Raw genomic sequence first — 82,091 nt, forward strand, 5'->3', positions numbered from 1 at the left:
ATGACTTATTTAACCTCTTTGGATATTTTCGCTGGGGCGTAAGCGGTATTTTGATATTGTTCGAAGCTGTTCATTTCACTACTTAATGCTAATAGTTTGGTTAGTGAAATCAGATAGCGGAAGCGTGCAGCCGAACGTTGGGTTTCGATACTGGCGACATAAAGCTGAGCGTCAACCACATCGAGAGAAGAAGAAAGACCTTGAGTGAATGCCTTCTCTCGCAGAAGCAGGTTTTCATTGGCTAGTGCGATGCTGGATTCTAAGCCTTGCACTTCATCAATCGCTTGCTGCGCTTCTAGATACGTTTTCTGCACAAGTAAAGACAAGTCTTGTTTGGCTTGAGATTTAAGAGCATCAACTTGAGATACAACGCTTTGTGCTGCTTTAACTTTTTCGCTTCGACCTGTGGATTCAATCAATGGAATGTTAACGCCAACCCCTACGAGCCAATCCGGTTTCATTTGGCTGGCCAACGAATCGTCTTCATACAGGCTGTAATCGCCATATAAGTAAACTTCTGGGTAGTATTTGCCTTTCTCTGCCTTAATTAAGCTCGATGCCTGTTTGTGCTTGGCATCCAAAATGTCGAGCCCAGGGTAGGTGAGCAAGGTCTGATCGATAAATGCACTCAGTGGTGGCAGGTTATCGTTAATGAACAAGGTTTCTGCTGGTTCAACAGAATCCTCTTGCGCGAGAAGTTTTCCAAGAGCAGCTTGTGCAATACTCAAGTCACTGGCTGCTTTGCGTGTTTCGACTTTGGCTTTGTCTAATGAGGCTTCAGCTTGTAGGCGTTCAACGCGAGCGATCTGTCCTTGCTCTTCCAGCTTGATGGCAAAATCTCGGTGCTTTTTCAAACCTTGTTCTACGGCTTGGCGCGTAGCGAGCACTTCTTTGGCAAGTACAACTGAGAAGTAGTATTTAGAAAGGTCTTCAAAGCGAGCCTGTTGCTCCATGGCTAACTGACTTTTCGCTTCATCGGTTTTACCCGCCGCGGCTGATTGCGCAGCTGAGATTCGGCCACCAGTAAAAATAGGCCAAATCGCACGGATAGAAGAAGAGAAAATATCGCGCTCAGTAATGGTTGAGGTGGTGTTCGCTAAGGCACCAAAAATGGGTTGAAAAGCAGGTGGCACATTAATGTGTGTTCCAGTGCTATCTAGGATCTGTTTTCCTGAAAGAGTAACGTCGGTGTCCAAGCGTGTGTAGTTAGCACCAATGCTTACTTGAGGCAGATTAAGGTTGCTGGTTGCGCTTTCTTGATATTGATAGTTCTCAACATTTGCACGTTGAGCTTTAAGAGAATAGTTGTTTTCTAGTAACAACTGCCACGCAGTGTCAAACGTGATTGGTGCTGAATGGCAGGCAAGAGAAATGGAGCTACTAATAAGGCCCAATACCCAAAACTTTCCAGTTTGTTTCATAATGGCTACTTTGTTGTAGAGTATTGGCTCTAATATAAAGTAATCAACTCACGCTGTTAAGTGGTTGAAAGGAAGAATTAAGGGTAAATCAGCGCTCAGCATCGCCAATCACTGAGCGCGAGGTTGTTAAGAGTTTATTTCATACGAGGGCAGTGGAATTCCGCTCGCCATTCTAGTTGGCGAGAACCACGCATCGTGTTCAACAAATCTTTACCGCTCATTTGAGGAAACGAGAGTAACACCTTGAGATCCGAAGCATTACCTCCGTTTTTTTCATAAGCCCTGACGTGTGTAAAAGTTGAATACATATTCTCTGACAGCATAGCCTTATTCAGGCAAATTCCAAATGTATCGCGTTCCATGTTTGGTGTTCCTTCTAAACTATAAATTCACCTCTGTTTATAGTTTTCCAGTTTGCAGATGGTGTCTAAGTGTTTGTCATATAGTCAGTATTTGTATTTTTATTAAGTTATTTCCAAATTGCCTGACTTCAATGTTGAGCTAATAATAGACTTCCAGCTTCACTGCTTTCTTATAAGATGCTCTTTGTGGCTTCTTGACTAAAAATTATACGATGGAAAGCCTAAATGTGCCTCAAAAACCGCTAAATTTGGTGTGATCGTAATCATGCTTTAAAGGGCAATTTATGTATGCCATTGAATATCAGCAAGGAATATTGTGCCTGATGAATGGATGTAATTTTATGTTTCACGCCGCCTATTAATTCACCATAAAAGTCACGCTTTGTTTGCCGTGTTCACAGATTTATCATCTGATCTAAGCCTTGCTGTTAACTCGATGTTAACTTAGAACAACACCACAGTGACGTGGAAGTGGGTTAACGGTAAGGATGTACCATGAGTTGGAGAACCATCAGCTTTAGAAAGCGCATGCTGGTCATTATGACGCTCTCGGGCTTGATCGAGTTACTTCTGCTCGTCGCCGCAGGTTTTACCTACCTCAAAGTCAATCAAGAACACGAAATGGGTGAAAAGGCACTCGGTGTTGCCCGTTTCCTCGCAGAGTCTGAAATCGTCATTAAGATGGTGGAAGCTCAGCAGCCAGAACCTTATCAAGAGTCCTTCCGCGCACTCACTAAAGCGATTGGTGCGGCCTTTATTGTGATTGGGGATAACCAAGGCGTGCGCTTAATTCATCCGGTAGATGAGCGAATTGGTAAGCCTATGAAAGGGGGAGACAACCAACGAGCTCTGGTCGAAGGTCAGTCCTATGTGTCTACAGCTCGCGGTTCTTTGGGCTATTCCGTCCGCGGTAAAGCGGCGATATTCGACGCACAAGGTAACATCATTGGTGTGGTGTCGGTGGGGTATTTGCTCGACAGGCTCCAAGATCGCATTGAGCCATTCCTCGCTTTTTTAATTTTGATGGTTGTCGTCGTAGTGGTTGCAAATGCCGTGGTGTCCAATTACGCGTCTCGAAAATTCCAGCGCGCGATTTTAGGCTTCGAACCAGAAGAGATCGGCCGTCTGTATGGTGAACTGGAAGTCACCATGAGCACTATCAAAGAAGGTGTACTCAGCATTGACGCACAAGGTGTGCTTCGTTCCATCAACCGCAGTGCTTGCCAGATTCTCGGCATTGACAGAGATAAGGCGCTCAACAAACCGCTTACGGATACATTACGCGACAGCGACTTATATACCGTTCTTGAAACGGGTCAAGAAGATCACGACATTGAAATTTTCCTTAATCATAAGCGGTTAATTGCGAACCGCTCACCCATCTTTGTGGAAGGAAAGATTGTCGGGGCAGTATCAAGTTTTCGCTTGCGCGACGAGATCAATGAGCTTACGGAGCAGCTCTCGCAAACCAAAGAATATGCGGACTTGTTGCGTTCTCAAACTCACGAGCATAGAAACAAGCTCAATACGATCAGTGGGTTAGTACAAATGGGTGAGCTTGAGGCTGTGCAAAAGCTCATCGGACAAGAAACCGCCCATTATCAAGCCATGATCGAGTTTTTGCGAGATACCATAAAAGATCCGCTTATTGCGGGTATGTTGTTGGGAAAAACAGAGCGAGCACGAGAACTGGGTTTGCAGCTGGTGGTCGAGGAGGGCAGTCGCTTGGAGCCGCTTTCTGAATGGTTAAATTCGGAAGATCTGGTCACCATTTTAGGTAACTTGATCGACAATGCGTTTGATGCGACTTTGAGCGTTATTCGCAATGAATCCAACGTTGCATCAGAGCGTCGAAACATCGAAGTCTCGGTTAGCGATTACGGCAACGAAGTGATTTTAGAAGTCAGCGATCACGGATGTGGGTTGCCAGAGAACATTGAACCTCAAACCCTTTTCAAAAAAGGCATTTCGACAAAATCTCGACAAAATAGAGGGGTAGGTTTGCACCTAGTGAACCAATTAGCGACCCGCTATCACGGGCATGTTGAAATGCTACCAAACACAGAATATGGAACTCGAATAACCGTGTATTTGCCAAAGGAAGAACAAGTATGAACATGGCAACGCGAGTGATGATCATTGAAGATGACATTGCCATTGCTGAATTACACCACAAATACCTGAGCCAATTGGCAGGGTTGGATGTGGTTGGCATTGCAACGACGCGATTAGAAGCGGAAATGCAGCTCGAAGTGCTCAAGCCAGATCTGCTTTTGATGGATGTTTATCTGCCGGATGGTACAGGGTTGGAGATACTAAATACGCTGCGCTCGAACAATCAAACTTGTGATGTGATTTTGATTACCGCGGCTCGGGATGTCGACACACTACAGCAAGCGATGCGCGGAGGTGTGGTGGATTATCTGTTAAAACCCGTCATGTTCCCACGCTTGGAAACGGCACTTAAAAAATACATCACTCAGCGCCAACAGCTGGATGTCGCGAAAAGCCTCGATCAAGGTTTGGTTGACCGCATGTTGCAATCAAATACAGGAACGGACAGTTGCCCTAAACGCTTGCCTAAAGGGATAGATAGCGTAACGCTCGATAAAATTCGTGACTTGTTTGTTGGGGAAGCCGCGCTAACGGCTGATGAAGCAGGAGAAAAGATTGGCGCTAGCCGAACCACGGCAAGACGTTATTTAGAATATTTGATCAGCTCGGGTGAACTAGAAGCGGATCTAAACTACGGCACGGTTGGGCGTCCGGAACGTTGTTATAAAAAAGTGATACGGTAACAAAAAGCGAACCCAGATCGTATTTTGAGTGTAAAACAGTTAAAGCGGTGATTTTTAGTCACCGCTTTTTTGTATCAGCTAAAAATAATCTTTAAAAGAAAAGGTTGATGAAGTTGTTTTTGACAGATGAGGGCGTAGTAGTGATTCGTCCCATGAAAACAAATCGGATTAACACATTTGCACGGAGGAAATAGATTTGGCTTATTTCACACTTATTATGTAATGGATTGCAAGGGTGGGTGATTTTTGTCCGAATTAGAGTTTTTGCTTAAATTTTAACTAACTTAAGTGTTACTTTTTTTATCCATAAAATACAAACATTTATGATGTTTTAAGCAAGTTATTTAAACGTTTGCACAGCCAAGTGTTGATGTAAATCAAATAGTCGTAGACAATACTGCCCCGTGTCGGACTTTCCTCCACTGAGCGCAAGGTTGTGCTCTTGAGACATAAGTGACCTAAATGGCCTCAAAACGTCGTGTTTCTGATGATTAGGAGCGCAACTTCTTGAGGTTCTTTGGGCCTATAGACTTTACCTATCAACGTAATAGGTAAGACCAATTTTCTATTTTTGAGTGTCATTGATAGGGTTGGCTCATCCTTTAGCCGTATCCGGGCACACAATAAGTACCTCGTTTTTAAGGGAAAGATGATGGTAATACCAGAAAACAGCAGCATCGTTATTTTTGGTGCTTCAGGTGACCTTACATACCGTAAGCTCATTCCTGCTTTATACCACCTTTATGCGAACAAGCAGCTTCCAGAGAGTTTTGCCATTCTTGGCGTAAGTCGTACTGAATACAGTGACGAGTCCTACCGCGAGAAGCTGAAAAAATCGCTTCAAGAAATGGAAAAAACCGAGCCAGAAACGCTTGATGCATTTATCAACCATCTGCATTACCAAGCAATTAACACTTCTGACACGCAAGATTACAGCAAGCTGGCAACACGTTTAGACCAACTTGCCGACGAATATCAATTCGAACAACGTAATACGCTTTTCTACCTAGCTACACCTCCAAGCCTATACAGTGTGATCCCTGCAAGCCTTGCAGCACATGGTTTGAACAATGAGGAAGATGGCTGGAAACGTCTGATCATCGAGAAACCGTTCGGTTACGACCTCGAGTCAGCACGCACGTTGGATAAAGAGATTCACGAGCACTTCCAAGAACATCAAATCTACCGTATCGACCATTATCTAGGTAAAGAGACGGTTCAAAACCTGCTTGTTTTCCGTTTCTCTAACGCGATGTTTGAACCGCTTTGGAATCGTAACTTCATTGATTACGTGGAAATCACAGGCGCTGAATTCCTAGGCGTAGAAGAGCGTGGTGGTTACTACGACAACTCTGGCGCTGTACGCGACATGTTCCAAAACCACTTGCTACAAGTATTGGCAATGGTCGGTATGGAACCACCAGCACAAATCAACGCAGATTCAATGCGTGATGAAGTGGTGAAAGTGCTTCAATGCCTAAAACCACTGGATGAAACAGCACTACGTAACGATCTTGTACTTGGTCAGTACACTGCATCAGACGTGCGCGGCCAACACCTTCCGGGTTACCGTGAAGAAAACGGCGTAGCGGACGATTCTCGTACTGAGACGTACATTGGTCTAAAAGCTTACATCAACAACTGGCGTTGGAATGGTGTACCTTTTTATGTGCGCACTGGCAAGCGTCTTCCGACTCGCGTTACTGAAGTGGTTATTCACTTTAAACAAACACCGCACCCAGTGTTTGGCCAAAATGCGCCGGAAAACAAACTGATCATTCGTATTCAGCCAGACGAAGGCATTCAGATGAGCTTCGGTTTGAAAGAACCAGGTGCAGGCTTTAAAGCGAAGGAAGTGAAAATGAACTTCCACTACGCAGATCTGCAAGAGACTCAAATGCTAACTGCGTACGAGCGTCTTCTACTTGATGCTCTAAATGGCGATGCGACGCTATTTGCACGTAGCGATGCAGTTGAAGCATGTTGGCAGTACGTTCAGCCAATTTTAGACTTCAAACAAGATCCTCAATCACTCTTCGGATACGCATGTGGTACATGGGGTCCTAAAGAGTCTGATGACTTGCTTCAGCGTGACAACCGCGCTTGGCGTTTCCCATGTAAAAACCTAACAGATACGGACTACTGTGAACTATGATCAACCATAAGATCTATCAAACTGCGGAGCAGGTAGTAGAAAGCCTAGCTAACGACATGAAAGCGTTCAGCGAAATGGGCCGACCTGTTCACATCTCTCTTTCTGGCGGCAGCACTCCTAAAATGCTGTTTAAGCTATTGGCTTCTGAGACTTACGCAACTTCGATTCAGTGGCAAAACCTTCACTTCTGGTGGGGTGATGAACGCTGCGTGGCTCCTGATGATGCAGAAAGCAACTACGGTGAAGCAAACACATTGCTGTTTAGCCAAGTAAATATTCCTGCGGAAAACATTCACCGTATCCGCGGCGAAGATGAGCCTAATGCAGAAGCAGAGCGCTTTGCAAAAGAGATGGCAGAGGTGATCCCGACTGAAAACGGTACACCTGTGTTTGACTGGATCTTATTAGGCGTTGGTGCAGATGGTCACACAGCTTCTCTGTTCCCTGGCCAAACGAATTATGATGATGCGAACCTATCTCTTGTAGCTGCGCATCCTGAGTCGGGCCAACTTCGTGTGTCGAAAACCGCACGCGTATTAGAAGCTGCGAAACGCATTAGTTATTTAGTACTTGGCGCGGGTAAAGCGGACATTGTTGAAGAAATCAACAGTTCACCAGCTAACGTACTTCCATATCCGGCGGCGAAGATCCATGCAAAAGCGGGTCTGACGGAATGGTATTTAGATTTGGACGCAGCAGCAAAAATCGCTTAATGCGCTTGCTCGTCAATGAAAGACAATTGGAGAGAAACAATGAAAGGTGATATCGGTGTAATTGGCCTAGCAGTAATGGGTCAAAACCTTATCCTAAACATGAATGACCACGGTTTTAAAGTGGTAGCTCACAACCGTACTGCTGCCAAAGTAGACGAGTTTCTGGAAGGACCAGCGAAAGGCACGAACATCATCGGTGCATACTCTCTAGAAGAACTAGTAGAGAAGCTAGAAACGCCACGTAAAGTGATGCTAATGGTTCGCGCAGGTGACGTTGTCGATAAATTCATCGACGCTCTAGTCCCTCTACTAGACAAAGGCGACATCATCATCGACGGTGGTAACACGAACTACCCAGATACAAACCGTCGCGTTGCAGCACTACGCGAAAAAGGCATCCACTTCATCGGTACCGGCGTATCTGGTGGTGAAGAAGGTGCACGTTTTGGCCCATCTATCATGCCTGGCGGCGCTCCAGAAGCTTGGGAAGCAGTTAAGCCTATCTTCCAAGGTATTTCTGCGAAAACTGACGCTGGCGAGCCTTGTTGTGATTGGGTTGGTAACGATGGTGCAGGTCACTTCGTTAAGATGGTTCACAACGGCATCGAATACGGCGACATGCAGCTGATCACTGAAGCTTACCAGTTCATGAAAGACGGCCTTGGTATGTCTGCAGATGAAATGCAAGCGGTATTCGCTGAGTGGAACAACACTGAGCTAAATAGCTACCTAGTTGAAATCACGGCTGACATCCTTGGCTACAAAGACGAAGATGGTGAACCTCTAGTTGAAAAAATCCTAGACACTGCTGGCCAAAAAGGTACAGGTAAATGGACGGGTATCAACGCACTAGACCTAGGTATTCCACTAACGCTTATCTCTGAGTCAGTATTCTCTCGTTGCCTATCTGCACTAAAAGATCAACGTGTTGAAGCTGAGAAACTGTTCGGTAAGACAATCACGCCAGTAGAAGGTGACAAGCAAGAGTGGGTTGACGCACTACGTCAAGCGCTACTAGCGTCTAAGATCATCTCTTACGCTCAAGGCTTTATGCTAATGCGCGAAGCATCAAACGAGAACGGTTGGGACCTAAACTACGGTAACGTTGCTCTTATGTGGCGTGGTGGTTGTATCATCCGTTCTGCGTTCCTAGGCAACATCCGTGATGCATACGAAGCAAACCCAGAACTAGCATTCCTAGGCTCTGATGATTACTTCAAAGGTATCCTACAAAATAGCCTAGTAGCATGGCGTAAAGTTGCAGCTAAGTCTCTAGAAGCAGGCATCCCAATGCCATGTACGACTTCTGCACTAACGTTCCTAGACGGTTACACAACAGCTCGTCTACCTGCGAACCTACTGCAAGCTCAACGTGACTACTTCGGTGCTCACACTTACGAGCGTATCGACCGTGAGCGTGGTGAATTCTTCCACACTAACTGGACAGGTACAGGCGGTAACACAGCGTCTACAACTTACGACGTATAATCGTTTTAAGTAAACCGACTGAATATAAAAGGATGCCTAAGTGGCATCCTTTTTTGTGTCTGTAAGATATTGAGATATTGGTAGATTTAAAAGTTACATCAAACGTTGATTCGTCACGCACTTCTCAGAAATTGGAAAGCAGCTTTTTTCCTCGAGATTAAAATATTCCAAATTAAAAAATCTAAGGAAGAATGGCCATGACCGCAGATAAATTTCAATGTTTGAGCAAGAGAAATAAAGTTAAAAGGGATAGTTGTTTAAAAAAAGTGGCAGAAAATGAAGTCGATGTATATGTACTAGAGAGTAAAGGTCTAGTTGATCTTTGGGTCTTTGAAAAAAAATTCAAAGGATTAAATGAAGAACAAATTAAAGATCTTGCGATATCAATGAAAGTCGCTGAGTTTGTTAGCTCAAGAGGAAGTCTATTACATGATGTTACTGCATTCTATATACTTGCAGAAGACCTGCATAAGGGAGGGGCAATAATTGGAAAATATGAGATAACTAGGAATGGTTCTAAAAGTTACATCACTTTTAAAGGTAATCATAGACTCAGAAGCATAGTAAAAGGTACACGGTATCTTTTGAACAATGCTAACATCTTGGCGTTAGGAATAGGTCAAGCTGGATTGAAAGCAAGCGCTAAAGGTGGAGTGTTTTTGACGATTATTTATTCAGTTCCCTATCGAACTTTGGAGCTAGCATTTAAAAAAGATTATTTGTTCAGTAATTGGATTGTAAATATTGGTTCAGATGTCTTAAAGGCTTCAATTTCTGCTACTGTTGGCTACTTAGCGGGGGCTTATGTTATTGGTGTAACAGGAGTAGTGTTATTACCTATTGGAGTTGGTATTGTTACCGCTTTAGTCGTAGGAGAGGTGCTAAGTTCTTTGGAAGGAAAGTTAGAATTGAAAGAAAAGGCTATTGCAGCTATAGACGAGTACTTTGAAAAGATGGACAAACAAGCAATTGATGATATCAACGGAGATATCGTTAGGCGTAAATCTATAAGTCAACTCCAGCACCCAACCACCAAGGCTATTTTCTTATGAGAGAACAGAAGCACCCGGTACATTCAGCTTTGGTTTTAATAATTAGTATTCTATTGGGTGCGTACTCAAGTTACCGCTTGTATGAGTATTTCACGCTGGAGTCTCTACAACATCAAATAAGCAACAACTTCCCAGTCATATATTTAACAACATCTCATGTAATTAGTATTAGTGGTTTGATTTTAACACCAGCCTTAACTATTTTTGTTGCTTCTAGTGTTATTTCTAAAGCTTCTAGTATATCGATAAAATGGGTGGGTTATGCGACCGTCGTTGCTTTGCTAGTTGCAATTCCCGGAAGAGTTTGGGAATTTGGACGGCTACAAAATATCGCAGAGATTCACGGTTATTTGGAATGTCCGCCTTTCACGATTGCATCAAGTGGCATGTTTGTAGAGGCTATGGTAAAAGAAGAAAAATACTGCTTAGAACCAGAGATTAACCGTATTGGTATGTATGGCTATTTTCACGAGTTAGAACGGATTGATTACTATATCAAGTCAAAGGACAATAATATTCAATAGAAAAGAGCGCCTAGGCGCTCTTTTCTGTGGTCGTTTTCTTGTTTTGATAGAACCTGTCTTTGAGGTAGAGAATTGCGCTGACCACAAGAGCCACTACAGAAACAGTGAATAGGGCATACATGCTGAGAATCCATGCGAATGTGGCCGTCAAAAACGCAATGAAGGAAAACATTCTGCTGAAAGACATCACATGGCCAAGTTTGTTACTTTTCATAAACGCCTCCCAAAGCGGAGTGGGGATAGACAAGTGTGGTCATATTCCACATTTAGATTGTCTTCCTTTCTTTGCATTTTCACCCAAAAAAGTGGCTAAAGATTTCTCAAAAAAGGTGAAATATTGAACTGGTAGACAAATTTGTGGATGAAGTTGCAGCGATATGAGCTTATTTGATTATCACGTCAAAAGAATTTTACTACACAGGCCAGTGATTGTTTTGCATGAATTTGTAATTTGAAACGTCGCCTGCCTTAATTTTATAAGGTGCATGGGAAGTGCTTCTCATCCTGTTGATTTATAGAATCGAAAATCACTTTTCTTTGTTTAACAATACTTTATTGAATATGTGTGATTGCATCAGTTTTGAGAATGAAACTAAGGTTGCAAGAAAGGCGAAAAAGAGTGCTAGGTAAGCCTTTGAACTACGCCTATAATTAGCACCCACATGGAGGATGTTTAATAAATGAACATCCTTTATTTTTTGAAACCAGCAACAAGGATCCAGTAAAACGTGTTTTTCTGGTGTTGTTTATGTTGACCAAGAAGGTGATTAACACAACAAATTGAGGTTCTAAGATGACTCTTAACAAGTACTTTGTTTTCATTCCGGCAGAATTGGATCAGGAAATACACAAGGACAACCAAGTGATCTCTGAGAAGGAAACTCAACGTCAGGCATTAGTAAAACAGGCGCAACAACAAGGCGGCCTGTAAGCTAGGTTTCAAATAGAAAGAGCACCGCAAAGGTGCTCTTTTTGTATCTGAGGTTATGGATTAACCCAATATGCCGAGGCTTTTCAGCTTTCTATAAATCGTATTTCGACTCACGCCAAGCATACGAGAGGTTTTACTGATGTTGCCCTGATTTGCTTGATATGTTTTAAGCAGTTTGTCTTCGACGGTTGCACGCAGTTTTAATGTTGGCTCTGCAGCGGTTGTTACGTCTTGAGCTTGGCTGAGCTTCTTACTCAGGTGAGTCGGTACGTGAGCGAGCTCCAACGTTTCTTCACCTTGCGCCATTAACGCGGATACTTTGATTAAACTATCGAGTTCTCGCAGGTTTCCTGGCCAAGAGTAAGAAAGCAGCAGAGAAAGTAGGTGAGGACAGAGTTGTTGTTCAGATTTAGCATGACGCCGATGGATATTCTCGATCAGTTGTTGCTTATCATCTCGTTCTTCAAAGCGAGGCAATTCGATGATCAAACCATTGAGACGATAGTATAAATCTTGACGGAACAATCCTTCGCTAACCAAGCTATCGAGATCCTTATGCGTGGCCGCGATGATTTGCGTATCGACTTGAACACTTTGGTTTGAACCAACGGGAAGTACAGTCTTATCTTGAAGCACATGAAGCAAGCGGCTTTGAGCTTCTAACGGTAAGTCGGCGATTTCATCCAGAAATAAAATCCCTTTATGAGCCTGACGAATTTTACCCTGATAGCCTTTGCTGTTTGCGCCAGTAAATGCACCAGCGACGTAGCCAAACAATTCGGACTCAACCAAATCTTTCGGTAGTGCGCCACAGTTGACGGAAACCAAAGGGCCCGTTTTTCTCTGGCTGTTTTTATGTAGCGCTTTTACAAACTCATTTTTACCGACCCCAGTTTCTCCGAGAATCAGTAAACTGATGTCTTTATCGATAACGCGATTGGCTTGTTGCCAGCAATGCTCGACAGTGGAATCACCATAATGCAGATCATTGGAAGCGGTAACGGAACGAGACTTCACTTTTTTGTCGGTCAGCGGCTTTGTTTTGAACACGAAAGGATGGTCGGCACTCTGGATAGAAAGAATGTGTTCGAGCGATTGCCCGATGACGTTTTGTTGCGAGAGGAGCTGAGAAGCAACTTGGTTGTGCGCAAGAATCTGTCCATCTTCATTGGCGATGATAATCCCTTGCCACCCACTGTTCAGTAAGCCTTTCTCACACGCCAAATCCACACGAATATGCCCTTGTGGAATCAAGTTAAGCAATTGATTTTCAACCTGCTGCACCATGTTTTGTACCAGCACCTGCGTTGAGAAGTCATGTTTCTTTTGCTCGCTGGTGATATCTAATACGCCAATCAAATGACCAAGATGATCGAAAATAGGATTGGCCGAGCAGCTAATAAAACGATGGTGTTGGATAAAGTGTTGATCGCCGATGACAGAGACCGGTTTTGCTTCAATTATCGCAGTCCCAATCGCGTTGGTGCCTTTGACCTTTTCTTGCCAACACGCCCCCGAACTCAGCGCTATTTCGGTCAACTTTTCGCGGAACTTAGGTTGCCCCCAACTGCCGATGATAACGCCGTCGGCATCCGTCAGAATTAAGCGGCTGTCACTGTGAGCAAAAAGCTGATTAAACAGCGGGAGAGCAAACTGGGTGACGGTTTCCAATAAGAAGTTGAGTTGGTGACGCCTATCTTGAAGTGTCGCTGGTGTCACTCGAATATCTTCAGGGCGTCGACGCTGTTTTAAACCCGCCTGTTCACTTCGGATCCATGACGTAGAAAGCCAGTTGTTATCGCTAATGTGTTGAAGTTCCATGACTGTACCATTTTGTCACAGTGAGGGTGTGCCATTTTGGAACACTTGAACATTGGTGTTCACACCATACATCCGCTCAAACATCGCTCACTTGGTTTGTTATCGCTTGGTAATCATAGTTTTACATTTAATTAACAACAAGTGTGGCGTAGTTGGCGTGTGACTTGCGTAATGCTCTTTGTGAACAGTGCGATACGACACTGTCGTTAATGAACGAGAAACAAAAGGAAGAGTTATGATCTATGCACAGCCAGGTAGTGAAAATGCCATCGTTAATTTCAAATCGCATTACGATAATTTTATCGGTGGGGAATGGGTAAAACCAACGGGTGGTGAGTACTTTGACAATATCTCACCAATCAACGGGCAAGCGTATTGTAAAGTTGCCCGTTCTGGCGAGGCAGATATCAACTTAGCATTGGATGCAGCACACAACATCAAAGCAAAGTGGGCGAAAACCAGTGTGACCGAACGTTCGAACATCTTGCTGAAAATCGCAGACCGTATTGAACAGCATTTAGAAGAACTTGCGGTTGCAGAAACATGGGAAAACGGCAAACCAGTTCGTGAAACCTTGGCGGCGGACTTGCCTTTAGTGGTGGATCATTTCCGTTACTTTGCGGGTTGTATTCGCGCACAAGAAGGCAGTGCGGCGGAGTTGGATGAGCACACGGCAAGCTATCACTTCCCAGAGCCGATTGGCGTAGTTGGTCAAATCATCCCTTGGAACTTCCCAATGCTCATGGCGGCTTGGAAACTGGCACCGGCACTTGCGGCGGGTTGTTGTGTGGTATTGAAGCCAGCAGAGCAAACGCCAACGTCGATTTTGGTTTTGATGGAAAAAATCGGTGATCTACTTCCTCCGGGCGTCATCAACGTTGTAAACGGCTTTGGTTCAGAAGCAGGCCAAGCGTTAGCAACCAGCAACCGCATTGCAAAACTCGCGTTTACGGGCTCAACACAAGTTGGCAATCACATTCTAAAATGTGCGGCAGACAACTTGATCCCATCGACAGTTGAGTTGGGTGGTAAATCTCCAAACATCTACTTCTCAGATATTTTCGACTACGAAGATGAGTATCTCGATAAGTGTATTGAAGGTACGTTACTTGGTTTCTTCAACCAAGGCGAAGTTTGTACCTGTCCATCTCGCGTGCTGGTTCATGAAGCGATTTACGATAAGTTCGTAGAGAAATTGACGGAACGTGCGCAGTTAATCAAGCAAGGTAACCCGCTAGATACCGATACTCAAGTTGGTGCTCAGGCTTCTCAAGAACAGTTTGATAAGATTTTAAGTTACCTAGAAATCGGCCGTGAAGAAGGCGCAAAAGTGGTCTTTGGTGGTGGCGTGTCTGAACAGCCAGAGTCAATCAGTGAAGGGTACTACATTCAGCCAACAATGCTGGAAGGCCACAACAAGATGCGAATCTTCCAAGAAGAAATCTTTGGCCCAGTGATTGCTATCACTAAGTTCAAAGATGAAGCGGAAGCACTGGAAATTGCGAACGACACGGAATATGGCTTAGGTGCAGGTGTTTGGACGCGTGATGCAAACGTGGCATATCGCATGGGCCGTAATATCGAAGCTGGTCGAATTTGGATCAACTGTTACCACGCTTACCCTGCACACGCAGCGTTTGGTGGCTACAAGAAATCGGGGATCGGGCGTGAAACGCACAAGATGATGCTGGATCACTACCAGAATACTAAGAACTTACTGATTAGCTACAGCATTGACCCCTTAGGCTTTTTCTAAGCTTGACATCTTAAGCTAAATACGAACTCAAAACCCCGGTTATTCGGGGTTTTTTTATTGGCATTCATTAAACCACAGAAGGGAGCTGTGCGTGCGTGATAACTTGTGTTTACTTTTCGCTTCGAGCAATCACATCTATCTTTCGCTCAAAAAGCTTTTCGATAGCAGCGCTTTGCTTCTCAAATCCAGTTGGCTTTTCAAAATCCAAGACTTGATTGCAAGATTCAAGACTCGCGAACTGGTTTAAAAATTCACTCAGTTCTCGCTTTGAGCTCATGCGTGCCTGTTTGTTTTCTGATGAAGAGAGAAGGGTCACTTTGCGACCTTGAAACGTTCCTTGTGGCACAAGTTCACGTCGCTCTACTTGCTCCAATCCGTGAATGGGTTGGCTGTTGCGTGCAGATTGGATGTCATTAGACATAAGACACCTAAACTCTCAGATCTAAACTTTGAGGCATAGCAGGCGTCTCTTCGGCCACTACGTGAGCAGATAGCAACGATTCCCATGACTCGCTTTGCGTCAACAATTCCGCCAACGCATTTTCAAAATATTCATAATCCAATTGCTCGATGCCAATCAGTTTATTCAAACACAGTACGTGCCTATGATTATCTAAACTGAAAAATAATTGGTGTTCTGGCCAATGGTAATTGAACGCCAAAAAAGAACGATAAAGATCAGAATTGACAATTTGTAATCCAACAATTTCCGCTTCCAGTTGCAGCGTATTCGTTTCTGGATGAAAGATGAAATGAACCTTCAAGTGATCATCAAAAGCTAAGCTTAGTTCATTGTCCGTCAAATGCAGTTCAGGCAAGCCTATTTGATGAGCAAACTTCTGTAAAACCTCATCGATAGTTTGGCGTGCTGACATAGAAACAGTCCTTTTGAGAATTTTATCGGGAAACATATTCGATATCGTGGGACGTGTTTATCAATTTTGGTTGTTAGTTATTATATTTTGGCCGGAAACCCAGAATTGACACCTTGCTTCTAATCTTACAAGTGAGTGCTGGTGCATATAAAGATTAACGGTTATTAAATTCTATTATGGTGAAATTTTGGTTTATATCGACAAGCGATGAAGAATTAGAATTGTGTTATCTTAAAAATTAAATACTATGTTAATTACGTGTTGTACGTGGAGCGTTATTGCTGTCCATCTGTAGAATAAATATAAGCCGAAAATTTAAACGTACACATAAGAAGTTGTGTAAAAATAAATCATAATAAGACGATAAAAATAATTTATGGGAGCCTAAATGAAAAGCAGTAAGTGGGCCGGTCTTATCGGTTTAATGTTATTGACTGGATGCGCTCAATCCGTGGGGACTGCACAGCCATTTTCCGTTCAGAGCCAAGCGAATGTTTATGGGTGGATTTCTGTCGAAGGATACCATCCTCCAGTTTCGACCTATATAGAGGTGGAGATGTGTCAGGCTTTTGAAAATCAATGCTTTACTGTTGCTTCTCAGCAATATCAAGGTGTTCAGTTACCAGTTCAATATTCTTTTCTTATTGCGCCAATTCAAGCTGGGAAAGGAGAAATGAAAGTGATAGGGAAACTCTATTCTCAAGGTCAAATTATCGCCCAAAATGAGCAGAAATATATATTCAGAGAGGGAAGTCAGAAAGTGGATTTAAGACTTTTTCCTATAGAAATAGAAACAAAAAAGTAATCGGTTACATTTTATTAGCGCTATCTAATTTATTAAATGTGAATAGAAATAGCCAATTCAATGTGAAAGAATTGTTGAGCGTTTTTATAAATAAAATTGCGAAAAATGAGTCATCGGGACAGTTGGAAATTATATTAATAACTATTGCCACAAGCGTGTGATTTATGATTATATCCTACGCCTTGAACACGTTGGCTTGGCGTTTTGGATTAAAAAACAAACAATTTGAAGGTTTTGGAAATGTGGTTTTCCTAATTTTCATTATCATATTAGTAATTTAATTTATTCTAATATAAAAACAAAGTCAGAGTTTAAATAGCATAACGTTATTTAATAAAAAATAGACTTATAAGAAAGTAAAAGCGCTATCTGAAAATAAAAAAACTACTCATTCAGAAGCCTCTATTTGAGCTTAGGCCGCTTAATTCCTCGAAGGAATGGCGGTTTCTAAGCTATTCGCTATTTATTTCGGGGGGTATGGTAAGTGATATGAACTTCTATGCTCTTTTCTTTGCTTCTTTAATTGAAATTGTACTGCTTAGGAAATAACAACAAACAAAGTAGTGCTTTGACAGTTTCTCTTTTACACACGAGAGAAATTAAAAATTATGAAGGGTAGAAAATGGATGTGTCAGGCCAACTAAACACAGAAACGGTCGGCTCTAGCTTGCGAAAAATTCGCAGTTTTTCTCACTACGAAAAACATGACGAAGTATTTCACTCAGACCAATCTCATATTGTTGTCGTTCACAATGGTCAATTACGAGTTCAAACTGGCGATTGCACCATAGATGTCGTTGCCGGGAGTGGGGTATTTCTCTCTCAAGGTGACTACTTGTTAGAGTACTCACCGCAGGGTGGGAATTATCACTCATCAATCATTGAATTCGACAATGAGCTAGTAAGCCAATTACTGCAAAAACACAGCGATCTTCTCATGACGTTGCCAAAAGTGGACAAACTCAACTCGGGTTTGTTTTCTTTTGGTTTGAACATTCTCATTGAGCAAGTGCTTTCCGGCATGAAAACGCTGGAGGAGCAGTCGTACCCAGACGCCATCATGCGTTTGAAGTACGAAGAAATGCTGATTCTATTGCTGCACAGTCAAGGGGGTGAAGTCCTCTATGCTTTGCTATCGCAGCAAACTAACCGAACCTCAGACCGCTTACGCCGCTTTATGGAGCAGCACTATTTGAAAGAGTGGAAATTGACGGATTATGCTCAAGAATTTGGTGCCAGTCTCACAACCTTTAAAGAGCTTTTTAATGAGCACTATGGCATCTCTCCAAGAGCTTGGATCAGTGAGCGTCGCTTATTGCACGCACACAAGCTTTTGCTGACGAGCAAAATGAGCATTGTCGACGTGGCAATGGAAGCGGGATTTTCCAGCCAATCTTACTTTACTCAAAGTTATCGACGTCGCTTTGGCACTACGCCAAGTAAGGTCCGTTCCGGTGATGAGCAAGTCGCCATCGCTAATTGAAATGACTTATGACTAAAATTTTCTGACTAATTTTGAAAGTCACCGACGGACATAAAATTCTATTATGTTCAGCGTAAGAACGAATAATTCAAATTTATTACATCCCTTTCATTCTGGAGTGTTCGAAAGGGATGCGGAGAAGAACACAAATGAAAAAGCAGCATTGGCGACGCCGTTCGCTTTTTCCTGACAGCATTGTGACGCAAAGGAAAGTCACTGTTTTGCAAAGAGGAGCACGATACGAGAGTGCGTCTCAGCCATCACAGGATCTCAATGTTGTCCACGTGAATCACCGACAGCTGTTGAGTGAAGGTGTGCTGAATGACGACCAGTTATCGTTGTTGCAACGCTTGTTGGACAGAAGTGTGGTGGACAGTTTGTGCGCCAGCCAATTGGTGAAAACGTATTTGAGATTGGGCACATCGATTGACCGTTTTGCCATGCGTCTGTTTTTAGAAATTGGCGCTCAGTTAAGTGACAGTCAACGAGTGGCGACCTTTGAGCAGAGGCTCGAATACATAAACTCTCGATTGGGCTTTCGCTTTAACTTGGCCACGCCAAAAACGCTGATCCTTTGTTGTTACTTGGCGTTGACCGAATGGATTCATCGACAAACCGACCAAAGTGCGTTGCACGCCTCGGTCAAAGTGGAGCAACTGATGAATCAGCTGGATATTCAAAAAGAGTACTGGTCGAAGTTATCGGGTGAAGACACCAGCGCGATTTTTGTTGAACAACAACTTGCGTTGATTGAGAGCCAGCAAACGCAGTTAAAAGCGCAGCTAAATACACTGAACGAGCAGCAGTCACAAGTAATTGAATCTCATAAAGCGTTGGTCGATAAGTGGCAACCGTCGTTAAGCAACTTGAAAGAACTGGCGGACTACACTTCAACGACGGATATGTTCATCTCTGATTGGAAAACGTGGTGCTCTGAGGCTCGTTTACAAGCACCGGATCTCAATGAAGTCTGGGATGCATGTGACGTGGTTTATAACGACCTCAATGCCGTTGCTAAAGTGTGGCAATGGTTTAAAGACATGCAGATCGTTGGCGATGTTGATCACTACTATTTTGATATTCAAAGTGGCCAATGCGGTCAGGCTTGTAACCATCTCAGCCAGATTTAAATAGGGCAGTATATGTTAGATAAAATGATGAAATCTCTAGCGGAAACGCTAGGGATAGGGCCTTTTATTGCCGGAGAAAATGGCGCTTACACCATCGAAGTAGACCAGTTAACACTGACAATCAAACAGCACTCATCATGGATCTTATGGGAAACTGCCTTACCACTTCGATTCAATGAACATCTCAATTACCAACAAGAACAAGCATTAAAACGTTGTATGCAGCTATCACTAAAAACGCTTCGAGATACGCCAAGCGTACTCACCACAAACGCTGATCAACAATTGATTTTGCAAGGCAAAGCGATGATAGAAAACACTTCAAATGAGCAGTTTGCAGAACTTCTTGCGCAACATGCCAACGGGTGTGAACGCTACATGGAATTGCTTGAACACGAGCGTGTTAATCACACCATCAGTCATCATGTGTGGTTACCGTAATGCGAACTCTCATGCCAAAAATAGGGCGCATTGCCGCCAAAATGACATTGTGCGCGCTGTGTGTCGTTCCGATGTTTTCTGTACAAGCGACAGAGCTCAATTGGCCAGAACAACCGTTTCGTTACTATGCCGATAATGATTCGTTGAAAGATCTGCTTAACAACTTTGGTGCCAACTACCGAGTATCGGTGTCGGTGAGCGACAAAGTGAATGACCGAGTGAGTGGTCGATTCACGCCAGAAGATCCAGCGGAGTTTCTCGACTACCTAGCGCAAGTTTATAACTTGATGTGGTACTTCGATGGCGCAGTTCTGCACGTTTACAAAGCGACAGAAACGCGCTCCCGGTTGCTGCAATTGGAACTGCTTACCGCACGCGAGCTTCGCAGTACCTTGATTTCTACCGGTGTTTGGGATGCTCGTTATGGTTGGCGCGCTGCCGAAAATAAAGGGCTGGTCTATCTAGCTGGGCCGCCACGTTACGTTGAGTTGGTGGTGCAAACCGCAGAAGCGTTAGAGAGCCGATTGCTGCAAAAGTCCAACTCGACGGATGAGCTATTTGTGGAACTCATTCCGCTTAAATATGCCTCAGCAACGGACAGAAGTATCTCGTATCGCGACCAAAGCATTACCGTTCCGGGGATTGCTTCGGTATTGAGCCGTGTGGTTGGCGGTGTTCAAACTCAAATTACGGATTCTGCGTCTGTACAAACATCGTCTGTAAATGGATTACCCGCAGAAGCAGCGAAACCTCGCGGCAAAACTGCGTCTGTGCACGGCGGTGCAACCGTAGAAGCGGAGCCGGGGCTGAATGCGATCATCGTTCGCGATACCCAAGCAAGACTGCCGTTATATCGCAAGCTGGTCGCTCAACTCGATCAGCCACAATCTCGTATCGAGGTTGCGTTATCTATTGTGGACATCAGCGCAAACGATTTACGTCAGCTCGGTGTGGATTGGCGCGCGGGTGTATCGGTTGGAAACAACCGCATTGTCGACATCAAAACAACCGGCGACGTTGATAACGGTGATGTCACATTGGGCAGTGGTCAGAGTTTCAAGTCCTTGTTGGATTCGACCAACTTGAACTACTTGTTGGCACAAATTCGTTTATTGGAATCGAAAGGCAGTGCTCAAGTCGTTTCCAGACCAACGCTGCTCACGCAAGAAAACGTCGAAGCGGTGCTAAACAACAGCAGCACGTTTTACGTCAAATTGGTTGGCAAAGAGACGGCGGCTTTGGAAGAAGTGACGTATGGCACCTTGTTGCGCATTGTGCCTCGTATCGTCGGCGACAGATTCGCGACGCGACCAGAGATCAACTTGAGCCTTCATTTAGAAGATGGCGCAAAGATCCCAGATGGTGGTGTGGATGATCTCCCATCGGTACGTAAAACCGAAATCAGTACGTTAGCGACGGTAAAACAAGGGCAAAGCTTACTCATTGGTGGCGTATACCGAGACGAAGTTAGCCATCAGCTACGTAAAGTCCCGCTGTTGGGCGACATTCCGTACCTAGGTGCTTTGTTCCGCAGTAATACCAACACAACGCGCCGCACAGTTCGCATGTTCATTATCGAGCCGAGAATCGTGGTTGATGGCATTGGCGACAGCGTGTTGATAGGTAACGAGCATGATTTGCGCCCGAGTATTGGCCAGCTCAACAACATTTCGAACAACAGCGCAGAATTTAAATCGGTTGTTGAAGTATTCAGCTGTACGTCAAAAACGCAGGCAGAACGTTACCAACAAGACTTACTGTCACAGCAAAAGTCCTCGCTGCTAACTCAATGTCAATTGCCGTCAGGGCAAGTAGGCTGGCGAGTCAAAGTGGCGGAATGTAACCTTTCACAGGCCGAATGTGTTCGCCCTTCAGAGGAGCCATAACCGAAATGCAGCAATGGAAAATTCGTATTTTATCCGGCGTGCATTCTGGGGTTGAAGTCACACTGCCAGAAGGCGCATTGGTTTTAGGTAGCGACGACTTTATCGCAGACCTTGTGTTATCGGATGCTGGCGTAGAAGCCAATCACTTCACTTTAGTGTGTGACAGTGAATCGGTGATGTTGCGTGGATGTCAGGACGTAACCATCAACGGTGAAAACCGAGCGGTTGGTGAATCGGGCATCGAGCTAGAGCGCCACGCGGTGATCTCTGTTGGCGTGGTGAAATTTGCACTGGGTTACGTTGAAGACGAGCTGATCGTCACCAACGTTACGGATGCTCAAACCAAACAAGATGCACCAGTCGTTACTGCGCAAAGCACAAGCTGGAAAAGAACCGCACTGATAGCCGTGCTGTGCAGCGCGATACCAAGCGCGATATTCGCTGGCATGTGGTACAGCCAAGCCAATGGCAATGACAGTGAAGTTGTGGCAGAAGCCGAACCGATTGTGTTGGTACGCAATATTTTAAATGAGCTTGGGCTCAATGATGTGCGTGTGGAGTGGAACGCTACTGCTCATCAAGCAGTTTTAGAAGGTTATGTCGAAGACAGAACGCAGAAACTGCAACTGCTGGGAAGAATCGATGTTCTGGGTATTAACTACAAAAGTGACCTAAGAACGATGGAAGAAATCCGCCGAGGCGTGCGCTTCATTCTTCGTAACCTTGGCTATCACCAAGTGAAAGTCGAGAACGGGGATGAAACTGGCACGTTGCTGCTGACGGGCTACATCGATGACGCCAGCAAATGGAACCAAGTCGAACAAATTTTAGAACGCGATGTACCCGGTTTGGTCGCTTGGAAAGTCGAACTGCAGCGTGCAGGCGCGTACATGGACACACTAAAAGAGCTGCTCACCAACGCGGAGCTGCTTAAAAAAGTTCAATTAGTGACAAGTGGTGACCGCATTGAAGTACGTGGTGAATTAGACGACATCGAAACCACACGCTTTTACGGCGTGACTCGGGATTTTCGTGAGCAGTATGGTGAAAAGCCGTATCTGGTTTTGAAATCAATTCCCAAAGTCAGCAAAGGCACGGACATCGACTTCCCGTTTCGTAGCGTTAATTTTGGCCAAGTGCCATACGTCATTCTTACCGATAACGTTCGCTACATGGTAGGGGCTCGCACTCCGCAGGGTTATCGCATATCCAGCGTAACACCAGCAGGGATTGAGCTGGTGAAAGGCGGGCGCGTTATCACTATTGAACTTGGATACGAAGGCGAGAAAAACCATGACAAATCTTGAACAGATTCTAAATAACGACCTAAGTGGCATTGAAGTGCAAAACATTAAGAGCAAGCTCTTACAAGCACAGGCAGCGGTAAAGCGTCAGTTGGACTTGGGATGTCCTCCGCAGCAGTATCAATTGCTACTAAAACAGTATGAAGCATACACAGCGGCACAGGTTGTGATTGAAACATACGAAGCTAACCAAAAATAAAGGGAAATCCTATGTCATTTTACGATGCGACCAACAGTGTAAACCTCGATGACGTTAAAACGAAACTTGAGCAACAAGCGAAAGACGCGAACAAATCCGTCACCGATGCAATTAAAAATTTAGAAAGCAACGCGGACGATCCATCTAAGCTGGCTGAACTTCAGCACGCTATCAACAAATGGTCGGTGGTATACAACATCAACGCAACCACCACTCGTGCGATCAAAGATGTGATGCAGTCGATCCTGCAGAAGGTGTAATGCATGGAACGAGAATTACGCCAGCTGTTGGCTGAAATTGCTTTGATGGCGACGGGGATGCATCGTCATCAAGAGGCCAATACGATTGCTGATTGCCTTGAGGAGACCTCGAACTCTGAAGAAGTCGTAGTAATGATTCGCGCGATGAGCCTGATGAATAAAGGCGCGTACGAAGAGGCACATCGATTACTTGAGCCACTTTGCACCGCGTATCCTGACCTAATCAGTTTGGCGGCACTAGCGGCAGCAAAAGCAGGGTTACTAAGCCAAGCTGAACGTTGGATGGAACTGGCAGCTCAAGGCAGCGAAGAAAGCCAAGCTTTTGCGGCGAGCTTCACCCAAGACATTAGGAATCTTGGATGAGAGTCGACCCTAGCTTTGTCGGACAAACGCCCGCTCATTCAACCGAGGTTCGTCACTATGAACGCGACGATGCGAAGCGAATGAGCGAGCTTATGACGCGAGAAACCACGGCCGAAGTTTCTCGCTCAGCTCCCAAAGACACGCTGACAAAAGTAGAAGAGAAACTCAACGCAATTAAAGATTGGTATGCGTCGATCAAGGAAGCAGAGACTGTCTCTAAACAAAGCGTGCTTTCTTCGTTAAAGGACGTTTTTTCTGATCCTCAAACACAAAAAGAAGCGCTGTGGTACGCCTTTCATCAGGCGAAAAGTGCCAAAGGAACGGATGATGCCGTTCCGGAATTATTGAGCGTTCTGAAACAAGAGTTGCTCGGAGATTTTGCTGGCCAGTTAATGGCTGAGCCGCCAACAGACAGAGCAGCATTAAAAGCGATGCTTGCGCAAAGCTTCCCACTTGGCGCTCAGAAAGAACAAGCGCTTTGGCATTGTTGGGCAGAGCTAAAGTCTTTGCCAGAGATGACATCAACAGTCGATTTAGTACGTGAAGAGCTGAGTTTTGTTATCCAAAAAAACGCGATGGTGAAGAACATCATGACTCACAGCCATAAGTTAGATTTGTCGTAGGAGTACACATGATCAATACACAGTACACCGAGGTGATGCAAACCAACCTTGAGAAGTTGCAAGATGCTCAAGTCGAAGACGGGCTGAGTGAGCGTTTTGAACAAGCCATGTCTATTCCGGAGGGGAACAACGGTTTAGAAGGCGGTTTGCTAGAAAACATCAGCGAGCTAAAGAATACCATCGACAACGCGAAAAGCAGTCTGCAAGACAGCATGAAAATGGTCGGTGACGATCCTGCGCAACTGTTGCAAATGCAGTGGGCGTTAACGCGAATCACGTTTCAAGAAGAGTTGATCGCGAAAACCGTGGGTAAAACCACACAGAATGTCGAAACGCTTTTGAAGGCGCAGTAATGATGAAGAATAAAATGCGCGCGCTTTGCCTTGTATTGGCGCTGTTTTTGGTGGGTTGCCAAACCGAGCTTTACACCAATGTGAGCCAAAAAGAGGGCAACGAAATGCTGTCGATCTTGTTATCGGAAGGCGTGGTGGCGACCAAAGAACCGGACAAAGACAACAAAGTAAAATTGATGGTCGATAGCTCGCAAATCGCGTTCGCCGTTGATGCATTAAAACGCAAAGGCTACCCACGAGAGCAGTTCTCGACGTTAAAAGAAGTGTTTCCAAAAGACGATTTAATCTCCTCGCCATTGGCGGAAAGAGCGCGTTTGGTTTACGCAAAATCGCAAGAGTTGTCATCAACGCTATCGCAAATTGATGGTGTGCTGGTGGCGCGAGTCCACGTGGTACTCGAAGATCAAGATCTTCGCCCAGGCGAGCGTCCGACTCCTGCTTCGGCATCGGTGTTTATTAAACATGCTGCCGATGTGGCATTGGACTCTTACGTGCCTCAAATCAAATTGTTGGTGAACAACAGTATTGAAGGGCTGAATTACGACCGCATTAGTGTCGTGATGGTGCCATCTTCGGAGGTGCGAGTGACGACTCAAAGCAACCAATTTAAAAGTATTTTGTCGGTGCAAGTTACCAAAGAAACGGCGAACCATCTCATCGGGATTTTAGTGTTTATGGTACTGCTATTGATAGGCTCGAATGTCGCGACGTTCACGTGGTGCCGCAGGAGCGCAAAGCGTGGTTAAACCTGAAACACCGATGGCTCAGGTACTGCATCAGTTCAACTACTGCCCATGCCAGTACCTAGAGCAAAACTGGATCGTGCCAAAGCAGCCTTGGCTTCTTAATCTGGATGGCTGGCGAGATAACCCAAACTTCAACCTTTGGTGTTTAGAAGAGTGGGCGCTTGCGCCTGTTCCAGAAACGGCTTTTAACAAGCCACACCATAGCTTGGCTCTGCTTCCTCCTGATGCGCTCAGTACGTTAATGCTCACCATTGGCGGGGCGTTGCACAGTTTTGCGATGCGCCAAGTGGTACTTAAAAAGCCCAAGCAGTGTTTGAACAACGTGTTTGGTTTGGATATCGCCCGTTTTCTTATTCAGCAAGGGCCGATGTTGTTGTCACAATGGCCGAAAGGTTGGCAAAAAGCGCTACCAGACATGATGAAAGAAGACGAAGTTGAACGTCACATGCTCAAACAGGGCTACGCATGGATGAAGTTCATCTTAGCGAGCTCTTCTCACGATATTTTGCTCCGTTGGCAGTTCAAGCTCGATCAATCACTTAGCCAAGTGAAAGAAAACACCTCTTGGCTCGTTGAAGAGCAGCGTGATCTCGCGTACCGACTCACCAAAAAAATCGCAAAACAGGTTATTCCCCAATGGTTTCATTTGTTGAAATAAAAACCGACAACTTGCAGTTAGCGCCAGGTTTAAAGGTGCTCAAAGCCAAGGATTACGTTAGTTATCTCGATTCGCAACATTTGGTTGAAGCGGCGAATTCGAAAGCCGACAGCATCATTGCTAAAGCGCAGCAAGCGTATGAAACCGAAAAGCAGCGCGGCTATCAAGATGGTTTGGAGCAGGCGAAAATAGAAAATGCGCAAGCGATGGCCGCTACTTTGGCTCGCTGCAATGAATATTACCTGCAAGTTGAGCACAAAATGACGAACGTCGTCTTAGACGCGGTGCGTAAAATCATCGACACATTTGATGACGTTGACACCACGATCAGCGTGGTCAGAGAAGCGCTGCAATTGGTGAGTAATCAAAAGCAAGTGATCTTACACGTTCATCCTGAGCAAGTGGTTGACGTAAGAGAGAAAGTTGCTGGCGTTTTGAGTGATTTTCCTGAAGTGGGTTATGTCGATGTGGTTGCCGATGCGCGCCTCAAAAACGGTGGCTGCATACTGGAAACCGAAGTCGGCATTATTGACGCCAGTATCGATGGACAGATTCAGGCGTTAAAGCAAGCGATGGTGAAACAACTCAGTGAGCGGAAAATGACGTCACCAGAGTAGAGCGTCACCGCCAAATCAATCGAACACAAAGCTCAGCACATTGCTGAGCTTTGTTGTTTTCAAACGTCTTAAAACGAAAAAAATCCGACCATCTTTAGCATATTAATCGCGCCGAATGATGAAAAATAACAGCATCAAAACGGCCTGAGTCACTCTGTTTTCACGACTCGTCCGCCGAATTCGTAACAAGCACTATAGGATTATTCATTCAAATGGCTAATGGATTTATTACCGCTTTGATGACGGATTTTGCTCACCGTTGCCAAATAGAACAACTGGTTTTTGATGGCGACGATTGCTGTCATCTTTTGATTGACCAATACACGGCAATCACTGTGCGTGCTGAGGATGATCGCCTGACGCTCATTGGCTTGATTTCTGGCGACAAACCAGAACATGACGTGATGCTGCAATACATGAAAGCGTCGCTCACTCAAGGCTCTCCAGCTGTTTACTGGGACGAGGACGTCGGTTTTGTTGGCTTTGTTCATATAAGTCAGCAATGGCTGGATGCAGCGATGTTAGATGAGTCTCTCGGCAATTTCATTGAATGGTTAAAAAGCGCGACAAACTCAACAATCAGTGACGAGCCAAGCGTGCCAGTGATGGATGCTAACCAATTCTCTACATTAAGGGTGTAAATCATGATCAGTTTTGGAAATGTGAGTGCATTGCAAGCGGCGATGCCACAAGCTCGTAATGAGATTCTAAATGAAGGCAAACTCAGCATTGGTGGTAAGGAGTATAAGATCAATGCTGCTACTCAAGAGTTTACACGCGCAAACCCTACAAGTGGTGCAGTCGCGCGCTTCTTTGAAGCTACTGGGAAATTATTTCGTGAAGGCAGCACGCAGTCTGTGGCAAAAGCGATCACAAAAGCAGTGTTTGACAACGAACAGGGACAAGCTCAGCGTTTGCAAACATCGTCTTCTGTCGAGCATGGTCAGATGTTGTTTAAAGACGCGAACCTCAAAACGCCTTCAGATGTTCTGAATGCGTTTGCGAAGTTGGACAGCAAAATGGTGAAGTCTCACGCTGCTGAGCTGAGCCAACTTGCCGAACGAGCCATGACAGAAGTGATGCTAGAGACGGATTCTGGCAAGAAACTCAAAGCGCTGATTGGTGATGATGCCGTTAAGTCGCTCGCGGTGCGTGTGGTGAAAGATTACGGTGGTGGCGTGGCGGCTGCTCAGAAAAATCCAGAAGTACGCATCAACCAAATGCAAGCTGTCTTTGACATGGAGGTGATGCACCTAAAAGCAGCGCAGCGACATATTGAAGGGCTCGCAAGTACGGATTTAGACCAAGGCGTGTATGCAGAAGGTCTTCCTGAAGACGCTTTCAATAAAGCTGGCGTGACGAACAATGTTGAACGCGCAGCGGCTTGGATCATCAACGCTTCAAACTCAAAAGGGAACGATGCGGAAAACATCACGTCATTATTGAAAGAGTACGCGACCAACGGTAAAGACTTGCTGAATATGGACAACCTAAAAGAGTTGCATGCTCGTTTGGTACCAAATGTAGAACGCGATTACCGTGGGCCAAATATCTCTGGTGGCACATTACCATCTAGTATTGGTGGGGAAGGCATGTTGAAGCAACACATCGAAGGCTTTTTGAAAGAGAATCCAGTTGCGGACAAAGACCTCGGTAAACATTTATTTGCTGGTGTGATTGGTTATCACGGCTTTACCGATGGCAACGGACGCATGGGGCGCATGCTTTATGCCATCGCTGAACTGCGTAATGACTCGTTCAATCCTCTGGCGATGAATGCTGAAAATAGCCTTCACGGTATCAAATAACTTAGCGCACGAAATAACTCAGTGATTTTCGGTGTTGGTATTTGTATGTTAGTAAGAGCGGCGAGCGCCGCTCTTTTTGTTGCCGCTGTTCATGCGATTCAATCTCATCGACTTTTAAAACGGCCAATAGCAATAAAATTCGGACGTTTAAATAAAGTCCAACTTCAAAGCTCACCCTAAAATGTCCCTCATTGTTATGCGCTTACTTCAATAAGCCGTCATCAAATTTAACAGGACACAACATGGATACCGGAAAGATCAATATTCTTCTCGCAGAGCTAGGGGATTCACTCAACCTTGAGCGTGTTACAGAGTTTGAGCATCAAATGTGGTCGCTCTGTTTCAGCGAAGATAACGCTATCGATGTGCAATTTGTGCAAGAGAAGAACGAGGTGCTTGTTTCAAAAAGCCTAGTGGTAGAGAAAGATATTCTCACCGCCGACAAGCTCCAAGTGCTGCTGGAATACAACTTTTTGTATCGCGAAACGGGCGGAGTGCAGTTTTGCATCAACCCAACCACCAAAGACATTCTGCTTCAAATCGCCATCACGGCAGACACCGAGATCAGCCAATTAGCCAACGTGATCAGTCAGTTGAATGAGTTGAGTGACACTTGGGTGCAACTGTTCCAAAACAACACGGTTGTCGATTTTAGCCAACAAACTGGCTCACACCCGTTTATTCAAGTTTAAGGTTTTTACATGGTTAATATCAATACGTCACACATGCAGTCGTTGAGCCAGCTGACGTCACATTTGGCGACACAGAATCAAGCGGACGATAAAGAGATTCGAGCACACAACGGCAAAGACATTTTCGTAAAAGAAGGGGCGCCAAAAAACAAAAGCGTGAGCGCTCGTATTAGCCATCAGAACAAAGCGAAAGACATCGTGGTGAATCTGCTCACCAAGCAGGGCATTCCAAAAGATGTGGCGAAGCAAATGCTACAAAACGTGCTCAATGGCGAAAATAAACTGACGCTCGGCAATTTGAAAAATCTTGAAAGATTGTCGTCTGGCCCAAGTTCGCATTGGCCTGCCGCACAAACCGACACCTCGTCTTCCAAAACCAGCAAAGCCTCATCCAGCGTGGCGCTGATCAACGAGCACAAAGACAACCTTCAAAAGCTGGGGGATTTTGCATGCACAGACTTAAATACGTTTGGTCAAAAAGGGTCGCCGTTTTATGAAACAAAAGGCGCGCCAAGGCTAAAAGCTCTTTACGCGAACCAAGCACGAATCGCGCAAGACCAAAGAGCGACCATGTCTGCCAGCGCAGTTCAAGCTGCCGCTCAAAGAGGCAATGCTCCGCAGCTAAGTACATTACAGAACATTGCTAAGTATGTACAAAATGCCAAGGCAGGTTGCTGTACCACATTTGCTTTCGCTGCCGCTGCTGAAATGATTCAAGGCATGTCGGGCACACCAGAAAACCAGCCAAAAGTAGAAGTTGTGGCGTTTAAAAAAGGCCATTCTGGCACGCACCTTTATGTATTGGTAGGGAGACAAGAAGGCTGCGACATTAAAGACCCATCGACGTGGAATAAAGACGTAAAAATCGTCGATCCTTGGGCGGCGTCAGCATTTGGTGCGACCATGTTCGGTGATGCCCAACGCCCGCCAGTATCGAACATGTTCCCCCCAACAGAAGTGATTTTCGATAGCCACAAACTTGGTTAATCGAGGCTTGTACGTTGATTTGACATCGAACATGAAAATCGAACCCGTAAGAAAAGAGCAGCAGAGTGTTGCTCTTTTTTATTTATAAACCAAATAGTTAAATTGAGGTTGTATCTGAGGCCATCATCACAAAGAAACGGTGAAAGTGACAAAAATAAAACCATTAGCGACATCGTCAAAATGGGAATCGGTGTTCAATAGAGTGACGGAAACAAGAGGAAAGATTATGAACACGATTCAACCACTACTCGATGAGTTTTGTCGTTTAAATGAATTACCACCGCTCATTTTAGAAGATGGAAATCGTTGTCAGCTTCTCGTTGATGATCGATTCGTGCTGTACTTCACCGCCACAGAAGACGACGCCTTAATGCTCTCTGTTGCGTTTGGAGGCTTAGAAAAATCGGGAGAGTTGCGCGTAAGAGGCTTAGAGCTATTAGCCCGCGCAAATTACCAAAGAGTAGGCAGTGGCAACTTGGCGTTATCGCTCGCCCCAAATGGTCGACAACTTGTCTTAGCGGGTCGCCAACCTACCGAGCATCTTAACTCAGCCAATCTGACAGTTTGGTTCCACGAAATCATCGAACAGACCGAACTTTGGCAAGCGCGTTTTGCCATGTTGGATCAAGATCTTTCAGCCACTTCAAATCATGAACAAAGTCATGTTCAACCACTGCGTGTGTAGGAGGGAGTTATGGTGAATACAACGCAAAAAATCAGTCAAAGCCCAGTACCCGATTTGGAACAGTTTCGTGCCATTGCCGCGCAAAAAGATGACCGAGTAATCAGCAAAAGAGGCGAAGTCAAAGAGCCATCTACGTTCCATAAAGGCCACAAGTTTGCTTCTGTTAGCGAAGGCGTATTAAGAAAAAAATACACCAAGTTCTTCCAAGAAAATATCAAAACGCACCTCGACTTGAAGCAGGCACTGCTTAAGGAAGAAAAACCAGAAACCGCACTTTTGGCTTATTCATTAGTCAGTCCGTCAGGCTACCGAGGAGAACCATTAACCGAGCGAAAAATCTTGGAAGTGGTGAGCCTGCTTGATGAAGTAAAAGTCGACGGTGACACCTATCAGCAGCTCAAAAATACGTTTGATTCGATCAGCAAAGATCCGCGTATGCAAGTCAGTTTGGAAAACCAGTATCCTGGGAAAATGGACGGTTTCGGCGCGCAGTTGTTGGAAATGGGAAAAGAGAAGCTGAAAGGCTCGGGTGTTAACGCTGCCATCAATTTGGCGTTACCCGGCGTAGGCTTACTCGTCGCCACAGGGCGTGAACTCCATAAAGCGTCCGTCAATGGCGATGCCGAAGCGTATCATCATCAACTCGAGCAAATCTCGCAATTGCCGGGAAGAGATCAGCGCTTATCGATGCCAATGCAACAAACGTTAGCCATTGGTCACGCGATGCTGTCCGCTGAGGGCGCAGTTGGTGCCACACTTGGCATGGCGACAGGCGGTTTGGGTACGTTTGGTGTAAGCTCTGTGGCGACGGCAGGGGTTACGCCAATAGCAAAAGAAGCCATTGGAACTGCTTTAGCCACTGGCATTATCAGCGGCGGGGGCTTTGTTGTTGGCCAAGCTGGGGCGTATGGCTTAAATAACGAAGTGCAAGACCAACTCAAACAAGGGCCAATGTCTGGTGTGCTGCCACGTTTGGAAATTTCAAACGTGAAGGGCGATTTCACTTTTAGCATGCAGGAGCCGGCGGCAGTTCGCGCACTGATGGCGTATCTTGGTCCTAAAGAAGATACATCAATGAGCTCACCTCAAGCGCCAAAAGAAGCGCAAGAGATGGAAGCCGCACGCTTAACACTCAAGCAAATGCTTGGCTCAAGCCCGAATGAACACCTCGTTCCAGATGTCGATTCACTGCTTAAACTGAGCGATGAAGACATGCCAAGTCAGACGGAATCTACGGCGAACGGTGCATTTAAAAAGCTGTTAAGTGAAGATTGGGATTGGCTGATGCCTGCTGTCCGAGCAATGGATAAAGGTGAAGCGAACAAAATCAACGAGAAGTTGACGTACAAGCTGCCTTTGGACGCCGCAAACGGACGTGTGTATCTCGATAAGAGCCCGAACCTAAGTGACGCCCAGCTTGATGCATTAGATAAACTCGGCTCACCAAGCCAGTTACGACTAATGTACTTAGCCGAAGGCTGGATTTAAAAGAAAAGGGAGCATTCGCTCCCTTTTTGCCTATTATATTGCCGCTTAAACAGTGCCATGTTTAACGTGAACTTATTGATTGGGGTTGAGATGGTCAAACGCGGCTAACATTTCGTCTGTAGATAACTGGTCTCCCATTCTTCCTCGTTTTACATATTGATGCTCGAAGCTTGTTGCGCCTTTGGCTCCAACTAATGCAGCAAATTCGTCAATAAAGTGTTGTTCAAATTTACTATTGAACGAGTTAAACAATATGACCCGTTTGTTGGTTAAATCGTTGTCTTTCACAAATTGCCAAATAGGTGGGGCTGGACTGTATAACCAAATAGGAGAGCCGAGATAAACCGTATCGTAAGAGGAGAGGTCGATATGCTGTGGGACGATCTCTGCAACATTACTTCTGGCATCTTTCAACGCACTTATCCATCCTGGAATGCCGAGCGCGTAGCTTTTGGCAAAAATTTCATAAACATGCCCATTTGTTTTATTGGCAATATGTTCGGACAGAGTGGCGGTATTCCCTGAGCGAGAGAAAACGACGATTGCGGTTTTAGACTCACCGGTTAACGAGTGCTGCAGATGTTCCTGCTTTTGTTTGTACTTGCGGTATTGCGAGTTTTCGATTTGAGTAACGACGAGAGCAACCACCATCAAAAATACGAACAATATAAATAGAACGATGAGCGTCCATCGAAACATAGTCACTGACCTATGGCTATTAACTGAGAAATAGGAATAACAGAGAAGAAAGAGTGCGACCGGTTTGGTGGCACTCTTGATTTCAGATTACTTCAAATGCTTATCCAAGAAGGGCGCGACTTTCTCCATTGCCATGCCAACTGCTTGAGGATGGTCATACAACTCATAGTGAGACCAGTTTTCTAGATCAACTAGTTGGCGATTCTTTGATGCGACAGCTCGACCATAAACCTCCTGACCATCACGATAAGCGCCAAACGCTCCCACTTTTTGACCAATCACGGTCATCACTGGTTGAGTTAATAAGGTTTCAGTGAAGGCGAAAGCATCCCAACTTAGGGTTTTCTGAGCATGAGAAAACAACATGCGCGTGGCTCCGCCTTCAGTCTGTCCGCGAGGCGTTTTATAGTAGTCAGTCGCCTCAAACACATCGCGCTCAGTTAAGCCATTTTCTTTGGCAAACTCTAGGCTTGGTGGAAGAAGTTCGTTGACTTGTAATTCTCCGCCGCGAGCTTCAGCGGTACGCTGTGCCGCCATTGCTTCCAGCGTGCCGTTTGGGTTGTACAAGCTGAATCCTTCACGGAATAAGCGTCCCACATTGACTGGCGTAATGCCAACGACCGCTTTCAAACGTTTTTCTGTTAAAGCGGCACTGATGACATAAGCCCCGCCACCGCAAATTCCCAAGCCACCAATTCGAGTTTCATCGACATACGGCAGGGTTACTGCGTAGTCGATAACGCGACTGATGTCTTCAACGCGTTGGCTTGGGTCTTCAACATAACGAGGTAACCCTCCAGATTCACCTTGAAAGCTCGCATCAAAGGCGATCACAACGTAACCAAGCTCAGCTAATGCTTTTCCGTATACCGCGCTTGACGTTTGCTCTTTGCAACTGCCAAATGGGTGAACGCTTATCATGGTTGGGTAACGTTTGGATTCATCAAAACCTTCAGGTAGTAGAATAAGTGCCGCGATATCCCAAGCCATATCTGCGTTTCTGAATGTTACTTTTTGAGTGTTCATATCTTTGTTCCTAGTTTCAAATTTGGCTCGAAATCGCAGAGCCAAACTATCTGGTATCTCAAATCAATCTGTTAAAGCGTACGTTGGAAAAACGGCGCTAGAGCGCCAATCGCTTCTGCGATAGGGTTTTCACCATCATAAAGATCCATGTGATTTGCGCCGTCAACGACATACATGTGTTTATCCGTACTCGCCGCTCGTTCCATTAGGTCATCGCTCATCCATTTACTGCCAGCCTCGCTACCGACAACGGTCAGCAATGGTTGAGTCAAGAACGCTTCTGCTTTGAAAAACGCATCGTAAGTGATGATTTGATTCAAACTACGTGCGGTTGCAAAGCCCGGCGCTGTGCAATATGCCGCGCGATCGGTGTGGTAATACTCCCACGCTTGGCGTAACTCTTCGTTTGGCGCGTCTTCTTCTTTTAACGGCGCCATTGGGATTGTGACAAACTCAGCGCCGCTCGCGTCTGAAGTTCTGGCGAGTGACCCCGCCTCGATGTAAAGGATGGCGTCGCTGTCTTTCACACTGTTATCCCAACCATTACGGAACATTTGACCGATATTAACCATGCTGACGGTACCGACAGCCTTAATGCGGCGGTCATTAATCGCTGCGTTCGCGGTGTAACCGGCACCTGCACAAATCCCCATTGCACCAATGCGTTCGTTATCTACGTAGTCAAGAGTGGTGAGATAATCGATAACGGCACTTACATCTTCGGTACGAATGTAAGGGTTTTCTAGTTGGCGAGGCTCACCTGTACTTTCGCCCTGAAACGATGCGTCGAATGCGATAGTCACGAAGCCATGTTCTGATAGTTTTTTCGCGTAGGTTCCCGCTGTCTGCTCTTTAACGCCGCCACCAGGATGAGAAACTACAATGGCAGGATACGGTTTAGATTCATCAAAGTTTTTAGGAACGTTAATCACCGCTGCAATAGAGATACCCAGACCATTTAGATTTTTGAAAGTAACTTTAGACATAACGAAATTCTCCTGTAGCGTTTCACTGTTTTGTCTCGTGGGGCGTAAGCCTTGGGTTAATACTAGTGAACGAACTGTATTAGATAAATATCGTTTTACACACATGACTGTTAAGTTATACTTAACAAATGGCTATTGAACCTTCCCTAATATCTTCACTAACGTGGTTTGCGCATGTAGCGCGCCATCGCAGTTTTACGAAAGCCGCCTCCGAAATGGGAGTGACGCGGGCTGCATTGTCGCAGCATGTCAAAGGGCTAGAAAAACAACTTCAAGTTAGGCTGCTAAATCGCACGACACGAAACATGTCTCTGACCGAAGAAGGGCAGCGTTTGCTCGACACCCTTCATCCATCATTGAGCAATATTGAGCAAGCCCTAAATTCGCTGAATGATTTACATATCGAGCCTGCGGGGCTCATTCGTATTAGCGTGTCTAGAACAGCCGCTCGGCTTCTTATCGAACCGCACTTGGGGGAGTTTTTATCTCGTTATCCGAAAATACGTTTAGAGCTGATCATGGATGACGGTCTGACAAATATTGTTGCGGAAGGGATGGATGCAGGAATACGTTTAGGTGTTAGCTTGGATGAGCACATGGTCGCGATTCCAATCACTCCAAATTTGACAAACGCGATAGTCGGTTCTCCAGATTACTTCAAGCGATATGGCAAACCTGAAACGCCGAATGACTTAGAGCATCACAACTGCCTCGCGTACCGTTTTACCTCAAGTGGCACACTCGACCATTGGTCACTCACGTCTCCTGATGTTGATAAACATACGGTGATATTTGAACCGAAAGGCAATGCGGTGTTCAACGACGATTACAGCATGTTGCAAGCTGCTATTCAGGGGGTGGGACTTATCAAGCACATTGATTTATGGGTATTGAAGTATCTTGAAGAAGGGAAACTGGAGCGCGTTTTTGTTGATTGGTGTAAACCGTTTCCGGGCTTTTATCTCTATATCCCTTCACGTGAAAACATGCCCAAGAAAATCCGCGTCCTTATGGATTTTCTGATTGAAAAGCGCGCTGAGCTTTAGGTTTACAAGTAAATCATACGCGCTTTCTGCAGACGTATCCGTGCTAGAAATGTTAAATCAACCTGAGTTTTATTGAGGACAAAGCAACGTACTTTGCCCTTTGAATAAAGCTATCTTTGAGTACCATCAGATTCCAATGACGCTAGCCAACGGAGCACTTCTGCCGTGGCTTCAATTAACTCGCTTGGGATGTATTGGTCAACGTTGCCGTCGGCATAAAGCGCACGCGCCAATGGCACTTTTTGCATTACGGGAACGCCTTCTTCTCGCGCAATTGCAATCATGCGTTTAGCCATCGCATCGGTTTCCATCAAAGTGATGACAGGCAACGGTGTTTCGCCTTTTTTGTAGTACAGACCAACCGCGATGTGAGTCGGGTTAGTTACTAATACGTTGGAGCGCTTAACGTTTTCGCGTTGATTAGAAGCTTGAAGTTCTTGATGAAGCTGACGGCGTTTACTTTTGATTTCCGGGCTGCCTTCCATCTCTTTGTATTCACGTTTCACTTCGTCCTTGCTCATTTTGAGCTTCTTCGTGTGGTCAAACTTTTGGTAGGCAAAATCTGCCGCAGCGATCACGACAAAACCAACCGATGAAATGATCATCAATTGTTTAATCATAACTCCCGTCACCGCAGGGACACATTCCAATCCACAAGTTGGAATTTGCATTAAGGTGTTGATGTTGCCCCGCAGCGTAACCCAAATGATGCAGGAAAGCAGAGACACCTTGAGTATCGACTTGATGAACTCAATGACGCTTTTTAGCGAGAAGATGCGCTTTGCGCCCTCGACAGGGTTGATTTTCTTAATGTCGGGTTTGATGGATTCGCCACTAAAAAGAAAACCAAACTGTCCCATGTTAGAAAAAATCGCGATAAGCGCTGCGACCAAAATGATTGGCGCGAGGAGGTAGGCCATCTCTTTGGCGATAGCGATGGCAACATCGATCAATGCGTCTTGAAAGCCTTGATATGCGAGTTCGCTTGGCAGCAAAAGTAGGGCAGAGATGTGCGACATGTAGTAATCGGCAAAGGCGAACAGCACGGCGATGAGTGCCAGAATTAACGCCGAAGAGACGATCTCTTGGCTCTTTGCGACTTGTCCTTTTTTGCGGGCGTCGCGGAGCTTTTTGGCGGTGGGTTGTTCGGTTTTTTCACCACTCATAGAACATCCTAACCTTTATTTCCAAATCGTGTTGAGCTGATCGCCAAAGCGAGTGATGCCATAAAATAGTGCTTCAAAGTGATCCATCATTAATCCGAGATAGACGATCAATAACACACTCGCGATGGCACTTTTGATGGGCATCGCCAAGAAGAAAACGTTGAGTTGTGGCGCAAAGCGGCTGATCAGCGCAAGGCCAAATTCGGCTAAGAACATCGCGAGCACAAGTGGCGCCGATATTAAGACACCAAGCCACATTAACTGTTGAAACTGATCATAGAAAAAGCTTACCCACGCGTCCGTGACCATCGGAAAAAAGCCGAGTATTGGCCAAGTGGTGTAGCTTTTAAACAGAGCGTAGATAAATGCAACAAAGCCACCGCCAGAGAAGAACAAGGTGATCAACGTTTGGGTGAGTAACACCGCCGTTGGGGTGGATTGAGACCCCAGTGTTGGGTTGAACATGCTCGCCATCGCCGCACCGCGTTGGTTATCCACCAAAAAGCCAGTGGCTTCAATCGCCCAAAAAGGAATGGCAGCGACAAAGCCAATCAGCATACCCAGCAAGACTTCTTTACCTAGAATCACAATCAACCAAAGGCCGTCAGTTTCGGCGGGAAATGCTTGCTCGTTTACGACGGGAAAAATAAACAACGCAAGTGAGCAAAGTACGCCGTTACGGATCATTGCACCGCCAAGCATCTGTTTGCTCAAAATAGGCAGAAAGATAAAGCACGCCATGAGCCTTGGCAGCGTCAAGCTATAAAGAAACAAAGCTTGGTGTAAATCGTCGTAACTCATCGTATTTGTGGAATTTTATCCAGAGCGAGTGAGGCAAAAGCGTGCAGTTCTGCACCTAGCCACTGCGTTGTGATGAACAGGGTGATGATCACGGCAATGAGCTTCACGACAAACCCTAACGTTTGCTCTTGTACCTGAGTCAGTGCTTGGATCAGCGACACTAAGGTGCCGACTAATGCTGCGACCAAAATTGGTGGTAGCGACAAGAACAGAACCAAAGTGAGTGCTTGCGTTGTGAAATGGATGATTTCTGCAGGATTCATTCTCTTTCCTTCATCAACCGTAACTCAGCACTAAGCCGTGCGTGAGTTTTGTCCAGCCATCAAGCAAAACGAAAAGCAGTAACTTGAAGGGCAGAGAAATGGTCATTGGTGACACCATCATCATCCCCATGGCGAGCAGAATATTGGAAACAATCAAATCGATAGCGATAAACGGCAAGTAGAGTAGGAAGCCGATTTCAAAAGCCCGCGTTAACTCGCTGACCGTAAATGCAGGCAGCAACAGCAATAAGCTGTCGGATTCCAAACGGTCCACGTATTTTTGCGGCCACAGCGTGCGTGCTGCGTCGGTAAAAAATATCGCTTCGGTTTCACGGATGTGCTGTTTCAAAAACTCGCGATACGGCTGTAAACCACTTTCAATCAGGCCCTCAACGCTGGCAGAGTCTTCCAAAGAAATGTCGTGCTGTTTTACGTAGTCGTACGTTTCAAAGCCAACCGGTGCCATGATGAAAATCGACAAAATGATCGCCAAGCCATACAGCGCCATATTCGGCGGAATCTGTTGTACGCCAAGCGCATTTCGCAGCAGCGAAAACACGACCGCGAGTTTCACAAATGAGGTCGCCATCATGGCGATAAACGGGATCAATGCCAGCAGCGCAAGGCTGACAATGAGGTTTAGCTCATCAGGTAACTGAATCATGCCGGCTCCTGAGTGCCGCCGAATAATTCAAGCACACGTACACCTAAATGATCGTTGACGTTTACCAGTTCACATTCACCAATGATTTTACCATTCGCGCGCAGTGTCACGGGCTTAGACACCGGTTGGTTGAGCTCGAAAACGTACCCAGGTTGCAGTTGGTTGAGTTGCTCCAGCGTGACGGTTTGGTGGCCGATGTCGAACGTGAGTTCCACAGGCAGTTGCTGGTGGTCTGTGAGTGTTTCGGATGTGTTTACGTCATTCATATCGGTTTCTTTCTCAATGATGTAGAGGGTGTTGTCTTCAAGTTGACAACGCCACAGATTCTTATTGGATACCTGAACAATCGCTTGTTGCTGGGCGATGTAGCATTGGTCAAAAAAGATCACGTCTCCAAGCTCTAACGAATGGAATTGATTTAAGTCCAGGTGCGTTTTGCCAAGGCTTAGCCAGACAGGAAGGGCAATATGCTGAGTCAGTTGCGACGAGCATGGCGGCAGCGCATCAACTAAAACGCTTTGACCTTCACTTACCCACAAACAAAGTGATGCGCTCGGTTTGTTTAGCGTCAGCATTAAGGTATTGCGCTGCGTTTCGCTTTGTTCCAGCGGTTGTAATTTGCTGAGGATAGGTAACTGACCAAATAGGCGTTTGAACGCGTCAGCATGAGGCTCAATCTGCGTACTGAGCAGAGCTAACTGCAACGAGTTTGGGAGAGATTCAAACGCTGTCGCATTCAAAGTTGAGTGAAGCCATTGCTGCAGTTGCGCGGAACAAAAATCGACTTGAATGGTTTGTCCACCAACCAGAGTGGTCAAGCGGTAGCCAGAAAATTCCGGTTTTTGCGATGCGGTTATTGAGATGCTGTGCTCGTCACGTCCTTGAAAGTGGCATTGTTTAGCGCAGAGCTGATTGGTCAGCGCAATGCTCTCGGCATCGACTGTTGGGATGGTTAATTTCATTGATCCGCCTCGGGTTGCCATTCTTCATAAACGCTACGTTGTTGGCGTGATTGTTGTTGATCTTGCTGTGTGTGACCGTGTTGCGACGTCTGCTCGCTGATCGATACGCGCAAAGGCTGTTCAAAGCCCATGCGGTTTAAACGTTCTGCCAGATCTTGCCTTGCTTGTTGATTGATGATGGAAAGCGCATGCTCTTGTCGAATCGTCACGCTATAACCTTGCGAATCCAACTTGATGTGGATTTCGCCACCTTTGAGTTGGCCCTCGCTCAGAAACAATCGTACTTCTTTCTCATTCGATGCTGTTGGTAGCGCCACGTACACTTTATCCACCAATTGCTGAATCAGTTGGCTGACTTCACGAGTTGGTTGAGTAGGTTGTGGGGGCGAGATGCCTTTCAAAATCACATCGCCTTGAGTAATCGGTGTTGTGACTGGTTGATGCATCGGCTTGTCACTGCTTTTTTCTGAATCCAACATGGCTCTATCTAGCAACGTGCGCTCACCCTTGCTCGCTTTGGGATGTTCATCATTCGGGAGTGGTGTTTTCAAATTGCGCGAATTAAAGCCAAGTGATGAGTCACCCTCATGCTTGTTTACTTCAGTTTTAGTTGCAGTTTTGTGCACAGTTGAAGTGACAGGATGAGAGGCGAGTGACGCAGAAGTCGCAGACGCAACGGTTGTTGATGCTAATGTTGACGCTAAAGCGTCGGATACCGTTTCCACTGTGTTCGGCTTCGTTCCTGCAGTAGGAATGTTCTTAGTATCTTTCGGCGACTGTGTCGATTCGTGTGGCTCTGCTGTTTTAGCAGTCGCAAGTTCGGTTTTAGAATCATCATGATCTTCGACCAAGCGTTCAAATGCGTCTTGCTCGTCAGCGTTTTTCTCACGCTTATTCGAAGGCTCCATTGGTAGTTTCTTATCACCGGTAGTAGGAATTCGAATGTCAGATTTCATGTGTGCGTCCATATCGCTTGGCGTTTTGTATTGGGTGTTCAGAGCGATAGGTGACGACGTATCTGATTCGTTGTTTATATTTTCTGTGACGACGTCATTATTTTGAGCAAAAGCAGATTTCTCAGCCGTCTTACGCTGGTTGCTACCTGTCGAATGCAGTGACGCAAGAGAGCGCTCTGAGTAATTTTCAGTAAACGGTTTTTTAGCTTCTAACGCAGCTTGATTGTTGGCTTCATTTGGCAGTGGTTTGTCTGGGTTTTCATTTAGTGCACGCTTAAAGCGCGATTGAAGCGTAACGTGATCGTCAGTTAAAGTTTTTGACTGTGAAGTAGAATGCAGTGATGCAAGAGAGCGCTCTGAGTAATTTTCAGTAAACGGTTTTTTAGCTTCTAAAGCCGCTTGATTGTTGGTTTCATTTGGCTGTGGTTTGGTTTGGTCTGGGTTTTCCTTGAGCGCACGCTCAAAACGCGATTGAAGCATAGCATGATCGTCAATCGGCATTGGAGATTGTGATGAATGAGGCTGCGTACTTGGGGTATCCGTACTTGGTTTAATGCGCATGATGAACCTTTAGATAATATCGACAGTGCGAAACTCTTCTTGCTCGAGTTCTTCTTGGTACTGTTGTTGGCGCGATTGTTCCGCGATTTCTTGTTGTTGCAACTGAACGAATTTTTCTTTGGTTTTATGGGCTTGAAGGGCCTCTTGTTGTTTTTGTTTTAGCAGAGTGCGCTCTTGTTCTAACGTTACTTTTACTTCTGCTACGCGCTGCTTGAGCTCGGCTTCCCGTTCTCTAAGTAGGGCGATTTCTTGTCTTAGCGTTTCCAGCTCTTTAAGAAGCACGGTTTGCTGTTTGGCTTTCGCGAAGCGGCGTTCTTCTTCTTCCTGACGCCAAACGTGATAGTCCGCTACCGAGCGTTCTGCTTTTTGCAGCTCTGCCGCCACGTTGGCAACTCGGTATTCTTGGCGTTGAACGGCTTTATCGGCGCGGTCTGCACGAATTTTCTTAATTTCTAATAATCGTTCGATCATTGACCTGCGATGCCTTTCAGTTGAGCGATAGCACCTTCAAGGTCGCTTGGCTCATGGGTACCTTGACGTAAAAAGGTGCGAATATCGTCACTTTGCGCGATTGCCAGATCGGCACGCGGGTCAGCGCCATGTTGGTACTCGCCGATTTTAATAAGCAGCTCGACTTCTTCATATTTCGCCAACATTTCACGCAGATGTGCGGCAGATGCTTGATGATTCGGCTCGACAATTTGGTTCATTACTCGGCTTGCAGAGCGGAGCACATCGATGGCCGGGTAGTGGTTCATCGCTGCCAATTTCCGCGAAAGGATAATGTGTCCATCCAGAATGGATCGCGTTTCATCTGCGACAGGCTCGGTCATGTCGTCACCTTCGACCAATACGGTGTAAAGGGCAGTGATAGAGCCTTTGTCCGATTGGCCTGCGCGCTCCATTAGTTTTGGCAGCGCGGCAAAAACAGAAGGCGGATAACCGCGTCGAGTTGGTGGTTCACCAGCGGCAAGACCAATTTCACGTTGGGCACGAGCAAAACGCGTGACGGAGTCCATCAGCAGCAAAACGCGCTTGCCTTGGTCTCGGAAATATTCGGCGATAGAAGTCGCAACGAACGCTGCTTTTGCGCGCTCCATGGCTGGTCTGTCGGATGTCGCAACGACCAGCACTGAACGCGCCATACCTTCTTCGCCCAAGTCGTGTTCGATGAACTCTCGCACTTCTCGTCCACGTTCGCCAATCAGAGCAAGAACGGTTACGTCCACGTCCGCAGAGCGAATCAGCTTCGCAAGCAAGGTACTTTTACCGCCGCCAGCCGCAGCGAAAATGCCCATACGTTGGCCTTCACCACAAGTGAGCAAGCCATCTATGGAGCGAACGCCAAGAGAAATTGGTTTTTCGATCAATTTACGCTGCATCGGTTGCGGGGCATCACGATAAACGGGATACCAAGCACTTGGCTCTTGGCTTTGTGCACCATCGAAAGGGCGCCCCAGTCCGTCGAGGATTTTACCCAGCAAGTGATCGCCGACACCGACTTCGTGCATTTTTCCCATCGGGCTCACCTCGGTATTGGATGAAATGCCAAACATGTTGCCAAGTGGGGTAAGCAGCGCGTGATGTTGTTGAAAGCCGACGACTTCAGCCAACAACGATAAGGTTTGGTCGGGATTGCGCAGCTCACACAACTCTCCAACGCGTACGCCCGGCACCACAGCCTTGATGATGGTGCCGGTTACTTGAGTAACGCGTCCGCGAATTTGGATCAAACGCGTTTGTTTGATCGCAGATTGCTGAATATCGGTGATGTATGAGAAATCGTTCAATGTAAAAAATATGCGCAATGATTGATGCTGGGAGAATAGAAAGGATGGGTTGGTATTTATAGTGAATATTGGTCGGGAGTTTTTAGAAAACTGAAAACGCCCTAAAAAAACACGTCTGATTTTGACAGCCTGATAAAAACGCACTTCATATAATTCGCTTGTATTGTACGAAAGGAGTGCAAGTGAATGAGCATTATCAATAGTCAGATAGCAACCAACACCAAGTTTGATGCGTCGGTCCGAAATGGATTGGAATCGTCTCGTGCGGACAGTGCCGTAAAAGGCAGTTATCGAGGTGAGACAGTGCGCGTGCACAACGCCACTCAATCGCTTTTTGACGCGATGGAAGAGCTCACATCACTTGGCTCCGAAAAAGCAGAAAAAGATCTCACCAAACGCAAAATAAAAGACGGTGGCGTTCGCGTTAACGAAGCGCATGAGCTGGTTTCTGATTACCTCAGAAAGGTACCTGATCTAGAGAAAAACCAAAAAATCAAAGATCTTGCGGCCAAAATGGCGGGTGGCAACATTTCGACCATCGCTCAGCTTCAAGCGTATTTGAACGGGTTTTCGGAAGAGAAAAGCCACCAATACTTAGCTCTAAAAGCGGTGAAGAAATACTTATCGGCCAATCCGGAAAGCAAGCACTTATTGGCGCTGATTGACCAAGCGATCTTGAAAATCGAGCAGAACCCGGATTCTTGGTCGCAGATCGACACTGAAATCCGTGTTTCTCATTTCGCTGATGAGTTTAGCAAAGAGCAAGAGTTCAGCTCTCTTCATCAATTGCGCGGCTTTTACCGCGATACGGTGCACAGCTATCAAGGGCTTGGCTCTGCATATCAGGATGTTGTCGATCGTTTTGGTGAGCAAGAAGTCTCTACTGCGGTGGACTTCATGCTGCAAGGCATGAGCGCCGACCTTAGCGTGCAAGGCAGCAACATTGACTCCGTCAAATTGCAGCTGCTGATGTCCGATATGCAAAAACTCAAAACGTTAAACACCTTGCAAGACCAGGTAGCGCGGCTATTTCAAATGTTCAAACCAGAAAGGATGAGTCATGGCTTATCAGGCTTCTGATTTGATGGCTGACGTAATTGCTCTGGTCGAGCAACGTTGGGTCAGCAGTGAAGAGATTTGGAAGATCGCAACATCAATGGAGTTGGTGGCAATAGAACAGAAAATCGATTTTTTTCGAGAGCTGCACAAGTTGATACGACACATCCCCGTTGATGTATTTGCTGACGACGAACAGAGACAAAACCTAATACAAGCCGCACAAAAGGCGCTAGACGAAGCCATTGATTTAGAAGAAGAGGAAGCGTGGGACGATGAGTTGGATTGATGCATCAGTCGATGAGTTTTGCCGAGGAATGGGTTTAGATGCGGTGGATTTTTCTGCCGCAGGACGTGTGCAGTTGAGCTTTGAGCAAAGCGGCACATTGCACATAGAAAAACATCATGATCGACTTTTCCTTATGTTGGCGCGTGCGTTGTCGTGGCATCAGTCGGGCGAGCGTATTCAGCATGCGCTGCGTTTGTGCCATGCCGAACAGGGTTGGCCATTTGAAATGAAAACCGGTTTGCTCGACGACGAAACCTTGGTGTTTTCCGCCAAAATTGAAGGCGATGAAGTGACGTTGCCGACACTCGAACAAGCGTTCGCGCTTTTAGTGCGTCTTCACGATGAAGTGGCAAGTTGATGACCCGAGTTAGTACGTTAAATGTCGGCATTGAAGCCTTTACTCACGTTTCCCATGGTGAAGTCGACACGGATTTCCCCAAACGATTTCAGTTACTGCCGGATGGGCAAGCCGTCGCTACTCATTTGGAAAAACTGTATGACCTAAGACCGTCCGATCAATATTTGTTGGCGTTAGCGAAGCCAAAACTGAACCATTGTGAATTGCTTCGTCCAGAAAAGTACCGCCAGCAATTCGACAACACTTTAGCTCGCGTTCAGCAACTCGCACAGGAATCTGGCTCAGCGAACCTTGCTAAAGCCGCCGAAACCCTACAAAGCACACAACTGGACCAGCGTTACCTCACCATGGCGCTCAATCTTCTTATTCAGGTTTAACCCACATGCTAAGCACCAAAGATATTGAGCTGCTGCTGGTTCACGCTGCGCTTCAAGTTCAATACCAACAACCCGATCAAGCCATCGCGATACTGGATGCCGTTTTAGAACTCGAACCAGAACGCGAAGATGCATTACACACGCTCGCGGTCGCGTGTTTGCAAACTGGCCGTTACACCCGCGCTGTTGCGATATGTGAAGGCTTACTGAAGTCGCAATCGCAGTCTGTGCAAGCAGCGGGAATTTGGTTTTGCTTGAGCCAAGCGCGCTGGAAACAAAATGACGTCGAGGGCGCACGCCAAGCGCATCGACGCTATCTGCAATCTTTACATAGTGAATCTCATGAATAAGTTGATCGATATTCTAAACAAGGTAGGGCAACGCAAAGACATCATGCTCGCAGTGATGTTGCTGGCGATCGTCTTTATGATGATTTTGCCTTTGCCAACCGCACTAGTGGATGTGCTGATCGGCGCAAACATGAGTATTGCTGTCGTGCTGCTGATGTTGGCGATTTACATCACCACGCCACTGGAGTTTTCGGCGTTTCCGGCAGTATTGCTGATCACGACGCTATTTCGTTTGTCGCTGTCAATCACCACGACACGTTTGATCCTGCTTCAAGGCGATGCGGGTCAAATCGTTTACACCTTTGGTAACTTCGTCGTTGGCGGCAACCTTGTCGTTGGTATCGTGGTCTTCCTGATCATCACTATTGTACAGTTTATGGTGATCACCAAAGGTTCGGAGCGTGTTGCTGAAGTTAGTGCTCGATTCTCTCTTGATGCCATGCCGGGCAAACAGATGAGTATCGACGGTGACATGCGCGCTGGAGTTATCGATGTTCACGAGGCACGTCATCGCCGTTCACTGATCGAGAAAGAGAGTCAAATGTACGGCTCGATGGACGGTGCAATGAAGTTCGTAAAAGGCGACTCCATTGCGGGCTTGGTGATCATCATCGTGAACATCTTGGGTGGCGTCACCATTGGCGTCACGCAAAAAGGCATGAGCGCGTCAGAGGCGCTTGAGCTGTTTGCGATTTTGACCGTAGGCGATGGCTTGGTATCGCAGATTCCTGCGCTATTTATCGCGATCACCGCTGGTATTATCGTTACGCGTGTTTCCCACGAAGACTCGGCCGACTTGGGCTCCGACATTGGTGGGCAAGTCACGGCTCAGCCTCGAGCACTGTTGATTGGTGGTGTGCTGCTGGTCTTGTTCGCTCTGATCCCTGGCTTTCCGAAAATTACATTCCTAGTGCTGGCTTTGGTGGTCGGTGGCGGCGGTTTTTACCTCTTCTATCAACAGAAAAAACAAACCGAATCTGAAAGCAGCGATCTGCCGAGCTTTGTCGCGCAGGGAGCGGGCTCTCCTGCCGCGAAACCCAATAAACCAACACCGTCTCGTGGTAGCAAAGGCAAATTGGGTGAGCAAGAAGAGTTCGCGATGACAGTACCACTGCTTATCGATCTGGATTCAAGCTTACAAGAAAGCCTAGAAGCCGTCGCACTGAACGACGAACTCGCCAGAGTAAGACGCGCGTTGTATCTCGATCTTGGTGTACCGTTTCCGGGAATTCACCTGCGTTTTAACGACGGGATGAAAAACGGCGAATACTTGATTCAGTTGCAAGAAGTGCCCGTTGCACGTGGTCGTATTGAGAAAGACAAATTGCTGGTCACAGAAGGAAGCGACCAGATTGAGTTGCTTGGTGTGCCGTTTGAGCAAGATGACGACTTCCTCCCGGGAGTCTCGAGTCTTTGGGTCGCACAAAGCTATCAAGAGAAGTTGACTGCGAGCCATGTCGGCTTCCTTACACCAGATCGTATTTTGACGTTCCATCTATCACACGTATTGAAAGAGTACGCGCAAGACTTCATTGGGATTCAAGAAACTCGCTACCTACTTGAGCAAATGGAAGGCAGTTATTCTGAATTGGTGAAAGAGGCGCAGCGCATCGTCCCGCTACAAAAAATGACGGAGATTTTGCAGCGTTTGGTGTCTGAGGACATTTCGATTCGTAACCTTCGCGTCATTTTGGAGGCCATGGTCGAGTGGGGACAAAAGGAAAAAGATGTCGTCCAGTTGACGGAATACATTCGTTCAAGCTTAAAGCGTTACATCTGTTACAAGTACGCGAGCGGTCAGAACATGCTGCCGGCGTATCTTCTCGATCAGAGCCTCGAAGACACGATTCGCAGCGGTATTCGACAAACCTCGGCGGGCAGCTACTTAGCGCTTGATCCTTCGGTTACTCAGCAATTTGTTAGCGACGTAAAACAGACCGTAGGCGATTTAAGCCGCATGCCGAACAAGCCTGTTCTGGTGGTTTCTATGGATGTGCGTCGTTATGTTCGAAAGCTGATTGAATCCGAATATTACGATTTGCCCGTTCTGTCTTTTCAAGAACTCACTCAGCAGATCAACATTCAGCCACTTGGACGGGTAGGGATGTAATGAACGCCGCACTTGTACAATCGTTGGAACAAACGGGGATCCACGTGACGCCATACTTTTGGCAAAAAAGTGCGATTCAACTTGGTTATCGCATTGAAGTTGATGGCATGGAGCTGGTATTTCGTGTCGAACAAGGGGAGATCATTATTGTACTCCTCAAACGTGTGAGTCCGAATTTGGGGTTGAGTAACCCCTTTTCTTGCCTATTTCTTTTGGCTGAGCACGCCATCCCTCTTTTTCCTTCTGATTGGGTTATCCGCGGTAACGTTGATGTGTTGCGTGGTAGCAACATGAGTAGCCAACGCTTGGCTCAATTCTACTTACGCGCCTGTGGCGCTAGCCACGATCAACAAGCCGACTGGTATTTTTTGCGGCTTGCAGACTATCGCCCACTGAAAAAGAGAAAAATGTAAAAACTCTCGACTGTTACTGACAGCGCCAATGAGAAGACACGCTTTAAGATAGGAATCAATATGAAGCAACCCTTTACCCAAGCTATTGAAAATGCAGAGTTAGCCATTCGAAATGCGGATGAAAGAAATGACATTTTTAGTGAGCTATTAGAAGGACTCGGTGTTGGCCCCGTAGCAGGAGAAGTTCTGCTTGGCGGTTTAAACGCCTCGCCGAAGTTAATGCAACACGCAGAGCAAGAACTCATCGAAGAAGTTCAGCGCCGCAGGCAGCAACAGCATCAGTTGCAAGGCGTGCAGGGTAAAAGACGAAAGCGACCAACCATGATGCGCGGTATGGTGATCTAGAGGTTTGGATATGACGAATATGACAACAACGGGCTCAGCAACTGGTGCGGCAACCGCCGCCGCAAGCAGTACGCCACTGCCAACGTTTGGACAAAGCCTAACAGAGCAATTGACCCCAATTTTAGGTGATGCGGAAACTCAGCAGCTTGCTTCACTGATCGCGCATTTGCCAACAATTAAAGGTCAAACTGACGAACAGAGCATCGCACTTTACGTCGATACGCTGACTCAATTGAAAGAGAAAAACAGCGCATTTTCGGGTGCTGCGCTCAGCGAAAGCGCATCTATTTGGATGAGGTCGCTACAGGGCGCGAGTTCAAACGGTGAAGTGGACGCCGCCGAACTTGCGACGCAGATGAACAATGCATTGGCAAGTCAGTTCCAAACTTGGTTTGCCGACCAGCTTACGGACAAAGTGGATTCGTCATTGCCGACTCAGTTTGTGAGTCAATTTCAGCTTGGAACCGAAAGCACGCAAGCGCAGCAGATTGCAAAGTTAAGCGCTGAAGAGCTGAAATCAGCGACTGGGGATATTGCCTCATTTGTTGATGATTTGGCGCGTCAAATGAGTTCTAGCGTGGTTCGTGAGAGCGCATCTTCGTTCCTTCGTAATGCGTTTGCTCATTTGCCATCGATGAATCTGGCACAGCTCCAAGCATCTGATTTTCTGCTAACCGAAGCGAATTTTGTTACGAACGTCTCGACGCAATTGCAGAACGCTTTTAACCAGATAGGTATCACTTTAACTAAAGATGACGCGGACCAATTAGCGAAAAGAATTACGTGGACGCCAGGCATTTCTAAACAGCAGCTTAGCGAAGTGTTAAGCGAAATGGCGACGCAAGTGAAAGGTCAGTTTACTGCGGCTTACGGTGAAACCGCTGGGACTGAAAATTTACGAAAAGCGTTAGATGCCATCATCAAAAGCTCGGATTCTTTGACGCTTTCAAGCTTGTTTGCGAATTTTGCAGTAAGTCTTATTCACACCGAAATCGATGCTTTTTACAACGATAAAGCGATTGCCGATATCCAAAAAACGCAAATCTCTGCGTATCAGGTTGAGCTGATAAAAAACAATACGGAACGAGACATCCGTTTCCAGTTTGAAAAAATGCTGAAGGGTGAGTCGACAGGCGCCTCGTTTATCGAACGTTACGAAACATTACGCAAGAACTTAGGTGCGTTGAAAGATCGTCTACTCAACATCACCGAGCAAGAGAAAAAGGATCTTGAGGTTCGAGCTGAACACTCTTTGACGGCTCGCGATTTGTTGGCTGTCGTTGAATCTAGTATTGGTGACCGTTTTGATGAACAAGTGCTGTTTGCATTAAACGAGCGTCGCGTAAATCGCTTAGAAAAACGTAACGAGCAAAAGGAAGCACTGCAAGATTTAACCGTGCAACTAAAAATCTTTGGTGTTGTTCAGTCGAAAATTCACTCTACGCAGAGTGTCGATGGTACTTACAAACCGGATGACAATGCTTTTAGTGCGAGCGACTTCAACTACAACTCTGTTACCGATTTTCAGAACTCGCCTGAGTATAAATACCTCACCGACAATGGCATTACTACACACACGGATTTTCTGAAAAAGCAGGGTGTAACGGTAGCTGACGGCGCGAGTTTTAAAGACGAAGAAAAAACCAAGAAACTGTCCAACTTTTCCAGTTCGGTCAGCGACAAATCCAAACTACTCAACGACGAAGTTCAAATCAAAACGACAGAGCTAAACGATATCAGCTCGCAATACAATTCGACCGTTGAAGCGATGAACAAGTTTGTTCAGAAGTACCACAGTATTTTACAAGAAATCCTACGAGCCATTTAAGGATAACCAACCATGACTAAAACAAACGCGACCGATCCATCTCAAATGCAAGCAGAAGAGCTGCTGTCTTTTCTGGAAGAGGGAGGCACGCTGAAAATGTTGCACGATGTATCGGCAGATACCATCGAACACATTTACGCGGTCGGCTACAACTTCTTCCAATCAGGAAAGATTGGACAAGCCGCCAAAGTTTTCCAACTGCTTAGCATGCTGGATCATTATCAGGCGCGATTTTTCATTGGCCTTGGTGCTGCTCGTCAGGAACTGGGTGAGTATCTGCAGGCGATTGATGCCTACAGCTACGCAGCGCTCGTGGACATTAACGATCCACGCCCACCTTTTCACTCTGCAGAATGTCACCTGAAATTGGAACAACTGACGGAAGCAGAGAGTGGGTTTTACAGCGCGAAGGAGATGTCTGCCGGTAAATCACAATATGCAGACTTGCATCAACGTGCAGGCATCATGTTAGAAGCGGTGAGAAACAAAAGGAGTAATTAGACTATGAGTTCTATTGCACTTGACCGCACTCAGACGCAGGTTTACATCCCTGAGTCTGGCCAAACTACGTTAGAGAACGTACAGAAAACGGCGTCTACTGCGACGCCTTCTGTAACGGTTGAAAACGTAAAGAGTAGAGATGCTGACACTCTGAACACAGGAAGAGTGAAAGTTCAGCTAGATGCCCCAAATGCAGCCGTGAGCGATAAAGTGACAGACTTGACGCTAAAAGCCATGGCTCAGCTGCAAAAGATCGTCGATACCATCGCAAAAGCGCTACATGCTGTTGCTGATCAGACGGGTTCGATCGCAGTTAAAATCATCGCAGGTTCTGCGGACGATTTTGAAGTGGAGCTTGCGGCGATTACAGACAAACTGAAAAGTGCTCAGAACGAGCTGAAAATTCAGGAAGTGAAAGTCGCAAAAGCCAAACATGAACAAGAAATGGCAGAGAACCAAGAGAAAATCAAGGAATCAGAAGCCGCTGCGAAAGAGGCTCAGAAATCGGGCTTAGCGGCGAAGATCTTTGGTTGGATCAGCGCGGTTGTCTCCATTGTGGTAGGTGCCATCATGGTTGCCACTGGCGTTGGCGCGGCAGCTGGCGCGCTTATGATCGCTGGTGGCGTCATGGGTGCAGTAAGCATGGCACTGCAAGAACCAGCCGTTCAAGACGCGCTAAAAGAAGCGGGTGTGAATGTCGATGTGTTGAACAAAGTGGTGATGGCATTAGAAATTGCTGTCGCTGTCATCGGTGCAATCGTGACCTTTGGTGGCGCGGCGGCTGGTGGTATCGCGAAACTTGCCGCGAAAAGTGCCAGCAAAATTGCGCAGAAAGTGACAGATATTGCCACTAAAGCTGCAGCCAATATGGCAAAAGTTGCGGACATGGGTTCTAAAGCTGCGACAACCACAGCCAAAGCGATTCGCTACGGCGCTGAAACGGTCGACCTTACGGTTAACATAGGTAAGGGCGCAACGGACAGCGTTCACGCTGCCAACAATGCGAACGTCACGGAAATACAAGCCGATATCACGGATCTCCGCGCCAAAATGACGTTGAGCCAGGCAGTCATCGACAAGCTAAAAGAAGAAATTGGCAAGTTGATGGAAGATTTCCAAGAGCTGATGAGCATCATCATGCAAATGATTCAAGCGAAAAGTGAAACCATGCAAACGGTGTTAAGCCGTCCTGCAACGGTTTAAGGAGCGGAAGTATGTTGGATAAAATTGGTGGAACGGGTCGCGGTGAACTGTATGGTTTGGGCGACACTATCAAAACAACCAAAGCAGAAAAAACACCAGAGACCAAATTGGAAGCGGGTGCAGTAAAAAGCAACGGTGAGTCAAACGTTTCTGGTGCAGGTCGCTATCAATTAGATGGGCCGAAAGCTCCTGCGATCAGCAATCAAGCACAAGTGGTTGCGAACCTGATGGGTGAGCTTGCACCAACGATTGATCTACTGATGAGCACTACCGCGAAAGTGCTGAACGGTGAAGAAGTGATCAAATCACCTTCGGACGCGGTTTCTCAATCGCTGTCTTTGTTGACGCTGCTTTACCAAGTGTCGAAGCTAAGCCGTGAACAGCAAGTGCTTCAACGTGAAATTGCGGTTGAAGCCAACGTTGCGAGTTTGCAAAGCCAAGCGGCAGAGCTGAACAACTCTGCTAGCGCGATGATCGCGATGGCGGTTGTCTCTGGTGTGTTAGCGGGTGCTACAGCAATTATCGGTGCGCTTGGTTCTTTCAAAGCGGGTAAAGAAATTAAGACCGAGATGGTAAGCAACAACGTGCTGAAAACGCAGAAGGCGGGCTTCGATCAAGTAGAAGAGTTGATGAACAACGGTAACTTGTCAAAAACTCAACAAGATCAAGTAAAACGCGCACATTCGCTAGCGAAAGACAGCATTGCAGATACCACGGCTCAATTGACTAGCGGCGGTCGCAAGTTCGATAAACTGATGAGCTCAAACCAAGCGAAGAACGCGATTCTTCAAGCTCTTGGACAGATGGCAAACTCAGCATCGAACGTTGAACAAACTAAAGCGCAAGCTCGCAGCAAGGACGATGAAGTGCAAGCGACGCGTGCTCAAGCAGCGAAGCAAAAAGCAGATGAGAACATCGGCTTCCAAGAAGGGTTGCTTAAAGAGTTGCGTGAGCTGTTCCGTTCTATCTCTGATAGTCAGAACCAAGCGTGGCGCGCATCTATCCCGACAGTGTAATTGCGGTTTCATTTTAGTACTGACAAAGCGTTGTTTATACAACGCTTTTTTTTGTATTTAAAAGGATAGAATAAAAAACACTCTTTATATATCAGATTATTATGTGGTTTTGTAAATCATTCTCGAATCGGGTGTGAGAAGCAAAGTTCAAGGATGAGAACTCAATCGTTATCAAATTGTTAACGATTGCTATACTTACACCGTCATAAACAAAGGAAAAGGACGTTCAATGTTTAAGTTTAAGCACATCGCGCTAGCTGCGTCACTTGCAGCGTTGACTGCCGGCTATTCAGTTGCCGCCGAAGAGACTTTCGTCACCATAGGTACTGGTGGTGTCACAGGTGTTTACTATCCCACGGGTGGGGCTATCTGTCGCTTGGTAAATAAATCTCGAGCAGAGCACGGCATTCGTTGTTCGGTCGAAAGTACGGGCGGTTCGATATACAACATCAACACCATTCGCGCAGGCGAGTTAGATTTAGGTATTGCGCAATCAGATTGGCAATATCACGCGTATAACGGCACCAGCCAGTTTGCTGAAAATGGTCCGTTTAAAGAGCTGCGCGCGGTATTTTCTGTTCACCCAGAACCGTTTACGGTGGTTGCTCGTCAAGATTCAAATATCAAAACGTTTGATGACTTAAAAGGTAAAAGAGTCAACATTGGTAATCCTGGCTCTGGTCAGCGAGGCACTATGGAAGTGTTGATGAAGGAATATGGTTGGAGCAACGATGACTTCAAACTGGTTTCGGAATTGAAAGCGGCAGAACAATCGAAAGCACTTTGTGATAATAAAATTGACGCAATGGTTTACACCGTTGGTCACCCAAGTGGTGCGATTAAAGAAGCAACCACTTCGTGCGACAGTAACATCGTGACAGTCGCTGGCCCCAAAGTGGATAAGCTTATCGCCGACAACAGTTTTTACCGCGTTGCTACCGTGCCTGGCGGCATGTATCGCGGCTCGGATAATGATGTGATGACATTCGGTGTTGGTGCGACGTTTGTTTCATCTACTGCCGTGCCTGAAGATGTGGTGTATAACGTCGTGAAGGCCGTGTTTGAAAACTTCGATGATTTCCGTCGTCTTCATCCCGCGTTTGCGAATTTGAAGAAAGAAGAAATGGTGAAAGATGGTTTGTCTGCGCCACTTCATCCCGGTGCGCTTAAATACTACAAAGAAGTTGGGTTGATTAAGTAAGTGGTACTCCGTCTTAAAACGGTTTTCTAAACTCACTTTTTCACGTTATTTAATAAACTTCTTTTTAGAAACCTTTATTGAGAGCCGCAAAAGCGCCATTAAGTTGATGGCGCTTTTTCTGTTTGGGTTAGGCGTAAACGTCAATAAAAAAGTAAATGGTGATGATAATCGAAGAGAGAGCGACAAAACCTTTAACGTGGCTCGGATTAAGCTGGCGAGACACACGCGCGGCGAGGTAGCCGCCAACTAATGTCCCGACCATTACCACGCTGCCTTTACTCCAATCGATAGAGCCGTTCGCAACAAAAATGACGATAGCGATGAGAGAGACACACGTTGAAACCAGAAGTTTAAGCCCATTCATCAAGTTGATGTCTTGATGGCCCGCCACAACGAGGTAACTCAGAACAATCACACCTAATCCGGCATTAAAAAATCCGCCGTATGCTGAAACGCCCACCAACAACAAACTCAATGCGATTAAGCCTAACACGCCCGCGTGTTTATGTTCTTTGGTGATGGATTTGATGATCATTGTTAACCGAGAACCTGTAAGAAACAGCACCGTAGCAAACAAAAGTAGCCAAGGAATGGCTTCCAAAAACAGTGATTCTGGCGTGTTGAGAAGAAGATACGCGCCAACTGCGCCACCGACTAAGCTGAACGAGATGGTGAATAGCAGTTCTTGCTTGTTCTTCAAAATTTCTTCACGAAAACCCACGGCACCGCTTATGTATCCCGCGCATGCGGCGTAAGTGTTGGTGGCGTTAGCCATGATGGGCGGCACGCCAACCGCCATCAGGGCGGGGAAGGTGATAAAACTTCCGCCTCCTGCTATCGAATTCATGATTCCACCTACCACGCCTGCAGCAAACAACAGAGCCAATTCCAGCAGCATAAACAATCCTTGTTATGTTCTTATTGGTTATTAGAGTCTTAGATTTTGAGAACGCATGTTCTAACGTTTTTATGAGATTTACTTTACATGCTCCAAAACGAAATTGTTCAGTTCCGTTGTGGTTTTGATAACGTGAACCTCTTTCTAGCGAAATTTTTTTCTTCGCCGTGATATTAATTCATCATAGCTATATCAAAGAAAGATCGAAGAAAGAAAAAGCCACCGCGAGGGTGGCTTTTAGGGGCTATCAAGAAGGAGGAGTCGACGATTATTGCTCAACTTTTACAGGTTGCGCTTTAAGCTTTTGAAACAGCTTCACAAACAGCGGGCTACCCAGCACTAATACTGCCAGCACAGTAAACGTCAACGTAATCGGACGCTCCCACAAGAAGCTCAACTCACCGTCAGAAATCATCAACGCTCGGCGCAAGTTTTCTTCCATCAAGCCGCCGAGGATGAAGCCAAGCAGCAATGGTGCGAGCGGGAAGTTTGCCAGTCTAAGTGCAATGGCAGCCATCGCCACAAGTAGCATCACGAACACATCCATCGTATTGAACGAAACTAAGTACACACCTGTAATTGAGAAGAACAAAATCATCGGCAGAAGCACTGTTCTTGGAACGGCCAGTAGTTTCGAGATGTAAGGAATCAACGGCAAGTTAAGGATCACAAGCACGATGTTACCAAAGTACATTGAGATGATGACTGACCAGAAGACATCCGGGTGTTCAACGAACAGGCGAGGGCCAGGTTGAATGCCGTAGGCGATTAACGCGCCAAGCATAATAGCGGTGGTGCCTGAGCCTGGAATACCCAGCGTTAACAATGGAACGAATGAGCCACTTGATGCGGCATTGTTCGCTGATTCTGGCGCAACTAGACCACGAATGCTGCCTTTTCCGAACTCTTCTTTTTTCTCTTTTGGAGCCAAGTTGCGCTCTAAGCCGTAACTTAGGAATGCCGCGATTGTTGCGCCTGCGCCCGGAAGTACGCCAGTAAAGAAACCTAGGATAGAAGAGCGGATCGATACCGGAGCGACTTCTTTAATTTCCTCTTTGGTGACTTTCATCGAGCCTATGTTGCTCAATTTGTCTTGCTCTTCATCACGAGTATCGTTTGAAGGTTTGAGAATCCCCATTAAGGTTTCGCCCAAAGCAAACGTCGCCATTGCAAGAAGAAGGAAGCTAAAACCGTCCATCAAATCGGTTAAACCAAAGGTGAAACGCTCGACGCCAACGCCTTTATCGATACCGACTGTCGACAGCATCAAGCCAAGAATGGTCATCATCCACGCTTTAATGACCTGACCTTTACCAGCAAAAGCCGCAACGGCAGACAAGCCGAGCAACATCAATGCAAAGTAATCAGAAGATTGAAAACTTAACGACACGTTAGCCAAGGCTGGCGCAGCCACGAGCAGCATGATGGCCGAAAGTGTGCCGCCAGTAAAAGAGGAGTAAGCGGCTAATGCTAGCGCTTTACCCGCTTGACCTTTTTGCGCCATTGGGTAGCCGTCAAATGCGGTTACGACCGTTGAAGAACAACCCGGTGCGTTGATCAAAATTGAAGAGGTTGAACCACCAAATACTGCGCCGTAGTAAACACCCGCCATCAAGATGAGGCCTGATGAAGGCTCTAAACCATAAGTAATCGGGATCATCAACGCGATGGCCGAAATAGGGCCAAGACCCGGCAGCATGCCGATAAATGTGCCGACGAAGCAGCCAACAATCACCATCATGATATTCATTGGCATCACCGCGGTGGATAAACCTTGTAGAATTCCATCTAACATAATTCAGTCCTTTCTTTGGCTACCAGATGGTGAAAATCAAACCCGGTTCGAGATAGATATCCAAACCTTGAGTGAGCAATAAATAAAAGGCGATAACGAATGGGAAAGAGGCGCCAAACAAAACGGGTTTGCGTCTTTCTCCAAGCAGATAGAAACCCGCAAGCAAAAAGAAACCTGTCGCGAGTACAAAGCCCAAGTAGGTTAGGCCCAAGCCGTAAAGGGCCATCAGCACTAAGAACGAGATCAGTAGCTTCCAGTTGAAGGTTAAAACGGCGCCGCTCTTTTTGTCTGGTTGGCCAGTCACAAGAAGCAAGAGAGAAAGCCCGATGCCGATATAAGTCAGAATGGTTGGCAAGGTGCGCGCAGTAAACGGTTCATACTCATCGCCCGGAAACAGTGCGATTTGAGACGTTTGATAACCGTAGCAAAGGCAGAAGAGTAGGAAAATCATGGCGCCAACACGGTCGCGACAGAGTAGATATTCTTTGGTAAAAACGTTGGTTGAACGAGACATATTCAACTCCTAACAAGAATAAAAAAGACCGTATATGAACGTTAATGTGCAAAGTAATCCATTAACAAGTAAGCATTTCGCTGCTAGTCGATATGCTTAACAATCAATAAACAAAGGAGTGTGTATGCCGAGTGTCGACAATGTCCATATACGGTGAAACTTAGAGTGCAAATGCCGTTGGGGCGAATAGCAACTCAGGTTTTACGCTAAGTTGCTATCGGAGGGAGCCCCGGAATAACGGTTATTTCAGGAAGCCTAGCTCACGCATCAGGTCACCCATTTGCTTCTCTTGATCTTCAAGGAACGCGAAGAACGCTTTGTCCGCTTTGTAGTTGTCTATCCAACCATTGCGGTCACGAACGACTTGCCACTCGTCAGTGTTGTACATCTTAGTGAATGCGGCATTCCATTCGTCGATTTTCTTTTGGCTAACGCCCGGTGCAGCAAAGAATCCACGCCAGTTCGCAAATACCGTTTCGTTGCCGTATTCAGTTAAAGTCGGAATGTTCGGCGCGGCTTCTAAGCGTTTTGGCGCAGTGATAGCAAGTACTTTCACTTGGCCAGATTTGGACATTTCCAGTACTTCACCTAAACCTGTTGAAAGCAATTGAGTTTCGCCAGAAAGCAGGGCTGCCATTGCTTTGCCGCCCGCATCATAGCCAATGTAACGGACTTTACGCGCATCAAAGCCTTCGCCTTTAAATGCCGCCGCTATGACAAGGTGATCCATAGAGCCACGCGCTGAGCCACCAGCAATCTTCACTTTGCGAGGATCGGCTGCAAACGCTTTTACAGCATCTTCCCATGTGTTGTATGGCGAGTCCGCAGAGGCAACAATCGCGCCGTAATCTGCAACTGTTGCAGCAACAGGCGTTAGGTCACGGAAGGATTGAGGAAAAATACCGCTAAGAGAACGCACAACGATTGGTGTTGAGTTCACCATGAGCGTGTCTTCTTGGCGATCTGCCGTTTCAATTAAGTGAGCGATCGCTTTACCGCCGCCGCCACCTGATAGGTTTTGAAACGACACGTTTTCTACGATGTCTGATTTTACTAACACATCACCCGTACCACGGGCGGTCATATCCCAACCGCCGCCAGCGCCACCTGGGATCAAAAAGTGCATTTTTTCAATATCCGCAGCAAAAGCGTTGAATGAGAATGAAGCTGCGATGATTGAAGCGGCGAGCGTTGGTTTGATTACCTTTAACATGTTCACGTTCCTTATGTTGGCGACTCTATTTTTTGATGAGCCTTATTATTTTGCTCCGTCTTAATGCCGTGTATGCGTTAAGGCTGAACTTTGTGTAAAGGTTAATTAACTGTTAAATGTCTGTCTTTAAAACGGAGATAAAGAGAATATTGAGCATTGCGGCTATTTTGTTCATAAAGTTCACGACGAGAAACTGGGGATAGGTCACGCGGATTTGCTTATCGGTAGGCCATAATAGGGCGACAACAAATGAATAAGGAAAGAGGAATGAAAGGAACATGTTTGTGCGGTGCAATCGAAGTTATCGCAGAACCCAAGAATGAAGTGAGCTTGTGTCACTGCTCAATGTGTCGAAAATGGTCGAGTGGGGCACTTCATGCCGTGCATTGTGGCCCAGAAGTCACATTTAAAGGTGCAGAGCCAAAACGTTATCAGTCTTCAGACTGGGCAGTACGAGGTTTTTGCGGCGAGTGTGGGACGAACTTGTTTTACCATCTCTTGCCAACCAACGAATACATCCTTTCTGCTGGCTTATTCGATAATCCTGATTTTAAGTTGACGCTAGAAATCTTTACTGATGAAAAGCCGGGTTACTACGAGCTCAATCCTCACTCTAAAAAGATGACAGCACAGGAAGTCTACGACCAATTTGTGCCAAAAGAGTAGCGGTTCTCGATTTTTTGCTCAGCAATTATACGTCTTTCTTTAATTATCAATAGATTAGAGTGTTTGTAGTTGTCGACAATTGTGTCTTTCCATTACAAAAAACCTCTGTAAATCATTAAATCTTCCCAAATTAGTCCATTTCAAACTACGACCTTAGTCTAAATTGTCGACAATTTACTTGATTGTCGACACTTTGATCGTCTATTTTAAATTCAGGTTAAAAAATTGTAGACACTTTGATGTCGATTAAGTGAGTGCCTGAATATGAACTCTGAGTTGAAAGCTCGTTACAAAGTACTGGGTTCTGAGAAAGAACACACCAAGTCCGAAACGCTGACAGAAACATTGATCGAAGTGATCGTAAATGGTGATGTGGAACCGGGTAGCAAAATCTCGGAGCCTGAGCTAGCAAGGAAATACCAAGTCAGCCGTGGTCCGCTACGCGAAGCATTAATGCGTTTGGAAGGGCTTGGATTGATTGAGCGTATTCCTCATGTTGGTGCAAGAGTCACGACCTTCTCTCCAGCCAAGCTGATTGAACTGTATTCGGTGCGCGAAGCTCTGGAAGGCATGGCAGCACGACTTGCAGCACGACACATTACGCAAGAAGAGTTATTAAGCTTGGAAATGCTGTTGTCGACACATTCAAAGCACATTGATCAAGTGGAAGGCGCCTCTTACTTCCATCAGCATGGTGATTTTGATTTTCACTATCGCATCATCCAAGCAAGCCGAAACAGCAAGCTGATTTCTCTGTTGTGCGACGAGCTTTACCACTTGCTGCGCATGTACCGCTATCAGTCACCGCGCGCGCAATCTCGTCCAAATGAAGCGCTGACTGAACATAAATTCATTCTGGAAGCCATTCGCAATCGCGATGAAGAGCTTGCAGAAATGTTGATGAGACGACACATCTCAGGAAGTCGAAAGCTCATCCAATCGCAAATTATACATACAGAAAGTTTAGACAAAGACTAGAAGGAATTCGTCATGAGCTTAACACCGGGGGCGAAGTTCAGACTCGCCGTAGAACAAAATAATCCGCTGCAAATTGTCGGCACCATTAACCCGTACTGCGCCATGATGGCGAAGAACTTGGGGCATCAAGCGATTTACTTATCTGGCGGCGGTATTGCAAACGCCTCTTACGGATTGCCAGATTTGGGTATTACTACACTGAATGATGTGCTAGTCGATGTTGACCGCATTACCAATGCTTGTGATTTGCCTCTTTTGGTGGATATCGATACCGGTTTTGGCGGCGCATTCAACATCGCTCGCACCATTAAGCAAATGGAAAAGGCGGGTGCGGCAGCGGTGCACATGGAAGACCAAGTTGCACAAAAACGTTGTGGTCATCGCCCGAACAAAGCAATTGTGAGCCAGCAAGAGATGGTTGACCGCGTGAAAGCGGCGGTGGATGCGCGTAATGACGAAAGTTTCGTGATTATGGCACGCACAGATGCTCTTGCTGTGGAGGGCATGGACAGCGCGATTGAACGTGCCATTGCGTGTGTGGAAGCTGGCGCAGACATGATCTTCCCAGAAGCGATGAACAAGTTGGATCAATACCTCCAGTTCTCAAATGCGCTAGAGCAAGCGACCGGAAAGCACGTTCCTATTCTGGCCAACATTACTGAATTCGGCGCAACACCACTGTATGGCTGTGACGAATTAGCAAAAGCGAAAGTGGACATGGTGCTTTACCCATTAAGTGCGTTCCGTGCCATGAACAAAGCTGCAGAAACGGTTTACAAACACTTACTAGAAGTGGGCAATCAGGAAGCGCTGGTTGATTCGATGCAAACACGCAAAGAGTTGTATCAACACCTGAACTACCACGACTACGAAGACAAACTTGACCAGCTATTCTCTGAAGGGAAATAGCGGGGAAAAGAAAAGATAGACGGAAGCCCAAGAAAAGATAATCGGAATTTATCTAATCCAATAACGTGAAATTCGTCTGGCTAAAAACGCTCCGAAAGAGGGCAAAGCCAGACAGAAAAGGAGTTCAAACAATGCCTCAAACTGTAGCAAAGAAAGCAGAGTTAGGTGGCGCTGGCCTGCGTGGTCAAAGCGCTGGAAGCACAGCTTTATGTACTGTCGGTAAAACGGGGACCGGTCTGACTTATCGCGGTTACGATATTACTGACCTTGCCAATAATGCTCAATTTGAAGAAGTTGCACATCTTCTGTTACGCGGTCACTTGCCGAACCAACAAGAACTTGATGCGTACAAGACACACCTACTGAGCCTTCGCGGTTTGCCGACCGAGTTAAAGCAAGCTTTAGAACTGATCCCAGCAAGCGCGCACCCAATGGACGTCATGCGTACAGGTTGTTCTGTATTGGGTAACTTAGAGCAGGAAATGAGCTTTGATGAGCAACTGCAAGCAACAGAGCGCATGTTAGCCTTGTTCCCAGCCATCATCTGTTACTGGTACCGTTTTAGTCACGATGGCGTTCGTATCGACACAGAAGATCAAACCGAAGACTGCATCGGCGGTTATTTCTTGCGATTGCTTACAGATAAAGAGCCATCAGCGCTACACAAGCAAGTGATGCACTGTTCATTAATCCTTTACGCAGAGCATGAGTTTAACGCATCAACCTTCGCAGCACGCGTTTGTGCATCAACATTGTCAGACATTCATTCTTGTATCACGGCTGCAATCGGTACGCTTCGTGGCCCTCTTCACGGCGGTGCAAACGAAGCAGCGATGGAGATGATTGAAGACTGGCAGACGCCGGATGAAGCCGAAGCTAACATCATGCAAATGCTGGCGAATAAAGACAAGATCATGGGCTTTGGTCATGCGATTTATCGAGAAAGCGACCCTCGCAACGCACTGATCAAACGTTGGTCTGAGGAATTGTCGAAGCATGTGGGTGACACGCATTTATACGCAGTATCTGAGCGTGTTGAATCGGTGATGAAGCGTGAGAAAGGCTTGTTCTGTAATGCGGACTTCTTCCATGCATCGGCGTACCACTTTATGGACATTCCGACCAAACTGTTCACACCGATTTTCGTGATGAGCCGTTTAACTGGTTGGGCTGCACACGTGTACGAGCAACGCGCGAACAACCGCATTATTCGCCCAAGCGCAGATTACACAGGTCCAGATCATCAAGAGTGGGTGCCTATTGAGAATCGCTAGCGCGAAAGCCAGTCAAAGTCATTACATGCTTTGATTGGTTTATCTCCTCCTTCTTCTGTTTTCACTCTCTCTTGGCAGAAGAAGGAGGACTTCTCGTCACAAACATTACTAGAGCGACTACATCTCAAAAAGTTCTCCAATCAAGTTCTCCAAACTGCTTTGCTAGAGTAGCGTTTCTAGAGTGATGGGGAGAAGGCCAAGATGTACAGATTGAATGGAAGCAAACCATGAGCACAACTATTAATACCCAATTCCGTAAGTCGCTTCCGGGGACTCAACTTGATTACTTTGATGCCCGCGAAGCCGTAAACTCTATCTCTCCTGGAGCCTATGAAACGCTCCCTTACACCTCTCGCGTTCTTGCCGAACAGCTCGTACGCCGCTGCGATCCAAGCGTATTAACAGACAGCCTGAAGCAGCTCATCGAACGCAAACGTGATCTTGATTTTCCATGGTATCCAGCACGTGTTGTTTGTCATGACATTCTAGGTCAGACAGCGCTTGTTGACTTAGCCGGTTTACGTGATGCGATTGCCGATCAGGGCGGTGACCCGTCTAAAGTGAATCCAGTGGTTGAAACCCAGCTTATCGTTGACCACTCGCTTGCGGTAGAACACGCAGGTTTTGATCCAGAAGCATTCGAGAAAAACCGCGCGATTGAAGAGCGCCGTAACGAAGACCGATTCCACTTTATTGAGTGGTGTAAAACGGCTTTTGAAAACGTCAGCGTAATTCCCGCAGGTAACGGCATCATGCACCAAATCAACCTGGAGAAAATGTCTCCGGTTGTACAGGCGAAGCAGGGCATTGCTTACCCAGATACCTGTGTTGGTACCGACAGTCATACACCTCATGTTGATGCACTTGGCGTTATCGCAATTGGCGTTGGTGGTCTGGAAGCTGAAACAGTAATGCTTGGCCGCCCGTCAATGATGCGTCTGCCAGACATCGTGGGTGTGAAACTGACTGGTAAACGTCAGCCGGGTATTACCGCAACGGATATTGTTTTGGCGATTACCGAGTTCTTACGTAATGAGCGTGTTGTCTCTTCTTATCTTGAATTCTTTGGTGAAGGTGCTCGCGACCTAACAATTGGTGACCGTGCAACCATCTCCAATATGACACCAGAGTACGGTGCAACCGCGGGTATGTTCTACATCGATGAGCAGACTATCAACTACTTGAAACTGACTGGCCGTGATGAACAGCAAGTTGAGTTAGTTGAGAAATACGCGAAACAAACTGGCCTTTGGGCAGATGATCTTGATACTGCGGTTTACGAGCGCGTACTTGAGTTCGATTTGTCATCCGTAAGCCGTAACATGGCTGGTCCTTCAAACCCGCACCGCCGTTTGCCTACTTCTGAGCTGGCACAACGTGGCATTTCTGGTACATGGGAAGAGAAAGAGGGCGAGTTGCCAGATGGCGCGGTGATCATCGCTGCTATCACATCCTGTACGAACACCAGTAACCCAAGGAACGTGGTTGCTGCTGGCCTCGTCGCGAAGAAAGCCAATGAGCTCGGCCTTGTGCGTAAGCCTTGGGTGAAGTCATCATTTGCTCCGGGTTCTAAAGTTGCGCGTCTTTACCTGGAAGAAGCAGGCCTACTACCAGAGCTAGAGAAGCTTGGCTTTGGTATTGTCGGTTACGCATGTACGACTTGTAACGGTATGAGCGGTGCGTTGGATCCAAAAATTCAACAAGAGATCATCGATCGCGATTTATACGCGACAGCGGTACTGTCTGGTAACCGTAACTTTGATGGTCGAATTCATCCTTACGCAAAGCAAGCTTTCTTGGCTTCACCACCATTGGTTGTCGCTTATGCGCTAGCGGGTACGATTCGTTTTGATATCGAGCGTGATGCACTTGGCACTGACCAAAACGGTAAACCAATTTACTTAAATGATTTGTGGCCTAGCGATGAAGAGATCGATGCTGTTGTCGGCAAACATGTTAAGCCAGAGCAGTTTAACCAAGTTTATATCCAGATGTTTAAGCTCGATGATGCAGAGAAAAGCGCCAACCCGCTTTATGACTGGCGTCCGATGAGTACCTACATTCGCCGTCCTCCATACTGGGAAGGTGCGCTTGCGGGTGAAAGAACACTGTCTGGCATGCGTCCATTAGCGGTTCTTGGTGACAACATCACAACAGACCACTTATCACCATCCAACGCGATCATGGCGAGCAGCGCGGCGGGTGAATACCTTGCCCAAATGGGCGTTCCTGAAGAGGACTTCAACTCTTATGCGACTCACCGTGGCGATCACTTAACGGCGCAACGTGCGACCTTTGCTAACCCGAAACTATTTAACGAAATGGTGAAAGAGAACGGTGAAGTGGTTCAGGGTTCTCTGGCGCGAATCGAACCAGAAGGTCAGGTTGTACGCATGTGGGAAGCGATTGAAACCTACATGAATCGTAAACAACCACTGATTGTTGTCGCGGGTGCAGATTATGGTCAGGGTTCATCTCGTGACTGGGCAGCAAAAGGCGTTCGACTGGCTGGTGTAGAAGCCATTGTTGCAGAAGGCTTTGAGCGTATTCACCGTACTAACTTGGTTGGCATGGGCGTGTTACCACTGCAATTTAAGCCGGGTGTTAACCGCAATACATTAGAACTGGATGGTACTGAACTGTATGACGTGGTTGGTGAAATCAAGCCGGGTGCAGATTTAGCCTTGGTTATTACACGTAGCAACGGTGAGAAAGTCGACGTTCCTGTTACTTGTCGCTTAGATACCGCTGACGAAGTGCACGTGTATAACGCAGGTGGTGTACTGCAGCGTTTCGCGCAAGATTTCCTAGCGCAATAAGGAGTGGTTATGGAAAACAATACTCCGAATCAAATGAGCCAAATCAAAGTGCCTGCGACGTACATGCGTGGCGGCACGAGTAAAGGGGTCTTTTTCAACCTCGAAGATTTGCCTCAAGAAGCGCAAGTGGCTGGAGCCGCGCGTGACAAGTTATTGTTGCGTGTTATCGGCAGCCCGGATCCTTATGCAAAGCAGATCGACGGAATGGGCGGTGCGACATCAAGTACCAGTAAAACGGTAATTGTTTCGCGCAGTAGCCGTGACGATCACGATGTTGACTACTTGTTTGGACAAGTATCGATTGATAAGCCATTTGTGGATTGGAGTGGGAACTGCGGTAACTTATCTGCTGCTGTCGGTCCTTTCGCGATTCATGCTGGTCTGATTCCACAAGAGCGTATTCCTGAAAATGGCATTGTGACTGTACGTGTCTGGCAGGTGAACATCAGCAAAACTATCTTGGTTCATGTGCCGATTGTGAACGGATTTGTGCAAGAGACCGGAGAATTTGAACTTGATGGTGTGACTTTCCCGGCCGCTGAGATTCAAGTGGACTTTGTTGACCCGGCAGATGGGGAAGGCAGCATGTTCCCAACTGGCAACTTAGTCGATGATTTGGTGGTGCCTGATGTGGGGACGTTTAACGCTACCTTCATTAACGCGGGTATTCCAACCATCTTCATTGATGCTGAGTCGATTGGCTATCAGGGCACGGAACTACAAGATCAAATTAACAACGATGATGCAGCGCTGGCGATGTTTGAATCTATCCGTGCGCATGGCGCATTAAAAATGGGGCTAATTTCTGAACTTGAAGAAGCTCAGACACGCCAGCACACACCAAAAATCGCGTTTGTATCCAAACCGAAAAGTTACCAGTCCTCAAGTGGTAAAGCGGTAAATGAGTCGGAAATTGATGTGCTGGTACGGGCGTTGTCGATGGGCAAACTTCACCATGCAATGATGGGAACCGCAGCCGTTGCGATTGCTTCGGCGGCGTGTGTACCGGGAACATTAGTCAATCTGGCTGCTGGTGGAGGCGAAAAAGAGTCAGTGACTTTTGGTCATCCGTCAGGGACGCTAAAAGTTGGAGCACAAGCGAAGCAAACTGAACAGGGCTGGGTGGTACAAAAAGCCATCATGAGCCGAAGTGCGAGAATACTAATGGAGGGATTTGTGCGTGTACCCTCTGATGTCTTTGAGTGAAAAGAACGGTCTTTGAATAGAACGAGAGCAATGTCAGGACATACTGGAGGAAGCAATATGTCTTCATACGAAAAAGAATATTTATGGGCGAAAAACGAACCGGAGAGTTTTTGGCGCGCTCAAGCGGAGAATATCGACTGGTTTGAATCTCCTAAAACCATCTTGAAATCTGATGAGAACGGCATCGAACGTTGGTTCTCAGATGGGGTGATGAATACGTCTTGGTTGGCACTGGATTACCATTGCGAACAAGGACGTGGTGATAATACTGCGCTAATTTATGACTCACCAGTAACGGGAAATAAAAAGACTTACACTTACCGAGAGCTACGCGATCAAGTTGCGAAAATTGCCGGTATGCTGTCTGCCCAAGGCGTTGAAAAAGGCGACCGAGTTGTTGTTTACATGCCGATGATCCCAGAAGCGGCAATGGCAATGCTTGCTTGTGCACGTTTGGGTGCGATTCACTCAGTTGTGTTTGGTGGTTTTGCGCCTAATGAGCTGGCGGTACGTATTGAAGATGCAGAGCCAAAAGTCATTATGACGGCATCGTGTGGCATCGAAATCAGTAAAATCATTCCGTATAAACCATTAGTAGACAAAGCCATCATGGACAGCCGTTGGAAACCTGAGAAAGTGTTTGTTTTCCAGCGTCCAGAATGCGAAGCCGAGCTAAACCAAGAGAGAGATCTGGATTGGCAGCAAGAGTACAGCCAAGCACTTCCACATGCCTGTGTACCAGTACTGGCGACAGATCCGCTATATATCCTTTATACCTCAGGCACGACGGGCAAACCGAAAGGGGTGGTACGTGATAACGGTGGCCATGCGGTAGCACTGAAGTACTCAATGAGCGCAATCTACAACATCCCGCAAGGTGGTGTGTTCTGGGCGGCATCCGACGTGGGCTGGGTAGTTGGTCACTCGTATATTGTTTATGCGCCATTGATTCATGGTTGCACCACAATTCTGTTTGAAGGTAAGCCAGTCAGAACTCCGAATCCGGGGGCATTCTGGCGTGTGTGTGATGAGTATAAAGTGGATGCTTTGTTCTCGGCGCCAACGGCTTTCCGTGCGATTAAGAAAGAAGATCCGGAAGGCGAGTTCTTAAAGCAGTATGATCTGTCAAACCTGAAAACCATCTTTATGGCTGGTGAACGTTTAGACCCTCCTACGCTGGAGTGGGTACAAAGTAAAACCGACAAACCAGTTATCGATCACTGGTGGCAAACAGAGACAGGTTGGGCGATTGCCGGTAACCCGACGGGCATTGAAATGATGCCAGTAAAAGCAGGTTCTTCAACTAAGCCTATTCCGGGTTATCAAGTAGAAATCCTCGATGAACTGGGTGAACCAGTAAAACCTAATCAACAAGGTTTCGTTGCGCTAAAACGTCCGTTACCACCAAGCTGCTTACCAACCGTGTGGCGAAACCATGATCGTTTTGAAACGGGCTACCTAAGCCAATTCCCGGGTTACTATGTTTCTGGCGATGGCGGCTACCTTGATGAAGATGGTTACTTGTTCATCATGGGACGCATTGACGATGTGATTAACGTCGCTGGCCACCGTTTGTCTACTGGTGAAATGGAAGAAATTGTTGGTGGTCACCCTGCCATTGCAGAATGTGCGGTTGTGGGCATTCACGATGAGCTAAAAGGACAGCTACCACTTGGTTTCGTTGTGCTGAAAGATGGCGTGAAGGTTAATGAGTTAGCGCTAGAAGGCGAACTTGTGGGCAAGGTGAGAAATGAGATTGGCGCGGTTGCATGCTTCAAACACGCACTGGTTGTCGATCGCTTACCGAAAACACGCTCGGGTAAAATTCTGCGTCGAACCATCCGCCAAATTGCTGATGGAGAGCAATACACCGTGCCATCGACGATTGATGATCCAACGAGCCTGAATGAAATAGAGCGAGTGTTACGACGCTAACAATTTATCGTCGTACTCAAATGAAACCCTGATCCTCGAACTCCGTAGTTTGGTTCTGCCTCTGTATGCCGATTTGTACAGGGGCTTTTTTGCGTTGGTGCTCCAGAAAACAATCGTGAGTAGGTGCTTTTGTGGCTTGCCAAGCCTGTGTTTTCGCAACACACTATACGGACTCAAATTTTGGTAACCCTTAGTATGTCTGCATTTGTAATCAAAGCTGCGAGTTTTGATGATTTAGAAGTGCTCAACGATCTTATGTTCGATTTGCACGATGAGCACCATGTTCAATCCCCTGAATTGTTTAAAACTGCCGAAGAAATCGAGCAAGAGAAAAGCATTGCTCGTTACATCGATAATCCCGAGTGTTTGGTATATGTAGCGAAAGTCGGAGATGAAGTTATCGGTTTTGTCTCTGGTCACTTTTGTGAGTTAACTTCCGTTGTCAGCCAACCTGTGATGATGGGTAGTGTGGATGAGTTGTATGTGATGCCGGAATATCGAAAGCAAGGAACGGCTCAAGCTTTGCTCGATAAGATAGAAGCTACCTTTATCGATTACGGCGCGACCCAAATGTTTGTTGAGGTTTGGAGTTTTAACCGCCAAGCTCTCGGATTATATGAAAAACAAGGGTTTGGGCATCATATTCACTGTTTGCGAAAGCCCTTAAATCCATCGTAATTAATACGTCTTGTTGACGGTAATTCAGTGACAGAAACCATGTGGAATTGAAATTATTCAGTTCATCAATAGACTTTTGCGTTTAAGTGGCTCGCAAGCTATGAATTTGCTACTCAACTTACATTGGTAACATTGAATTTGTCTGCTTGTTTTATGAGTAGCACGAGGATCGTGCTTACAAAAACAAGAGGATAATACTTTGAAACTATCAAAATCGTTACTTGCTTTGGCAGTCTTGCCAATGTTTGCAAGTGCTGATGATTTATCACAGACGCAAAACCACATCATTCAACCGAAAATCGTGGGCGGCATTACCGCCGATCCAACTGAATGGAAGTTCTACACACAAATTGTAAGTCGCTACAGTAACCGCTCCTATTGCGGTGCCAGTTACATCGGCAATGGCTATGTATTGACGGCGGCTCACTGTGTGGAGGGCGATTCACCGAGTCAAATCGCCGTAAAAATTGGTGGCGTCGTGTACAACGGCACCGATGGAGTAAGAGCGAATGTGAGTGAAATCCACATGCATCCGTCTTATCGCCGCGCCACGCTTTCTTATGATATTGCGGTTCTAAAGCTAGATTCCGTCCCACAAGGTGTATCCGCCGTTGAAATTGCTGACGGCAGCTTGGCGCAGTACGCCAGTATTGGAGATTGGTTGACAGTTGCAGGTTTAGGTCGAACGTCAGAAGGCGGCAGTTCGCCAACAAGATTGCAAGAAGTCGATGTTCCACTCGTGTCGGATGCCACTTGTCGTCAGGCGGGTGGAAACTACACCACCGTTGGGGAAGTGGCATTCTGTGCAGGCGTGCCGCAAGGTGGGATAGATTCATGTCAGGGTGACAGCGGTGGCCCAATCGTTATTAATCGCGGCAGTGCGATTACCCAACTTGGCGTAGTTAGCTGGGGAATAGGGTGTGCACGTCCGGGTATGTACGGCGTGTACAGTGATATTGCAGCATTGCGCAGTTTTGTGGATGGCGTCATCGGCACTTCAACTCCTCCGAAAGATAACGTTTCTGTTGGTTACACTGCTAATCAAACGTTGCCAGCGTTTAATGTTGGCGAACTCAAGCAGCATGGATTTATGATTAGTAATTCGGGAAATACTGCATTCACTGTCGAAAATGTACGCATTGGCGGCTCAGGAGTGACTGATGCAGCACTGATTGCCAACGATCAATGTTCTCAAACAACGTTAGCTGCAAATACGAGTTGTCATGTGGATGTGGAGTTTGGCGTATCACAAGCGGGTGAAGCTAGAGTGACGTTGAACTTTGGCGTTGATAAAACCAGTACTTTATATCAAGCGGTTGTGTCTGCAACAGCCAAATCGGTAACATCGCCACCAACAGGAAGCTGTGCAAACGAATGGCAAGCCTCATCTGTTTACAATAAAGGCGATACGGTCACGTGGAATGGAAAAGTGTGGCAAGCGCAATGGTGGACTCAAGGCGATAACCCAGCAGAATCGGGTTCCTGGGGCGTTTGGCAAGCAGTGAGCGATGCAAACTGTACGTCACATCAAGATCAGGTCATCCCGCCGACTGAGTCGCCAGTTGTGTCTGTTCCTTCAAATAACATCTATCAAGCGGGAGCTCAATACCTCGCTGGCGATGTTGTGACTAATCAGGGCTCGTCTTATCAATGTTTACCGTGGCCAAATAGTCTTTGGTGTGGTTCGACGCCAAGCGCTTATGAGCCGGGCGTAGGTTCTGCATGGACTCATGCGTGGATAAAGCTATAAAGTCATACTAATCATAAATGGGGTTTATTGTTTTCGAATAATAAGCCCATTTTTGTTGTTTTAAATATGAGAACCCACAAAATACCTATGACTTTATCCTGACAGTTTGCTTATATAACTGGCAGAATTGCGATCAATATTTCACGTTTTGTCTGATTTTTGTCAGATTTACATTAAGAATTTTCTCCGATGACTTTTTTGACTTGTGCATCATATGCATAACTCGTTACTTAATTTATGTCGAAAAATATTGGTAATACTGCCATCATGCATTGGTCATTATTCTCTTCATTAAAGGTTTATCTTGTGCTGAGACAGTTGTTTTTTCTCACTCTCTTTTCTGCTTTGCTTTCTACGTCTTCAATGACAATGGCAAAATCGGTATCCGGTACGTCATTGAATGGAATTAAAGGCGCGCTCTGTGTTGTTCGAGCCGACGATAAGCTTGTACTGGTTCATGAAATTCTCACTAACAAAATCTCCTTGCCGGGAGGTACTATTATTGAAGGTGAATCTCCAGAAATTGCCGCGCAACGAGAAACGTGGGAAGAAACGGGGCTTGCAGTAACTGTCGGTAATGAGTTGGGTAGAACCTCAACTGCGATCTTGTTCGACTGCGTATCTGATTCTGAAGTTATCGCTTTTTCTATGAATAACTCATTGGGTGGAAACGAGCTGCCTTCTTGGTTTGCGCCTCATTACGGTGTGGAAGTGGCTTCTGCCATGCTGCTTAACCCAAGTGAACTTACGGCATCTCAATATCGCTATCCGGCTCAATGGCCAGAAGTTGTTAACCTTTTTGCTAATGCAACTAACCAGCCGGTTTCTTACGTTACACAGCTAATTGAGTCTGCACCTACATTCCGTCAGGCCGAGCTCTCTTGGGAGATGGAACTACAAGGTTGGATTGGTGAGCTTTCAGACAACAGTTACAAAGCCGCGTACGAGTTTGCAAGTGTAGTGATGGAGCTGACGACGCCAACTATTTTGCTGTTTTTATTCCCGTTCGTCATGATGCGCTTTGATAGTCGCTTTGTGTACCGACTGTTCTTCGCCATCACCGCGACATCTTTAATGGTTTTGGTGGCACAGCAGGGATTTTCTCTACCAAGGCCGCATGTGTACGTGCCTATGGCGGAACTTCCAAACAGTTACGGCTTTAGTTTTCCAAGCTTGCCTATTGCGGTTTGGTTCTGTGTGTTGACATTTTTGTTCCAAAGAACGCACAGCTTTGGATTTAACAGTACCACGGTGTTGATGGCCGCTATTACGCTAATAGTCATGCTGTGCAAGTTCTTCCTAGGTTCTGCGTTTATTCTTGATATGTTATTGGGCGCCTTGTTGGGCATCTTGGTTGCTTGGCACGTATTACGTTTGGAAACGAATCCAGAGGTCAATGTTGATCAACTCCTCAGCTCAAAAGGGGTGTGGTTTACGTTGACTGCTGTGACAGCCGTTATTTCGGTGATTTGGCCGTTACCTGTGTTTGGCAACTGGTTAGCGATGTTGATCACGGCTTCTGCACTCGTGCTTACGTTTAAGGAGTCTCAGGTGAGATTAAACAGTAAGCAGATGATTTTTGTCACTTTAGCGTTGATATTGACTCAGCAGGTGTATTTGTTTGCAGCGACGAGCGTCTCTTCCAGCGGTTTTTGGTCATTGGTGTTTATGACGTTCCACTATCCGATATTGATGCTGTTGTTCATCTTTATGGCAAGAAGATTGACTCATCAAAATCAGTACCAAGAAGAGCTCAATCTGTCAGAATAATAAGTACTTCGGTATCAAGTAAAAAGCCTCGCAATTCGCGAGGCTTTTTGTGTTTTAGGTGCTTAATTCTGTAAGGCTACTTTTATTAAAGCGAGGCCTAAGCGTTAAGAACAAATTTCTCAATTGCTTTCGCTACGCCGTGGTCGTCGTTACTTTCAGTGATGTAATCTGCGATTTTCTTGGTTTCTTCCATCGCATTTTCCATCGCGATACCAAGACCTGCGTACTTCAGCATGTGGTGGTCATTTTCAGCATCACCCATACAGATCACTTCTTCTGGTTGAATTCCTAAGTACTCAGCAATCGCAGCAACTCCGATGCCTTTGTTACTCGCTGGGTTAAGAAACTCTAGGAAGAATGGGGCACTTTGAACAACAGTAAACTCTTCACGCATTTCAGACGGAAGCGCAGCGATGACCTCGGTGAGTTTACTTGGCTCGGCAACCATCATTGCTTTGATGATTGGATGATCATCTTCTAGCGATTCAAAATTCATCTCTGTCACGTCTAAGCCATTAATGTTGGCTTCGATGTCAGTGTATGGGTTGTTCTCATTAGTGATCAAGCCGTGCACTTGGCTGAATGCGTGCACATAAGCGCCTAGTTCTTTCGCTTTACGAGCGACTAATTTAGCAGCCTTACCATCAATGATTTGCTGGTGGATAATTTCGTTTGTACCTACGTTTTTAACCATAGAACCATTGTAGAAAAGGACAAAATCTTTCTCGGAATGAATATTCAGCTCATCCAATTTTGCCTGCATGCCTTCAAGTGGGCGGCCAGAAGCCAAAACGACAGTAACGCCAGCTTCACGAGCTTTCGCGATAGCGTGTTTGTTTTCTTCTGAAATCGCTTTGTCGCTGTTTAATAACGTGCCGTCCATGTCTAGGGCGATCAGTTTGTACATCTTTACTTACCTTAAAATAATGGGAACCTGAGTATGAAACTACAAAATGGGCTATTTTAACAATTAATTTTTGGTTTGAATTGACCTAGACACGCCTCTCCATTAAGGTCTTCGCCTCGAAGTTTTATGAGTTAAGTGAGTTCTGCGTTGTATAAGCTAAATGAGATGTTTGAAACCATCCAAGGGGAAGGGATCTTTACTGGTGTTCCTGCCGTTTTCGTTCGCTTGCAAGAGTGCCCAGTCGGGTGCAGTTGGTGTGATACAAAACAAACGTGGGATGCCGAAGAAAAGGATCTGCGTCCTATTGGTGATATTTTGGTGAAGACGGAAGATTCTCCGACTTGGTGCACGGCATCGGCTGAAGACATCGTAGAACAATACAAACAGCAAGGCTTCAATGCGAAGCATATTGTTATCACTGGTGGTGAACCGTGCATTTACGATTTGCGTCCGTTGAGCAAAGCGTTTGAAGATATGGGCTGTCAGTGCCAGATTGAAACCAGTGGGACATCAGAAGTCTTCACGTCTGAAAAAACGTGGGTGACAGTGTCACCAAAAGTGGCGATGAAAGGTAAATTGCCCGTACTGAAAAGTGCTTTGGAGCGTGCTAATGAAATCAAGCATCCAGTCGGTACGCAAAAAGACATCGATCATCTTGATGAACTACTTGCAAACGCTGATATAAAGACAGAAACGGTGATCGCTTTACAACCAATAAGCCAGAAGCCTCGCGCAACTCAGTTGTGTATCGAAACGTGCATCGCGCGCAATTGGCGTCTATCTATTCAAACTCATAAATACCTAAGTATTGCTTAAGCTCGGAGAGTAAAATGAAAAAAGCTGTTGTTGTTTTCAGTGGCGGGCAAGACTCGACAACCTGTCTCGTACAAGCCCTTAAAGAGTTTGATGAAGTGCATGCAATCACTTTTGATTATGGCCAACGTCATAAACTGGAGATCGAAGTTGCGCAAAAGATCGCCAAAGACCTTGGTGTAAAAGCGCATAAAGTGATGGATGTCGGTTTACTGAATGAACTTGCTATCAGCTCTCTGACGCGTGATGACATCCCTGTTTCTCACGAATTACAAGAGAATGGCTTGCCGAATTCGTTTGTGCCTGGCCGTAATATTTTGTTCTTAACTCTTGCTGGCATTTATGCTTACCAAATCGGTGCCGATACGGTGATTACGGGCGTGTGTGAAACGGACTTTAGTGGCTACCCAGATTGCCGAGATGATTTTGTGAAATCAATGAACACGGCGCTGGTTAAAGGTATGGATCGAGCTCTGACGATTAAAACACCGCTGATGTGGCTCAATAAGGCAGAAACATGGGCGTTAGCGGATCAATACAATGCGTTACAACTGGTGCGTGAAAACACGCTAACTTGCTACAACGGCATCATCGGTGATGGTTGTGGCGATTGCCCATCGTGTGATTTACGCAAAGCCGGGCTCGATGATTACTTGAATAACAAAGATGCAGTTATGAAATCTTTGGTTCAAAAGCAGGAATCAGAAGGTCTGTAAACAGGCCTTCACGAATTTGCAAATTCTGAACTCAGGTTAATTGGCTCATTGTACGCATCAACAACCGCGTTTTTGCCATTTCTCTTCGCCTGATACAAAGCTTGGTCTAATATCGAGTACAGCTCATCGAAGTTGGTGAGTGGCATTGATGTCGATAGATAGGCCAAGCTTGCCGTTACACGAAGGTCTTCATTTCTTTCCGTTTTGATTTGCTTTTCCGAAATGGTTTTATGCAAGCTTTGAACTCGGAAAGGTACATCAATTTCATCAACGTTTTTGAGTAAAAGAACAAATTCCTCTCCACCTAAACGCCCGATGTATTCACCTTTGTTGAGTTTTACGCGGATGCTTTGACAAACGTGTTTCAAAACCAAATCGCCTGTAGGGTGGCCGTAGGTATCATTGATGGCTTTAAAGTTATCTAAGTCAATTAAAGCCAGAACATATCGCATCTCTTGATGAGTTTTCGAGGTTTGACTTTTGATGGTCTCAATGATCGCGGTTCTGTTTAAGGCGCACGTTAAACTGTCTATCCGTGCTTTATTTCGAGTTTGTCGCTGAGCCATTATTGCCAACACCAAAAGAAGCACTAAGCAGGCAACCACAAAATTGTACGCACGTTTTTGATCTGTAAGCTTTTCAAACTCGCTCTGCTTTAAATTCCGCTCGTTCGCAAGTTTGATCAGTTGCAGTTCGTATTCGTACTCATTTTTGGTGAGGTCGAGAGCTTCCATTGCCTTGATGTTGCTAGTATCTCGGTTATCTAGTTCCAATGTTGAATATGCTTCATAGTGACTTAGCGCCGCTTTGTAATCCCCAAGTTTTTGGTAAGCATTGGACAGCAACAGTTGCGCTCTCGCTTGTAGCAATGGCCTTGAGTTTTCCATTGCTAGTGTGAACGCTTCTTTACCGTGCTCGATCGCCTTTTCTGGCGCGTCATTTTTCAGATAAGCAAAACCAGCGGCTAAGTGCCCCTCGGTTTGTAAATGGTTGTTTTCGTATCGCTCGCCCAAACCGAGTGCTTTGTTAATGTATTTGACGGCTTGTTCAAGGTTGCCAATTTCAGCAATAGCGGAAGCAAGACCCAAATACGCCAAGCCTTGTCCATACGGATAGTGGAGCTCTTCCAAGATTTTCAATGAATTCTGGTAGTGGTTAATGGCCTTATCGAAATCTTTCGATTTGTTATACATCCGAGCTAGGCTGTGTTCGACTTGCGCCACTTTGAGTGGGGCCTCCTCAAGTTGACGCGCAAGCAAGGATTGGATGAGGTATTGCTCCGATTGCTCAAACTGTCCTAATTCGGCCAGTAAATTGCCGACATCGTTATAAATACCAGATGGGTCGCTTTGATAAGACATATTGGCAAGCAGACGGCGGTACAGGCTCAGAGCCTTTTCGTAGTCGCCGCGATAATTGTAGTTGTTCGCTACGACTCGCAACGCCAAGTCTGCAGGAAAGGCCTCTGCGTGCTTATCGTCTAAATGGCTTTCGAGAGATGAGCAAAAGAAGTTTGCTTTGTGGTAACGGCCTTGCTGGTTTAGCGTGTAGCAAAGCTGGTAATTCATCAACGCTTTACCTTCCACGTCACCATTTTGTTTCATCTTTTGCCTTAACGAGTTGAAACTGGCAACTGAAGCGTCATAACTGCCATGTTTACGTTCGTTTAAAGCGAGAATGTACTCAGATTCTAACTTCGCGAAATCATTGTTTAAGATTTGGCTACTTCCGTAATAAGGCTGCTTAATGTTGGCCATGTACTCATAAATCAACCCACTGACGTAAAGTCTCTCGCTGTCAGAGACGGAAGTATGATAACGGTCTTGAAGCATGCTAAGAGCAGAAGCCGCATCGTTGTGTAACGTTGTTTGATAGACAGCGTGCCATTGCGTAAAGTTTTGGGTGTGTTCAATCTCGGTAGAGTCACTCGCGTATATTTGACTGCAAAAAAGCAGTGACGCAAGCAAAGGAGACAGCGCGCGCATAAGGAAGTAGCCTTGTGTTTTTCTTATATAATCTTTTCAGTATGTTATACCCATTATCTTATAGGCGATGTGACCACGTGAAGTGAATAAACAATACTGAATGGAAAAACTATGAAGTGGGTCGATATTTGTGTTGAGAACTAGGGGAGGGAATAGAAACCCCGGCACAAGTGCCGAGGTCAACGCGATTAGTCTACGTATAGCTTCGCTAGATCTTGAGGCTCCATTTCTTTGCCTTCTAGCTGATCATTCCAGTTTGTACCAACAAGAACGCCGTCTTCAGCAAGAGTCAGAAGCCAATCTTCTACAAAGATATCTAGTGGAATTTCAAGAACAGTAAAATCTGCCCACTCTTCAACGTTGTGCGCTTCAGCATCTTCTTTTGAAGACCAGAAAGGCATTACTTCGCTATTTTCGAACTCAGTTGAATCGCAAGACAACCAACCTTCTTCATTGCGTAGACCCCAAACGAGTTGGCTTTCTTTCGTTTCTGCTACGAAAAGATCAAGGTTTGCTTGGATATCTGATGTAAGTTTGCTCATTTCAAAACTCTCATTGTTATGACGCCGCTAGATTACCACTAAAGCGCCGATTCCTAAAGCATAATACGGCTTCAAACCACTATGAAAAGAAAAGGAGCCGAAGCTCCTTTTGTCAAATCTGAGTGCGATGTGAGAGTGTAAAAGTTTAGATTAGCTTTCTGCTTCTGGAAGCGTCGTAAAGATCGTCCACTCTTTTTTAACTTTACCCTTGTAACCAACAACAGATGCGGTCACTCGGCGGTTAAGTGCGTGACTTACCTGATCGGTGCCTTGCTCTGCTAGATGTGTGTCACCAAAACCAATGATGCGAACACGATTTGGTTCAATACCGTAACTTAATAGCGCGTCACGCACGTTTTTCGCTCGTCGTTCAGAGAGATCTTGATTGTGTTTTGAACCACCTGTTTTACTCGCGTAACCTTGTAGTTCAATCGAGGTCGTTGGGTAATCCTTCAAGAAGTCAGACAACTCACGAATTTGACGACGAAATACCGGATTGATCTCATCAGAATCGTTGGCAAATAGCACACGAACCTGCATTTTCTCAGATGCTTTGATGTATTCGCCACAGCCATCATTGTCAACTTCAGAGCCAGCTGGTGTCCCCGGACATAGGTCGCGAGCGTTAATCACACCGTCGTTATCTTCGTCTTGTAAGTCAGCAATTTGTTCTGCGGTAGGGAATGCACGGTAATCGTACTCATCTTCAGCGATTGCCTGTTGCGTAACGGCGATAACGCTTAATGCCAATAGCAGTTTCATCGGTTTCATGATTAGTACTCCACCTTCTGGTTCCATTCTGTTGGTACATCAACACGCAAGGCATTCAACAGTTGACCCGTGGCATTCATCACTCGGTACTTCGCGTATTGTTCCGCGTATTTAGCGTCTAAATAGTTCTTTCTTGCTTCGAACAGTTCGTTTTCAGTGTTTAAAAGGTCAAGTAGAGTACGTTTACCAATGCGATATTGCTTTTCGTAAGCAATGACCGTTTCAGAAGCTGAGTCTACGTGGTCAGCTAAAAACTCTTTTTGTTGCAGAGTTAAATCTAATGCACTCCAAGATAAGCGAAGTCCTTCCTCGACATTTCGGTATGCGCGCTCTCGTAGATCTTTCGCTTTGTTTAACTGATATGCAAAGCTTTCTGCGTTCGCAACATCACTACCACCGTTGAACAAGTTGTAACGCATTCGAAGCATTGCTGTCGTTTCATCGCTGCTGCCTTCAATACCGCCGGCATCGTTGCGCCATGTTTGTGCTGCTTCTACAGAAATGGTCGGGTAGTAAGTTCCTTTCGATTGTTTGTACTGGAACTTAGCTGAATCCACATCTGCAACCGAGATTTTGATTACAGGGTGAGATTCAAATGCCAAGTCAATCGCTTCATCGATTGTGTATGGGATGAAGTTTTGATCCGCGCGTGGGAAGATCAATCCTTGTGGCGATTGTCCGACAAGACGCGTAAACATCGTTTGGCTATCAAACAGGTTATTTTGAGCCGCAACTAAGTTACCGTGCGCTTTTGCTAAACGCGCCTCAACTTGAGTCAGGTCTGCTGTCGAGCCGATACCTGAGTTGACACGTTTTTTAATGTCTTCATAAATTTTCTTATGAACTTTCAGGTTGTTCTCTGAAAGAGAAAGAATTTCATACGCTTTAACGGAATCTAAGTACACCTTAGTCACTTCCAACGCCGTGTCTTGCGCATCCGCAAGTAGTTGGTATCGCACAGATTCTGCATCTGCAGCAGTACGGTCCATATCATTAAGAGTGGCAGAGCCATCCCAAATCAATTGCGTTAAAGTGATAGTGGCTTCTTTACGAGTCAGATCGGTTGAGTCTCGTCCTGATTCTGCAGGATTTATACCTTCGTAACCGATACCTGCGTCAAGATCGACGGAAGGGAGGTAAGCACCGCCAGATGCTTCATTCACATACTGCTTGCTAACGAATTCATTGAACGCGCTTTTAATATCGGGATTTGTTTTTAGCGTATTTTCTACGGCTTGTTCTAGTGTTTGCCCAAAAGCATGACTAGCGGCGAATACACCAATACAAAAGGCGTTGGCACGAGTCCACTTCACTGTGATTCTCCTAGATGGTTATGTAATTGCTCGAGGCGAGAGGGCTTATAAGTGGAATACCTATAAGGGCGTCAATAATTTAGCGCACAATACCACTAATAATCGACGATGTAACCAATCGCTTTGTTTAGAATGTGTTTCAAAAGTGATACGAAAATACGCCTAACTGGGGTTTAACTTCGAACTAATATCACCTTTATTTGGTTTTGTTACATTTATAGTTGCTTATACAGAGATCTAAATCACCCACCAACTGAAAATCGACAATATGGGAAAATTGTGACTTATAAGTTGAAAATAGGCATCAAATTACTGTTATTGCAGTATATATTCGGGCAATATATAGCAAATTAGTATCGTTAGTCAAAAAGTTGACAGTAATTTGGGGTGAAGTTTTATATGGATCGTACAGCGTTAGTTTCACTCGGCAATCAAGTCGTTGTAATAGGATTAGATGGGAAGCTGAGAGTACTAACGGAGGGACAACAGCCACGACCAGGAGAAGTGGTTGTGACATCAACAGATGTTGGCCCTCTGGATTTAAACGTGCAATTGACTCAAGAGCAAGGTTCTAAAGATGTTACTGATGATGTTTTACAAATTATTAGTGCAATCGAACAAGGACAAGACCCTTCTGCTGTAGGTGAAGAGTTTGCGCCAGCAGCTGGTGAGAACGGCGGCTCTAGTCTGCAAACCAGTGCGACAATTGTTCGCGATGGTACTGAACTCTTGGCATCCACCAGTTTTGAAACCATTGGTATTGAGTCTTTAGGACTATCGCAAACACAAGTTCTAGCACTGAACGATCTATTCCGAAGTAATCTTCAAACGAGTGCTGACAGCACTGATAAACCTTTGGCAACAACGCCAGTTACTCTAGATGCGATTGAAGAGGACGGTGGTTCAATCACCATTACGACGGAAGAGTTACTGTCAAATGTTGATGATGAAGACAAAGACACATTATCTGTTGAGAACCTCATTATCGATAAAGGGAATGGCACTCTTGTCGACAATGGTGATGGCACGTGGACTTTCACTCCGCAAATCGATGATGACACAGAAGTCTCTTTCACTTTCGACATTATTGATGACGAAGACCTAGTGGTATCTGGTTCTGCAAATCTCGATATTCTGCCTATCAATGATGCGCCAAACGCAGAAAATGATGTAATTACGACAGGAGAAGACACCGCTGTTACGATTGATGTTTTAGTCAATGATAGTGATGTTGAAGGTGACGTACTCAGCATTCAATCAGCATCAGTTCCTTCAGAGCAAGGCTCAGTTGACATTGTCGACGGCAAACTGGTGTTCACGCCAGCTGAGAACTTCAACGGTGAAGCAACCATCACTTATATCGTAACTGATGGCGATTTGACGGACGAAGCGAACGTGACTGTTACGGTTACGCCTGTAAATGACAGTCCTGTTGCCGTTGATGACACTGTATCTACACAAGAAGACACCGTAGTTATCATTGATGTGCTGCCAAACGACACCGACGTGGATGGCGATAAGCTGAGTATTGAATCAGCCTCTGTTCCTAAGGAGCAGGGTACGGTTGAAGTGGTGGATGGAAAACTTGTTTTCACACCGGCCGAGAACTTCAATGGCGACGCCGAAATCACTTACACCGTAACGGACGGCCAATTGACCGACGAAGCGAAAGTAACTGTTACAGTAAATCCAGCAAACGATGCGCCAACCATCAAGGTTGATGCAGTAGAAAGTATCACTGAAGATGCAGTGAGCACTGATACGGTAGTCGCAACCTTAACGGTTCGCGATACTGACACGCCTGAAGACCAATTAACCGTTTCTCTAGAAAACAACTCAAACGGTTACTTTGTGTTGGTTGGCGATGAAGTCAAGCTGACTCAAGCGGGCGTTGATGCAGTTAACAATGATGAACTTAACCTTAAAGACCTGACTATTAGCGCGTCAGTGTCGGATGGTGTTAATCCAACGGCTAACGACAGTGACAGTTTGATTGTGAATCGTGTTAATGATGCACCGACTGTAGAAAATGCCATTGCAGACCAAGTGTTATCGGAAGATTTCGATGCATACACGATCGACTTGAATGAAGTATTCAAAGATTCTGATTCCTCGCTAGAATTCTCAGTTTCTGGCAATAACAGCATCCAAATTTCTATTGTGAATGGTGTTGCTACCATCACTCCAACTGCGGATTGGAATGGCAAAGAGACAATTACGTTCACAGCTACAGACCCAAGCGGCGAAA

At 46.0% G+C, this 82,091-nt stretch carries 82 protein-coding genes and 1 pseudogene (1 of these 83 cut by a window edge); 56 read left to right on the forward strand and 27 right to left on the reverse strand.

All coding sequences use genetic code 11. The annotated features are described in order from the left end of the window. The 3 genes from ACF8CV_RS06640 to ACF8CV_RS06650 form a co-directional block, all read right to left on the reverse strand. Nucleotides 1-2 carry a 2-nt sliver of an HlyD family secretion protein gene (locus ACF8CV_RS06640; protein WP_005500450.1) on the reverse strand. It extends 979 nt beyond the left edge of the window, so only 2 of the gene's 981 nt are visible here; its start codon straddles the left edge of the window (only 2 of its three bases are visible, at nt 1-2); the stop codon falls past the left edge of the window. A 3-nt stretch (nt 3-5) separates the two neighbouring features. Next, nucleotides 6-1,421 (reverse strand): TolC family protein, encoded by a 1,416-nt coding sequence (locus ACF8CV_RS06645; protein WP_005500452.1) that lies wholly within the window; start codon nt 1,419-1,421, stop codon nt 6-8. Nucleotides 1,422-1,555: 134 nt separating this feature from the next. Next, on the reverse strand, nt 1,556-1,783 hold the full coding sequence (locus ACF8CV_RS06650; protein WP_005500455.1) for a hypothetical protein: 228 nt from the start codon (nt 1,781-1,783) through the stop codon (nt 1,556-1,558). A 495-nt stretch (nt 1,784-2,278) separates the two neighbouring features. On the opposite strand from ACF8CV_RS06650, the gene ACF8CV_RS06655 reads away from it, so the two are divergent. From ACF8CV_RS06655 to ACF8CV_RS06685, 7 genes are all read left to right on the forward strand, one after another. Continuing rightward, nucleotides 2,279-3,898, forward strand: coding sequence for a sensor histidine kinase (locus tag ACF8CV_RS06655; protein ID WP_140132572.1), 1,620 nt, complete (start codon nt 2,279-2,281; stop codon nt 3,896-3,898). Beyond that, complete coding sequence (locus ACF8CV_RS06660; RefSeq protein WP_005464372.1) at nt 3,895-4,581, forward strand: response regulator; 687 nt, start codon at nt 3,895-3,897, stop codon at nt 4,579-4,581. Before ACF8CV_RS06655 ends, ACF8CV_RS06660 begins: the two co-directional genes overlap by 4 nt. A gap of 652 nt (nt 4,582-5,233) precedes the next feature. Then, nucleotides 5,234-6,736: a glucose-6-phosphate dehydrogenase gene (zwf, locus tag ACF8CV_RS06665; protein WP_005500460.1), complete on the forward strand. Its 1,503-nt coding sequence runs from the start codon at nt 5,234-5,236 to the stop codon at nt 6,734-6,736. Next, nucleotides 6,733-7,449 carry a 6-phosphogluconolactonase gene (gene pgl, locus ACF8CV_RS06670; RefSeq protein WP_047726102.1) on the forward strand — a complete coding sequence of 239 codons (717 nt, stop codon included), beginning with the start codon at nt 6,733-6,735 and terminating at the stop codon, nt 7,447-7,449. The genes zwf and pgl overlap by 4 nt, the downstream gene beginning before the upstream one ends. 39 nt (nt 7,450-7,488) lie before the next feature. Then, a complete protein-coding gene (gnd, locus tag ACF8CV_RS06675) occupies nt 7,489-8,937 on the forward strand; it encodes a decarboxylating NADP(+)-dependent phosphogluconate dehydrogenase (protein ID WP_015296824.1) in 1,449 nt (482 codons plus the stop codon). A 197-nt stretch (nt 8,938-9,134) separates the two neighbouring features. Then, a complete protein-coding gene (locus ACF8CV_RS06680) occupies nt 9,135-9,989 on the forward strand; it encodes a hypothetical protein (RefSeq protein ID WP_015296823.1) in 855 nt (284 codons plus the stop codon). After that, nucleotides 9,986-10,513 carry a hypothetical protein gene (locus ACF8CV_RS06685; RefSeq protein WP_023623559.1) on the forward strand — a complete coding sequence of 176 codons (528 nt, stop codon included), beginning with the start codon at nt 9,986-9,988 and terminating at the stop codon, nt 10,511-10,513. The genes ACF8CV_RS06680 and ACF8CV_RS06685 overlap by 4 nt, the downstream gene beginning before the upstream one ends. A gap of 10 nt (nt 10,514-10,523) precedes the next feature. On the opposite strand, the gene ACF8CV_RS06690 is transcribed toward ACF8CV_RS06685, so the two are convergent. Then, the gene (locus tag ACF8CV_RS06690; RefSeq protein ID WP_005464314.1) at nt 10,524-10,727 is read right to left on the reverse strand and encodes a hypothetical protein; all 204 of its coding nucleotides are present in this window, start codon (nt 10,725-10,727) and stop codon (nt 10,524-10,526) included. Between the two features lie 579 nt (nt 10,728-11,306). Here ACF8CV_RS06690 and ACF8CV_RS06695 point away from each other — a divergent pair. Continuing rightward, the gene (locus tag ACF8CV_RS06695) at nt 11,307-11,444 is read left to right on the forward strand and encodes a hypothetical protein (protein ID WP_005464410.1); all 138 of its coding nucleotides are present in this window, start codon (nt 11,307-11,309) and stop codon (nt 11,442-11,444) included. A 60-nt stretch (nt 11,445-11,504) separates the two neighbouring features. Here the strand turns inward: ACF8CV_RS06695 and ACF8CV_RS06700 are convergent, their stop codons facing one another. Beyond that, nucleotides 11,505-13,265, reverse strand: coding sequence for a sigma-54-dependent Fis family transcriptional regulator (locus tag ACF8CV_RS06700; RefSeq protein ID WP_138937514.1), 1,761 nt, complete (start codon nt 13,263-13,265; stop codon nt 11,505-11,507). A 235-nt stretch (nt 13,266-13,500) separates the two neighbouring features. On the opposite strand from ACF8CV_RS06700, the gene ACF8CV_RS06705 reads away from it, so the two are divergent. Continuing rightward, on the forward strand, nt 13,501-15,021 hold the full coding sequence (locus tag ACF8CV_RS06705; protein ID WP_025523922.1) for an aldehyde dehydrogenase family protein: 1,521 nt from the start codon (nt 13,501-13,503) through the stop codon (nt 15,019-15,021). Between the two features lie 109 nt (nt 15,022-15,130). On the opposite strand, the gene exsE2 is transcribed toward ACF8CV_RS06705, so the two are convergent. Together exsE2 and exsC are read right to left on the reverse strand one after the other, a co-directional pair. Next, nucleotides 15,131-15,442 (reverse strand): T3SS regulon translocated regulator ExsE2, encoded by a 312-nt coding sequence (gene exsE2, locus ACF8CV_RS06710; protein WP_025515913.1) that lies wholly within the window; start codon nt 15,440-15,442, stop codon nt 15,131-15,133. Between the two features lie 7 nt (nt 15,443-15,449). After that, a complete protein-coding gene (gene exsC, locus ACF8CV_RS06715) occupies nt 15,450-15,896 on the reverse strand; it encodes a type III secretion system regulatory chaperone ExsC (RefSeq protein ID WP_005464682.1) in 447 nt (148 codons plus the stop codon). 388 nt (nt 15,897-16,284) lie between these two features. On the opposite strand from exsC, the gene ACF8CV_RS06720 reads away from it, so the two are divergent. The 20 genes and pseudogenes from ACF8CV_RS06720 to vopQ all read left to right on the forward strand — a co-directional run bounded on the left by ACF8CV_RS06720 (nt 16,285) and on the right by vopQ (nt 32,424). Next, nucleotides 16,285-16,701 carry a YscW family type III secretion system pilotin gene (locus tag ACF8CV_RS06720; protein ID WP_025570191.1) on the forward strand — a complete coding sequence of 139 codons (417 nt, stop codon included), beginning with the start codon at nt 16,285-16,287 and terminating at the stop codon, nt 16,699-16,701. A gap of 622 nt (nt 16,702-17,323) precedes the next feature. After that, nucleotides 17,324-18,184 (forward strand): type III secretion system transcriptional regulator ExsA, encoded by an 861-nt coding sequence (exsA, locus tag ACF8CV_RS06725; RefSeq protein ID WP_005464548.1) that lies wholly within the window; start codon nt 17,324-17,326, stop codon nt 18,182-18,184. A 131-nt stretch (nt 18,185-18,315) separates the two neighbouring features. Beyond that, nucleotides 18,316-19,314, forward strand: coding sequence for a type III secretion system regulon anti-activator ExsD (gene esxD / locus ACF8CV_RS06730; protein WP_074534445.1), 999 nt, complete (start codon nt 18,316-18,318; stop codon nt 19,312-19,314). A gap of 12 nt (nt 19,315-19,326) precedes the next feature. After that, nucleotides 19,327-19,755 (forward strand): YscB family type III secretion system chaperone VscB, encoded by a 429-nt coding sequence (gene vscB, locus ACF8CV_RS06735; RefSeq protein ID WP_025628943.1) that lies wholly within the window; start codon nt 19,327-19,329, stop codon nt 19,753-19,755. 92 nt (nt 19,756-19,847) lie between these two features. Continuing rightward, nucleotides 19,848-21,641 (forward strand): annotated as a pseudogene (gene vscC, locus ACF8CV_RS06740) (SctC family type III secretion system outer membrane ring subunit VscC); the annotation flags it as partial. A gap of 5 nt (nt 21,642-21,646) precedes the next feature. Continuing rightward, entirely contained in the window at nt 21,647-22,948 is a 1,302-nt protein-coding gene (gene vscD / locus ACF8CV_RS06745) for a SctD family type III secretion system inner membrane ring subunit VscD (protein ID WP_005477850.1), read from the forward strand. Next, entirely contained in the window at nt 22,935-23,144 is a 210-nt protein-coding gene (locus tag ACF8CV_RS06750; protein WP_005464594.1) for an EscE/YscE/SsaE family type III secretion system needle protein co-chaperone, read from the forward strand. The genes vscD and ACF8CV_RS06750 overlap by 14 nt, the downstream gene beginning before the upstream one ends. Before the next feature lie 11 nt (nt 23,145-23,155). Continuing rightward, nucleotides 23,156-23,404, forward strand: a complete 249-nt coding sequence (vscF, locus tag ACF8CV_RS06755; RefSeq protein ID WP_021448600.1) for a type III secretion system needle filament protein VscF — start codon at nt 23,156-23,158, stop codon at nt 23,402-23,404. A 3-nt stretch (nt 23,405-23,407) separates the two neighbouring features. Beyond that, nucleotides 23,408-23,767 (forward strand): YscG family type III secretion system chaperone VscG, encoded by a 360-nt coding sequence (gene vscG, locus ACF8CV_RS06760; protein WP_005477707.1) that lies wholly within the window; start codon nt 23,408-23,410, stop codon nt 23,765-23,767. Then, a complete protein-coding gene (vscH, locus tag ACF8CV_RS06765) occupies nt 23,764-24,390 on the forward strand; it encodes a YopR family T3SS polymerization control protein VscH (RefSeq protein WP_029835347.1) in 627 nt (208 codons plus the stop codon). Before vscG ends, vscH begins: the two co-directional genes overlap by 4 nt. Before the next feature lie 8 nt (nt 24,391-24,398). Then, complete coding sequence (vscI, locus tag ACF8CV_RS06770) at nt 24,399-24,743, forward strand: SctI family type III secretion system inner rod subunit VscI (RefSeq protein WP_005464519.1); 345 nt, start codon at nt 24,399-24,401, stop codon at nt 24,741-24,743. Beyond that, nucleotides 24,743-25,489 (forward strand): SctJ family type III secretion inner membrane ring lipoprotein Vsc, encoded by a 747-nt coding sequence (gene vscJ / locus ACF8CV_RS06775; protein WP_005500485.1) that lies wholly within the window; start codon nt 24,743-24,745, stop codon nt 25,487-25,489. The genes vscI and vscJ overlap by 1 nt, the downstream gene beginning before the upstream one ends. Then, nucleotides 25,482-26,147 (forward strand): SctK family type III secretion system sorting platform protein VscK, encoded by a 666-nt coding sequence (gene vscK, locus ACF8CV_RS06780; protein ID WP_021448596.1) that lies wholly within the window; start codon nt 25,482-25,484, stop codon nt 26,145-26,147. Before vscJ ends, vscK begins: the two co-directional genes overlap by 8 nt. Continuing rightward, nucleotides 26,126-26,764, forward strand: a complete 639-nt coding sequence (gene vscL, locus ACF8CV_RS06785; protein ID WP_075984022.1) for a SctL family type III secretion system stator protein VscL — start codon at nt 26,126-26,128, stop codon at nt 26,762-26,764. Before vscK ends, vscL begins: the two co-directional genes overlap by 22 nt. A 212-nt stretch (nt 26,765-26,976) precedes the next feature. After that, entirely contained in the window at nt 26,977-27,405 is a 429-nt protein-coding gene (locus ACF8CV_RS06790) for a CesT family type III secretion system chaperone (protein WP_075984021.1), read from the forward strand. Nucleotides 27,406-27,408: 3 nt separating this feature from the next. Then, nucleotides 27,409-28,572, forward strand: a complete 1,164-nt coding sequence (gene vopS / locus ACF8CV_RS06795; protein WP_138937515.1) for a T3SS effector adenosine monophosphate-protein transferase VopS — start codon at nt 27,409-27,411, stop codon at nt 28,570-28,572. 242 nt (nt 28,573-28,814) lie between these two features. After that, nucleotides 28,815-29,264 (forward strand): type III secretion system chaperone, encoded by a 450-nt coding sequence (locus tag ACF8CV_RS06800; RefSeq protein ID WP_005464342.1) that lies wholly within the window; start codon nt 28,815-28,817, stop codon nt 29,262-29,264. Nucleotides 29,265-29,273: 9 nt separating this feature from the next. Then, nucleotides 29,274-30,251 (forward strand): type III secretion system effector VopR, encoded by a 978-nt coding sequence (vopR, locus tag ACF8CV_RS06805; protein ID WP_138937516.1) that lies wholly within the window; start codon nt 29,274-29,276, stop codon nt 30,249-30,251. A gap of 226 nt (nt 30,252-30,477) precedes the next feature. Further along, nucleotides 30,478-30,936, forward strand: coding sequence for a CesT family type III secretion system chaperone VecA (vecA, locus tag ACF8CV_RS06810; protein ID WP_005464648.1), 459 nt, complete (start codon nt 30,478-30,480; stop codon nt 30,934-30,936). A gap of 9 nt (nt 30,937-30,945) precedes the next feature. Further along, a complete protein-coding gene (vopQ, locus tag ACF8CV_RS06815; protein WP_138937517.1) occupies nt 30,946-32,424 on the forward strand; it encodes a type III secretion system effector VopQ in 1,479 nt (492 codons plus the stop codon). 72 nt (nt 32,425-32,496) lie between these two features. Here vopQ and ACF8CV_RS06820 read toward each other — a convergent pair whose 3' ends face one another. The 3 genes from ACF8CV_RS06820 to ACF8CV_RS06830 all read right to left on the reverse strand — a co-directional run bounded on the left by ACF8CV_RS06820 (nt 32,497) and on the right by ACF8CV_RS06830 (nt 35,135). After that, nucleotides 32,497-33,123, reverse strand: coding sequence for a flavodoxin (locus ACF8CV_RS06820; RefSeq protein ID WP_180794537.1), 627 nt, complete (start codon nt 33,121-33,123; stop codon nt 32,497-32,499). A gap of 87 nt (nt 33,124-33,210) precedes the next feature. Then, the gene (locus ACF8CV_RS06825) at nt 33,211-34,149 is read right to left on the reverse strand and encodes an alpha/beta hydrolase (RefSeq protein WP_138937519.1); all 939 of its coding nucleotides are present in this window, start codon (nt 34,147-34,149) and stop codon (nt 33,211-33,213) included. Between the two features lie 71 nt (nt 34,150-34,220). Next, on the reverse strand, nt 34,221-35,135 hold the full coding sequence (locus tag ACF8CV_RS06830) for an alpha/beta hydrolase (RefSeq protein ID WP_138937520.1): 915 nt from the start codon (nt 35,133-35,135) through the stop codon (nt 34,221-34,223). 128 nt (nt 35,136-35,263) lie between these two features. Between ACF8CV_RS06830 and ACF8CV_RS06835 the strand changes: the two genes are divergently transcribed. Next, nucleotides 35,264-36,181 (forward strand): LysR family transcriptional regulator, encoded by a 918-nt coding sequence (locus ACF8CV_RS06835; RefSeq protein WP_021823137.1) that lies wholly within the window; start codon nt 35,264-35,266, stop codon nt 36,179-36,181. Nucleotides 36,182-36,291: 110 nt separating this feature from the next. On the opposite strand, the gene vscU is transcribed toward ACF8CV_RS06835, so the two are convergent. The 8 genes from vscU to vscN are packed head-to-tail and all read right to left on the reverse strand — an operon-like array spanning nt 36,292 to nt 43,344. Continuing rightward, nucleotides 36,292-37,347: a SctU family type III secretion system export apparatus subunit VscU gene (gene vscU / locus ACF8CV_RS06840; RefSeq protein ID WP_017448968.1), complete on the reverse strand. Its 1,056-nt coding sequence runs from the start codon at nt 37,345-37,347 to the stop codon at nt 36,292-36,294. Between the two features lie 15 nt (nt 37,348-37,362). Beyond that, a complete protein-coding gene (vscT, locus tag ACF8CV_RS06845; RefSeq protein ID WP_138937521.1) occupies nt 37,363-38,148 on the reverse strand; it encodes a SctT family type III secretion system export apparatus subunit VscT in 786 nt (261 codons plus the stop codon). Beyond that, entirely contained in the window at nt 38,145-38,411 is a 267-nt protein-coding gene (gene vscS, locus ACF8CV_RS06850) for a SctS family type III secretion system export apparatus subunit VscS (RefSeq protein WP_005464497.1), read from the reverse strand. The genes vscT and vscS overlap by 4 nt, the downstream gene beginning before the upstream one ends. A gap of 13 nt (nt 38,412-38,424) precedes the next feature. Further along, the gene (gene vscR / locus ACF8CV_RS06855) at nt 38,425-39,075 is read right to left on the reverse strand and encodes a SctR family type III secretion system export apparatus subunit VscR (protein WP_138937522.1); all 651 of its coding nucleotides are present in this window, start codon (nt 39,073-39,075) and stop codon (nt 38,425-38,427) included. Beyond that, the gene (vscQ, locus tag ACF8CV_RS06860; protein WP_079857775.1) at nt 39,072-40,058 is read right to left on the reverse strand and encodes a SctQ family type III secretion system cytoplasmic ring protein VscQ; all 987 of its coding nucleotides are present in this window, start codon (nt 40,056-40,058) and stop codon (nt 39,072-39,074) included. The genes vscR and vscQ overlap by 4 nt, the downstream gene beginning before the upstream one ends. Further along, nucleotides 40,034-41,554 (reverse strand): type III secretion system needle length determinant, encoded by a 1,521-nt coding sequence (locus ACF8CV_RS06865; RefSeq protein ID WP_328287966.1) that lies wholly within the window; start codon nt 41,552-41,554, stop codon nt 40,034-40,036. Before ACF8CV_RS06865 ends, vscQ begins: the two co-directional genes overlap by 25 nt. A gap of 9 nt (nt 41,555-41,563) precedes the next feature. Beyond that, nucleotides 41,564-42,025, reverse strand: coding sequence for a type III secretion system central stalk protein VscO (gene vscO, locus ACF8CV_RS06870; RefSeq protein WP_005464592.1), 462 nt, complete (start codon nt 42,023-42,025; stop codon nt 41,564-41,566). Then, complete coding sequence (gene vscN, locus ACF8CV_RS06875) at nt 42,022-43,344, reverse strand: SctN family type III secretion system ATPase VscN (RefSeq protein WP_138937531.1); 1,323 nt, start codon at nt 43,342-43,344, stop codon at nt 42,022-42,024. Before vscN ends, vscO begins: the two co-directional genes overlap by 4 nt. A gap of 186 nt (nt 43,345-43,530) precedes the next feature. Between vscN and vopN the strand changes: the two genes are divergently transcribed. The 13 genes from vopN to ACF8CV_RS06940 all read left to right on the forward strand — a co-directional run bounded on the left by vopN (nt 43,531) and on the right by ACF8CV_RS06940 (nt 54,391). Beyond that, complete coding sequence (gene vopN / locus ACF8CV_RS06880) at nt 43,531-44,424, forward strand: SctW family type III secretion system gatekeeper subunit VopN (RefSeq protein ID WP_138937523.1); 894 nt, start codon at nt 43,531-43,533, stop codon at nt 44,422-44,424. Next, on the forward strand, nt 44,405-44,689 hold the full coding sequence (locus tag ACF8CV_RS06885; RefSeq protein WP_005464474.1) for a TyeA family type III secretion system gatekeeper subunit: 285 nt from the start codon (nt 44,405-44,407) through the stop codon (nt 44,687-44,689). Before vopN ends, ACF8CV_RS06885 begins: the two co-directional genes overlap by 20 nt. Beyond that, nucleotides 44,676-45,047, forward strand: coding sequence for a type III secretion chaperone SycN (sycN, locus tag ACF8CV_RS06890; RefSeq protein ID WP_005500521.1), 372 nt, complete (start codon nt 44,676-44,678; stop codon nt 45,045-45,047). Before ACF8CV_RS06885 ends, sycN begins: the two co-directional genes overlap by 14 nt. Then, complete coding sequence (gene vscX / locus ACF8CV_RS06895; protein ID WP_005464441.1) at nt 45,047-45,424, forward strand: type III secretion system protein VscX; 378 nt, start codon at nt 45,047-45,049, stop codon at nt 45,422-45,424. Before sycN ends, vscX begins: the two co-directional genes overlap by 1 nt. 5 nt (nt 45,425-45,429) lie before the next feature. Continuing rightward, on the forward strand, nt 45,430-45,774 hold the full coding sequence (vscY, locus tag ACF8CV_RS06900; RefSeq protein WP_021822202.1) for a type III secretion system chaperone VscY: 345 nt from the start codon (nt 45,430-45,432) through the stop codon (nt 45,772-45,774). Continuing rightward, the gene (vcrD, locus tag ACF8CV_RS06905) at nt 45,758-47,884 is read left to right on the forward strand and encodes a SctV family type III secretion system export apparatus subunit VcrD (RefSeq protein WP_011105897.1); all 2,127 of its coding nucleotides are present in this window, start codon (nt 45,758-45,760) and stop codon (nt 47,882-47,884) included. The genes vscY and vcrD overlap by 17 nt, the downstream gene beginning before the upstream one ends. Continuing rightward, on the forward strand, nt 47,884-48,297 hold the full coding sequence (gene vcrR / locus ACF8CV_RS06910) for an LcrR family type III secretion system chaperone VcrR (RefSeq protein ID WP_021448583.1): 414 nt from the start codon (nt 47,884-47,886) through the stop codon (nt 48,295-48,297). The genes vcrD and vcrR overlap by 1 nt, the downstream gene beginning before the upstream one ends. A 60-nt stretch (nt 48,298-48,357) precedes the next feature. Then, nucleotides 48,358-48,642: an LcrG family type III secretion system chaperone VcrG gene (gene vcrG, locus ACF8CV_RS06915; protein ID WP_005464408.1), complete on the forward strand. Its 285-nt coding sequence runs from the start codon at nt 48,358-48,360 to the stop codon at nt 48,640-48,642. A gap of 4 nt (nt 48,643-48,646) precedes the next feature. Further along, nucleotides 48,647-50,470, forward strand: a complete 1,824-nt coding sequence (vcrV, locus tag ACF8CV_RS06920) for a type III secretion system needle tip protein VcrV (protein ID WP_138937524.1) — start codon at nt 48,647-48,649, stop codon at nt 50,468-50,470. 12 nt (nt 50,471-50,482) lie between these two features. Further along, nucleotides 50,483-50,971, forward strand: a complete 489-nt coding sequence (vcrH, locus tag ACF8CV_RS06925; RefSeq protein WP_138937525.1) for a SycD/LcrH family type III secretion system chaperone VcrH — start codon at nt 50,483-50,485, stop codon at nt 50,969-50,971. 3 nt (nt 50,972-50,974) lie between these two features. Next, complete coding sequence (vopB, locus tag ACF8CV_RS06930) at nt 50,975-52,174, forward strand: type III secretion system translocon subunit VopB (protein ID WP_005464635.1); 1,200 nt, start codon at nt 50,975-50,977, stop codon at nt 52,172-52,174. Between the two features lie 11 nt (nt 52,175-52,185). Continuing rightward, entirely contained in the window at nt 52,186-53,190 is a 1,005-nt protein-coding gene (gene vopD / locus ACF8CV_RS06935) for a type III secretion system translocon subunit VopD (protein WP_138937526.1), read from the forward strand. A 229-nt stretch (nt 53,191-53,419) separates the two neighbouring features. Beyond that, a complete protein-coding gene (locus tag ACF8CV_RS06940) occupies nt 53,420-54,391 on the forward strand; it encodes a TAXI family TRAP transporter solute-binding subunit (protein WP_021448581.1) in 972 nt (323 codons plus the stop codon). A gap of 127 nt (nt 54,392-54,518) precedes the next feature. Here ACF8CV_RS06940 and ACF8CV_RS06945 read toward each other — a convergent pair whose 3' ends face one another. From ACF8CV_RS06945 to ACF8CV_RS06960, 4 genes are all read right to left on the reverse strand, one after another. Next, nucleotides 54,519-55,289, reverse strand: coding sequence for a sulfite exporter TauE/SafE family protein (locus ACF8CV_RS06945; RefSeq protein WP_025578969.1), 771 nt, complete (start codon nt 55,287-55,289; stop codon nt 54,519-54,521). Between the two features lie 268 nt (nt 55,290-55,557). Further along, the gene (locus tag ACF8CV_RS06950; protein ID WP_005464542.1) at nt 55,558-57,084 is read right to left on the reverse strand and encodes a tripartite tricarboxylate transporter permease; all 1,527 of its coding nucleotides are present in this window, start codon (nt 57,082-57,084) and stop codon (nt 55,558-55,560) included. A gap of 19 nt (nt 57,085-57,103) precedes the next feature. Continuing rightward, complete coding sequence (locus ACF8CV_RS06955) at nt 57,104-57,598, reverse strand: tripartite tricarboxylate transporter TctB family protein (RefSeq protein ID WP_015296786.1); 495 nt, start codon at nt 57,596-57,598, stop codon at nt 57,104-57,106. A gap of 241 nt (nt 57,599-57,839) precedes the next feature. Next, nucleotides 57,840-58,811: a tripartite tricarboxylate transporter substrate binding protein gene (locus ACF8CV_RS06960; protein WP_025611049.1), complete on the reverse strand. Its 972-nt coding sequence runs from the start codon at nt 58,809-58,811 to the stop codon at nt 57,840-57,842. 267 nt (nt 58,812-59,078) lie between these two features. Here ACF8CV_RS06960 and ACF8CV_RS06965 point away from each other — a divergent pair, with 267 nt between their 5' ends. The 10 genes from ACF8CV_RS06965 to ACF8CV_RS07010 all read left to right on the forward strand — a co-directional run bounded on the left by ACF8CV_RS06965 (nt 59,079) and on the right by ACF8CV_RS07010 (nt 72,796). Then, on the forward strand, nt 59,079-59,477 hold the full coding sequence (locus ACF8CV_RS06965; protein ID WP_005477765.1) for a GFA family protein: 399 nt from the start codon (nt 59,079-59,081) through the stop codon (nt 59,475-59,477). 264 nt (nt 59,478-59,741) lie between these two features. After that, the gene (locus ACF8CV_RS06970; RefSeq protein WP_005464619.1) at nt 59,742-60,455 is read left to right on the forward strand and encodes a GntR family transcriptional regulator; all 714 of its coding nucleotides are present in this window, start codon (nt 59,742-59,744) and stop codon (nt 60,453-60,455) included. Between the two features lie 12 nt (nt 60,456-60,467). Further along, on the forward strand, nt 60,468-61,364 hold the full coding sequence (gene prpB / locus ACF8CV_RS06975) for a methylisocitrate lyase (protein ID WP_005464610.1): 897 nt from the start codon (nt 60,468-60,470) through the stop codon (nt 61,362-61,364). Nucleotides 61,365-61,495: 131 nt separating this feature from the next. Further along, nucleotides 61,496-62,638 carry a 2-methylcitrate synthase gene (gene prpC, locus ACF8CV_RS06980; RefSeq protein WP_005500536.1) on the forward strand — a complete coding sequence of 381 codons (1,143 nt, stop codon included), beginning with the start codon at nt 61,496-61,498 and terminating at the stop codon, nt 62,636-62,638. Nucleotides 62,639-62,865: 227 nt separating this feature from the next. Next, nucleotides 62,866-65,457: a Fe/S-dependent 2-methylisocitrate dehydratase AcnD gene (gene acnD, locus ACF8CV_RS06985; RefSeq protein WP_141180167.1), complete on the forward strand. Its 2,592-nt coding sequence runs from the start codon at nt 62,866-62,868 to the stop codon at nt 65,455-65,457. A 9-nt stretch (nt 65,458-65,466) separates the two neighbouring features. Next, a complete protein-coding gene (gene prpF / locus ACF8CV_RS06990; RefSeq protein WP_141180166.1) occupies nt 65,467-66,663 on the forward strand; it encodes a 2-methylaconitate cis-trans isomerase PrpF in 1,197 nt (398 codons plus the stop codon). Between the two features lie 57 nt (nt 66,664-66,720). Next, nucleotides 66,721-68,598: a propionyl-CoA synthetase gene (locus ACF8CV_RS06995; protein ID WP_169566959.1), complete on the forward strand. Its 1,878-nt coding sequence runs from the start codon at nt 66,721-66,723 to the stop codon at nt 68,596-68,598. Between the two features lie 195 nt (nt 68,599-68,793). Continuing rightward, nucleotides 68,794-69,276, forward strand: a complete 483-nt coding sequence (locus tag ACF8CV_RS07000) for a GNAT family N-acetyltransferase (RefSeq protein WP_021486569.1) — start codon at nt 68,794-68,796, stop codon at nt 69,274-69,276. Between the two features lie 199 nt (nt 69,277-69,475). Then, complete coding sequence (locus tag ACF8CV_RS07005; RefSeq protein WP_141180164.1) at nt 69,476-71,026, forward strand: trypsin-like serine protease; 1,551 nt, start codon at nt 69,476-69,478, stop codon at nt 71,024-71,026. 306 nt (nt 71,027-71,332) lie between these two features. Further along, the gene (locus ACF8CV_RS07010; RefSeq protein WP_392416367.1) at nt 71,333-72,796 is read left to right on the forward strand and encodes a bifunctional NUDIX hydrolase/phosphatase PAP2 family protein; all 1,464 of its coding nucleotides are present in this window, start codon (nt 71,333-71,335) and stop codon (nt 72,794-72,796) included. A 97-nt stretch (nt 72,797-72,893) separates the two neighbouring features. Here the strand turns inward: ACF8CV_RS07010 and ACF8CV_RS07015 are convergent, their stop codons facing one another. After that, nucleotides 72,894-73,703, reverse strand: coding sequence for a Cof-type HAD-IIB family hydrolase (locus ACF8CV_RS07015; RefSeq protein ID WP_025542763.1), 810 nt, complete (start codon nt 73,701-73,703; stop codon nt 72,894-72,896). Between the two features lie 165 nt (nt 73,704-73,868). On the opposite strand from ACF8CV_RS07015, the gene queE reads away from it, so the two are divergent. Both queE and queC read left to right on the forward strand, forming a co-directional pair. Continuing rightward, nucleotides 73,869-74,519, forward strand: coding sequence for a 7-carboxy-7-deazaguanine synthase QueE (gene queE, locus ACF8CV_RS07020; protein WP_169610493.1), 651 nt, complete (start codon nt 73,869-73,871; stop codon nt 74,517-74,519). A gap of 14 nt (nt 74,520-74,533) precedes the next feature. Further along, nucleotides 74,534-75,232, forward strand: a complete 699-nt coding sequence (queC, locus tag ACF8CV_RS07025; protein WP_017448988.1) for a 7-cyano-7-deazaguanine synthase QueC — start codon at nt 74,534-74,536, stop codon at nt 75,230-75,232. 8 nt (nt 75,233-75,240) lie between these two features. On the opposite strand, the gene ACF8CV_RS07030 is transcribed toward queC, so the two are convergent. From ACF8CV_RS07030 to ACF8CV_RS07045, 4 genes are all read right to left on the reverse strand, one after another. Further along, nucleotides 75,241-77,217 (reverse strand): GGDEF domain-containing protein, encoded by a 1,977-nt coding sequence (locus tag ACF8CV_RS07030; RefSeq protein WP_140061826.1) that lies wholly within the window; start codon nt 77,215-77,217, stop codon nt 75,241-75,243. 188 nt (nt 77,218-77,405) lie between these two features. Beyond that, entirely contained in the window at nt 77,406-77,759 is a 354-nt protein-coding gene (locus tag ACF8CV_RS07035) for a DUF2750 domain-containing protein (protein WP_020840594.1), read from the reverse strand. Nucleotides 77,760-77,909: 150 nt separating this feature from the next. Continuing rightward, nucleotides 77,910-78,530: an OmpA family protein gene (locus tag ACF8CV_RS07040; protein WP_005477817.1), complete on the reverse strand. Its 621-nt coding sequence runs from the start codon at nt 78,528-78,530 to the stop codon at nt 77,910-77,912. Nucleotides 78,531-78,532: 2 nt separating this feature from the next. Further along, entirely contained in the window at nt 78,533-79,843 is a 1,311-nt protein-coding gene (locus ACF8CV_RS07045; protein ID WP_005464216.1) for a TolC family outer membrane protein, read from the reverse strand. 510 nt (nt 79,844-80,353) lie between these two features. Between ACF8CV_RS07045 and ACF8CV_RS07050 the strand changes: the two genes are divergently transcribed. Continuing rightward, a partial coding sequence (locus ACF8CV_RS07050) for a cadherin-like domain-containing protein (protein ID WP_392425363.1) occupies nt 80,354-82,091 on the forward strand: 1,738 nt, incomplete at its 3' end.

It is taken from the genome of Vibrio sp. zbq_1 (assembly GCF_043102935.1).
Classification (GTDB): domain Bacteria; phylum Pseudomonadota; class Gammaproteobacteria; order Enterobacterales; family Vibrionaceae; genus Vibrio; species Vibrio parahaemolyticus.

Coding starts and splice junctions, on each gene's coding strand:
- ACF8CV_RS06645 (WP_005500452.1), bottom strand. CDS start 1,421: ATGAAACAAACTGGAAAGTTTTGGGTATTGGGCCTTATTAGTAGCTCC.
- ACF8CV_RS06650 (WP_005500455.1), bottom strand. CDS start 1,783: ATGGAACGCGATACATTTGGAATTTGCCTGAATAAGGCTATGCTGTCA.
- ACF8CV_RS06655 (WP_140132572.1), top strand. CDS start 2,279: ATGAGTTGGAGAACCATCAGCTTTAGAAAGCGCATGCTGGTCATTATG.
- ACF8CV_RS06660 (WP_005464372.1), top strand. CDS start 3,895: ATGAACATGGCAACGCGAGTGATGATCATTGAAGATGACATTGCCATT.
- zwf (WP_005500460.1), top strand. CDS start 5,234: ATGGTAATACCAGAAAACAGCAGCATCGTTATTTTTGGTGCTTCAGGT.
- pgl (WP_047726102.1), top strand. CDS start 6,733: ATGATCAACCATAAGATCTATCAAACTGCGGAGCAGGTAGTAGAAAGC.
- gnd (WP_015296824.1), top strand. CDS start 7,489: ATGAAAGGTGATATCGGTGTAATTGGCCTAGCAGTAATGGGTCAAAAC.
- ACF8CV_RS06680 (WP_015296823.1), top strand. CDS start 9,135: ATGACCGCAGATAAATTTCAATGTTTGAGCAAGAGAAATAAAGTTAAA.
- ACF8CV_RS06685 (WP_023623559.1), top strand. CDS start 9,986: ATGAGAGAACAGAAGCACCCGGTACATTCAGCTTTGGTTTTAATAATT.
- ACF8CV_RS06690 (WP_005464314.1), bottom strand. CDS start 10,727: ATGAAAAGTAACAAACTTGGCCATGTGATGTCTTTCAGCAGAATGTTT.
- ACF8CV_RS06695 (WP_005464410.1), top strand. CDS start 11,307: ATGACTCTTAACAAGTACTTTGTTTTCATTCCGGCAGAATTGGATCAG.
- ACF8CV_RS06700 (WP_138937514.1), bottom strand. CDS start 13,265: ATGGAACTTCAACACATTAGCGATAACAACTGGCTTTCTACGTCATGG.
- ACF8CV_RS06705 (WP_025523922.1), top strand. CDS start 13,501: ATGATCTATGCACAGCCAGGTAGTGAAAATGCCATCGTTAATTTCAAA.
- exsE2 (WP_025515913.1), bottom strand. CDS start 15,442: ATGTCTAATGACATCCAATCTGCACGCAACAGCCAACCCATTCACGGA.
- exsC (WP_005464682.1), bottom strand. CDS start 15,896: ATGTCAGCACGCCAAACTATCGATGAGGTTTTACAGAAGTTTGCTCAT.
- ACF8CV_RS06720 (WP_025570191.1), top strand. CDS start 16,285: ATGAAAAGCAGTAAGTGGGCCGGTCTTATCGGTTTAATGTTATTGACT.
- exsA (WP_005464548.1), top strand. CDS start 17,324: ATGGATGTGTCAGGCCAACTAAACACAGAAACGGTCGGCTCTAGCTTG.
- esxD (WP_074534445.1), top strand. CDS start 18,316: ATGCGGAGAAGAACACAAATGAAAAAGCAGCATTGGCGACGCCGTTCG.
- vscB (WP_025628943.1), top strand. CDS start 19,327: ATGTTAGATAAAATGATGAAATCTCTAGCGGAAACGCTAGGGATAGGG.
- vscD (WP_005477850.1), top strand. CDS start 21,647: ATGCAGCAATGGAAAATTCGTATTTTATCCGGCGTGCATTCTGGGGTT.
- ACF8CV_RS06750 (WP_005464594.1), top strand. CDS start 22,935: ATGACAAATCTTGAACAGATTCTAAATAACGACCTAAGTGGCATTGAA.
- vscF (WP_021448600.1), top strand. CDS start 23,156: ATGTCATTTTACGATGCGACCAACAGTGTAAACCTCGATGACGTTAAA.
- vscG (WP_005477707.1), top strand. CDS start 23,408: ATGGAACGAGAATTACGCCAGCTGTTGGCTGAAATTGCTTTGATGGCG.
- vscH (WP_029835347.1), top strand. CDS start 23,764: ATGAGAGTCGACCCTAGCTTTGTCGGACAAACGCCCGCTCATTCAACC.
- vscI (WP_005464519.1), top strand. CDS start 24,399: ATGATCAATACACAGTACACCGAGGTGATGCAAACCAACCTTGAGAAG.
- vscJ (WP_005500485.1), top strand. CDS start 24,743: ATGATGAAGAATAAAATGCGCGCGCTTTGCCTTGTATTGGCGCTGTTT.
- vscL (WP_075984022.1), top strand. CDS start 26,126: ATGGTTTCATTTGTTGAAATAAAAACCGACAACTTGCAGTTAGCGCCA.
- ACF8CV_RS06790 (WP_075984021.1), top strand. CDS start 26,977: ATGGCTAATGGATTTATTACCGCTTTGATGACGGATTTTGCTCACCGT.
- vopS (WP_138937515.1), top strand. CDS start 27,409: ATGATCAGTTTTGGAAATGTGAGTGCATTGCAAGCGGCGATGCCACAA.
- ACF8CV_RS06800 (WP_005464342.1), top strand. CDS start 28,815: ATGGATACCGGAAAGATCAATATTCTTCTCGCAGAGCTAGGGGATTCA.
- vopR (WP_138937516.1), top strand. CDS start 29,274: ATGGTTAATATCAATACGTCACACATGCAGTCGTTGAGCCAGCTGACG.
- vecA (WP_005464648.1), top strand. CDS start 30,478: ATGAACACGATTCAACCACTACTCGATGAGTTTTGTCGTTTAAATGAA.
- vopQ (WP_138937517.1), top strand. CDS start 30,946: ATGGTGAATACAACGCAAAAAATCAGTCAAAGCCCAGTACCCGATTTG.
- ACF8CV_RS06820 (WP_180794537.1), bottom strand. CDS start 33,123: ATGTTTCGATGGACGCTCATCGTTCTATTTATATTGTTCGTATTTTTG.
- ACF8CV_RS06825 (WP_138937519.1), bottom strand. CDS start 34,149: ATGAACACTCAAAAAGTAACATTCAGAAACGCAGATATGGCTTGGGAT.
- ACF8CV_RS06830 (WP_138937520.1), bottom strand. CDS start 35,135: ATGTCTAAAGTTACTTTCAAAAATCTAAATGGTCTGGGTATCTCTATT.
- ACF8CV_RS06835 (WP_021823137.1), top strand. CDS start 35,264: ATGGCTATTGAACCTTCCCTAATATCTTCACTAACGTGGTTTGCGCAT.
- vscU (WP_017448968.1), bottom strand. CDS start 37,347: ATGAGTGGTGAAAAAACCGAACAACCCACCGCCAAAAAGCTCCGCGAC.
- vscT (WP_138937521.1), bottom strand. CDS start 38,148: ATGAGTTACGACGATTTACACCAAGCTTTGTTTCTTTATAGCTTGACG.
- vscS (WP_005464497.1), bottom strand. CDS start 38,411: ATGAATCCTGCAGAAATCATCCATTTCACAACGCAAGCACTCACTTTG.
- vscR (WP_138937522.1), bottom strand. CDS start 39,075: ATGATTCAGTTACCTGATGAGCTAAACCTCATTGTCAGCCTTGCGCTG.
- vscQ (WP_079857775.1), bottom strand. CDS start 40,058: ATGGCAACCCGAGGCGGATCAATGAAATTAACCATCCCAACAGTCGAT.
- ACF8CV_RS06865 (WP_328287966.1), bottom strand. CDS start 41,554: ATGCGCATTAAACCAAGTACGGATACCCCAAGTACGCAGCCTCATTCA.
- vscO (WP_005464592.1), bottom strand. CDS start 42,025: ATGATCGAACGATTATTAGAAATTAAGAAAATTCGTGCAGACCGCGCC.
- vopN (WP_138937523.1), top strand. CDS start 43,531: ATGAGCATTATCAATAGTCAGATAGCAACCAACACCAAGTTTGATGCG.
- ACF8CV_RS06885 (WP_005464474.1), top strand. CDS start 44,405: ATGGCTTATCAGGCTTCTGATTTGATGGCTGACGTAATTGCTCTGGTC.
- sycN (WP_005500521.1), top strand. CDS start 44,676: ATGAGTTGGATTGATGCATCAGTCGATGAGTTTTGCCGAGGAATGGGT.
- vscX (WP_005464441.1), top strand. CDS start 45,047: ATGACCCGAGTTAGTACGTTAAATGTCGGCATTGAAGCCTTTACTCAC.
- vscY (WP_021822202.1), top strand. CDS start 45,430: ATGCTAAGCACCAAAGATATTGAGCTGCTGCTGGTTCACGCTGCGCTT.
- vcrR (WP_021448583.1), top strand. CDS start 47,884: ATGAACGCCGCACTTGTACAATCGTTGGAACAAACGGGGATCCACGTG.
- vcrG (WP_005464408.1), top strand. CDS start 48,358: ATGAAGCAACCCTTTACCCAAGCTATTGAAAATGCAGAGTTAGCCATT.
- vcrH (WP_138937525.1), top strand. CDS start 50,483: ATGACTAAAACAAACGCGACCGATCCATCTCAAATGCAAGCAGAAGAG.
- vopB (WP_005464635.1), top strand. CDS start 50,975: ATGAGTTCTATTGCACTTGACCGCACTCAGACGCAGGTTTACATCCCT.
- vopD (WP_138937526.1), top strand. CDS start 52,186: ATGTTGGATAAAATTGGTGGAACGGGTCGCGGTGAACTGTATGGTTTG.
- ACF8CV_RS06940 (WP_021448581.1), top strand. CDS start 53,420: ATGTTTAAGTTTAAGCACATCGCGCTAGCTGCGTCACTTGCAGCGTTG.
- ACF8CV_RS06945 (WP_025578969.1), bottom strand. CDS start 55,289: ATGCTGCTGGAATTGGCTCTGTTGTTTGCTGCAGGCGTGGTAGGTGGA.
- ACF8CV_RS06950 (WP_005464542.1), bottom strand. CDS start 57,084: ATGTTAGATGGAATTCTACAAGGTTTATCCACCGCGGTGATGCCAATG.
- ACF8CV_RS06955 (WP_015296786.1), bottom strand. CDS start 57,598: ATGTCTCGTTCAACCAACGTTTTTACCAAAGAATATCTACTCTGTCGC.
- ACF8CV_RS06960 (WP_025611049.1), bottom strand. CDS start 58,811: ATGTTAAAGGTAATCAAACCAACGCTCGCCGCTTCAATCATCGCAGCT.
- ACF8CV_RS06965 (WP_005477765.1), top strand. CDS start 59,079: ATGAAAGGAACATGTTTGTGCGGTGCAATCGAAGTTATCGCAGAACCC.
- ACF8CV_RS06970 (WP_005464619.1), top strand. CDS start 59,742: ATGAACTCTGAGTTGAAAGCTCGTTACAAAGTACTGGGTTCTGAGAAA.
- prpB (WP_005464610.1), top strand. CDS start 60,468: ATGAGCTTAACACCGGGGGCGAAGTTCAGACTCGCCGTAGAACAAAAT.
- prpC (WP_005500536.1), top strand. CDS start 61,496: ATGCCTCAAACTGTAGCAAAGAAAGCAGAGTTAGGTGGCGCTGGCCTG.
- acnD (WP_141180167.1), top strand. CDS start 62,866: ATGAGCACAACTATTAATACCCAATTCCGTAAGTCGCTTCCGGGGACT.
- prpF (WP_141180166.1), top strand. CDS start 65,467: ATGGAAAACAATACTCCGAATCAAATGAGCCAAATCAAAGTGCCTGCG.
- ACF8CV_RS06995 (WP_169566959.1), top strand. CDS start 66,721: ATGTCTTCATACGAAAAAGAATATTTATGGGCGAAAAACGAACCGGAG.
- ACF8CV_RS07000 (WP_021486569.1), top strand. CDS start 68,794: ATGTCTGCATTTGTAATCAAAGCTGCGAGTTTTGATGATTTAGAAGTG.
- ACF8CV_RS07015 (WP_025542763.1), bottom strand. CDS start 73,703: ATGTACAAACTGATCGCCCTAGACATGGACGGCACGTTATTAAACAGC.
- queE (WP_169610493.1), top strand. CDS start 73,869: ATGTTTGAAACCATCCAAGGGGAAGGGATCTTTACTGGTGTTCCTGCC.
- queC (WP_017448988.1), top strand. CDS start 74,534: ATGAAAAAAGCTGTTGTTGTTTTCAGTGGCGGGCAAGACTCGACAACC.
- ACF8CV_RS07030 (WP_140061826.1), bottom strand. CDS start 77,217: ATGCGCGCGCTGTCTCCTTTGCTTGCGTCACTGCTTTTTTGCAGTCAA.
- ACF8CV_RS07035 (WP_020840594.1), bottom strand. CDS start 77,759: ATGAGCAAACTTACATCAGATATCCAAGCAAACCTTGATCTTTTCGTA.
- ACF8CV_RS07040 (WP_005477817.1), bottom strand. CDS start 78,530: ATGAAACCGATGAAACTGCTATTGGCATTAAGCGTTATCGCCGTTACG.